Source organism: Myxococcus faecalis, assembly GCF_050039385.1.
In the GTDB taxonomy this organism is placed as follows: Bacteria; Myxococcota; Myxococcia; order Myxococcales; family Myxococcaceae; genus Myxococcus; species Myxococcus fulvus.
On record NZ_CP144336.1, the window covers coordinates 2,641,809 to 2,757,151 of the forward strand.

Consider the following 115,343-nt stretch of genomic DNA (forward strand, 5'->3'; position numbering starts at 1 on the left):
GTCGCCTGGACACGCAGCTCAAGGTGCGTGGCATCCGCGTGGAGCCCGGTGAAATCGAGGCCGTGCTCACCCGCCACGAGGACGTGCGCGAAGTCGCCGTGGTGCCTCGCGAGGACGTGGACGGAGCCACGCGGCTGGTGGCGTTCCTGGTCCCCACGCATCCGGAGGCCCTCGTCGTCGACACGGTGCGCGCGTGGCTGCGTCAGCGCCTTCCCGAGCACCTGGTCCCCTCGGTCTTCGTGCTCCTCGACGCGCTGCCGCTCACGTCGTCGCGCAAGGTGGACCGCAAGGCGTTGGAGCTCCAGGAGCTGCCTCGACAGGAGCAGCCCTCGCTCGGTGACGACGCGCCCCACGGCAGCACGGAAGCGCGGGTGGCGGCCCTGTTCCAGGCCGCGCTGGGACTGGAGCAGCTCTCCCGTCAGGCGAACTTCTTCGAGCACGGCGGCCACTCCCTCTCGGCCACCCGGCTCGTGGCGCGGCTGCGTCAGGCCTTCGGCGTCGAGCTGCCCCTGGCGGTGTTCTTCGCGAACCCCACCATCGCCTCGGTGGCGGCGTTCATCGACGCGGCGCCTCGCGCGGTGCTCGAGGTCCCCACCGTCGTCGCCCGACCGGAGGTGCTGCCACCGTCCCTGGTCCAGGAGCGGCTCTGGTACGCGCTGCAGCTTCCCCAGGCGCCGCCGTATGTCCTCACGCTCGGCCTGCTGCTCGAAGGCGCGCTGGACGCGGACCGGTTGGAGGAGGCCCTGGCCGCCGTGGTCGAGCGCAACGAGACGCTGCGCACCACGTTCTTCCAGCAGGGTGAGGCGCTCCGTGTCCGCGTCCATCCTCCACGCGCCTCGGTCCTCACGCGCGTGGACCTGTCCCGCCTGTCCGCGACGCACGCGCTCGAGGTCGCCCGCGACGCCGTGGTGCGGCTGGACCGGGAGCACTTCGACCTCGCGCAGGGCCCGCTGTATCGCTTCGAGTTGTTGAAGCTGGATGAGCGCGGCTCACGCCATGCGCTCGTCCTGGCCTTCAGCCACACCGTGAACGACGGCGTGGGTCTGGCCACCTTCGCGGAGGAGCTGGCGACGGCCTGGAACTCGGCGGTGGATGGAGGCCCCGCGCGGCTGCCCCCGCTGGCGCTCCAGTACACCGACTACGCCGTCTGGCAGCGACAGCCCGAGCAGCTGCGCAGGCTCGAGGAGGGCCTCGCGTCGTGGAAGCAGGCGCTGGCGCATGCACCGCCGCTGCTGGACCTGCCGCTCGACTTCCCGCGCCGCGCGCCCGCGCTCAACGACAACATGCGCGCGGTGACGGTGTCGCTCTCGGCGGAGCACTCGGACACCATCCGCGCGCTCGCCCGGAGCGAGGGCGTCTCGTCCTTCAGCGTCCTGCTGGCGCTGACGCAGGCGTGGCTGCACCGGCTCAGTGGACAATCCCACGTCGTCGTCGCCACGCCCTTCTCGGGCCGCTCCACGCCCCAGGTGGAGTCGCTCCTGGGCTACTTCGCCAACGTGCTGCCGCTGTGCACGGAGGTGTCCGGCGCTCCCAGCCTGCGCGGCCTGTTGCGCCGCGTGCGCGATGTCGTGGCCCACGCCACCATGCACCAGGAGGTGCCGTTCAAGCGCATCGCGGACACGGTGCAGCCGGATGGAGACCGCACCGCGCCCCGACTCGCGCAGGCGCTGCTCCAGGCGGAGCGCCCCGGGCTGCCCGGCCTGGACGGACTGTCCGTCACGGAGCTGGACGTCGACGGCGTCATCCCCGCGTATGACGTGGTGGCGAGCGTCACGCTCGGAGACGCGGGCCCGCTGTCCGGCTTCATCGCCCTGGATGGCGCCCTCTTCACGCCCGAGACCGGCGAGCGCTTCGCACGCGCCTTCGAGCAGCTCGCCGCCTCCGCGCTGAGCGCGCCGGAGGTCTCGCTGCCCCAGCTGTCCATGTTGTCTCCCACCCAGCGCAGGGAGGTGCTCGCCGCGCTGGCCGGCCCCGCGCAGGACATCGCGCCGGACACGTGCATCCACACGCTGTTCGAGGCCCAGGTGCGTCGCACGCCGCACGCGGCCGCCGTCGCGCATGGAGACGTCACCTGGAGCTACGCGGAGCTCAACGCACGCGCGAACCTCCTGGCCTCGCGCCTGCTCGAGCGAGGGCTGAAGCCCGAGGAGCGGGTGGGCGTGGTGATGGAGCCGTCCACCCAGGCCATGGCCGTGCTGCTCGGCATCCTCAAGGCGGGCGGCGCCTACGTCCCGCTGGACGCGGACTGGCCCGAGCCACGCAAGCGCGACGTGCTCGTGCGCGCCGAGGTGCGCAGGCTGTGGGTGGACGCGAACGTGCTGGAGCCGCACCTGTCACTCGTCGAGGACGTGGAGGTGCCGCCCCTGCCCGCGTCCGTCTCGGACGATTTGGAGCCCGGGCCGCGCCGCGTCCTCGACGCGCAGACGGCGTACATCGTCTTCACCTCCGGCTCCACGGGCGAGCCCAAGGGCGTGATGGTGGAGCACCGCTCGGTGGTGAACCACAACGTGGGCATCGCGAAGCGCTTCGGGCTGGTGGAGGGGGACCGGATGCTCAACTTCGCGCCGCTCACCTTCGACGCCGCCGCCGAGGACCTGTACCCGCCGCTCCTCGTGGGCGGCACGGTGGTGATGCGCAGCGGCCTGGTGCCCGCGCACGCGATGACGCCGTACCTGGAGGAGACGGGCATCACGATCATCAGCCTGCCTCCCACGTACATCGAGGAGTGGATTCGTCAGATGGAGGCGCTGGGCCAGCGTGTGCCCGCGCGCCTCAAGCTGCTCGCCCCCGGTGGCGATGTCCTCAAGAAGGAGACCTTCGAGGCCTGGGTGCGCGTGGGCGGTGGGCACGCGCCGTGGGTCAACGTCTACGGCCCCACCGAGTGCACGATTACGTCCGCCACCTGTGACATCCCCGGGGTGGAGGGACTGGGCACCGCCGCCACGTTCCCCATCGGCCGGCCCATGCCGCGCGTGTGCTTCTACCTGCTGGACGAGCACCTGGAGCCGGTGCCTCCCGGGCTGCCGGGCCGCGTGTACATCGGCGGAGCGGCGCTCTCACGCGGCTACCTGCGCGCGCCACACCTCACCTCCGAGCGCTTCCTGCCGGACCCGTTCTCCGCCACGCCCGGCGCGCGCATGTACCACACGGGCGACCTGGCCCGGCTGCTGCCCGACGGACGCCTGCGCTTCCTCGGCCGCGCCGACCACCAGGTGAAGGTCCGTGGCTTCCGCATCGAGCTGTCGGAGATTGAGACGTGCCTGCGCCGCCACCCGCTGGTCCAGGAGGCCGTCGTCATCGCGCGCGTGTCCCCGTCCGGCGTGACGTCGCTGTACGCCTACGTGCAGGCTCCGGGCGTCGCGCGCTCCGAGCCGTTCCGCGAGCACGTCGCCTCACAGCTCCCCGGCTACATGGTGCCGGCGACGTTCGTGGTGATGGACGCGCTGCCCATCAACGCCAACGGCAAGGTGGACCGCAAGGCGCTGCCGGACCCGGACGCCGTGGTCGCGCCCGAACCCGCGTCCGCGCCCACGTCCGACTCGAAGCTGGAGACGCCCTTCCGCACCACGCTGGAGATGGTGCTCCAGCGCCTGTGGACGGAGGTGCTCGGCCGACCGGGCGTCCAGGCTGGCGACGACTTCTTCGCGCTGGGCGGTGACTCCATCCTGGCGATGCGACTGCTCGCGCGGCTGGAGGAGGAGCTGGGCCTGCCGCTGCCCCTGGCCACGCTCTTCCAGAGCCCCACGCTGGGCGAGTCCTCCGAGGCCATCCTCGCGCTGCTGCGAGAAGGCCCCCGCCGCACCAGCGCGGTACGCCTGTCGAGCCCCCGGCTCCCCGAGGACACGCCCCCGCTGTTCCTCTTCCACGCGGGCGACGGCGAGGTGCACCACTACCGCGACCTGGTACCCCGCCTGGAGCCACACTTCCGCTGCCATGGCATCCAGGCGCCGGAGACACTGGCCACGGGCCACGGACACGCGACGCTGGAGGCTCGCGTGGAGGCGTACGCGCGCGACATCCGCGCCATCCAGCCCCACGGTCCCTACCGGCTCGCGGGCTTCTCGTACGGCGGCTATCCCGCGCTCGGCGTGGCCGCGCTGCTGGAGGCCCAGGGCGAGACGGTGGAGCTGCTCGCCCTGATGGACACCGCCACGTGGGAGGCCATCCGCGCCGTCGCGCCGTCGTCCGATGAGGACGCCGTGCTGGTGCTCGCCAGCGAGTTCGGCGTGCGCGACGCGGCGATGGAGCAGGAGCTGGCCGCGCTCTCCCGCGAGCAGCAGTGGGAGCACGTGGCGAAGCGGGCCCGCGAGCGGGGAACGGCCGCGCCGCACTTCCGGGGCAGCGACTTCGCGCGCATCTGGCGGGTGCTGGGTGAGGTGCTCACGCCGCAGGCCCGCGCGTGGACCATCCCCCTGACGCGCGTGCGCCCGACGCTCATCACCAGCCGCGCGCTGCGTGAGCAGGTGGGTGACGCGCGCCTGGGCTGGACGCACCACCTGCCCGCCGAGCACCTGGAGGTGCTGGAGATGGAGGGGGAGCACGCCACCGTGCTCCACCCGCCCGAGGTCGACACCCTGGCCGCGCTGCTGCTCGCGGCGCTGGGCAAGGCGTGAGGCGGGGGCCGCGTTAGCGGAAGCGGCCCTCCAGCCACGTCTTGGTGAAGATGTTGGGGCTGAGCGGCGCCAGCTCCACCTCGTCGTAGCGCACGGTGAGCTGCGTGCCCTCGGCCTCCTCCACCTCGAGCACCTCGCGCATCAGGTACACCGGCCGGTTGTCCGCGGCCGGGTCGAGAATCTTCTGGTAGCCGCGGATGACGTCGGTGCGAAGCGTCCGGCCCGAGGGCGCGTAGCCCACGCGCTTGACGATGTTGTAGTCGGGGTCCACCCAGACACGCAGCTGCGGGAAGGACGCCTCCATGCCCGGGCGCACCTTGAGGAACAGCTTGCGGAACTTCGTGCCCGCCGCCGTCTCCTCACCCTCGTCCTGCACCTCGTAGGTCTCCAAGAGGTGCGAGCGGTCGAAGTCCTCCTCGCAGGAGATGGTGTTGACGATGTTGCCGCGCGAGGTGGTCCGCTGCCAGTGACCCACGGACGGGTCGTACTCCCACAGGTTGCGGCCGATGCGCAGGTAGCCGCCACCCGCCATGTTGCGCGGCTTGGTGATGTAGATGAGCAGGTCCTTCGACGAGTCCCGGCGGAACACCAGCATCTCCAGCAGCGCCTCGGTGCCGTCCTTGCGCTTCTCGCGCAGGCGCACCGTGCTCTTGAAGTCGCTCTTGAGCGCCATGCGCGCATCCACCCGCCGGATGACCTCCTCGGCGGACACGGCGGCCTTCGACTCCGCGGCCTTCGGCTCGGCGGGCTTCTCTTCCTTCTGCGCCGCCGGGGCCAGGGGCGCGAGCGACAGGGCGAACATCACGGCGAGACGGCGGATGGATGTCTGCATCACAGGGACTCCATGGCGGACCGAGGTGTCAGCGAGGCGGCACGCGCCGCCGGAATGAAGGTGGCAACCCCCGCGCCCACGGTGACGAGCACCACGGCGAGGACGCACAGCCCCATGTTGGGCGTCAGGGGCAAGGTGCCACTGAAGAACAGGTTGGCGATCTCTTCGTGCAAGGGCACCGCGCCGCGCAAGGTCACGCACAGCACCGAGGACACCACCACCCCCAGCGCGGAGCCCACGAAGCCCAGGAGCAGCCCCTCCGTCATGAAGAGGGCCACCACGCTCCGGCGCTGCATGCCCATGGCGCGCAGGGTGCCAATCTCCCGCGTGCGCTCCCGCACCGCGACGCTGAGCGCGACGAAGAGGCCAATCACCACCAGCACCAGCACCACCAGGCTCACCAGCACCGCCAGCGCCGTGAGGCCCAGCGTGACGAAGGACATGAACGAGGACTCGTCCTCCCACGTGCTGACGTCCAGCTTCTGGCCCCGCCAGCCCTCGCGAAGGAGCAGCATCTGCTTCTCCGCGTAGGACTGGTTCGCGGCGGGCAGCACGTCGAAGCCCGCGCCGCGCAGGGAGTCGCGCAGCGACGTGCCCAGCGCGTCCACGTCCACCGGCGTGTCACCGCACACCACCTGGAGCACACCCGCCGAGCCCGGCTTGAAGCCGTCCAGCTCCCGCAGCGTCTCGTTGGAGACGAGCAGGCCGGCGGACTCACCCAGCAGGCCCGCCTTCTCGGTGATGGCCACCACCTCCACGTCCAGCGCGTTGCGACGGCCTCCGCCCACCGGCTGCGCGAAGAGCGTGGCCAGGTCTCCCGTCTTCACCTGGAGCCGCTCGGCCAGCGTGGTGGAAACGGCCAGGGTGCGCGGCCGCGCGAGGTCCTCCAGCCGGCCGGACGCCACGCGGAAGCGGGCCAGGGAGTCCTTCTCGCTCGCGACGTCCATGCCCACCAGGAAGGAGCCCGTGCGGCGGCGCCCCGCGCCCGCGAGCGCGAAGCTGCGGCCCCGCTCCCGCAGGTAGCAGCCTTGCGGCACCTGGGGCTCCAGCACGCCGCGCACCTTGCCGGCGTCACCCACCACCGGCGCAATCGAGTCCGGGTGGACCTTGAAGAAGCCGCCCACGTTGAGGTCGCCGGTGAGGAACGTGGTGACGGCCTCGCGCTGGGCCGTGGCCACCCCGGCCGCCAGCGACGACACGGCGACGATGACGCCGCTGGCCGCGGCGGTGATGCCCAGCAGCAGGAGCACCCGCTCCCGGTGGGCGAAGAGGTTTCGCAGCGCCAGATGCAGAAGGGAGAGCATCGCCTCAGTCCTCCCTCTTTCGCATCGCCACCGCGGGTGGCACCGCGCTGCCCCGCCACGCGGGCACCAGCGACGCCACCACCACCACGCCCACCACGCCCAGCCACACCCCCAGGCCCTGTCCCCACGACAGCCGGGGCATCAACACGGGGCCGCCCATGAAGAACTGGAGCGCCTCGTCGGTGACGGAGATGCCATCTCCCATCGACCCGAACAGCAGCAGCGCCGAGAGCGCCATGCCCACGCCCGCGCCCAGGCCTCCCAACAGGAGCCCCTCCATCAAGAGCGAGCCGAACACGTCCCGCCGCTGCATGCCCACCGCGCGCATCGTCCCCACCTCACCCACGCGCTCCTGCGCGAGCAGCAGCAGCGTGCCCGCGGAGACCAGCACCACGAACAGGCACAGCATCACCGAGAAGGCCAGCAGCACCACCCGCGTCATGCCCACCACGCCGCTGATGAAGCCGCCCGCGGCCTCCCAGTCCACCGTGGACAGCGGCGCCGAGGCGCTCGTGCCCTCTTGCACCACGACCTCGGCCACCCGCGCGGGGTCCGCGTCCGGAGCCACCACCACCGCGGCCTGGAGCACGCTGCCTCCGCGCAGCTCCGTCGCGGAGAAGGTGTCCGGCCAGGCACGGGCGCGCGGGAAGTCGGGGATGTCCGTCGCGCGCGCGGGCACCGTCTCCACCTCCACCACCGTGGCCGGCTTGAGCTGGTCCACCTCCGCCTCCGACAGGAAGTCGAGCCCCAGCGACTGGGCGTCTCGCTTCGCCTCCTCCACCATGTCCGGCGACAGGCGCCCGGACAGGTAGCGCGCGCTGACCAGGTCCATCAGGCTCAGCGTGTTGACGCGGCTGGTGTCCCCGCCGAGTCCCCGGAAGCGATACGTGCCCCACACCTTGAGCGGCACGCCGTTGACGAGCGAGTCCAACCCCTTGAGCACCACCGTGTCCCCGGGCTTCACGCGGTACAGCGGCAGCAGGGGCGCCAGCTCCGCGTAGAAGACCTGGTGACGGGCGGCGAAGTTTCCGTCGTCCAGTTGCAGGAACTCGCGCCACAGGGCCTCCGGCTCCCCCGCGTGCCCCAGGACACGCTGGAGCACCGCGCGCGCGGCGTCGGAGCGCTCCGCGTCCACGCGGGCCAGCAGGTCCGGCAGCTCCGCCGAGGCGCGCTCCACCAGCGTGCGCAGGCGCTCGTCCTCCGCGAGCAGCGCGCCCCGGTCCAGCTCCCGCTTCAGCTCATCCAGCCGCGCCGCCACCGGCAGCTTGAAGCGCTGCTCGTAGAGGCCGTGGCCCAGGAGCAGCCCCCGGTGTCCCTCGGGCGGCAGCGTGCCCGTCACCATCTCGAAGCGTGGGAAGGCGCGGGCGAACTGGGACAGGTCGCTGCCCAGGTACTCGATGTCGATGGACTCGCCCTCGCCCACCTGCCGGGCGACGTGGTTCTCCAGGTACTCGAGCGCCACCAGGGGCTCGGCGCGGAAGCGCTCCCAGAACGCGGGCTTCGACGTCTCCTCCAGCGCCGCGCGGTCCATGCGCGCCTCGTCGGCGGTGAGGAAGGCCTCCGTCTGACGGTCCGCGTCGCGCGCCACGTCGCGCAGCGTGCGCTCCAAATCGGTGGCCAGCCGCGAGAGCCGCGCGTCGCGCTCCGGCGAGGGAGGCTGACGGGCCACGGCGCGCGCGGTGGAGAGCTTGTCGTCCAGGTAGTTGCCGCGGAACGTCGCGGCCATGCCCACCTCGAGCGGCACGACGTCCTGGACACCCGGTGTCTGTCGCAACCGGGTCTCGAGTGACGGGTAGTCGGGCAGCGGCATCAGCACCGGCGCGCCCGTGGGGCCCGTCACCACCACGGCCTTCTCGGCGGACTGGGAGTTGTAGACGAGGAAGTGCCCCGCGCCGCTCTCGATGACGCTGCGCTGGGTGCCCTCGGAGATACCGGCCACCATCGCGAGCCCCAACGCGAGCAGCAGCGCGGAGCCGAGCGCCAGCAATGCGACCACCCAGCTCCGAGGCCGGGCCACGACGCTCTGAAGCGCGAAGGACAGCAACGTCAATGGAGACTCCTCGCGATGCGGACCCTGCACCCTCGCCCCAGCGGGGCGGGCGGGCGTCCTCGACCGGACGTGGAGCCCCCGACGATAGAGAACCCACCCGGGCGATACAAGCGATGCGCCCCGCCGGGTTGCGCGACGCGAGACGACCGGACCAAGCTGCGAGTGCATGTCGGCCACCCCCAGCCCCTCCCTCGCGCAGTCGGTCCACTTCTGGGCACGCAACGCCGCGAACGAGTCCGCGCTCCTGCGCGCCTCGCTCCGCCTGGGCCTCTTCGACGCACTGCCGGTGGAGGGCACCACCACCGCGTGTTCGCTCGATGCCCTGGCCACCGCGACGAAGTCCTCGCCCCGCGGGCTGCGCGCCCTGCTCGAGCTGCTCGTCTGCCTGGGCTACGCCTCCCTGGATGACACGCGCCGCTTCGCCCTGACGCGTCATGCCGCGACGTTCCTGCGCGACGCCACCTTCCTCGAGCGGCTGCGCGCCGAGCTGCCCTGGTGGGGGCCCCTGTCCCTGCTCGACGAGGCGGTGAAGCGGGGCGAGCCCGTGGAGCACGAGGGCCAGCGCTGGGACGTGCTCGGGCACTACCGCGCGCTGTTCCTGGAGGACACGCGCGCCAAGGCAACCGCCGGGAGCGCGGAGGACTTCTTCGACCGCTTCGCCCGGAGCGGCGCGCGCACGCAGGTGCTCATCACCGCGGGGAGGCTGGGCCTCCTGGAGCTGCTCGCGTCCGCGCCGCGCACGCTGCCGGAGCTGGGCGCGGCCACGTACCTGAGCACGACGGGGCTGCGCGTCGTGGTGGAGGTGCTGGAGGCGCTGGGGCTGGTGACGCGCGAGGGCGAGACCTTCGGGCTGAGCACGGAGGCGAAGCGGCTCCTCGACGGCAAGGCGCTGGCGTACCTGGTGCGCTCGCTCAGCGTGTCCGCGCAGTACACCGAGGCGCTGGGCCGACTGGACGAGACGGTGCGCGAGGAGCGCTTCATCCTGGACCTGAAGGACTCGGAGGTGAGCCGGCGCTTCTACGCGGACAACTCCAATCAGATCACCGCGGTGTTCGCGTCGCACTTCCAGCTCAGCCGCAAGGCGGCCACCACGCTCTCGAAGGCGCACCCGCTGGAGGGCGCGGCGGTGCTGGACATCGGCACGGGCTCGGGCGTGTGGGGCGCGGCCTTCGCTCGCGCGACGCCCACCACCCACGTCACCTACTTCGACCAGGGCGTGGTGCTGGAGCAGGTGAAGACGAACCTGGCGCGGCTCCAGGTGGCGGACCGCGCGCGCTTCTGGCCTGGGGATTTGTTCACCCACGACTTCGGCGAGGCGGCCTTCGACGTCATCATCCTTCCCCAGGTCTTGAACGTGCTCAGGCCGGAGAGCCTGCCCGGCCTGTTCGCGCGCGTGGCCCGGGCGCTCAAGCCGGACGGGGTGCTGCTCATCGCCGAGTATGTCTTGAACGAGCGGCGCGACGGTCCGCTGGACCACCTGTACTTCGGCCTGCGGCGGTTCATGACCAACGAGGGGGATTTGCTGTCCGCCTCCGAGTACGGACAGCTCCTGCAGGCGGTGGGGCTGTCCTCGTCCGTGTGCATCCCCCTGCCCACACAGGAGATGATTCTGGCGGCCCGGCCCGGGGTGGAACTGCCCTCTCGGCTGGCGGACTGAGCACGCGCCGCGTCAGAGCCAGGGATTTCACGGCCCCTTGCTTGCTCGTGGCGCGGCACCCCGACTACCGTCCCGATTCCCCCCGCGTTCGAGCAAGACCCCTGAAAGGTCCTGATGCGCGCAGCGCCGCAGCTCGACAGCCCTGACACCCAGACCTCACCCGAGACGGGCGAGCGGGGCGGGTCCATCGCCGCGAAGCTCCGTGGACGGTTCGCCCGACGGGTGGCCTCGCTGGGCTATCACTCGCATTCCCTGCCGGGCGGCGTGGGACATCTGCTGTTTCACATCGGTCTCGGGGCGGGCGCGGCGCTCGGGTGCGCGAGCCTGCTGGCGATACATCCCTGGGCCGGCTGGGGGCTCTACCCGCTGGTGGCCTTCTTCATCGGCACCCGCTTCCGCGCGCTGGGCAACATGCTGCACGAGGCCTGTCACGGCATGTTCGTGCGCGGAAAGCGTCGCAACCGCGCGCTCGGCCATGTGCTGGCCATCATCGACTGGACGGCGCTGGAGCCGTACACGCGCGAGCACTTCACGCACCACCTGCACCTGGGGGATGCGCAGAAGGACTTGGACTTCGCGCCCCGCCGCCGCTTTGGCTTCGCTGAAGCCGACCGGCCGTTCGTGAAGGACCATCTGCTGCGGCCGCTGACGCTGATGCACCTGCCCGCCTTCCTCAAGCCGGTGCTCTTCCACCGCGCGGACCCGTGGATGGTGACGCTCACGCGGTGGGGCTTCATCGCGGGGCTGGCGGCGCTGGCGCAGTGGGGCATCGGCTGGAAGGCGTTCGCCCTCTTCTACGTGGTGCCGTACGTGGTGCCGTACCAGGTGATTCGCTACTGGTCGGACGCGGTGGACCACGCGGGGGTCATCGGCTCGGCGGATGAGTTCCACCGCTCGCGCAATCACATCTTCGCGTGGGACTGGCTCAACCGGGTGCTCTTCCCCCGGCATGACCAGTACCACCTGACGCACCACCTGTTCCCCGCCGTCCCCACCGCGTTCCAGGGCCGCGTGCACCAGTTGCTGCTCGAGGACGCGGACTACTCGGCCAGGGACCACTCCTTCTCCGCGCTGCTGCGGTAGCGAAGCCGAGGGCGCAGCGAGCCCCGAGGGCCTCACCGCTCCGGGGCCCCCTGGCTCCAGGCGTCACGCCGAAACGCAAAAGCCCCGGCCCCCTGAAGGGACCGAGGCTTTCTGGAGCATCGCCGGTGTGGGCCGGGCGCTACTCGATGGGCATGAACACCTTGAAGCCGGTGCGGCCGCTGTTCGTCGTGTTGCGCTCGATGAAGTCGCTCGCGGACGAGTGGCCGTCGCCCAGGGTGATGGCGGTGTGGCCGTAGATGCTACCCAGGCGCGTGGAGGTGCTCTCCCACGTGAGGACGAGGCCCGGAATCTTCAGCGCCTCCTCCAGCGACATGTTGACCTGCTTGAACTTGTCGCGCGGCAGGTTGTTGTCGATCTGGTTGCCGTTGCCGGACACGCCGATGCCGTACGCATCGCGGATGGCGCGGCTGACGCCCGTGGCGCACAGGCCCTGGCTGTTGTAGCCGCCCATGCCCATCGCGGCGCGGCGCGCGGCATCCGCCAGCCGGGACATCCCCGACGACGCGCTGCTGGGACCCACGCCCGTGGGACCGCCCACGTCCTGGCCGCCCGTCGGACGACCACCGCCGCGGAGGCCCTGACGCGAGCCGCTCGGCTCGAAGGTGTCCTTGCCGGAGTAGCCCACCTTCAGGGACGCGCCCGTGAAGATGAGGTCCTTGTTCGCGATGTTGTTGTCGCGCGCCAGCTTGTCGACGGTGGTGCCGAACCGAGCCGCCAGCTTCGTGAGCGTGTCGCCACGCTGAATCACGTAGTCCTTGGGGGTCGTACGGCGCTCACGAGGATTGATCCGGTAGTTGGCCATAAAAGCTCCTGCCCTATTCTCGGGGTTCCCCTGGCTGAGTTGCTGATCGCCCCGCAATTCTCTGCCTGTTTACAAAATTGTGAGATTTCTACCCGGGCTGTAGAGCAGCCCCCGTCTCCGCGAGAGATTTCCAGACGGAGAGTGACAAATCTCCGCGCGTATTCACTCCGAGAGGGTTCACGGCGCGGTGGCGCGCTCAATCACCGCGAGCGCTTCCGCGAAATGAGCGGGCTCGGCGCCCAGTCCCAGCCGGAAGCCGTGGCCCCGTTCCAGCGGGTGGCTGCCGTTTGGATCTCCCACCTCCATGGCGCTCAGCGGCAGGACGAAGACGCCCTCCGCCGCCAGGGCCTCCAGCCGCGAGGTGAAGGCCGCGGGCTCCAGGGCCCCCTTCACGCCGATGCAGGTGACGAGGCCCCCTTGGGGCGCGGTGCCGTACACGCCCCGCGAGCGCTCCAGGAACGCAGCCAGGGTGCGCCGGTTCTGGAGCCAGTCCTCGCGCGCCCGCTTCAGCGCGGGGCTGTGCAGGTCCTTGAGCACCTCGTACGAAATCCACTCCGTCACCGGGTTCACCGTGTGCGTCGTGTAGTTCTTCTCGTTCTGCATCCGCGCCAGCATCGCCGTGTCTCCCATGCACCAGCCGATGCGCAGCCCCGGACAGCCCAGGCACTTGATGAACGAGCCCGTCACGAACGAGCGCGTGCCCGGCCGATACACCGTGGCCCCCAGCACCGCGTCCTCGGAGGACAGGAAGCGGTAGTGCTCGTCGCCCACCACCGTGGCCCCGTTCGCGTCCGCCCACTTCGCCACGGTGTCCAAGAGGCCCGCGTCCAGCACGAGGCCGCTCGGATTGTGGGGCGTGTTGAGGATGACCACGTCGGGGCGCTCGCGCTCCAGCCGCGCCACCCAGTCGCCCGCGTCGATGGACGGCCGGCCTCGCTCGTCCCAGCGCACGGGCAGCTGTACCACCTGCGCGCCCTGCTGCATGGGCAGCTCATAGAGGAGCTGGAACGCGGGCCACGCCAGCGCCACCTTGCGCGGACGCAGCTGTCGGAACAGCAGCAGCAGCGCCTCGCTGGTGCCCGTGGTGATGAGCACGTTCTCCCGCGTGGCGCCCGGGTGCATCGCGGCGACCAGGTCCCTCAGGTCCGCGCGACCCCAGTTGGGGCTGTCACGCAGCAGCGTGGACAGGAAGACGGCCGAGGCCTCGTCGGGGCTCACCCCCGAGCCCGTCAACAGCTCGCCCACGGTGACGGGACGGCCTCCGGACTCACCCAGGTTGTAGCGCGCGGTGAACCGCGAGCCCTCCAGATAGTCCTCCATGAAGAATAAGCGCAGCGGTTCCATCTCGACTCCGGATGTGAGGACTCAGGCGACCGGCACGGCGGCGACTTCGGGCCAGGCGACATCCCCGCGGTGCGCCACCACCACCTGCTGGATGGGCATGTCGAACGCTCGCGCCGCGGTGAGGCCCACCGGCGAGAGCAGCGCCTGGAACTCCGGCAGGGACAGCACGTCCCCTTCATTGGACACGTAGCGCCGCAGCGCGAAGTAGAGCGCGTCGAGCGGCCCGTCGCGGCGGTCCGTCAAGAGATAGCCGGAGATGAGGAGCAGTCCGCCGGGCTTGAGCGCCCGCGCGAGCTTCGCGAAGCAGCCCGGCAGCGCATCGGGCGGCAGCGCGGGGATGATTTGCGGCAGGAGGATGACGTCGTACTCCGCCTCGCCGTAGTCCACCGAGAGGCAGTCCCCCTCCCACAGCCGCGAGCGCGCCTCCAGCTTCAGCTTCGTCAGGTGCGGGCGCACCGCGTCCAGCACGTGCACCGAGTCCAGGTACGTCACGTGCGTCGTGGGCGCCGCGAGCCCGAAGGCCGCGCCCCACACGCCCGAGCCCGTGCCCACGTCCAGCACCCGCGCGCCGGAGAGCGAGCGCATCTGCCCCACCAGCTCCGCCGCCTTGCGGCTCAGCCGGAGGTGCGAGCCGAAGATGCCGGAGATGCGCGAGGCGTTCTCCTGGTAGATGCGGCGCGCCGTCTCCGGGTCCCTCAGGTCCAGGCGGAAGCGCTGCTCGCGCACGGCCTCGCCCAGATGTCCGAAGGCCTCCCAATACGCCATGGTCGCCGGCAGCGCGCGCTGGAAGTACGGCAGGCTCGTGGCGTCGAGCATCCGCGCCGCCGCCTCCGTGAAGGACCAGCGCCCCGCCTCCTCCCGCGCCACGCCCAGCGAGGCGAGCACGCCCAGGAGCACGCCCAGCCCCTCCGGGTGCACCTTCAACCCGGCGGCGAGCTCGTCGCGAGGCGTCGCGGTCTCCACCAGCCGCGCGAGCACCCCCAGCTCCGCGGCGGTCACCAGCGCCTGCGTGCGCGCGAAGTTGCGCGCGTACCGGTCGAAGAACTCCTCGGCCCGCGCGTTGGGCGCGGGAGGCGACGGCTCCAGGAACAGGGCGCGGAACCACCCCAGCAAATCCCGCCCGTCCACCGCGGCGCCGGTGCGCACCGCCTCGGGCAGCTTCGCCACCACGTGCCACCAGTCCGGCACCGCCCGCAGCCGCGCACGGAACGACGCATCCGCGAGGAACGCGGCCGTGTCCTCCGCGAGCAGATACCCCTGGCCCTCCTGGAACAAAACGAAGCCCAGTCCCACCAGCGGCTCGAGGATGGCGCGGACTCCGCGGCGATTCGCGCCCAGGTGCTCGGCCAGCGAGTCCAGGGACAGGGGCCACGCGCCCGGCCCCGCGGAGAGCTGTCCGAACAACCCGAGCGAGAACGCGGCCTGGAGCGCCGCCGACTCGTTGCTCGCGTCACGGCCGAGGAAGTTGAGCTGCTGCACGAAGGCGGGCGACGCGGGAGGCTTCGACATGGACTCTCCTTCAGACCCAGCGGAACCAGCGCAGCGCGACCACCAGGGGGAGCACCGTCCAGGCCGCGAGCACCCACATGGCCGGCCCCAGCACCATCAACGACGTCCCCTCCAGCATGATGGCGCGCAGCGAGTCGTTGAGCGCCGTCAGCGGCAGCGCGTGGATGACCGGCTGCAACCAGCCCGGGAAGTTGTCCGACGCGAAGAAGACGCCGGACAGGAACAGCATCGGCATGGACACCAGGTTGACCAGCCCGCCCACCGCCTCCTCGTTGTGCGCGCGAATGGACACCAGCAGCGCCAGCGAGGCGAAGCACATGGCGCCCATCAGCCCCATGCCCAGCAGCGCGACGTAGCTGCCGAACATCGGCACCCCGAAGAGCCAGCGCGCGAAGGCGCAGAAGAAGGCGACCTCCAGCACCGCGAAGGCCGTGCGCCCCAGCAAGAAGGCCAGGAAGAAGTGCGTGCGCGACATCGGCGTGCCCGCCAGTCGCTTGAGCAGCTTGCCGCCGCGCATGGACACCAGCGGCACCGCCAGCGCCCACAGGCTGGAGGACATCAACGACATCCCCAGGAGGCCCGGGATGAGGAAGTCGATGTAGCGATTGCCCGGCTCCGACACCGGCGTCGTCCGCACCGCCTCCAGCCGAGGCGCATCCGGCGCGCGCGACAGGGCCTGCATGACGAGCAGCCGCGCCGTCCTCCCCTCCGCCTGGCTGGGGTCCACCAGCGCCTCGGGCTCCGGCGTGCCGGGCACCAGCACCAGCATCACGCGCCCCCGGGCGAGCTGACGGCGCGCCTCGAGGAGCTCCAGCGTCTCCACCTCCAGCTCCGGCGTGCCCGCGAGCCGGGCGGAGAGCTCGGTGGCCCCTTCGCCCTGTGCGATGGCGACGCGCACGGGCCCGAGCGACTCGTTGCGGAAGGCCAGCCCCAACACCAGCGTGGTGACGATGGGGAAGACGAACGTCCAGAACAGCACCTCGGGCTGCCGCCACAGCACCCGCAGGCGCATCAACACCAGCTCACCCAGCGAGCCCATCACGCCGCCTTCTCCTCGTGGCCCTCGCGCAGCGAGCGCCCCGTCAATCCGATGAACACGTCATCCAACGTGGGCCGCCGCGTGGACAGGTGCTTGAGCTTCGCGCCGGACGCCTCCACCTCGCGAAGCACCGACGGCAGCGCCTCGTGCAGCGCCCTCACCCGCAGGGACAGCCGGTCCGCGTGACGCCGCGCGGAGACCACCGCGGGCAGGGGCGACAGCCGCTCCAGGTCGAGCGACGGCTCCGCCTCCAGCTCGATGACCTGCTCGGCCCCCAGCGACGCGACGATGTCCCCGGGCGTGCCCCGGCTGATGACGCGCCCCCGGTCGATGATGACCAGCCGGTCGCAGAGCACCTCCGCCTCGTCCATGTAGTGCGTCGTCAACACCACGGTGCGCCCCTTGGCCTTGAGCGTCGCCACCACGTCCCACAGGGCCCGGCGCGACTGCGGGTCCAGGCCCGTGGTCGGCTCGTCCAGGAAGAGCAGGTCCGGGTCTCCCGCCAGCCCCAGCGCCAGGGCCAGCCGCTGCCGCTGGCCGCCCGACAGCTTGCCCACCCGGGCGTGCCGCTTCTCGCCCAGCTGCACCATGCCAATCAGCTCCTCGAGCGGCAGCGGGCGAGGATAGAAGGACGCGAACAGCCGCACCGTCTCCTCCACCGTGAGCTGCTCCACCAGCTTCGTCTCCTGGAGCGTCAGGCCGATGCGCTGGCGAAGCCTCGTCGCGTCGCGCTTCCAGTCCAGCCCGAGCAGCCGTACATGACCGGAGGTCGGCTCCTGGAGGCCCTCGAGAATCTCGACGGTGGTCGTCTTGCCGGCGCCGTTGGGGCCGAGCAGGCCCACGCACTCGCCGCGTCGGATGTCCAGGTCGATGCCGTCCACGGCGGTGACGTCGCCGAAGCGCTTGACCAGTCCCTTCACCTCGATGGCGAGCTCGTCTGGGGATGTCATGGGGGGAGTGGGCGGCAGTATGGCCCAAGGCGGGCCTGGGCCCAACGGCGCGCGCGTGGAATGCGGCGGGCCGCGTCCGGGGGTGCTACGGTCCGCCGCCGTGGCCCTGAGCGACGGATTGGATGCGCGGGTTGACCGGCTGGAGTTGCCGTTCAACGAGTACGGCGTGGACCCGTACGGAATCTCCCGGAAGCACGTGAGGGATGCGCTGCGCGTCTTCGCGCTCATCTACCGGTACTACTTCCGGGTGCGCTGCCACGGCATCGAGCACATCCCCGCCCGGGGCCGAGGCATGCTCGTGGGCAACCACTCCGGCGGCGTGGCCGTGGACGGCGCCATGGTGCTGACGTCCACCCTGCTGGAGATGGACCCGCCCCGGCTCGCCCAGGGCATGGTGGAGCGATTCCTCCACAAGTTCCCCGTCTCCTCGCTGTGGGCCAGCCGCACCGGCCAGTTCACCGGCCTGCCCGAGCACGCGCGGCGGCTGCTCGAGGACGACCGGCTGCTCATGATTTTTCCCGAGGGCGCGCGCGGCACGGCGAAGCTGTTCCCGGACCGCTACTCGCTGGTGGACTTCGGCACGGGCTTCGTGCGGCTGGCGCTCCAGACGCGCTCGCCCATCATCCCGTTCGCGTTCCTGGGGGGCGGCTCGGCCATCCCGACGGTGTTCAACGCGTACACGCTGGGCAGGCTGCTGGGGGTGCCGTACGTGCCGCTGACGCCGTACCTGCTGCCGGTGCCGCTGCCGGTGCGGCTGGAGATCCACTATGGCGAGCCGCTCGTCTTCCGGGGCACCGGGGACGAGGAGGACCACGTCATCGAGGGGTATGTGGCGAAGGTGAAGGAGCGCATCGCGGGTCTCATCGAGCGCGGCCGGGCGGAGCGACAGCACCGCGGGCTGGCCAGAAAGCTGCTGCCATGAGGGTGCTCATCCCGGGTATCTCCGGAGGAATCGCGCGCAAGCTGGCGCTGCGGTTGAAGCGGGCGGGCCACGAGGTGGCGGGGGTGGACATCCGTCCGTGGGACACGGCCCAGGAGGCGGACATCCAGGTGTTCCGTGGCGACGTGCGAAAGCGCGTCGCCGAGGACGTCTTCCGCCGCTGGCGTCCGGACGCGGTGGTGCACATGGCCACCGTCACGGCCTTCACGGTGCCGGGCGCGGAGCGCGGGCGCATCAACCTGGACGGCACCAAGGCGGTGTTCGACCACTGCGCGACGCACGGCGTGAAGCAGCTGCTCTTCGTCGGGCGGCACACCTTCTATGGCGCGGCGCCGGACTCGCCGCTGTACCACTCCGAGGACGAGCCGCCGCGCGCGCTGGAGGCCATCCCGGAGCTGGCGGACCTGGTGGCCGCGGACCTGTACGCCGCGACGGCGCTGTGGCGCCTGCCCGAGGTGACGACGGCGGTGCTGCGGCTGCCGTACACGCTGGGCGCGCCGGGCACGGGGACGCTGGCCTCGTTCCTCAAGGGGCGACGGGTGCCGATGGTGCTCGGCTATGACCCGCTGTTCCACGTGCTCCAGGAGGAGGACGTGGTGACGGCGCTGCAGCTGGCGCTGGAGAAGAAGATCCGGGGCATCTTCAACGTGGCGGGGCCTCCGCCGATTCCGCTGTCGGTCATCGTGCGCGAGACGCGGCGCACGGCGGTGCCGCTGCCGGCGCAGGTGCTGTCGTTCCTGTTGGGACGGGCGGGCTTCCCGCGCCTGTCGGTGGGGGCGCTGGACCACCTGCGCTATCCCATCGTGGTGGACAACCGGCGCTTCCTGGAGGCGACGGGGTTCGAGTACCGGCACAGCGTGGCGGACACGCTGCGCATCTACCGTGAAGCGGCGCCGCCGCCCGTGTCCGGGGGGCTCATCTAGGGCCCCCGCGTGGACGTGGTAGCGTGAGGGCCCCCTCGTGCCGCGAGTTGGAGCCCCATGCCGATGAAGCCCCTGCCCTTTTCCGCCAGGCCGGTCCGCAGGTTGGAGCGCCCGTCGCTCGAGGAGCTGCGGGAGTGGCACTACCGTGAGCCGGTCATCGTCCGGGGGCTCCTGGACGCCTCGGGGGCGCTGGACGCGTTCCGCTCGCAGGGGACGTTGGACGGGAAGCTCGCGGTGCTGGAAGCGCAGCTGGGGGAGCGGCCGCAGCATTACTTCTGCGTGTTGCCTCCGGAGTCGGGCGGGCACTACCGGCCCAAGCTGGTGGTGAGCGACGCGGAGGGGGGCGTGGCGGTGATGCCCGAGCAGGGCAGCTTCGCGGACTTCGCGGACCGGCTGAAGGCGGCGGTGCGCACGGGCGAGTACGTGTACATGCAGAACGGGATGCTCGAGCAGTCCCACGTGCGCGAGAAGCTGCGGTTCGACTTCCTGTCGTTCAGCGACCCGCTGGGGGTGGAGAGCAAGTTCTGGGTGGGCTCGGACGGGCAGGTGGTGAACCTGCACTACGACGACTGCATCAACTTCATCTGCATGTTCGAGGGCACCAAGCGGGTGACGATGTTCCCGCCGGAGCAGCTGGAGAACCTGTACCACGCGCCGCTGGACGTGCTGGGCGGCGGGGCGCCCACGACGCCCGTGCACCTGTTGAACCTGGACCTGGAGCGCTTCCCCCGGTTTCGCACGGCGATGGAGCACGCGTGCGTGGCGGTGGTGGAGCCCGGGGAGGCGCTGCTGATTCCGCCCTTCTGGTGGCACCACGTGGAGTCCTTCGGGGCGATGCATGTCATGGTGAACAGCTTCATCACCACGATTCCGTCCACGGCGACGCTGGAGCTGTGGAAGGACCTGTCGGCGGGCATCCGCGCGCTGGCGAAGGCGACGCCCGAGGAGCGGAACCGGGAGCGGGAGTTGTTCCGCCGTCGGGTGTTCGCGGGGGGGGAGGTCTCGGTGTCCTCGGCGCTGGCGGAGCAGGCGCGGGTGACGTTCCAGAAGCTGCCGGGTTCATGGCGTGAGCATGTGGCGCGGCTGTGGGAGGCGTTCGCCTTCCAGACGCACGGGGCGCCGTTCGAGGAGACGGCCGGCGGGCTCGCGGGGCTCATCGAGCGACAAGCGGGACAGCTCACGCTCTATCCCAACGCCAACATGCTGGCGGAGATGCCGGATGTGATGGAGCTGCCCGCGGGGGACCCGGCGCCGCGGTAGGGATTGCGCCCCTGACGAAGACAGTCACTCCAGTCCATACCACCACGGGGTGAGTCACTCCTCGCATCGATGTCGTGACAGACCCGGCGGGCGGTGTGAGACATTGGATGCACCGGGTCTCGCCGCTTGCAAGGAATGACATGAAGGGCGCAGGCTCTACCCGGTGTGACGGGTCCATCTCCGGGGACCCGTGGGGGCATGGGCTTGGTGACAACCGCAGACACCGCTCTCCTGGACTCGCTGGACCGGCATGCCCGGCGCCGTGCGGAAGGGATTCCCACCCTGAGCGCCCTGGTGGGCGACCCGGAGCGCGCGCTCCGGCTCTGGACGGAATGGCTCCACCGCAGCGGCTTGAAGGCGGCCTTCGCCCAGAGCGAGGACCTGCGCTCCACCGTCGCCGCCTGGGCCACCCAGCTCGCCCGTGAGCGCAATCTCTTCCGAGACGCGGAGAGCTACGTCGTCTTCTCCCAGCGCGCCATCTCCTCCCGCGAGCTGCACTTCGAGGGCAAGACGCAGCACGACCGCCGCGTCCTCTTCGAGCGACTGGAGCCGCCCCACGCCGAGCCCGTGACGTGGGCCCTGTGCCGACAGCTGCTCGAAGCCCCGGAGCCCGCGCCCCCAGGCACGCTCCCCAACGAGGTCCGTGAGGCCATCTCCCACGACCCGCTCCGCGTCCTCCACGCGCTGCTGCTCATCATCCCCGAAGGCCGCGCCCCCGCCCTCCACCTGGCGCTCTCCCCTTCCGACCCGCGCAGCCTCCGCACCGCGACCGCCATCTGCTCCGCGGCCCCGCTGCTTCACGTCGCCTGCGTGCTGCCACCCGATGCGCTCGAAGGCACCCGTGGACGCAAGGACTCCCACGCGCTCGCGATGATGCGGGAAGGGTTGCTCGAGCTCCCGGACCCTGTCGCCGTCACCTCCGAGCAGGGAGCGCCCGTCGGCGAGCTCGCGTCCCCTCGACGTGCATCCTCGAAGAAGAAGGCTCCGGCCTCACAGCCGGAGCCCCACGTCGCGCCGCCGTTGCTGGAGCGATTCCGGGAGAACGCGGAGGCCATGGTCGCCGAGCGCGAGAAGTCCGAGGCCCGCGCCCGCAGCAAGATGGAGCACTTCTTCTACCACGACATCCTGCAGGTCCATCCGGCCACCAAGGACGTCTTCACCCTCAACGCCAAGGTGGAGCTCGGCGAGGGCAAGCGCCCGCTGGAGGTCGACCTGCTGAGCCGCGAGCTGCGGCTCGCCGTCGAAATCGACGGCCAACACCACTTCCTCGACCCCGAGCGGTTCCGTCGGGACCGACGCAAGGACCTGGCGCTCCAGCGCATCGGCTACTGGGTGGCCCGCTTCCTCTACGAGGACCTGCACCCTCACTGTGAAGACATCTTGAAGACCCTCGAATCGCTCATGGAGGCCCGGCGGCGAGAAGCCACCGCGCAAAGGACAACGCATGGACAGCCCTGACAACCGGTTGGCGGGACTCGCACTCACCTGGCTCGCGCCGCGTCCACAACGCAGCGGCACCCGCACGGAGCTCGGCAATGCCCTGCGCCCCTTCGTGGAGCACCGCCTCTCGCGCCCCGAGTGGAAGGCCCGACTCGACGCCGTGCTGGAGCAGCTCCTGCGCGATGAGCTCGTGGCCGCGAAGAAGAAGGCGGGCCTGACGCTCACCAGCGCGGGGATGGAGCGCGTCCTCCAGTTCCTGCGCCTGGAGCAGCTCCCCAAGGGGCTCACCTGGAAGAAGCTCAAGGCCACCTACCTCCTCGCGAACAGCCTGGACGTCGCACCTTCCAAGGCCACGCTCACCCGCCTGAACGACGCGGATGGCGTCCGCGCGGCGGTGCTCGCCCGGCACCATCCCGAGGTCGGAGAGGGAGAGCCGTCCCTGTCGCAGATTCGGGACAGGCTGCTCTGGCGCCAGTTGGGTGTGGAGACGGAGCGGCCGTTCTCCCTGGGTGCCGTGCAGGCCCACCTGCTCGGCAAGATGCTCGACACCGAGGTGAAGAATCCGCGCAAGGCCGTGGAGCAGCTCGCTGCCCGCGCCGCTGGGGCACCTCGCGCCGACGCGGAGATTCTTCGCCTGACGCTGCTGCGGCAGTGGTTCCTCCCTGAGTCGTCCACCGCGGCCGCGAGCGACACCGGGTCTGTGCCCCAGCGAAACACCGCGTCCACGCGCGAGGCTGGGGCAACGCCCCAGCGAACCCCAGCGCCCACGCGAAACACCGTGCCCTCACGCGACACCGGGTCCGCGCCCAATCAAGCCCCCGCGCCCGCCGCGCCCGCCGCGCCGCCACCCTCGGTCCTCGTGGAGTCCTTCGCCGAGCATGTGCTCTCGGTGGCGCGGGCCCTGCCCACGGGCCGCTTCGGGCGCGACAAGGTTTTCATCTCCCACGTGTGGCGAGCCCTCCAGCCCGAGTGGAGCAATCGCGAGGCGTTCGACGCCGCGCTCCTGGAGGCCAACCGCACCCAGCATCTGTCACTGACGCGTGCGGACCTCGTCTCGGCCATGGACCCCAAGGACGTCGCCGAGTCCGAGGTGCGCTCCTACGGCGCCAGTTTCCATTTCGTCGTCGTCTGATTCGTCCTTCCAGGAGCGCCCATGTCCCGCGACCCTCGACTCGAGGTCTTCCTCTCCGACGGCGGCGAGGTCTTCAGCAGCGTCCAACAGGGCCAGTACCTCTGGCAGCCCGACCCGTTCGACGTGGAGACCCTCAACCCCGCCGCGCGCCGCGCCTTCAAACGCCTGTTGGACCGGGCAACGTCGTCACCTGCTCCCGACACGGGAAAAATCCTTCTCCTGCTCGGAGAGTCCGGCAGCGGCAAGACGCACCTGGTGCGCGCCTTCCGCAACGCGGCGCACGAGCAGAAGCGCGGCTTCACCGGCTACATGCCCATGACGGTGGATGCGGCGCACTACGACCGGTACATCCTGTCCAACCTCATCGACTCCATCGATCATCATCCGTACGACGTGGCGCAGGATGACGACAGCGGAATGATGTACCTGTCGAACCTGCTGATGGCTCAGTGCACCAGCCTCTTCGCGCCGCTCATCGAGCCCGAGGAGAAGGTCCTGGAGGACGACGAACTCCACGGCACCGTCCGCGCGGTGGCGGACGATCTCCTCTCCGACCCGCGCTTCCGCGGCGTCGAGGTGGACCTGCTGCGCGCGCTCATCTACTTCCAGCGCCGGGACCCGCGCATCAACCGCCGCATCTTCAACTGGCTGCGCTGCGAGGACATCACCCCCGAGGACCGGAAGGTCATCGGCGAGTTGGTCCCACGCATCTCCGACGACGCGCCGGCTCGCATGGTCGAGCAATTGGGCCGCGTCATGAGCGCGCTGGGACACGCGCTCGTGCTGTGCATCGACCAGATCGAAGACATCAGCGACTTCGAGCAGCGCCCCCAGGCTGAGAATGCCTTCCGCCGGGCGATAAATACCCTGGCATCCATCGCCGGCAAGGTGCCCAACGCCATCGTGGTCATCTGCTGCCTCTCCGATTATTGGGAGAAGATGCGCCCGCTCCTCACGCGGGCCATGGTCGACCGCGTCGAGAACGACCCGGACCCCGTGACGCTGGAGCGCACTGTCAGCGCGGCCACCGCTCGCGACATGGTCGCTCGGCGCCTGCGCTTCCTCTACGAGCAGCGCGGCGTGCAGTACCGCCCCGAGGAGCCCACCTACCCCATTCCTCCCGAAGGCTTCGAGAAGCTCGCCGGCCAGCGTGCCCGGGACGTGCTGAACGAGTGCCGTCGCTACCGTGAGAAGGCCATCGAGCTGCAGCGCCTGCCGGACACCTTCCCGCTGCCGAGTCGAGACGCGCGTCCACCGGCCCCTCAACCTCCCGCTGGCGTCGACATGGACCGGATGTGGACGGACTTCCGCACCGCCTACAAGGAGAAGCTCCCCGAGGACGCGTCCGACATCACCGCCCTGCTCGCGTGGGCCGTCGAGATGGGGAGCGAGGAGATGGGAGGCTCGCCTCGCTTCGCTGTGAAGACGCGCAACGGAGACGACCTGCTGGACGTGGCCGTGCACCCCTCCGGCAAGAAGCTCGTCCTCGCGCTCTGCGAGCGCCGTCCGCACGGAGGCGGGTTGGGCCGGCAGATGAGCGAGGCCCTCACCGCCGCGAGGGGGAAGACTCCGGTGCTCATCCGGACCTCCGACTTCCCATCGTCCACGGGGACCCTCGTCTCGGACGCCTTGAGCAAGCTCATCCGGCAAGGCGGGCGACGCGTCGTGCTGGGCGACAGTGACCTCCGCGAGCTGGTCGCCCTGCGTGACTTCCGTGCCCTGCACGTCGGACAGGCGGCGCTCGCGGAGTGGAGCCGCGCCGCGCGTCCCGTCACCCGACTGAAGTCCATGGGTGACATCCTTGGACTGGAGCCGCTCGGCCCTTCGCTCCCGCCTCCGGGCCCCGCGAAGGACCCGGTCGCGCGGGAGTCCGAGAAGCGAGAGACCAAGGCAGCCGAGGTGGCGCCTCCGCCCGTGTCACCTCCCGCCCCCGTCCACGTGAAGAACGAGAACAACTTCGTTCCCCGGCAGTCGGGCCTGTTCTCGGACGCCATGGTGACGACGACTGCGACGCCGACACCTCGCAACGCATCAAGCCCTTCTCCCGCGCCGACGACTCCCGCGCAGTCCTCGAAGCGTCCTTCCGGGAAGGTCGCCACCGTCACGCCGCAAGCGAGCACCCCACCCGCCGCGGGTCCGAAGACGGCTGCCACCGAAGATGACGACACGGACCTCTCGACGATGAAGCCCGTGAGCAATCTGCTGCCCGACCCGGACCCCAAGCCCGTCCAGAAGCCCGAGGCCCCCGTCAACCTGGTGCGCAAGCCCCGCCCGACACCCGCGACAGGCACCCCCGCTGTCCCGAACGTGGTACTCACCGGCCCCCTGCGCCTGGGCGTCTCCGAGGGGCTGCTCCCCCAGAACGTCATGCTCGACACCTCCGAGCTGACGAAGCACAGCGCCTTCCTCGGTGGCTCGGGCAGCGGCAAGACGACGCTCGCGCTCAATACGCTGGAGCAGCTCCTGCTCCGAGGCATCCCCGTCATCCTCGTGGACCGGAAGGGCGACCTCGCCGCCTACGCCCGCCCCGAGGCCTGGGAGGAGCCCATCGAGGACGCCACGCTGCGCGAGCGGCGCCGACTCCTGCGTGAGCGCGTCGACGTCGCGCTCTACACGCCGGGACGCTCGGATGGCAGACCGCTCGCGATTCCCATTGTCCCCCAGGGACTGGAGACACTCCCCGCCGAGGAGCGCGAGCAGGGCGTCCAGCAGGCCGCGGACGCCATCGCCGGCATGCTCGACTACCGGACCAGCCCCAACGACAAGGCCGCGAAGGCCGTGCTCGCCCAAGCCCTCCGGCTGCTGATGAGCCAGTCCTTCGGGAAGGAGGTCACCCTCGAACTCATCCAGCAGTTCGTCATGTCGCAGGACCCCGCGCTGCTGGAGGCCACGGACGGAATCCCCACGAAGACCCACGCCAAGCTGGCCCAGGACCTCAGCGTGCTCCGCATCAACCTGCGCACGCTGTTGGCCGTGAGCGGTGAACGGCTCGACCTGGATGAACTGCTCGGGCGCGGCGTCCACGGTGTGCCCGGTCGCACGCGCTTGAGCATCATCAGCACCAAGTTCCTCGGGGACAACTCGCGCATCCTCTTCTGGGTGTCGCAGCTGCTCCTGGAGACCCACCGCTGGGCCAGCCAGCATCCGTCACCGAAGCTCCAGGCCGTGATTCTCTTCGACGAGGCGGACATGTACCTGCCCGCGACGAGCAAGCCCGCGACCAAGGAGCCGATGGAGAGCCTCCTCAAGCGCGCGCGCTCCGCGGGCCTCGGCATCATGCTCGCCACGCAGAGCCCGGGGGACTTCGACTACAAGTGCCGGGAGAACGTGCGCATGTGGTGCGTGGGCCGGGTGAAGGAGGACAACGCCCTCCGGAAGCTCCAGCCCATGTTCACCGAGGCGCGCGTCGACGCCGACGCCAAGCTCCCTGGACAGAAGGCCGGCCAGTTCCACGTCCTGCGCGAGGGCAAGGTCCAACAGCTCAAGGCGGACCGCTCGGCCATCAGCACGAACCAGCTCTCCGAGGACGAGATCCTCCTGTACGCCCGCAAGTCGCGCGAGGCTCAGACGGGTGGTCCCCAGAGCACCGGCACGTCCTGAACCACCGCCGGATGCCCGTTCCGGGACTTCCTGCTAGGAAGCCCCCGGAATGAGCACCCGGCCGCTTCCGCCACCGTTGGACCGCGAGCGCTTCGATGCGCTCGTGGCCCAGGGCTTCAACCAGGTTCCCGTGTATCGACGGTGGGACACCGGGGCGCCGCGGCCCGTGGACCTGCTTCGCGCCCTCCCCGCGCAGCACCGTTTCCTCCTCGAGAGCACCCGCGTCAGTGACGAGGGGCGCTACTCGTTCCTCGGCGCGAGCCCCTTCCTGCGCTTCGTCGCCAAGGGCCCCAAGTGCTTCATCGACGACGTGCCCCAACCGGGTCCCCCGTTGGACACACTGCGAGCCCTGTTCCGTCGGTGGCGCGGCCCCCGCATCGACGGGCTCCCTCTCTTCCTCGGCGGCGCCGTCGGCTTCTTCGCCTACGAGGCCAACCACTACTTCGAGAAGCTCCCCGTCCACCCGCGCGATGACCTGGCACTGCCGGACATCGCCCTGTCCTTCGTGGACACCTTCCTCGCGGTGGACCATCTCGAAGGGCACCTGCTCGCCATCGCCACCGGCTCGGACTGGGAGGACTGCCAGCGCCGCCTGGACACCCTCGCGTCCATCGTGCGCCAGGCCACGCCCACCTCGCCTCCCGCCCCCCCCGCCGCCGATGCACCCCTCGCGGAGCCGCGCTCCAACTTCACGCAGCAGGGCTACCTGGACGCGGTGGAGCGCGTGCGCGAGTACATCCGCGCCGGAGACACGTATCAGGTCAACCTCTCGCAGCGCCTCGAGGTCGACTTCCCGGGCGAACCCCTCGCGCTCTACGAGACCCTGTCCGCCACCAACCCCGTCCACTTCGCCAGCTACCTCGAAGGCGACGGCTTCCACGTCGTCAGCGCCTCCCCCGAGCGGCTGGTCCGCGTCGAGCACGGACGCGCCATCACCCGCCCCATCGCGGGCACCCGCCGCCGGGGCACGCCCGAGGAAGAAGCCCGCTTCGTCCAGGAGCTGCGCACCAGCGAGAAGGAGCGCGCCGAGCACGCCATGCTCGTGGACCTGGAGCGCAATGACCTCGGCCGCGTCTGCGCCTACGGCACCGTCGAGGTGACGAAGCTGATGGAGATCGTCGAGTACGCCCACGTCCTCCACATCGAGTCCGAGGTGACCGGGCAGCTCACGCCCGACACCGAGCCGCTCGACGTGGTGGGCGCGCTCTTCCCCGGCGGGACCATCACCGGCGTCCCCAAGATTCGCACCATGCAGCTCATCACCGAGCTTGAGCCGCACGCTCGCGGTCTCTACACGGGCTCGCTCGGCTACGTGTCCTTCAGCGGCGACCTGGACCTGAACATCGTCATCCGCACCCTGCTCGTGAAGAACGGCCGCGCCTATGCACAGGTCGGCGGAGGCATCGTCCACGACTCGCAGCCTCGCCAGGAGTTCAAGGAGACGCTGAACAAGGCGCGCTCCCAGCTCCTCGCCCTGCGCGCGAGCGGAGCCACGCGATGATCCTCCTCATCGACAACTTCGACTCGTTCACCTTCAACCTCGTCCAGGCGCTCGGCGCGCAGGGCGCGAAGCTGAAGGTGGTGCGCAACGACGCCGTCACCGTGCGCGACATCGAGACCCTCCAGCCCGAGCGCATCGTCATCTCCCCCGGCCCAGGGACGCCCGAGGACGCGGGCGTCTCACTCGAGGTCATCCGAGCCTTCGGCGGACGTGTCCCCCTGCTCGGCGTGTGTCTGGGCCACCAGTGTCTGGGACAGGTCTTCGGGGCGAAGGTGGTCCGCGCTCCCGTCCCCGTGCATGGGAAGACGGCCGAGGTCCAGCACGAGAACCAGGGGGTGTTCCAGGGACTCCCACGGCCCTTCGTCGCCGCGCGCTATCACTCGCTCGTCGTGGAGCGGGAGGGCCTGCCCGAGTGTCTCGAAGTGACGGCCTGGCACGAGGGGCTCATCATGGGCATGCGGCACAAGGCGCTGCCCGCGCTGGAGGGCGTCCAGTTCCATCCCGAGTCCTTCCTCACCACCCACGGGCCTCGACTGCTCGCCAACTTCCTGGCGGCTCGGCGCTGACGGAGCCACACCATGCTCTCCACCGTGGCGGTGAACGGCGAGGTGAAGCGCTGGGAGGACCTGCGCCTGCACGACTTCGCGCAGGGCTTCTTCTTCGGCGCGGGCTTCTTCACCACCTTCCGCATCGAGGACGGCGCCCCCCTCTTCCTGTCCCGTCATCTGCGCCGACTCACGGCGAGCCTCGCGGCTCACACGGACAACGTCCGCGCGCCCTCGCCCGAGCTGCTGGAGCCCGCCTCCGTTCGTGACACCCTGCGACGCTGCCTCGCCGCCGACCCGCTGCTCGGTCCCCGCTTCCAGGGCATCGGCAAGCTGTCCGCGAGCGATGGGCAGCTCCTGCTCACCCTCCGGCCCCACGCTCCCGACGCCGAGCGACTCCAGCACGAGGGACGCGCCATCCTCACGGTGGAGCACGGCGCCTATCGTCACGGGGAGACGTCTCCGAACCACAAGGGCTTGTCGTACTTCCGGCAGTTCTCGCGGATGCAACAGCTCCCCGTGCTGGCCAACGAGCTGGCTCACGCGTGCGAGCTGCCCACCGCGAACCTCTTCGTCCTCCTGGACGGCGCGCTCGTCACTCCGCCGCTCGATGCGCCGTGCCTCCCCGGTGTCATCCGCGCGGTGCTCCTCGATTCGGGCTCCATCGATGGAGTCCCCATCATGGAGCAGGCGCTTCCCCTCGCGCGGCTCGCCGAGGCGCGTGCAGGTGTCTTCACCAACGCCGCGGTGCTGGCCACCGGAGTCCCGCGCCTCCTCGGCCACACGTTGCCCGAGAGCCTGTCACTCGCGGCGAGGCTCCGGGAGCACATCCTGACGATGGCATCACGCGAGGACTGAGGCAGACTGCGGCCCCATGAGCCGCACCCTCGTCGTCGTGCACCGCTGGGCCGGACGTCCGAACACCGACTTCTATCCCTGGCTCGAGGAGAAGCTGCGCGAGCCACCCGCGCCCTTCGACGACATCCTCACGCTGGACATGCCCGAGCCCGCCACGCCGACCATCGACGGCTGGGTGTCCACGCTCACGCGCACGCTCGGCCCTGTGCCTCCGCCGTCCACCGTGTTCCTGGGCCACAGCGTGGGTTGTCAGACCCTCCTCCGCTACCTCGCCGCGATGCCCGAGGGACACCGCGTGGAGGGCGCCGTGTTCGTCTCCGGCTGGTTCGAGGTGGACAAGCCGTGGGACGCGCTGCGCCCCTGGCTCGACACGCCCATCGACTTCGCCCGCGTGCGCGCCGCGCTGGGCCGCGCCGTCGTCGTGCTCTCCGACAGCGACCCGTTCACCTCCGACTGGCGTCGCAATCAAGGACTCTGGGAGGAGCACCTGGGCGCCGAGGTCATCGTCGTCCCCGGGGGACGCCACTTCAACAACCCGCGCGAGCCCGCCGTGCTCGAAGCGGTGCAATCACATTTCGGCGCACGCCCTCGATAGGACATGGAAAGCTCACACCATGGGCTCTCCTCGCGCGACCTCGCCGCTCCTCCTGGCCTCCGCCCTCGTCATGCTCCTGTGCGCAGGGAGCGCGTCCGCCGAGCCCCCCTCGCCCCAAGCTCAACCTCCGAAGCGACGTCCGGGCGCGGCCTCCTCGCCCAGACCGAAGGCCCCCGCGCCGGAGAAGCCCCCCGCGAAGCGCACCCGGCTCACCATCCCCGCCTCGGACGTGCAGTCGTTCGGCGTGAAGACGGCCCTCGAGCTGGACGTGGTCTCCCCCTTCCAGGCGAGCTACGTCCTGGAGGACCCCGGGACTCAAGGGGTCAAGGTGAAGCTGACCCTGCCCGCCACCGCGCCGGGCCTGTCCAAGCTCGACGTGCAGCTCGCCAACGTCCGGGGACTCGGCCTCTACATCCCCCAGTTCTTCCAGAGCCTGAAGAGCATCGAGAGCGGCTACCGGCTCACCGACGCCACGGCGCGCATCGAACGCGTGGGCGAGCACTGCCCCTGGACGGAGACGCCCAAGGACACCACGCATCCCTATCAGGCGGACTGCATGTACTCCGCATCCCCCACCAGCCCCGCGTTCCTCTGCACCTTCTCGAGCCAGAACCGGAACCTCGCGCGGGCCGCGCTGGAGACCTGCCAATCACTCACCCTGCGCTGACCCGTCGGACTCCCCCTGAGCGCCGAACCCCAGCGCCTCGGAGACCTCCGCCGCACGCAGCTCCCGCCATCCCCCCTCGGGCACGTCGAGCACCACCGCGCCCACGGCCTCGCGATGGAGCGTGAGCACCGGGTGCCCCACCGCCGCCAGCATCCGCTTCACCTGGTGGTGCCGGCCCTCCGTCAGCGTCAGCTCCACCACCTCCGGAGCCCGTGACTCGGCCCGGGATGGACGCGTGAGCCCGTCCTCCAGCTCCACGCCGTCCCGCAGTCGCTGGAGCGCGGACTCGACAGGCTGGCCCTCCACCCGCGCCACGTAGCGCTTGGGCAGATGGGTCTCCGGCGCCGTGCCGTGGCGCACGAAGCGCTCGTCATTGCTGAAGAGCAGAAGCCCCGTGGTGTCCCGGTCCAGGCGGCCCACCGCGAGCCACTCGTAGCCGCGCAGGGACTCGGGCAGCACCGCGCGCAGGCGCTCGAACACCGTGCCCACACCCTCCGGGTCCGTGCCATGCACCACCGGCCCCGCGGGCTTGTGGAACATCAACACCCGCGTCACGGACGTCAGCGGGTGTCCCTGCCCATCGACTCGCACCGTCTGCTCCGGCCCCACCGGCGCGAAGGGCTCCGTCACCACCCGTCCGTCCACCTCCACCCGGCCCGCGCGAATCGCCGACTCCGCCTCCGCCCGAGGCATCACCCCGGCGCGCCCCAGCGCCCGCGCCAGCCAGTCCGAGCGCCCCGCCGCCACCGCCCCCGCGTCCCGCTTCCGCGCCGCCTCCAGCCACCTGGGCGTCCTGCTCTTGCGCGCCATGCTCTCGTCTCCTTCCTGCACCACCCCGACATCCCTTGTCTTCTTTGGAGACCCCATCAGCCGTGCTTCCCGAGCGCGCATGGCGGACAGGCGGACGTCACCGTGCCGCCATTTGACTCCACCCGGGCGGCTCTGCCATTGCGCCGCGTGTGGCCGTCCCTCCTGAAATCGCCGCCTCGCTCCAACACCACCCGGCACCGCCAGGGCCGTCCGTCGCCTTTACCCTGAGACTGGCCGAGGCGCTGCACCGCTACGGCACTCCCTCCCACCGGCTGGAGGGGCTGATGAAGCGCGTGTCCGAGCGCCTGGGCCTGGAGGGCCGCTTCTTCTCCACCCCCACGTCCCTGTTCGCGTCCTTCGGCCCGCCCGAGGCGCTGCGCACCAGCCTCATCCGCGTGGAGCCCGGGGACATGGACCTGGAGCGCCTCACGCAGCTCGACGTCCTGGCCGACGACGTCATCCACTCGCGCCTCACGCCCGCCGAGGGCGCGCTGCGCGTGGAGGACATCCTCGCCCGCCCCCCGCGCTTCGGGCCCGTGCTCCAGATTCTCTGCTGGGCGCTCGCCGGAGGAGCGGGCGCCCGTCTGTTCGGCGGAGGACTGAAGGAGATGGCGGTGGCCACGGTGAGCAGCCTGCTCATCGGAATCCTCAGTGAGGTGACGCAGCGCCAGCCCACCACCGCCCGCGTGCTCGAGCCCGTGGGCGCCATCCTCTCCTCTGCGCTCGCCGTGCTGGCCGCGAGCGTCATCGGCCCGCTGTCCATCCAGGTCGCCACCCTGGCGGGCCTCATCGTCCTGCTGCCCGGCCTGACGCTGACGGTGGCCCTCAACGAGCTGGCCACGCGCCACCTCATCTCCGGCACCTCGCGCCTCACGGGCGCCGCGGTGGTGTTCCTCCAGTTGGGCTTCGGCGTCGCGCTGGGCAGCAAGCTGTCCGTGCTGCTGCCGCCGCCCGTCGCCCCGCCGCCGCCCTCGCTGCCCTCCTGGACCCAGGCCGTGGCGCTGCTGGTGGCGGGCGTCGCCATCGGCGTGCTGTTCCGCGCGCGGCCTCGGGACTGGGGCTGGATTGCGGCCGCGGGCACGTTCGCGTTCTTCGGGGCCCGCCTGGGCTCGGAGTTGCTCGGGCCGCAGCTGGGCGCCTTCGTGGGGGCGCTCGCGCTGGGCATCGTGGGCAACGTGCTGGCGCGGCTTCGCAACAAGCCCTCCGTCACCGTCGTCGTACCCGGGCTGATGCTGCTGGTGCCCGGCAGCGTGGGCTTCCGCAGCCTGTCCTCGCTGCTCGAGCGCGACGTGGTGGCGGGCGTCGACACCGCCTTCAACATGCTGATGGTGGCGGTGGCCCTGGTGGCCGGACTGTTGTCCGCCAACGCGCTGGTGCCCACGCGCAAGGTGATGTGACGCGGGGCCTTCAGCGCATGCGCGTGAGGTAGATGGCCGCGAGCGACAGCAGGAAGTACGGCACCAGCCCGCCCGCGCCCGCGTAGTCCTTGGCCATGCGCTGGCCGAAGAACAGGCACACCAGCGACACCGCGGACAAGAGCGCGCCGAAGAAGGCCAGCGCCGGGCTGCCCGTGGCGATGAGCGAGACGAGCCCCGCGCCGCTGAGGGCGCCGGCCGCCAGCTCCAGCAGCGTGATGACGCCGAGCATCAACGGCACCATGCCCTTCAGGGGGCTCTTGGCGAAGTGCCCGGTGAGCCAGCCCAGGTTGCCCTTCCAGTCGATGACCTTGTCCAGTCCGGACTGGAGGAAGAGGATGGCGAGGAAGGCGGCGCACAGCGCCTGGAGCAGCCACGGGGTGAACTGACTCGAATCGAATGCCGGCATGGCGGGGCACTCTAGCCGCCCGGGGCCCGGGCCCAAGTCTTCTTGCTCGTGGAGCAGGCAGCCGGCCTGGGGGGCCGCCTCCCCCTTCCCTCCCGCGCAACCCGCCCTAGCTTCACGGGCATGGCTTCCGAGCAGACCGCCCGGCGTGTGTTCACCGGCCTCATCCTGCTGTCGCTGTTCCTGCTGGCCCTGGTCATCAAGCCCTTCGCCAAGGGCATCTTCCTGGCGGCGGTGCTCGCGGGCGTCTTCCATGGGCTGCACGTGCGGCTGACGCGCAAGCTGCGGGGGCGCAAGAACATCTCGGCGGGCCTCATCTGCACGGCCGTCATCCTCGCGCTGCTGCTGCCCCTTGGCGGGCTCACGGCGTTCGTGGTGGCGGAGGTGTCCTCCGGCGCGCAGTTCGTCACCAAGACGGTGCAGCAGGAGGGCGTGGAGGGGCTGGTGCAGAAGCTGCCGGGGCCGGTGCGCAAGGGCGCCGAGAGCCTGATGCAGCGCATGCCCCTGGAGGAGCAGCAGCTGGACCAGACCATCCAGGAGCAGGTGAGCACCCAGGGAGGCACGGCGGCGCGCGCGGTGACGGGGGCGGTGGCGGCCACGGGCTCCATCGCCTTCCAGACCACGATGATGCTCATCGCCCTGTTCTTCTTCCTCACGGACGGGCGGGAGCTGGTGCACTGGATTGAGAGCGTGTCGCCGCTCAGGCGCGGTGAGACCTTGGAGATCATGCGCGAGTTCCGCAGCGTGTCCGGCGCGGTGCTGCTGTCGTCGGTGGTGACGGCGGGCGTGCAGGCCTTCGCCGCGCTCGTGGGGTTCCTCATCGTCCAGGTGCCCGCGCCGCTGTTCTTCGGCGGCGTGGCGTTCTTCATGGCGCTGATTCCCGCGGTGGGCGCGGCCATCGTCGTGCTGGTCGCCGCGGCGCTGATGTTCTTCAGCGGTCACCCCTGGGCGGCGCTGTTCCTGGCCGTCTGGGGCACGGTGGTGGTGGGGCTGGTGGACAACATCGTCAAGCCGCTGCTCGCCAAGCGCGGCATGCACCAGCACGGCGCCATCGTCTTCTTCTCGCTGCTCGGCGGCCTGGCCGCGTTCGGCACGGTGGGCCTCTTGCTGGGCCCGCTCATCGTCGCCTTCTTCCTGGCGCTGGTGCGCATCCACGAGCGCGACTACGGCCGCAACCACCCGACGCCCGCGAGCCCGCCGACGCCCGGCCCCCAGGACGGTGGCGCGCACGGCGCGAGGGCCTCGGAGCGCGCGGGAGCGCTCACGTCTCCGGGCGAGAGTCACTGAGGCACCAGCGACCCGACTCAAGGTCAACCTGGACTCTCGTACCGGTCGATTCCCTCACTCCGCGTTAGCCCGTACGATGGGCATGGCAGTCTTTGAGGGAAGACCACATGACACGAACGGGGGAGTCGGGTCCGCCGCCGCGGGGGACCGCGGGCTGGCAATTGGTGCTGGTAGCCCTGGCACTCGCCATCTTCGTCATCAACGTCGTGTTCCCTGGGCTCGTCGTCGGGATTGGCTTCACGGGACTGATGGGCTTCATCTGCGCGGGCTTCGTCCTGGAGACGCTGGGCGCGCTCGCGACCGGCGTCTTCGAAGGCACCGCGCAACTGTCCATCATCTTCCTGGGGATGACCCTGATTGCCTTTGTCGCCGCCACCAGTTGGAACGGCTTCCAAAGGCTCGCGGGCAGGACCGCACCTCCGCCCCTGCTGCTTCGCTGGCCCTGGCTCCTGCTGGGGCTGTTGCTGTTCATCGCCTGCGCTCTGACGCTTCCAGCGCGCGTCGGGCGCAGCGCCCTCCCCGTGCTTCCCGGGGCCTTCGTCATCGCCTTCACGGTCTGGAGCGTCATCTCCGTCAGCGTGTTCCTCGTACGGATGAGCCTGGGTGTGCTCCAACACTCATGGCGTCTGGCGAAGAGGTCACCGTTCGGTGCGGGCATCCTGACGCTCGGTGCCATCGCGGCTTCGCTGGCGGTCGTTCCCCTCGCCAAGTCGCTCGTCTCAGGCCTCCCTCGCGCTCCCGCTCCACAGGCCAGCCGTTGCGACGACCTGTCGTGGGAATGCACCCGACAGGCCATCCTCGCTTCAAGGCAGGCGTATCCCGGGCCCGCATGGGCGTCGAAGGAGGGCCCGTCCTCGAACGCAGTGGCTTTTGCCTCGTATGGCGCAACGCAAGCCGAGGTCGAACTCAACGCCCTGGCCTGCCTCGAACAGCAATTCAACCTGCACGACATGATGCCGAAGGCCCGGCGCATCGCGCAGGGCATCATCCAAAGTGACGCGGAGGCGGAGGACCTCATCCACGCGGTCCTCATGAACATCTGCCTGCGAAAGAAGGCGCCCCCACGGGACTTCGAGCCCTACTTCCTCAAGGCCGTCAGGAACAGCGCGACCAAGCGCTTCGTGCGACTCAGCCGCGCATGCCCCCTGGACTCACAACCCGAGCCGGAGTGTCACCTCCGACCCGAGGACGAGTTCATCTCGATGGAATCCCATGAGGCGCTCCGGAACGCGTTCTGCACCCTCTCCGAGGAGCATCAGGAGGTGCTGCGCCTGCGCTACTTCGAGGAGCTGGATGAAGCCGAAATCGGTCGCCAACTGGAAATCACGCATGCCGCCGCGCGCAAGCGGGTGCAGCGGGCCCGGGACATTTTAAGGACCGAATTTCTCCAACGATGTCAGTGACTTACGATTCGAAGTCACACTTTTTGCGCCGAAGGAAGTGGTGCTCGGAGCGCCCCAATGACGGGGACGCCCTCCGGAGGCACCATGGACCCCTGTGCAATGCAGCCCGCGACCTCGACGTCGGTCGCACACCCCGCCACACCGCCGTCCGTCAATTTCCACCTGTGGGAGCCGTGCAACATGCGTTGCCGGTTCTGCTTCGCCACCTTCCAGGACGTCCGCCGGGACGTCCTCCCCAAGGGACACCTCCCTGAGCAGGAAGCGCTCCAGGTGGTGTCGGTGCTGGCGTCACGATTCCAGAAGATCACCTTCGCGGGGGGCGAACCCCTGCTGTGCCCCTGGCTCCCGCGACTGGCCGCGATGGCCAAGGCCCACCGCGCCACCACCATGTTGGTGACGAACGGAAGCCGGCTCGACTCCGCCATGCTCGAACGCCTGCGCGGTGTCATCGACTGGGTGACCCTGAGCATCGACAGCATCTCGCCCGGCACCCACGCCCGCTTGGGTCGAGCGGTCCATGGGAAGGCCTTGACGCCCCAGCAATACCTGGACATCGCCGAGCGCGTCCGTGCGGCGGGGATTCGCCTGAAGGTGAACACCGTCGTCACACGGCTGAACGTGGACGAGGACCAGACCGCCTTCATCCGCCTGCTGAAGCCGGAGCGCTGGAAGCTGCTGCGGGTCCTCCGCGTCGAAGGCCAGAACACCGACCCGGGCGAGGGCCAGGAGCCCAGGAATGTGGAGGACCTGCTCTGCGCGCCCGAGGACTTCCACCGCTTCGTCGAGCGCCACCGCAGGCTCGAGGCCGACGGCATCTCCCTGGTGCCCGAGGACAACGAAGACATGCGCGGCAGCTACGCGATGGTCGACCCGGCGGGACGGTTCTTCGACAACGTGGAGGGAGGACACCACTACAGCGACCCCATCCTGCGCCGAGGCCTGGACGCCGCGTGGTCCCAGGTCCGGTTCCATCCCGAGCGATTCCTGGGCCGCGATGGCTTCTACGATTTCGGAGGTGAGTCATGAGCCGGCCCTTCAGCCTCATCTGCCTCGCGGGCGTCTCCGGGGCGGGCAAGGACACGCTGGGCCAGTTCATGGCGGAGCGGTACGACTTCGAGCGCGTGGCCCTCGCGGACCCCATCAAGGCCGCGTTGATGGGACTGCTGCAACTCGACCCCGAGCAACTGTGGGGTGAGCGCCGCAACAAGGTGGACGCGAGGCTCGGCCGGACGCCCCGGGAGCTCTATCAACGCTTCGGGCAGGCGTGCGTGGAGCTGGACCCGGACGTCTGGCTGCGCCCCTTCCGACTCCGGGTCGACGCCATCCGTCGCGGAGGAGGACGCGTCATCTGCACGGACCTGCGGACCCGAGCCGAATGGCAGGCCGCGCGCGAGTTGGGGGCGTCCATCTGGCTCATCGAACGCCCTGGCGCGGGAGCACCCGGTGACCTGGCCAGGCACGCGACCGAGACCCAACTCACGCAGCAAGGGCACGATGCGTTCGACGTGGTCCTGAGGAACGACGCGACGCCGCAGGCCCTCTACGACACGGTCTCCCGCATCCTCGAAGCTGGCGGCACATCGCGAGGATAGCACTCGTCGGGTGGGGACCGGAGACCCACGTCCCCACCCGCGCCCCCTCTTCACACCGAGGGGGCGCGGAACCGAATCAGAACGCCGCGCCGCTCGCGCGCCGGCCCGGCGAGGACGTCAGGCTGGACAGGCTGGTGTGCAGCACGAAGGTGGCGGCCGAGCCCAGATCCGGGCTGCGGTTCGCGGACACCCCGTCCGTGCCCGCCATCGCCGAGGACAGCACCGCCGTGTCCACCACGGTGCCGGACGCGTTCTTCACCGTCACGGTGTCACCGCTGTTCGACAGGCCCAGCGTCCCCGTGGACGCCCCCACCGCGTTGGGCGTGCCCGAGGGGATGCCCGCCGCGCCGCCGAACACCACGATGACGCCGCCCGCCGGCACCGTCGTCCCGCTGGGGAACGTGTGCCGCACGCTCGCCGCGTCGGACACCGTCCACCCCGCGATGCTCAGCGCCGCCGTGCCCGTGTTCACCAGTTCCACGAACTCGCCATTCACATCCGAGCCCGCCTCGTTCACCAGCACCTCGTTGATGAGGAGCGTCCCCGTGCCGCCACCACCGCCCGTAGTGATGGAGAAGGCCGCGTCGCTGGTGTCCGTGATGCTCGCGTCGGACGTGTCCGTCACCCGCACGCGCGCCGTGGTGCTCGCCGTGGTGGGCAGCGTCCAGGCGAGGCTCCCCGCCGAGGCCGACGTGCTCGACGACAGCGTGGTCCACGTGCTGCCGTTCAGCGTGTACTCCACCCGCACGCTCGACACGCCCGAGGACGTCCAGGAGATGGAGCGGGCACTGCCCGTGGTCCAGCTCTCACCGCCGTTGGGCGACGTCACCGTCAGGCTGGAGGACACCGCGTCCCCCGGGATGAGGAAGTCCTTGATGACGCCCATGTGCTGCATGCCAGACGCGCCGCTGTCGCCCGAGAGCGCCGGGGAAATCTCGCCGATGGGCGAGTACACGCGCGTGTCCACCACCAGCCCGTTCGCGAACGAGCTGCCGCCGATGACCACCGCCGTCTGGTACGGCCGCAGGTCGCTGTCCACCAGCACGTGGTCATACGGGCTGTTGCGGCCCGCGTTGGTGTTGGTGTTGCCGTTGCGGTCCGCCGGATACGGGCTCGCGGTGGTGACCACCTGCGACAGGGTGCCGAAGCACGACTCGGAGCGGCTGCCCGTGTTCAGGTCGCCGCCAATCACCAGGTAGTCCCCCGCGGGGATGTTGGCCTGGATGCGGCTGACCAGGCTCTGCGCCTCCGCGTTGCGCGTGCTGGCGTTCGCCGTCAGCAGGTGCACGCTCACCGCCCACAGGTCCTTGGGCCCGGGGATGTCGATGCGCGCCCAGGCGAAGTCGCGGTTGCTGACCTGCGGGTCGTCCCACTCTCCCGAGGCGATGATGGGGTAGCGGCTGATGATGCCGTTGGGAATCTGCGCGCCGGACTCGCGGTAGTACGAGAAGCCCGGCCCGAAGGCGGTGTCCACGAAGCCGCGGAGGTCGGCGGCGGAGTCCGTCTTGTAGTTGAACTCCTGAATCATCACGATGTCCGCGTCCGTGCCCTGGAAGATGCGGATGCCGTGGCCCGGGTCGTAGTCCTGCCCGTTGCCACTGGAGAGGTTCGCCGCCATCAGCCGCAGGCGCACGTTGGCCAGCGCGTCACCGCGCTCACCGAGCGACGTCTCCTCCGAGGGCGCGTCCGACACGGGCGCCTCGCCACCGCAGGCGGCGAGTCCCAGGAAGAACACCATGAGCCAGTGGCGCCATGACGACAGCGCACGCGTCGAGACTGCGAGGGTGTTTCGCACGAGGTCCAGTCCTGCTCCCGCCAGGGGGAGCGGTTGAGGGTCGGCAACGAATGCTGAACGGGTGGGCCAGACAGGCTTCGCCTGGAACCACGGCCTCAACTTACCTTCCGGGACTGACGGAAATACTGGCGAAACACGATTGAAACATGACGAGACGTCGCCCTACAGGGCAGCGGCGGTGGACAGGGCGACGAACGCGTAACGCAGGCCCTTGCCCAGCGTGACGAAGACGACGAACGGCAGGGGCCTGACGCCCACCATGCCGCCGGCGATGACGAACGCGTCGCCGACGATGGGCATCCACGACATCATGAGCGCGGGCGCGCCCCAGGTGCGCAGCCGCTCCTCGACGCGCTCCATGCGCGGGCCCTCCTTCTCACGGCGGCGCGCATACCAGCGTCCCAGCGCTCCGCCTCCGCCGCGCGCCACCCACAGCCCCAACAGGTAGAGCGACACCGCGCCCAGCACGTTGCCCACCGTGGCCACGCCCGTGGCGAGCATCGGCGGAGCGCCGCCATAGATGAGCGCGGCGAGCAGCGCCTCGGAGGGCACCGGCACCACCGAGCCCGCGAGCATCGCGACGAAGAAGAGGCCTGGGAGCCCCCAGGCGGAGAGGAATGAGGCGTCTGGCATGGAGAGGTGGGTGCGAAGGACCCCGGCAGTGTGCCATGTGCACACGCAGGCTCGCAGCCTCCGCGTCCAGCCCGCCTGCCCCCACCGGGGGTGAGCCCGGGCCCGCAGGAACTGCGTGCCTGCTCCCGGGCGCGCAGGAAATGCACGGCGCACAGATGGCTGGCGCCTGGGTCCCCGAGGGAGGACGGGCCTCGGCGCACGCCTTGCTATGGCGAGGGGACATCACCTCACCGTGAAGGAACCCCGTCTCATGAGCAGCAGCGACCATCCCGCATCGGGCTTGAGCAACGACCTGAGAATCGTCCCCGTGGAGATTGCTCCCGAGACGTTCTGGGTGGGCAAGCGGGAGCCGGGCAACATCTTCTACGCCAACCCCTATCTGAGACGCTTCCGGGGGACGGACGTGAAGACGCAGCGGGCCTCGGAGTTCAACCTCCTCATCGACCCGGGCTCGAGCAGCGACTTCTCCACCATCCACACCAAGGTGACGTCGCTCATCGGAGGGATGGAGCGGCTGTCGGCCGTGTTCATCAACCACCAGGACCCGGACGTGGGCTCGTCGGCGAGCATCATCTCCGCGCGCTATGCGCCTCGCGCCGGCATCCTCTGCTCGGAGGACACCTGGCGACTCATCGTCCACCAGAACCTGCCGCGCAACCGCTTCATCGCCACCGAGAAGTTCACGCAAGGGCTGAGCGTCCCCACCGGGCACAAGCTGTTGCCGGTGCCCTCGCCCTTCTGTCACTTCCGGGGCGCGGTGATGCTCTACGACCCGCAGACGCGCGTGCTCTTCACGGGGGATTTGTTCGGCGGGCTCACGGACGCCAACGCGAAGGGGCTGTACGCGGACGAGTCCGACTGGGCGGGCATCCGCGCGTTCCATCAAATCTACATGCCGGTGAACGCGGCGCTGGCGCGCACGGTGGCCACCATCCGCAAGCTCACGCCGGCGGTGGAGATCATCGCGCCGCAGCACGGGCGCGTCATCCGGGGGCCGCTGGTGCAGCAGTTCCTGGAGCGGATGGAGCGGCTGCAGGTGGGCCTGGACATCATGGACGAGGCCCAGGACAAGACGCACATCCAGGCCTGGAACGCGGTGGTGGACCGGGTGCTGGCGCTCGCGCGGGGCTACCTGGGCGAGTCGGTGGACGTGAAGCTGGGGGCCAGTGACGAGCTGTCGGACACGTCGACGTTCGAGGGCAACCGGCTGGTGGTGAACCGCCTGGGCAAGTGGACCGTGGAGCACGTGGTGGACGTGCTGTGCAAGGGTGAGCCGCCGGAGATCGCCGGCCCCATCATGGTGGAGGCCACCAGCGCGGCGGCGGAGTACAACCTGCCCACGCCGCATCTGGACATCGAGGGCGCGGGAGCCCCCTCGCACATCTCGCTGCTGGACCCCTGAGCCGCGGCACGGGCCAACGGACACCGAGGGAGGAGCGGTGGGCTCGACGGAAGATGACGCCGGGGGTGTCGTGTACCTCGGCGGCGTGCAGGAGACGAAGGTGACGGCGGGCACGACGCCGGCTCCCGCGCCCGAGCTGTCGTGGGGTCCTGCGCCGACAACGCCTCCGCCCCCGGTGTCCCTGGGCGAGACGCTGCGCGCTTCGACGCCCGTGTCCCCGCACGGGACGCTGCTCCAGGGAATCCCCACGCCCGCGCCGCTCCCCGCGGCGCTGGTGCGAGGGCTGATGCCGGGGCAGGTGGTGGCCCAGCGCTACCGCGTGGAGCGCTGGCTGGGCGCGGGTGGGAGCTCCACGGTGTACGAGGCGCACGACCTGCTCGAGCGGCATCGCGTGGCGCTCAAGGTGCTGGCGACGCCGCACGCGGACGCGGCGACGGTGGCGAGGTTCCGCCAGGAGGTGGAGCACGCCCGGGCGCTGGAGCACGTGAACATCCTGCGCGTCTTCGACGTGGGGATGGATGGGGAGCGGCACTTCCTCACGGTGGAGCTGTTGGACGGAATGGACTTGCGCCAGCGGATGATGGAGCGGCGCCCCACGCTCGCGGAGGCGCTGCGGTGGCTCACGCACGCGGCCGTGGCGCTGGAGCACGCGCATGGACGGGGGGTGCTGCATCGCGACGTGAAGCCGGCGAACCTGTTCATCACGCGCGGTGGGGTGTTGAAGCTGATGGACTTCGGCCTGGCGAAGAGCGCGCATGTGGCCGGGACGACGGCGCAGGGGACGGTGCTGGGGACGCCGGAGTACATGGCGCCCGAGCAGGTGATGGGCAGTCCCCCCGTGTCGTCCGCGACGGACCTGTATGCGCTGGGCATCGTGGCGTACGAGTTGCTCACGGGGCAGCTGCCGTTCCGACATTCGGACCCGGTGCCGCTGATGTTCCTGCACGTGCAGCAGGCGCCGGTGCCGCTGACGACGCTGCGGCCGAACCTGCCGGGGGCGTTCGAGCGGGTGGTGCTGAAGCTGCTGGAGAAGCGCCCCGAGGACCGCTACGCCAGCGCGACGGAGTTACGCTCGGCGCTCGCCAAGCTGTGGCCGTTCGCGCTCAAGGAGTCGCACTGAGGCTCAGGCCTCGCTCGTGGATTTGCCGGGAGCGGCCACGGCGAGCCCCAGGGCGACGACACCGGCCAGCCCGCCCGCGATGGCGAACTGCAAGGCGAAGTGGCCTCGTGCCAGAGCCAGCGCGGCCACCGTGAGCGAGCCTCCCAACAGACGCGTCGCGTAGAGGCTGCTCGTGACGATGCCCCGGTGGTGCCAGGGCGCACGCGACTGCGGGCCGATGAGCGACGTGCTCGCCGCGGGGCCCAGCCCCATGCCCAGCACCGCGAGCGAGGCGAGCGCCGCATACGTGCCCCACCCGTACGCGGCCGTCAGCGCGAGCAGCCCGGCGCCCGTCGCCGCCACGGCGAAGCCCACGCCCGCGCTGAGCCGCATACCGCCTCGCACCAGCAGCTTCACGCCGAACGTCGACCCCACGGACCATCCCAGCAACATGGGCAGCAGCGTCAGTCCGGCGACGATGGGCGTCTGTCCGCCCTGCTCCGTCATCCACAGCGGCACCCACGCGGCCATGCTGTAGAGCAGCGCGCCACCGGCGATGCCTCCCGCGACACCGCTGAGCACCGTGCGGTCCTTCACCAGCTCCATCGGCAGGAGGGGCGCGTGGGACTTGCGCTGCTGGAACACCAGCCCCGCGCCCAGCACCACCGCACCCAGGAGGCACAGCCACCTGAGCTCCGCGTGCCCGGGCTCCAGTGAGAACAGGAGCATCGCGGCGGAGGTGCCCGCGAGCACGGGCCCCCAGCGGTCCAGCTTCACGTCCGTGCGGCGCGGCGGGTCTCGGTACGAGAGATACAGGAGCAGCGCGGCGAACAGGCCCACGGGGACGTTGACCAGGAACACCCACCGCCACGACGCGTGCATCACCAGCCAGCCACCGATGAGCGGACCCACCGCGTTGCCCGCGCCCCACGCGCCGGTGAACAGGCCCTGCACGGCGGCGCGCTCGCGCAGCGTGTAGAGGTCCGCGCTGATGGTGAGCGTGGTGGGCTGGAGCGCGCCGGCGCCGAGCCCTTGCAGCACCCGGAAGGCGATGAGCGCGTGCACGGAGTCGGCGAGCCCGCACAGCGCGGAGCCGACGAGGAACAACCCCATGCCCGCGAAGAAGACGGGCTTGCGGCCGAGCCGGTCCGCCAGCTTGCCGGAGATGAGCACGCCGACGGTGGAGGCGAAGAGGAACGCGGAGAAGACCCACGAGTAGAGGTGCTGGCCGCCCAGCTCGCGGGTGATGGTGGGCATGGCGCTGGTCACCACCGTGCCCTCGAAGGCGCTGACCACCAGGGCCAGCAGCACCGCCCCGGTGGCCGTCCGCCTCGCCACCCCGGGCCGAGCGGAGGGCACCGGCTCTACCGACACACCGCTTCCATCCATTCCTAACGTGTAACCGGGGGCTGGTCATGCGGAAATCGCAACTTCCGCATAGAGTTGTTGCCGAATCCGCATGACTCGAGACCAGCTCCAGGCCTTTCTCCGAGTGGCACAAGAGGGGCGCCTCTCTCCGGCGGCCAAGGGACTGGGACTGTCCCAGTCCGGACTGTCCCGGCAGCTCCAGGCGCTCGAGGCGGAGCTGGGCACCCGGCTGCTCGTCCGCACGCCCGCTGGCGCGGTGCTCACCGACGCGGGTGAACGCTTCTTGCCCCATGCACGACGTGCACTGGACGCACTGGCCGCGGGCACGTCCGAGCTGGAGCGATTGTCGGGGACGCCTCGCGGCCCCGTGTCACTGGGGACGTTGCACACCGTGGGGGCGTACCTGCTGCCGGACATCATCCCGACGTTCGCGCGGAGATTCCCGGAGGTGCTCCCCCGGCTCAGCGAGGGCATAAGCACGGCCCTCGAGGACAACGTGGTCCGAGGCGTCCTGGACCTGGCCATCGTGTCGTTGCCGGTGCGGCACACGGACCTGGTGGCGCAGAAGCTGTGGGAGGAGGTGCTGGTGCTGGCGGTGCCGCGTGGGCATCGCCTCACGAAGGTCACCCGGCCGCTGACCTTGGCGGACGTGGTGGAGGAGACGTGGGTGGTCATCCCCAGCATGAGCGGGACGCGGGCGCTGGAGGCCGAGTGCGAGGCGCGCGGGGTGACGCCCAGGCTCGCGCTGGAGACGGACAACGCGGAGGCGATGCGGCGCATGGTCGAGCGCGGTTTGGGCGTGGCGCTCATCCCGGAGCTGATGGCGCGGGACCACCAGTCGCGCGGCTTCGACGTGGTGCCGCTCGTGAAGAGCGGGCTGAAGCGCCAGGTGGCGCTCGTGCATCGGGGCGAGGGCTACCTCACCGCGGCGGCGCGCGAGCTCAAGTCGTTCATCGTGGAGAGCGTGCGAGCGATGCCCGAGCCATGGGGGGCGGGCAGGCGCGCGGGAGCGGCCTCGGGCTCGCGGGTGCGGTAGCTTGGCGAGCCCATTCACGCGCCCTTTGGGCGAGAGAGGAGATTCATGCCGCTGAAGGTGATGACGTTCAACGTGTTGCAGGGGGGCGAGGAGCGGTTCGACGACATCGTCACCTTCCTCGCCCGGAACGCACCGGACGTGCTGGTGCTCCAGGAGTGCCTGGGCTGGGACGACGGCGGGAGGCTGCGTCGGGTGGCCGAGGCGCTGGACGTGCCGCAGGACGAGGCGCACCTGGTGCTGGGACAGTCCCGCTCGCGGCCCAGCGGGCGGTGCTACCACGTCGCCGTGGTGAGCCGCCCTCCCCTGCGCTCGCTGCGTATCCACAATGACCGGCACTTCCTGGGCCACTGCATCGTCGAGTGCGAGCTGGAGGCCAGCGGCCCGGTGACGCTGTTCGGCACACACTTCGACGCGCACCACGAGAAGCTGCGCTACGTGGAGGCGCGCTACCTGCGCTCGCTGCTGGACGCGTCCCGGTTCCGCGAGGGGCAATATCTGCTGGTCGGCGACCTCAACTCGCTGTCGCGCAGGGACCCATATCCGGTGGACCTGGAGGACCGGCTGCGACGGGCGGGCACGGACAAGTATGGACATCCACCGCGCTTCGACGTCATCGACGACATCGAGGACTACGGCTGGGTGGACACGCTGCCGACGCGGGCGGCTTCGACGCGTTGGGTGACGGCGCGGCGCAACCGGGGCGGCGTCACCATCGACTACCGCACGGACTATGTCTTCGCCTCGCCGCGCATGGCGGAGCGACTGGTCTCCGCGGAGGTCATCGACGTGGGAGACACGTCGGACCACAACCCGCTGGTGGCGACCTTCCGCTAACAAACCAAACAGGGAGAACACCATGTCCGGGGGGACATCCATGGCGAAGCGTGAGTGGTGGGTTGTGCTGCTGCTCCTGCTCGCCAGCTGTGCGTCGGCACCTGCCGTCCAAGCGGGAACTTTCGAGCTGTCGCTCGAGGAGGAATCCGCGGAGGACTGCCGCGAGGCGGCGGAAGACGACGGGGATGAGGGATGCGTCACCATCGCGTGCGAAGACGGCGCGTGTGGGCTCTACCGATGCGAGGACGTCGCAGCCGCTACGGTGGCATTCCGCACGGGCGCCCCCGCCACACCGATGGCAGGGGTGGGCAACTCGCCGCAGCGGTACTGGGGAGCTCCGCAGGTGTTGCCCGGCCGCGAGCCCGTGCTCGTCTTCCGGAAGGAGCGCCCCGAGGAGCTACCGAGTCAGAAGGAGCTCCGGAAGGCGAGAAAGGAGTGGGAGCAGGCCACGAAAGAGAAGCACCACATCTTCCCCCGTGCGTTCGCGGACTACTTCGCGTTCCGCCAGATCAACATCCACGAATACGTTCTGGCCATCGACGTGAAGCGGCACAAGGAGATCCACGGTGGTGGGCATGGTGCCCCGTGGAACGCGGACTGGCTCCAGTACATCACGCAGGTGGAGCGAGAGGCCAATCTGGAGGGCGGGCCCAGACCCGCGGAAGTGCGCCAGCGGCTCTTCGACTTTGGTGGGCTCATGGTCCAGCGCTATCGTCTCGTGGGGATGCCGATGACGTACTGGCAGCAGCTCACCGCCAACATGCGAATCGCCGAGGACTGATGCGCTACTTCAGCCTGGCCCCCATCTTCGACCTGGGTGACACGCGATGGCGTTGGAGCCTCAACGCGAAGCGCCGGTGGGTATTACCCGGGACGGAGTGTCCTCACTGTCATGCCGGGCCTGCCCTCGGAATCGATTACCCGAGCGTCGACTTGTCCGGCCTGCCCGAAGAACGGCAGTACCGGAAGGCAAGGTTCGTCCCTTGGAGCGAGTACGCGCCCCTTCAGGACCGCGTCCTACCGCTCCTCCCAGCAGGCGCAGTTCCCCGCTCGGGAATCGGAATGGGGCCACTGGTAGGAAAGGCCCGAGGACGCCCGTCCCCTGTTGCGATGGACATGCCCTGGCGCCTCTTCGCCCAGCCCGAGGGCGTCGAGCGATTGCTCGCCGCTGGACTGCGCGGCATCACCCCGATTCCGACGGCCGTGACAGCAGCGCGTGATGTACCGCCGCTGCTCGAGCTCGAGCTCCAGTCCGGGGGCAACCTCGCACCGGAGTGCGGCGTGGCTCCTCCAGGGGCACCCTGCACCGTCTGCGGAGTCCAACGCCTGGCAGAAGCGCCGAAGGTCTGGTGGCTCGATCCCGTCGAGAACTCGTCCTCTCTGGACCTCTTCCGCTTTCGTTGGGACCCCACGGTGACCGTCGTGAGCGAGCGCTTCGTGGAAGTGCTCCGCTCACTGGGCGACACCGGCATCCAGATCAGGGAAGTTCCCACGACTGAGCCATCCGCGACTGGCACGCACCCGTAGCGGGAGAAGCCCTCCATCCGTCGTCACGCCACGCCTGTACCGCACGGTTCCAGAAGTTGGTAAACCTCCGCGCGCATGGCTCGAATGGACAGCTTCGTGGAGTACACGGTCGAGTTGTTGGAGAAGCTCGGCCCGGTGCAGGCCCGGCGGATGTTCGGCGGCTGGGGGCTGTACTTCGGCGGGCGGATGTTCGGCCTCATCGGCGACGGCCAGCTCTACTTGAAGACGGACGAAATCTCCCGACCGGAGTTCCAGGCCGCGGGCTGCCGTCCCTTCGTCTGGGAAGGCGGGGGCCAGCGCATCGAGATGAGCTACTGGACGCCGCCCGCCGACGCCAGCGATGACGCCTACGCGCTGCTGCCCTGGGCCCGTCGCGGCGTCGACGCGGCGACCCGGGCCGCGCTGAAGAAGGCGCCGAAGAAGAAGGCTGCCGCGAAGAAGACTCCTGCGGAGCCCGCGAAGAAGGCCGCCGCTCCACGCAAGGCCACCAAGACCCCGGCGAAGAAGGCTCCCGCCCAAAAGCCCTCGGCGAAGAAGAAGCCCGCCGCGAAGAAGACCTCCACCGCGCGCAAGGTGAAGCCCTCGCCCCGCCGTCGGTAAAGCCCGCCGCTCAGGCGGTCTTGATGTCCGCCGCCGTCTGCAACCCCAGCTCGGCGACGGAGACCTCGCGCATCCGGAACTTCTGCACCTTGCCCGTCACCGTCATCGGGAACGCATCCACGAGCTTCCAGTAGCGCGGAATCTTGAAGCTCGCGATGCGCCCGGTGCAGTGCTTCGTCAGCTCCTCCGTCGTGAGCGCCACGCCCGGCTTCGCCTTCACCCAGGCCATCACCTCCTCGCCGTACTTCACGCTCGGCACGCCGATGACCTGCGCCTCGCTCACGCCCGGGTGCGTGTGCAGGAACTCCTCCACCTCGCGCGGCGAGATGTTCTCCCCGCCCCGGATGATGAGGTCCTTGATGCGGCCCACGATGCGCACGTAGCCGTCCGCGTCCATCGTCGCCAGGTCACCCGTGTGCATCCACCCCGCGCGGTCCACCGCCTTCGCCGTGGCCTCCTCGTTCGCCCAGTACCCCAGCATCACGCTGTACCCCCGAGTGCACAGCTCCCCCGCCGTCCCGCGCGGCACCACCTCGCCCGTCTCCGCGTGGACGACCTTCACCTCCAGGTGCGGATGCACGCGCCCCACCGTCGACACGCGCTTGTCCAGCGGGTCATCCAGCGAGCTCTGCGTCGACACCGGTGACGTCTCCGTCATCCCGTAGCAGATGGTCACCTCGCGCATGTTCATCTTCGACTGCACCTGCTTCATCACCTCCACCGGACACGGCGAGCCCGCCATGACCCCCGTGCGCAGCGTGGAGAAGTCGAACTCGCCGAAGCGCGGATGGTCCAGCTCCGCGATGAACATCGTCGGCACGCCGTACAGCGACGTGCACTTCTCCGCCTGCACCGCCTGCATCACCGCCAGCGGCTCGAAGGCCTCCCCCGGAATCACCATCGTGGAGCCGTGTGACGTGCAGGCCAGGTTGCCAATCACCATCCCGAAGCAGTGGTAGAACGGCACGGGGATGCACACCCTGTCAGCGGGGCCGTACTTCAGCGACTCCCCGATGAAGTACCCGTTGTTGAGCACGTTGTGGTGCGACAGCGTGGCCCCCTTGGGGAAGCCCGTCGTCCCGGACGTGTACTGGATGTTGATGGGGTCATCGAACTGGAGCGACGCCTCGCGCGCCTCCAGCGTGTGCCCGCTCACGTGCTTCGCGTTGGACAGGAGCAGCTCCCAGTCCTCGTCCAGCACCAGCGCCACGCGCAGCTCGGGACAGCGCGGACGCACCTGCTCCAGCATCGACTTGTAGTCCGTCTGCCGGAACCCCTTGGACAGCAGGAGCACGCTGGTGCCCGACTGGTTGAGCGAGTACTCCAGCTCCGCCGTGCGATAGGCCGGGTTCAGGTTGACCAGGATGGCGCCGATGCGCGCCGTCGCGTACTGCGTCACCACCCACTCGAAGCGATTGGGAGACCAGAGCCCCACCCGGTCCCCCTTCTCCACGCCCATGGCCAGCAGCCCCTTCGCCACCTGCGTCGTGGTGTCCCACAGCTCACGGTACGTCGCCCGGTAGCCCTGGGAGACGACCACGAGCGCCTCGCCGTCCGGGTACCGCTCCACCGTCCGCCGCAGGTTCTGCCCGATAGTCTCTCCAAGCAGCGGAGTGGAACTGGTGCCATGCACGTACGAGGGAGGCAGTGGGCTCATGCCGGCATCGTCACGCCGTCCATCGCGGTGGGCAAGCCTCACCGTCCCCGCCTGCACACTCCCCATCGTCGCGCAGGAATTGCGCGGCACCTCACCGGGCCGTCGAGCGGGCGGTCCGCTTCTTCATCTCGCGCCGCGCGTCGCGTCGCTTCACCTGGACGGTACGGGCCTTCTTCTTCGCGACCCGAGGTCGAGGCACCGCGTCGACGCCCTGGCACTCCGCGCAGAAGAACAGCCCCCGCGCCGCCAGCTCGCGCCTCCACACCTTCGTGCCACAGCGCGGACAGGGCTGCCCCTCACGGCCATACACACAGAAGCGCTCCGCGCGCTTCCTGCCCGCGACACACTCCGGCACCCGCGGCGCGCCCGGCGTGACGATGTGCCCATCCCGCGACGCATCCGCCAAGAGCCGCTGGAGCACGTCCCACAGCCTCGCGAAGTCCGCCTCGCTCAGCGCGCCCGCCGGCAGCAACGGGGGAAGCCTCGCCAGGAACAGCGCCTCCGCCCGGAGGATGTTGCCCACGCCGGACAGCCGCTCCTGGTCCAACAGCGCGAGCGCCAGCGGCATCCGCCCCCGACACAGCTTCTCGCGCGCACGCTCGGGCGACGACTCCGCGCGCAGCGGGTCCTCTCCGAGCCTCGCGCGGAGCTTCGCCTCGTCCTCCGCCGTCAACAGCTCACAGGCCTGCGGCCCGGTCAGGTGCAGCGTGGCGTGGGGCGAGGACAGCCGCAGCCGACAGGCCGGGGACGGCACAGGCGCCTCGCTCCGGAAGTGGCGGATGTTCCCGAACAACCCCAGGTGCACATGCAGCCGGACCTCGCCCTCGAAGCGATAGAAGAGATGCTTGCCGTGCGCCTCCACCGCCTGGAGCACCCGCCCGGACACCACCCGCGCCCCGTCTCCGAAGCGCCCCTGCGGCGAGTCCGCCGTGAAGCGCCGGCCCGACAGCCAGCGGCCATGGACCCGCGCCACCCGGTGGATGATGTTCCCTTCTGGCATCCCCCTGGGTAACCCCCGGCCCTTCCAGGCGCCAAGGCGCCCCTGCCCCCCGCCCGGGGACCGGCCGGGGCGGCGCCCCTGTCCACTGGGCTCCTCCCCACCACCGAATCGGGCGTTCCCCTGATGCGCGCTCACCACGCACCGCATTAAAAGGGGGAGGTTCATGGAAGACTCAAACGCCAGGCTGGTCGCCGCGCTGCTGGAGGCCCGACAGCGCCACTGCTTCCCCCCGGATGTGCGGCGGGCGGCTCCCGAGTTCGTCGGACAGGTGCTCGGACTGCTGTTCCCCCACTTCGCCGAGCGCCTGGAGTGTACCGCCGCCGCCGTGCGCCGGGACGTCACCACCGTGGAGGCCAGCCTCCACCGCCTGCGCGAGACGCTCGCCCCGCTCTACCCCGACATCAACGCCAGCATCCCCACGCGCTTCATGGAGCGGCTGCCGGAGCTCTACGACTGGCTGCGACAGGACTCGCAGGCCATCTTCGAGGCCGACCCCGCCGCGCGCTCCGTGGACGAGGTCATCCTCACGTACCCGGGCTTCCTCGCCATCGCCATCTTCCGCGTGGCCAACGCGCTGCACACGCTCGGCTTCCCGCTGCTGCCGCGCCTGCTCACCGAGCACGCGCACCAGCGCACCGGCGTGGACATCCACCCGGGCGCCACCATCGGCCGCAGGTTCGTCATCGACCACGGCACCGGCGTGGTCATCGGCGAGACGACGCTCATCGGCAACAACGTCACCGTCTACCAGGGCGTCACGCTGGGCGCGCTCATGGTGGAGAAGGCCCTGGCCGACAAGAAGCGCCACCCCACGCTCGAGGACGACGTGGTGGTGTACGCCAACGCCACCATCCTCGGCGGGGAGACGGTGGTGGGGCGCGGAAGCATCGTCGCGGGCAACGCCTGGCTCACCCAGAGCATCCCCCCCAACTCGGTCGTCACTCGCCGCAGCGAGATTCGCCCCCGAGGGGCCGACGGCGCCATGGACGCCATCGAGTTCCACATCTGAACGCTCCCGAAGCACCCACCGCGCAGCCCCCGACGAGGCCCGACATGAAGGCGAACAACATCCTGGAGACCATCGGCAACACGCCGCACGTGCGTATCAACCGGCTGTTTCCGTCTCGCGTCACGGTCCACATGAAGCTCGAGCGCGCCAACCCCGGCGGCAGCATCAAGGACCGCATCGCGCTCTCCATGATTGAGGACGCGGAGAAGCGCGGCATCCTCAAGAAGAACAGCATCATCATCGAGCCCACCAGCGGCAACACCGGCATCGGCCTGGCCATGGTGGCCGCGGTGAAGGGCTACAAGCTGGTGCTGGTGATGCCGGACTCGATGAGCATCGAGCGCCGCCGCCTGATGTCCGCCTACGGCGCCACGTTCGAGCTCACCCCGCGCGCCCAGGGCATGAAGGGCGCCATCGCCCGCGCCAAGGAGCTGGTGGAGCAGGTGCCCGACGCGTGGATGCCCCAGCAGTTCGAGAACGAGGCCAACATCGAGGTGCACAAGCGCACCACCGCGCAGGAAATCCTGAAGGACTTCCCGGACGGGCTCGACTACCTGATTACGGGCGTGGGCACGGGCGGCCACATCACCGGCTGCGCCGAGGTGCTCAAGCAGCACTGGCCCAAGCTGAAGGTGTTCGCGGTGGAGCCCACCAAGTCGCCCGTCATCAGCGGCGGCCAGCCCGGCCCCCACCCCATCCAGGGCATCGGCGCGGGCTTCATCCCGGCGAACCTGCACACCAACATCCTCGACGGCACCATCCAGGTGAACGAGGAGGACGCCGCCGAGTTCGCCCGCCGCTCCGCGCGCGAGGAGGGCATCTTCGTGGGCATCTCCTCCGGCGCCGCGCTGGCCGCGGTGAACCAGAAGCTGGGTGAGATGCCCGACGGCAGCCGCGTGCTGTGCTTCTGCTACGACACCGGCGAGCGCTACCTCTCCATCGAGACGCTCTTCCCCGCGCAGCAGTAGGCGCTGAAGTCAGCCGCCGAAGCCCCTCACCAGCTCCACCAGCCGGTCCATCTCCGACGGCAGGTTGTAGAAGTGGGGGGACAGGCGGATGCGGCCCCGGCGCACGGAGTGGGAGACGTGGTGCTCGGACAGGTACGCGCTGAGCGCCCGAACGTTGGCCCCGGGCGGCAGGAAGGTGAGGATGCCCGCGCGAAGCCCGGGCGTGGGCCCCACCTCGCAGCCCAGCTCGACGAGGCCCTTCTCCAGGCGCGCGAGCAGCTCCTGGATGCGCGCCTCGATGTTCTCCACGCCCACCTCCTGGAGCAGCTCCAGCGCGGCGCCCAGCGCGTAGAGGCCAGGGTAGGCGGCGCTGCCCTCCTCGAACTTGCCGGCGTCCGGGCGCAGCTCGAAGTGGGTGCGGTTGAAGTTCCACGCGTCCGTGGTGCTGCGCCAGCCCACGAGCACGGGGCGCACGCGCGGCAGCACCGCCTTCGCCACGTACAGCACGCCAATGCCGGAGATGCCGAGCATCCACTTGTGGCTGTCCGCGCTGAGGAAGTGGATGCGACACTTCTTCACGTCCACGGGCACACAGCCGACGCTCTGGATGGCGTCCACGCAGAACAGGACGCCGGCCTTCTCACACAGCGCGCCCACCGCCTCCAGGTCCGTGCGCACGCCGGTGGCGAACTGCACGGAGGACACCGCCACCAGCTTCGTGCGAGGGGTGAGCGCCCGGGCCACCGCCTCCACCGTGACGCCGCCGGACGGTGCCTCGATTTCGCGCACCACCACGCCCCGGTCCGCCAGGTGCTGCCAGGGATAGACGTTGGAGGGGTACTCCAGCGACGTGGCCACGGCCACCTCGTCCCCGGGCTTCCAGTCGAGCCCCTCCGCGACGAGCCCCAGGCCATGGCTGGTGTTGCGCACGAAGGCCATCTCGCCCGGCTCCGCGTTCAGCAGGCGGGCCGCCAGGGCGCGGATGCGCTCGCAGTGGGCCTCCCAGCCCCGCTCGTGCTGGATGCCATGGTGGACCAGGTCCTCCATCCACCCGCGCACGGCCTCGGCGGCGCGCAGGCTGGTGGGGGCCACTCCCGCGTGGTTGAAATAGAGCTGCTCCCGCAGCACGGGGAACAGGGCACGGTAGGACTCGAGAGGGCGCGTCATCCGCGCGAGTCTAGCCAGGAGCCCGGCCAGCCGGGCGGGTGACGTTGACACTCCAAGGAGCTGCCCGTTCACCCGAGAGCAGGAGCCCCCCTCCCGGGACGGTGGGGGGATGGGATAAACATCGGGCCCCGGTTCCAGGAGAGAGGGCAGCACATGCGACGCGAGGTCCGCGGTGTCGTGAGGAGCATGGTGTTGGCGAGCGTGTTGCTGGCCGGATGTGCCGGCACCGTCAAGGCGCCCTATCCCAAGCTCCAGGCGGACACCTCGCCCGCGGCCATCGCGCGCGGCGCCGCCATCTTCCACGCGAGCTGCGAGTCGTGTCACCGCGGCGGTGACAACGAGACGGCCTCCGGCGCGCCCCTGCACGAGCTGCCGTCGTACATGGGGAAGTTCCACGCCTCCAACCTGACGTCCCATCCCACGGCGGGCATCGGCTCCGCGACGGACGAGGAGCTGGCGCGCGTCATCCGGTACGCGGTGAGCCGGGATGGCCGGCTGATGGTGATGCCCAGCTACGGGATGGGGGACAAGGACCTGGCGGCGGTGCTCGGGTTCCTTCGCTCGGGACATCCGCTCTTCACGCCGGACCCGACGCCCGCGCCCCGCTCCGAGTTCAGCTTCATCGGCGGGCTGGGCTTCCGCATCATCACCGGCAACGAGCCCATTCCCCGTCCGCCGCTGGGAATCCCCGTGCCGGAGAAGGCGGCCACGCTGGAGTACGGCCGCTACATGGCGCATGACGTCTATGATTGCGCGTCCTGTCATACGCCGGGCTTCAGCCCACGCAAGACCGAGGGCGACGAGGTCTTCTCCGGCGGCATGTCCTTCAAGGACCCCGAGGGACAGGACGTCGAGTCGAGCAACATCACCTTCCACGGGACGGGGCTCGCGCACTGGACGCTGGAGGACTTCACCCGCGCGGTAAAGGACGGCATCGCGCCGGACGGGTCCGCGCTGCGCTCGCCCATGCCCCGCTTCCGCGGAATGGACGCGGTGGAGGCGCAGGCGCTCTATGACTATCTGCGCTCGGTGCCGCCCAAGAAGAACAACGTGGATGGCGCCCGCCCGCGCCTCACCGCCACGTCCGTGCGCCCCACCTGGGTGACGAAGCTCGATGGTGCGGAGAGCGAGGACGGCTCCGAGTCGACGACCGTGGCGGAGGCTGCGTCTGCCACCACGACTGGGACGGGTGCGGCGTCTCACGGCTCGGCCACCACCGTGGCCTCGAACACCGCTGGGGGCACGACGCCTCATGGCTCGGCCACCACCGTGGCAGACTCAGCGACTCACGGCTCGGCCGCCACGGCAGCCTCGAACACCGCTGGAGGCGCGACGCCTCATGGCTCGGCCACGACGGTGACCTCGAACACCGCTGCGGGTACGACGTCTCCCGCCACCATTCCGGTGGCGTCGAGCCCCGCGCCCCGCAGACCCCGGCCCGCGGCTCCGAAGGTGGACGCGCCCAAGCTCTTCACGCAGCTGGGCTGCGCGGGCTGCCATGCCCCCGGCGCCCGCTACCACGAGCAGATTGCCCGCGCGTCCCGCCGCTCGGACACCGAGCTGGTGCGCTGGGTGCGCAACCCGGAGCAGTTCCAGCCCGGCACCCCCATGCCCACGTACGCGGACCTGCTCGACGAGCGCACGGCGCTGGCCCTGGTCCGCTGGGTGAAGTCCGGTGGCCCCGCGACGCTGGCCCCTGTCGCCCACTGAGCCCACCGCGACGCACGGCGAAGCCACCTCGCGCCCCGCGTGCCAGCCGCGCGGCATAATTCGCGCGAAATGACCCGAGAAAGCACGCCCCCACGTATCTGGGTTGGAAGTTCCTCGGGGTGTCTTTCGACAACACCGGGGCACGCGCCACCCCGGTGCCATCCGGCCCCTGCCCCGGGGTGGCGTGTGTAATCTTCCGAGTCCTCGCTGCGCTTCCCGGACAGAGGGCTGCGTCCGGGACGCGGCTCGCATAGCGTGGACGCATGACGGAGTGCCTCCTCAACATCGACCTGGGTGAGCTGCCCGACGAGGATGAGCGGCTCTACGCGCTCGCCCACGTGGCCAACATCGCCTGCGGCGCCCACGCGGGCGACGATGCGTCCATGCGCCGCGCGCTCGCCCTGTGCGCACGGCATGGCACCCGCGCCGGCGCGCATCCGTCCTACGAGGACCGGGAAGGCTTCGGACGCCGCGCGCTCGACGTGCCCCCCGAGGCGCTCCGTCGACAAGTCGCCCACCAGTGCGCCCGCCTGGCCCGCCTGGCCCGCGAGGAGCGCCTCCCCGTCAGCCATGCCAAGCCCCACGGCGCGCTCTACCACGCGGCCAATGCCTCACCCGCGCTCGCCCGCGCCGTGGTGGAGGGCATCGTCGAAGCGCTGGGCACCGGCGTCACCCTCATCGGCCCGCCCACGGGCGCGCTCGCCGACGCGGCGACCGACGCGGGCCTGTGCCTCGCGCGCGAGGGCTTCGCCGACCGAGGCACCCTCCCGGACGGCTCCCTGATTCCGCGCGGCCAGCCCGGCGCCGTGCTCACCGACCTGGCCAGGGTCCGCGAGAACACCGTGCGGCTGGTGACGGGTGGAGGCGTCGACACCGTCTGCGTCCACGGCGACACGCCCGGCGCGGTGGAGCTGGCCCGAGAGGTGCGCACGACGCTGGAGGCCCTCGCCCTGCCCCTGGAGCCCCTCGGCGACGGCGCGCTGCGCCTCGTGCTCCCCGCCGGAATCGAGCGACGCGCCGCGCGCGACGTGCTGCATGCGCTCGAGGGCGTGGTGGACGCCGTCGTCACCGAGGAGCACGCGTGCGTGTACTTCGACCCCGACAGGCCGCCCGCGGAGCCTCGACTGGCCCTCGCCCGGCTGCTGAGGGGGCCCGTGGCCACGCAAGCCGCCGCGCTCGTCACGCTGCGCGTGCGCTACGACGGCCCCGACCTGGAGAAGGTCTCCGAGCGGACGGGACTCTGCGTCGACGACGTGGCCCGGCTGCACACCGCGCGTGAGTACACGGTGCGCTGCGTGGGCTTCCTGCCCGGCTTCGCGTACCTGGGCGAGCTGGACCCGAGAATCGTCGTGCCCCGACTGCCCACGCCGCGCACGCGCGTGCCGGCGCTCGCGGTGGGCATCGCCGGAGGCCGCACGGGCGTGTACCCGTTCGCGTCCCCCGGCGGCTGGAACCTGATTGGCACGGCGCTGGACTTCACGGCCTTCCACCCGGACCGGGGCGCGGTACTGCAGCTCGGTGACAGGGTGCGCTTCGAGCGGGTGGACTGATGGCGGGCTGGTTGGACATCACGGCGATGCGGGCCCCCGCCACCGTGCAGGACGGCGGCAGGCCCGGACAGATGCACCATGGCGTCCCTCCCGGCGGAGCGGTGGTGCCGGAGCTGCTGGCGCGCGCCAACCGCGCGGTGGGCAACCGCTGGGACGCCGCCGCGCTGGAGTGCCTGGGCGCGCTGGAGCTGCGCGCGCGTGGCGCGCCCCTGCGCGTCTCGGTGGATGGCCATGAGCCCCACGCGCTCGATGAAGGCGAGGTCCTCCGCGTCCCCGCCTCCGAGCGCGCCAGCGTCAGCTACGTCGCGGTGGCCGGCGGCGTGGACGTGCCGGTGGTGCTCGGAGGCCGGGGCACCCTGCTGGTGGCGCGGCTGGGAGGACACGAGGGGCGGGTGCTGCGCCCGGGAGATTCGCTGCCTGTCGCGGACGCGCTCTCGCTCGCGATGCCCGTGGAGGGACCATGGGAGGCGTCGGGCCCCATCCGCCTGACGCTGGGCCCCGACACGCGCCACTTCGACTCGCTGATGGCGGCCTCGCTGCTGGGCGGCACCTTCACGGTGTCCAGCGCGAGCGACCGCGTGGGCATGCGGCTGCAGGGGCCCGCGCTCGCGCACGGCGACGAGGGCGCGAGGACCTCACGCCCCATGGTGCGCGGCGCCATCCAGGTGACGCTGTCGGGCGAGCCCATCATCCTCGGACCGGACCACCCCACCACGGGCGGCTATCCCGTCATCGCCACCGTCATCCGCGCGGACTGGGGACGGCTGGGAGCCCGGCGCGCGGGCACGTCCGTCGAGTTCCAGGCGGTGAGCCCGCGCGAGGCCCGCGAGGCCTGGCGCGAGCACGCGCGGCGCTTCCACGCGGAGAGCTGACATGGAGCTGCGCACCGAGCGGCTCGTCCTCCGGGACTTCCGGCGCGAGGACACCCCGAGCGTCCTCGCGTATCAATCCAAGCCCGCCTACCTGGAGCACTACGGCCACCCGCCGCCCACCGCGGACGACGTGCGCGCCTTCGTGGAGCTGCTGACCCGGTGGGCCCACGAGGTCCCCCGCGCGAAGTACCAGCTCGCCATCGCCCTGGAGGGCCGCGTCATCGGCACCTGCGGCGTGCGCAAGGCGTCCGCCGGGGACACCGTCGCGGAGTACGGCTGCGAGCTGGACCCGGCGTTCTGGGGCCACGGCTACGCGCACGAGGCCTCACGGGCGCTCATCACCTTCGGCTTCACCACGCTCGGCCTGCGGCGGCTCTTCGCGCTCACCCGGCCCCAGAACCGCGCCGCCATCCGGCTGGCGCAGGCCCTGGGCTTCCACGGCGTGAGCGACGAGCGCTACGAGCGCGGCCCGGACTGACCCGGCGCGCCCGTGGGGAGCGAGAAGGTGAACGTCGTCCCCAGCCCCAGCTGACTGCGCACGCTGACCGTGCCGCCGTGGGCCTCCACGATGCCCCGGGTGATGGAGAGCCCCAGGCCCACGCCGCTGCCCGGCGCGCGCGTCGTGGGGCGCTGGAACCGGTCGAACAGGACGGGCAGCAGCTCCGGGGAGATGCCCGCGCCGGTGTCCTCCACGCTCACCTCGACGACGTTCTCGCGCACCTGCGCCATCACCGTGATTCGTCCGCCCGCGGGCGTGAAGCGCACGGCGTTGCCCACCAGGTTGGAGAACACCTGGTGGATGCGGTCCGGATCACACCACACGTCGACGTCATGGGTGTGGTGGCGCAGCTCCAGGCCGATGCCCCGCTCCTGCGCCAGGGGCCCCAGCTCCGAGGCCTGCTCCATCAGCCGCGACAGCGCCATCGACTCCTGGCTCACGCGGAAGCCGCCGCCCTCGATGGCCGCGAAGTCCAGCAGGTCATGGATGAGCCGCTCCATGCGCAGCGCGGAGCGGTTGAGCGTGTCCAGGTGATGGCGCGCGCGCCCGTTGAGCGGGGCCAGGAGCGGCGCGAGCAATGACGTCGTCATCGTGATGACGCCCAGCGGGTTGCGCAAGTCGTGGGACACCATCGCCAGGAGCTCACCGCGCAGGCGCGTCTCCGACTCCGCCGCCTTGCGCGCGCGCCGCTCCGCGTCGTACAGCCGCCCGTTGTCCACCGCGACGGCGGCGGAGTCCGCGAGCGCCTGGAGCAGCGCCACCTCGCGCGCGCCCGGCATGCGCCGCTCCGCCCAGTACGCGCCGATGGCGCCCACCGGGTCCGCGCGGCGCACGGGCACCATGACCAGGCTCTTCACGAAGGTGGAGCGGTAGACGTCGTGCGGGATGCGCTCGTCCGCGGAGATGTCCTCGATGACCGCCGCCTCGCCATGGAGGATGGCCCAGCCGGAGATGCACGCGTGGATGGGGAAGCGCCGTCCCTTCCACAAGGGCGCGATGGCCTCCTCGTCCGCGTAGTGGACCATGTCCCCTTCGCGCAGCACGAACGTGACGCCGTCCGCGCCACTGAGCTGTCGGGCCGCGCGGCGCACCAGCGCCATCACGTCCTCCAGCTCCCTCAGATGGGACAGCTCCTGCACCACTTCCAACAACACCAGCGCGTCATCGAATGTCAGCGCCTCGAGTGGCAAACGTTCCTGAAACCTTCTCAAGGACGACCTCCCTGGGAGCAAGACTCAGCCAACACCTCCGAAAGGAAGGACGTTCACTCGCTCGCCGCGCCCGCCAGGGAAGCGGCCTGGCGACCTGCCTCCATCCGTCCTGTCTCCACACCCTTCCACACCCCTCGTTCCCGCAGGAACGGAAAAAGTTGCAACCGCGCGCGCCCCTGGAAGGTTCCGCTGCGCCCGTTCAGAAAAGCGAGCACCCGGGTGAGGGGAAAAAAGCGGGGGTTTCGTTCAGGGGACAGGTGCGCATCCCGGCCCGTCATGACGACGACCGGGTGCCCCTTCCGAGAGGCTCCCCGTGTCATCGCATCAGGACGTCGCCCTTCGCCTCCGCCGCTCGGACAGCCCCCATCCCCGCGGTGACGCCCGCACGCGCTGCCGCCGGCACCCCGTGGCGCGGCGCCGCGAGCACCGCCGTGCGCGAGTCTCCGTCACGCTTGCCGCGGGAGGAGCCTTTCGATGACCATGAGCTTTCCCCGGAGGATGGTCCACGTGGAGCCACGACCGAGACCGACCCAGGCCGCGGGCGCCCTGCTCGATGACGAGCTGGAGAAGCTCCGAAGGGATTTGACCCACGCCGTCGCGCGGGTCTGCCCTCCCCGCCTGGCCGAGCGGCGCGACGACCTGGTGCAGACGGCGATGATGCGTGTCATGGAGCTGCAGCGGCGCGAGCCCGAGCGCTCCAAGCTGGCCCCCGCGTACCTGTACCGCGTCGCGTACACCGCGCTGGTGGACGAACTGCGCGGAGTGCAGCGGCGCAAGGAGGTGGCGCTGGAGGAGGTGGAGTCACTGCCCGAGTCGCCGGTGGCCTCGGGTGACCCGGAGCGCTCCGCGGGCTCCTCGCAGATTGCCCGCGCGGTGCGCGACTGCCTCAAGCGACTGGTCCAGGACCGACGGCTGGCGGTGACGCTGTACCTGCAGGGCCACACCGTCCCGGAGGCCGCGGAGCTGTTGGGTTGGGATGGGAAGCGTACCGAGAACCTCGTCTACCGCGGACTGGGCGGCCTGCGCGCCTGCCTCTCCGCGAAGGGATTCGAGCCGTGAGCGAGCACCGACGCGACGACACCGTGGTTCCCGAGGAGGCCACCGTCGAGCGCCTGCGCGCCGTGGTGCGCGGCGAGGACGCCCCCGAGGACGCAAGCTCGCCGGTGGACCCGGACCTCATCTGGCGCGCGGTGAGTGGAGAGCTGCCGGCCGAGGAGCGCCGGGCCGTGGTGGAGCGCGTGGCGGCCGACCCCGCCTGGGCCGCGGCGTGGCGGCTGGCGCACGAGCTGAACCGCGCCTCCCGCCGGTCCACCTCCGACGAGCGCGACGACGGCCAGGGCTTTCGGGCCCGGAGGAGCCGTGGCAGGGCGCGCGACGAGCGGCGGTTCCGCTTCGCGTGGAGCCGGCCCATGTGGGGCGCGGTGGCCACCGCGGCGCTGGTGCTGGTGGTGGTGGCCGTCAGGCTCCCGGAGGACGCCGACGCGCCGAACCTGCGGGGCAGGGACACCGCGGGGCTGGTCTCGCGCGTGCCCGAGGACGCGCCGCTGCGAAGGAATGACTGTGTCCTGCGTTGGAGCGGTGGGGTCGAGGGGACGCGCTGGTCGGTGCGGCTGTCCACCGAGGACCTGGGCTGGGTGCACCGCGCGGACTCGCTGGAGCAGAGCGAGTACCGCGTGCCGGAGTCGGTGCTCGCGCCGCTGAAGTCGGGCACGAAGCTGCTGTGGCAGGTGGAGGCGCGGCTGCCGGAGGGTCAGGTGCTCAGGAGCGCCACCTTCGTCAACCGCGTGGAGTGAAATCATGGTGGGGAATCACGAAGGGGGACGCCTCATGAAGACGAAGCATGCGATGACGATGCGAGGATGGATTCGCGGGGGACTGCTGACGCTGGCGCTGGGCCTCTCCGCGCAGGCCTGGGGACAGGCGACGACGTACACGAGCGGGAGGACCCCCTCCATCGCCGGCGAGAGCGGCGACACGGTGGTGTTCTCCGTGGTGGAGAACGCGGTGCGCACCGGGGCGACCCAGTCCGTGGTGCTCCAGGTCGTCGATGCGAGCACGGGCGCGGTGCTCGCGCAGACGCAGGGGACGGTGGGGCCGGACGCGCCGATGCGGCTGTTCTATCGGCCCTCGGTGAGTGGCCCCGTGTATGGACGCGCCTTCGCGCCCACCACCGGGCCGCAGCTCTCCGTGCCCGTCCTCACCGTGGAGCGCTGGGACCCACGCTCCCCGACGGGGTGGAGCTACCCGCAGACCTGCCACTGGGAGCTGGTCCCCATCATGCCGGAGCCGGACCGCCCCGACGGCCCCACCACGGTTCGCGTCTGCGTTCCCGATGACCCGCCCCCCACCCAGGTCCGCGCGGCCCCGTAGGGATGAGATGAGTCCGACGCGACGGCTCCGGCGCGGCACCGAGCACCTCCTCACCCTCGTGGTGGGGATGCTGCTCGTCGTGTGTCCGGCCGTCGCGTCCGCCGCGGAGGATGGGCGGGCCCCCGCGCCCACCCTCGTCGACTGCCAGGAGCGCTTCGCGGCCCGTCCCGATGAGCAGGCGGCGGTGATGTGCTTCTACGAATGCGCGCAGGTCCCCCAGGCGCGGGACACCGTCCGACGGGCGTTGATCTCGCTGGGGGAGAAGCACCCGTCGAACGGGTGGCTCGCCCTGGTGCTCGGCCACGTGGAGTTCCTGTCGGACCGCAAGGCCGCCGAGGCGGCCTATCTGCGCGCGGCGGACCTCTTCCACGAGCGACAGGACGCGGAGGGCGAGGTGCTGGCGTCCATCAACCTGCGCTCCATCCTGCTCAAGCAGCGGCGCACGGAGGAGGCCCTGTCCTGGACGCACCGCGTGGGAGAGGTGGCGCGCGCCTCGGGCAAGCCCGACCTGCTCGCCCGCGCGCTCATCGTCGAGGCCAGCCACCTGCACGACGTGGAGCATGACCTGGGCCGCGCCGTCCGCGTGCTCAAGCGCGCCGAGCCGCTCACCTTCCCCGACGGCGCTCCAGGCTTGCAGAAGCAGTACCTGACGCTGCTCCACTCCATCAGCGAGCGGCTGGGGTGGCTGGAGGAGGCCACCGAGGCCTCGGTGCGGCTGGCGGAGGTGGCGCGCGGCTCACGCGACCTCTTCTCGGAGGCGCGCGCGCGGCACTCCCTCGCCAACCTCATGACGCGCCGGCACCTGCGCGACAGGGCGCCCGAGACGCGCGCCCAGGCGCTGCGCATGGCCCGGGAGGCGCTGGTCGCCGCGCGCAACGCGGGTGTCCAGCAGCTGGAGGCGAAGGCGCTGCGGCTCATCGCCGACCTGCTCGGCGACAGCCCGGAGGAGCAGCGCGAGGCGGAGGCGCTGCTGCGGCAGTGCATGCGCATCGCGGAGGAGCTGGCCTCGGACGAGCGGAAGATTTCGTGCCTGTGGACTCGCGCGGAGCGCAGGGCCCACGACGACCCGGTCGGCGCCATCCAGGACTCGGAGGAGTCCATCCAGCTGGCGCTCGGTGTCCCGGACCCGCTGATTCTCGCCCTGGCCCTGCGGGGGCGCGCGCAGGTGGCGTACCTGACGCAGGCGCTCCCCATGGCGCTGGAGCACGCCGAGCGCGCCCTCGACGCGGTGGAGTCCCTGCGGGCCTCGCAGAGCGACGCCCTCATCCAGGCGGAGCTGTTCGCCAGCTGGGCGAGCGACTACCACCGGCTCGCGGGGTGGACGCTGGAGGCGGGCGGCGCCACGGGGAAGAGCGTGCTGATCAACCCGCGCGAGGCCCTGAGCCGGGCCTTCGCCCTGAGCGAGCGCATGCGGGCCCGCAGCCTGCTGGACGCGCTCGTGGCCTCACACGCGCTCGCGGCCGTGGAGGAGACCCCGAAGCACAAGGCCCAGCGCGACGAGGTGCGCGGGCGGCTGACGGCGGTGCAGCGCAAGCTGCTGGAGCCGACGCGCACCGCGGAGCAGCGGGAGGCGGCGCTGCGCGAGCTCCAGGAGCTGGAGCGCATCGAGCGGGATTTGCGTCCCGCGCCGCGCCAGGGCGCCCGGGAGTTCGCTTCACTGGAGAGCATCGAGCAGGGGCTCGGCGAGGACGAGGCCCTGCTGGCGTTCCTGGTGGGCGACGACACGGACACGCGCGGCGGCTTCGCGGGCGGCGCGTGGGTGCTGGCGGTGACGAGGAGCGGGACGCGCGCGCACCGCATCCCGGAGCGGGCGCTCCTGACGCCGGCCATCGCGCTGTTCTCGGGACTGCTGGAGCGGCGCGACGGCTCCGAGGCGGGCGCGGCGGCGGCCCTGTACACCCAGCTGCTCGGCCCCGCGCTCGCGCAGCTGCCCGCCGGGGTGCGTCGCCTGATGGTGGTGCCGGACGGTCCGCTGCATGACCTGCCCTTCGCCACGCTGAGACAAGGCGCGGACGGGCCACCGCTCGTCTCGCGCTACGAGCTGTCCCTGGTGCCCTCCGCGAGCCTGTGGCGTCACTGGCGCCAGGCCGCCGTGCGCCCCCCGGGAGGCCAGGCCCTGGTGCTCGCGGACCCGGACCGCAGCGTGCGCGTGTCGGACGCGCGCGTGGTCGCCAGGGAGCGCATGACGGTGTTCGCCGAGGCCGCGCGCGTCGGAGCGCTGCCCGAGGCCCGGCGCGAGGGCCGCGCGGTGGTGGAGGCCCTGCAAGGCACGCAGGTGACCCCGGACCTGCGCACGGGCACCGCGGCCTCCGAGCGCGCGCTCAAGCGCGCGGAATTGGAACGGGTGAGGGTGCTGCACGTGGCGGCGCACGCCGTCGTCGACGCCGAGGCCCCCGAGCGCTCGGCGCTGGTGCTCGCCCCGGGCAGCGAGCAGGAGGACGGCATCCTCCAGCCGCGTGAAATCGCGGAGCTGGGCCTCCAGGGCGCGCTGGTGGTGCTGTCGGCATGTCGCAGCGCCTCTGGCGCGGTGCTGCCGGGCGAAGGCGTGCTCAGCCTGTCACGCGCCTTCTTCGAGGCGGGCTCGCGCGCGGTGGTGGCCAGCCTGTGGCCCCTGCGCGACGACGAGGCCGCGGACCTGGTGGCGCGCTTCTACCAATACCTGGCTCAGGGCCTTAGCAGCTCCGCGGCCCTGAGGCGCGCGCAGCTCGACGCCATCGACGACGGCCTGCCCGCGGCGGCCTGGGCGGGGCTCGTGGTGCTGGGGGACGCGTCGCTCACGGTGACGCCGCCGCGCGAGGGCCCCCTGCCCTCCCTCCTCCTGCTGGGAGTCGCTGCGCTCGCCGGGGTGCTCCTGCTGGGCCTCGTCGGGTGGCGGTGGCGCTCCCGCCTGACTCACCGCTGAAGCAGGCGCGCGAGGAACTCGCGGGTGCGCGGGTGCTGGGGCTCGCGCAGCACCTGCTGGGGGCTGCCCTCCTCCACCACCTTGCCCGCGTCCATGAACAGCACGCGGTGGGCGACGTCCGCCGCGAAGCCCATCTCGTGCGTCACCACGCACATCGTCATCCCCTCTCGCGCGAGCGTGCGCATGACCTCCAGCACCTCGCCCACCAGCTCCGGGTCCAGCGCGCTCGTCGGCTCGTCGAAGAGCATCAGCTCCGGCTTCATCGCCAGCGCCCGCGCGATTGCCACCCGCTGCTGCTGTCCGCCGGAGAGCTGCGCCGGGTACGCCTGTGCGCGCGCGTCCAGGTGCACCATCCCCAGCATGCGGCGGCCGAGCGCCTCGGCGTCCGCGTCCGACAGCCCCAGCACCCTGCGCGGCGCGAGCGTCACGTTGTCCAGCGCGCTCAGGTGGGGAAACAGGTGGAAGCGCTGGAACACCATGCCCACCCGGCGGTGCAGCGCCTGCAGCGAGCGCGGGTCATCGCGCACGGGCGTTCCGCCCACCACGACCTCCCCCTCCGACGGCACCTCCAGTCCGCACAGGCAGCGCAGGAGCGTGGACTTGCCGCAGCCGGAGGGCCCGACGAAGACGACCACCTCTCCGGGCTGCACCGTGAGGTCCACGCCCTTGAGGACCTCCAGCGCGCCGAAGCGCTTGTGCAGATTGCGAACCTCGACGAGCGCCATGGCCTTCCTCACGCCTGACGGTGGAGGCGCTTCTCCAGCGCCGAGGCCAGCCGCGTCAGCGGCAGCGTGGCCATGAGATAGAACAGCGCCACCAGCGGCCAGACGGCGAGCGGCGCGGCCAGCTGGCTCGCCAGCTCCTGCCCCGCCCGCGTCAGCTCCGCCATGCCGATGATGGACACCAGCGAGGAGTCCTTGAGCAGGGCGATGCCCTCGTTGGTCAGCGGCGGCAGCACGTTGCGCACCGCCTGCGGCAGGATGACGTGGCGCATGACCTGCGCGCGGCTCAGGCCCAGCGCCCGCGCCGCCTCCTCCTGCCCCGGGTCCACCGAGGCGATGCCCGCCCGGAAGATTTCGGCGACGTACGCCGCGCTGTTGAGCGTCAGCGCCAGCACCGCCGCCAGCATCGGCGCCAGGTCCACGCCGAGCAGCTGCGGCAGCGCGTAGTAGATGAAGATGATTTGCACCAGCAGCGGCGTTCCACGAAGCCCCTCGACGTAGGCCGCGCACAGCCACGACAGCGGCTTGAAGCGCACACGCCGCCCCAGCGCCACCGCCAGCCCCAGGGGCAGCCCGGACACGAGCGCCAGCAGCGTGAGCCCCAGCGTCAGCCCCAGCCCCCGCGCCAGCCGCCACGCCACCTTTCCCCAGGGCACCTCCGCTCGCGCTCCCTGGGCCTTCTGCGCCGCCTCGCCGAAGTAGCGCTCCTCCAGCGCGGCGAACCTCCCGTTGTCGCGCAGCCGCTGGAGCGCGCCGTCCACCGCCTCGCGCAGCGCGGTGTCATCCGGCCGCAGCGCGATGCCGTAGTGCTCCTCGGTGAGCAGCCCGCCCGCGGCGCGGAGGCCCTCGAAGCCGTGGGCGAGGAAGTAGCGCAGCGTCGGCCCGTCCCCCACCACGCCCGCGAGGTTGCCGTTGCGCAGGTCCTGGAGCGCCAGGTCGATGCTCGGATACTGCCGCACCTGGATGTCCGGGTACTTCTCCAGCACCAGCGAGGCGCTCGTGTTGATCTGGATGCCCGCCGTCTTGCCTCGCAGCGTCTCGATGCCGGTGACGGACGTGTCGCCCTGGCGCACCACCACCAGCTGGCCCGCCGTGTAGTACGGCGTGGAGAAGCCCAGCCGCTGCTGGCGCTCGGGCGTGATGGTCACCGCCGAAATCACCAGGTCGAACTTGCCGGCCATCAGCGCGGGGAACACGCCGTCAAAGGACGTGTTCGTCCACGCCACCTTCGCGCCGAGCTCCTCGGCGACGAGCGCGCCCAGCTCGATGTCGAAGCCCACCAGCTCGCCGTCCTTCACGGACTCGAACGGCGGGTAGGTCGCGTCCGTGCCGATGCGCAGCGTCTTCCCCGTCCAGTTGCTCCGGTCGGCGGGAGCGTCCTGGCGGCCACAGCCGAGCCCCACGAGCACCAGCAATCCCCAGGCGAGGCAGGACAGGACGCGCCCACGAAGGGGGGCCCAGAGGGAACAGAGGCGGTGGCGCGGCATGGGACGAACCGCTCACATGCACAACATTCCCTGTCCTTTCAAGGACTTCCGCAGGGGCCGGACCAGCCCTGACAGCCGCGCAACTTCCGCCCTCCTCGGAGCGATACTTCCTCCACATCATGAAGACCCCCATCTCCGGCCCCCGCGTCCAGCCCCGTCCGCTCGAGACCCCCGCAGCGCCCCCGCCTCGCAACGAGGTGAAGCCGCAGGCTCCGGTGGCGCGAGGTGACTCCCGCGACGTGTCCCGCTTCGACGTGGGCACGCCCCAGAAGCCGGTGGTGGCGCTGACCCCGCCCGTCGCGCCCCAGGGCACGCAGGTGGCCCCGGGCAGCTACCCCAGCGTGGCGGACGTGAAGGCCATCTCCTCCATCCAGGACCCGGTGGCGCGCAACTACGCCATCACCCAGGGCTACTCGGACCTGTCCAACGCGCTGGGGCAGATGCTGGGCAAGGAGAACGCCAACTGGTCCACCTTCGCGACCTGGGCCTCGAAGCAGGCGGGCGTGAGCATCCGCAACGAGGACATGCCCAGGTTCCTCACGGACGCGCTGCAGAAGGCCGGGGACTTGGCCGGTCCGCTGAAGAAGGTGGACGACGTGCTGCGCAAGGTGGGCCTGCCCGCGCTGCCGCTGGGTGACATCGCCGCGGCGGGCAAGGAGGCGCTCGACAACGTCAGCGGCTCCATCGCCGAGGGCAACCAGTTCGTCTTCAACGAGGTGGGCCAGGAGTTCGCCCGCTTCATCGAGACCTTCCAGGGCGACACGTCGTACGACGCGGCGAAGGCGCAGAAGTACCTGGACGGCTTCGCGAAGGACAAGCCGGTGCTGAAGGAGGCCTTCGCGCACTACACGAAGGCCATGTTCGAGAAGGACCCGAACAAGAAGGCGGAGCTGATGCTGCTGGCCAACGACAAGATTGGCCTGCACGAGCAGACGCAGCTGCAGGGCTTCGTGGAGAAGGCGCTCAACTCGCCGGTGCACGACACCTTCCGCAACGTGCTCAAGCAGAGCATCGAGTCGGGCATCAACGGGCTGCCCTTCCCGGCGAGGCTCGCGGGCCAGGCCGCGCTGAAGACGGGCCTGGTGGACGCGGCGCTCGGCCCCGTGGTGGACGCGACGGCGACCGTGTTCCGTCGGCTCGCCACCGAGCACATGATGAAGCTGGCGGTGCCGGGTGGCGCGCTGAAGCTGGGCAACGATCTGCCGCCGCCCGCGGGCATGGAGTCGACGCTCTTCCCGCCGCACCTGCGCTCCATCGAGAACCCGGAGCTGCGCGCGCTGCTCGGCAAGCTGGACTCCAGCCCCGACAGCCTCAAGGGCACCGCGGCCAAGGACTGGAGCAAGCTGGACCAGCGGATGGACTACATCATCGACCTGTTCCGCACGCGCCAGTCGGACCCGCACCTGTTCGACGCGCCGTTCGGCAAGACGGGCACCATGTACCCGCTGCCGGCCACGCAGCCGCGCGGCGGCTGAGCCGTCAGACCTCGTCCACCACGAACTGCTCCTGCCGGGCGATGCCGAGCTTCTTCATCCGGCTCTGGAGCGTGGAGGGCTTGAGGCCGAGCAGCGCCGCGGCGCCACCGGCTCCATAGACGCGGCCCCGGGTGAGGGAGAGCACGTGCAGGATGTGCTCGCGCTGGACCGCCGCCAGCGTCAGCACGGAGCCGGGCTTCATCGTCGCGTCCACCCCACCGGGGACCGCGGAGGCCTCGAGCTGCGGCGCGCTGCTGGTGGCGCCCGCGTGCGAGGTGATGTCGAAGGACGAGGGCCCCAGCTCCGTGCCGGTCGCGAGGATGGTGGCGCGCTCCAGGGCGTTGGCCAGCTCGCGCAGGTTGCCGGGCCACTCGTAGGACGCGAGCCGGGCGAGCCCCGCGGGGGACACGCGCATGCCGCGACGTCCGGTGCGCCGGGCCTGCTCCTCGAGGAGGAACGCGCACAGCTGCGGCAGGTCCTCGCGCCGCTCACGCAAGGGCGGCAGGCGCAGGGGAAAGACGCTCAGGCGGTAGTAGAGGTCCTCGCGGAAGCGCTTCTCGGCGATGGCGCGCTGCAGGTCCACGTGGGTGGCGGCGAGGATGCGCACGTCCGCGCGCACGGTCTTGTCGCTGCCCACGGGCTCGAAGGCCTTCTCCTGGAGGGCGCGCAGGAGCTTGGCCTGGAGCTCGACGGGCAGCTCGCCCACCTCGTCGAGCAGGAGCGTGCCGCCGTGGGCCATCTGGAAGCGGCCCGCGCGGTCCTTGGTGGCGCCGGTGAAGGCGCCCTTCACGTGGCCGAAGAGCTCGCTCTCCAGCAGGCCCGCGGGGATGGCGGCGCAGTTGAGGGTGACGAAGGGCTCGTCCGCGCGGGAGCTCCAGCGGTGGATGGCGCGCGCGAGGCGCTCCTTGCCGGTGCCCGTCTCGCCGGTGATGAGGACGGGGGTGTCCGTCTCGGCCACCTGCCGGGCGCGCCGGGCGAGGTCGCGCATCACGGTGCTGAGGGAGGTCTCCAGGATGCCCTCGGACTCGCCGCCGAGCTGGGCCTCAAGCAGCTTGGCGTGCTCGTGGTCCTGGCGGTGGAGGCGCTCGAAGGTGGCGCGCTGCTCGGCGGCCTGGAGGGCGGTGGCAAGCATCTGACCGTAGACCTCGACCAGGTCCACCACGGGCTGCGGGTAGGTCTCGCACTCGGCGCGGTCGAGCGTGAGGACGCCGTAGGAGCGCTCGCCCGCACACAGGGGGACGACCATGCAGGCGTGGCCCGGGGGCAGGTCGAGGACGCCGTCGAACGGGTCTCCGTCGCCGTGGGAGTGGTCCTCCTCGGTGAAGGCGCGGGCGCGGCGGGTCTCCAGGGCCTGGCGCAGGGAGGGGAACTCCGAGAGCGGCAGGGCGTGGTGGCGCACCTTGGCGTTGGCGAGCGGGCCGCGCGCGGCCACGGAGACGAGCTTGCCGTCCCGCAGGAGGAACAGGGTCGCCAGGTCGAAGCGCACCACGCGCGTCAGCCAGTCGAGCCCGCGACGCAGCAGCTCCTCCACCGAGTCCTCGGTGGTCGCCAGTTCCACCAGGTCCCGCGCGTCCTTCACGCCCTCGACTCGGCCCGACAGTTCATCCGCCATGAGGCGATGGATAATAGCGTTCCACCGAAATTGCAGTGCCCAGGCACCGGGATTTCGTGGTCTTTGCGGGCGACCGTCGAATTCCGACGTTGAACGACCTATGTAAGTGCCTGAAATAACTAAGAACCACCTCCGATCAGAACTAGGGCCAGACCTGGTTCCTGCCTTGCTGCCTACCAAGCACGAAAGAGATGATGGCGAACTTCCCCTACTTTGCTCCACCTTGCGTTTGGACTCAGTCCGAACTATCTCTGCACCGTGTCCGCAAGGAGACCGACCCATGACTTGGAGACAGCAAAGGCTCTGGTAGCTGCCGGAGGGTATGAATACGACTCTGGAAAGAGCTGCATGCAGGTGCTTTTGGAGGAACTCGCTTCGATGGTCGAAGCCGTCGAGTTCATCGAAGCGGCCTTCACGCTCGTGACATCGGGGGACTACTTCGGAACAATTGAAATCAACACGGCAGGGATCCGCGGCGTCTACGACGAGTACGCGTTCTCAGTGTCCGAGGAGCTATTCGAGAAGTTTGGGCTCCGAAAACGAAATTGGTATCTCAAGTTCAAGATCACCGAAGTCAGGGCCAAGAAGGTCTTCGTACTTTCACTGCACCCTCTCTACAAGCTCGCAAAAGATCGTATCGCCGGCCCACTAGGGCCTGGTTGAGGACATACATGGAGAATAGACCCTGCCCATCCTGTGAGCGAGGAACCCTCATTGACCGTGGAGGGAAAGGGCGTCGCTTCCCACACCGAATCTTTCGTGAGCTGGAGCTTCCGGAGGATGTTGAACTCCCGACTTGCGACTTCTGCGGAAAGATCATCTTCAATCCCCGAGTGGCGGCAACCTTCGATGAAGGGATGTCACGCGCGTACCAGGAGCGGCTCTCGCAGCTTATATCTGAGTCGCTTTCGGCACTCGCTCCAGCCGTGGTGAGCCAGCAAGAGTTAGAGCGCACACTCGGACTGTCGCGTGGGTATATCTCGAAGCTGAAGGGCGGCAAGGAGAGTTCTCCTGTTATTGCAGGATTACTGGGCCTACTCGCAGAAGACCCAGAGTCTCGCCTTCGTGAACTCGAGAGACTGTGGGCTGGAGAGAAAACACCACACCAGTCAACGCATATCGCGCCAGTCGTTCAATTCAACAGACAAGTGCGCGTAGGCACCAAGTCCTTGAAGGACATTCCGCCTGCGAGACAACTCGCACAGGTAAGTTTTGGTTAAGCTCATGAGCAACGAAAGAACCGAGCGACCGACGAACGAGCAGCGCGATGGGATGGTATCTGCGGTGGCCCGGATAGCTGCGGATTCGGAGCTTTATGATGTCCGCACGATAGGAACCTATGCGCGCCTACATGCCGATGCCCCAGATGTCGGCACTCCGCTCACCGCAGGCTTATCCATCAATCTAAACTGCCAGCTCGTTGAGAACGAGCTTCGCGTAATTGGGAAGTTTGAAGTCAAAGCCCACGCAGAAGGTAAGCCCAAGAGGGACTCGTTCTTCACCGCGAATCTCCATCTCGTGGCGTACTATCGCGTGCACCCAGGGCTGGAGTTCAACGATGAGAAGCTGCAAGCATTTGCAAGCACCAATGGCATGGTCCATCTTTGGCCGTATTTTCGTGCTTTCGTGCAGCAGACTTGTGGTCAGTTTGCGATACCAGCCATTGTGATGCCTCCATTCCGGGTGAACCAGCCGTTCAAAAACCTGCGCTACGCTTCCAATGAGGGTGACGTTCCTGGTCCAACGGTTGACCCCTTAGCACCTGAATAGGACTTTTCTTGAGCGCCCGAAGGCGCCGCGAGCACTTTGTTTGGCACAGTAATTTCAGAGTGTTCAGGCATTGCGAGCGGCTTCTTGGCCATTCGGCGCACGTTCTCCCGCGCCGCGTGCGGACATACTCGGTGCAATCGCCAGCGAGCACGTGGCCCACCAGTTCCTGAGTCAAGGAAGAACTCAGATGGTACGCATTGGAATGTTGATGGTGAAGGCGAATTAGCAGACCAAAGCGGGCAAGTTGCCGACGGCAGCAGCACTCGCCCCAATGCACGCGTTCGACGAAGAGCCATGTAAGGCCGGCGTGCTGCTGATAGACATTGCCGGCTTCACGCCGGTGAGACCGGGGGCGCGCATGAAGGACAGCAGGCGCAGTGCAAGAAGGTCATCGGCGGCCCGTTCGCCGAAACCAAGGAGATCACAGCCGGCTCAAGGTCTAGACGTTCGCCGAGGCCATTAGTGGGCGTAGCACGCTCCGTTCAGACTCCTCCCACAGGGAGGTGAGAGGTTGGAGGTCGATTTCCGGCCACTGCTCGATCCGGCCGAGTTCGACGTAATGGGCCAAGCCGCAGAACGGGCGAAGCAGTTCCATGAGGAGAAGCGACATGGGCCCATCTGCCGAAATGTATGCAAACCCAACACTGTGCGAGAGGAAGGCGGCGCCCTCATTCCGCACCTGAGGTGAAATGGGCCCAGGGTTCGTTCCTGGCTGGCAGCCACACCGCCAAACAGGAGTCCACACACATGAGAGCCTTTGGAATGAAGCCGCTGCTGACAGCCCTGTCAGTGCTGATGGCATCCCTGGTGGGATGCGGGGTGCCCGAGCAGGAGGCGCCCGCCGCTCCGGAGTCCACGCCGGAGTCCACGTCCCAGCAGGCCCTGGTCGGTCCCTATGACCCCTGGGTCGCCCGCCACAACCTCACCGCCGCCCAATATCAGACGGAGTTCAACACCTGGACGGGGCAAGGCTATCGCCTCTCCTATGTCAGTGGTTACGAGGACGCGGGCAGTGCCCGCTATGCCGCCATCTTCGAGGACACGAGCGGGCCCGCCTGGCGGGCCTCGCACGGGCTGACCTCCGCGCAGTACCAGACGGCCGTCGTCAATCAGAACGCGCAGGGCTACCGCCCGGTGATGGTCAACGGCTACAGCGTCGGAGGCGTCGCCTACTTCGCGGTCATCTTCCACGCGGACAATGGTGCCCCGTGGGTGGCCCGCCATGACATGACCGCGGCCCAGTACCAGACGGAGTTCAACACCTGGACGGGCCAGGGCTACCGGCCCGTGCACGTGAGCGGCTACACGTCCGGTGGCGCGGAGCGCTACGCGGCCATCTGGGAGCAGTCGGCCGGGCCGGCCTGGCGGGCCCACCACGGGATGACCGCGACCCAGTACCAGTCCACCTTCACCACCAACGCGTCCCAGGGCTATCAGCTCGCGAAGGTCAGCAGCTACAACGTGGGCGGCACGGACCGGTACGCGGCCATCTTCCACGCGTCCTCGGGGATTCCGATGGCCGCGCGCCATGGGCTCACCTCGGCCGCGTATCAGCAGGCCGCGACAGACCTCAGGAACCAGGGGTACCGCCCCATCCTGGTGGCGGCGCACAACAACGGGAGCGCGCCCGAGTTCTCGCTGCTCTGGCAGAACCTGACGTTCAGCGCCGCGGACCTGCAGCACATCGACAACACCGTCCAGCAGGCGATGAACGCCTCGAACACCGTCGGCCTGTCGCTGGCCATCACCCGCCGCGGGCGCCTGGTGTTCGCCAAGGGCTATGGCGTGGCCGACCGGAGCAACGGCACCCCGGTCAACAGTTCCCACCGCTTCCGCGTCGCCAGCGTCTCCAAGCCGATGACGTCCATCGGCATCATGCGGCTCATCGAGAGCGGCCAGATTCAGCTGACGGACCGCGTCTTCGGCCGGGGCGCGCTGCTCGGTGAGATCTACGGCGCGCAGGGAACCTACGCCGACAGCCGAGTGCTGAACATCACGGTCCAGCACCTGCTGGAGCACACCGCGGGCGCCTGGGACAACGACGGCAACGACGGCACCGGCGACCCCATGTTCATGAACACGGGCATGAACCACGCGCAGCTCATCCAGTGGGTCCTGCAGAACGTGCCGCTCGAGTTCGCGCCGGGGACGCGGTACCAGTACTCGAACTTCGGCTACAGCGTCCTGGGTCGCATCATCGAGCGCGTCACGGGGATGACCTATGAAGCCTACATGCAGAGCCGCGTGTTCGCGCCCAGCGGCGCCACCAGCTTCGCGGTGGGCGGCGACACCCTGGCCGCGCGGCTGTCCAACGAGGTCGCCTACTACCAGCTCGGCACGGGGGCGGCCAACCCGTACGGCATGCCAGTACGCCGCATGGACGCGCACGGCGGCTGGGTCGTCACGCCCATCGACCTGGTGCGTGTCTCCGTGCACGCGGATGGGTTCTCCACCGTGCCGGACCTGCTGAGCGCGGGCACGACCACCACGATGACCACGCGCACGACGGCGCCGAACACCGCGGGCAACGCCGTCAACTACGCCAAGGGCTGGTCGGTGAACAGCATCCCCAACTGGTGGCACGGCGGCTACGTCCCGGGCACCCTGGCCCTGGTGGTGCGGACCGATGACCGCTACGGCCCCAGCAACACCGAGGAGTTCACCTGGTCCGCCATGACCAACTCCAACAACAGCAACAGCTCGGGCGTCTCCGACATCAACCTCGACAGCCTGATGTGGAGCGTCGTGAACGGCGTCAACGCCTGGCCCGCACACGACCTGTTCTAATCCACGCGTGGGGCCGGCGGGGAGCACGAGCGCCTCCGCCGGTCCCTTGCCCTCTCGTCGAATCTCGCTCAACCTTTCTGCCTTACGGCGTTGTTCCATCGGAGGCACCCGGGTTCGGGAGGCGCGCGATGCGAATGCACACCAGGAAGGCCCAGGACCCGGTTCGGTCCAGTGCCCCCCGGCCCATGGCGAGGGTCGGCAAGGGCCTCGCGGGGAGGCACGGGGCCTTCGACGGGAATGACGCCGGGCACGTGGGCCCTCCCATGAGCGCCTCCACCGAGGCTGCCGCGTGCCTCGAAGCCAAGCATGCCTTCAATGCGAAGATGCCGCCCCAAGCACCTTGCTTGCAGGTGTTCGAAGCGATGAAACCCGACCGCAAGCTCGCGAAGAAGTTGGACGCCATCGTCCAGGGAACCCTCGTCGATGGACGGGCCCAGACCGAAGCGCTCGTGGCCTCCGTCGTCAGCGCGGGAGGGACGTCGGAGCAGCAGCTCGTCAGGATGCTGGAGGACTCGAGCCTCGACCCCGAGCTTCGCGCGGACATCTGTTGGTTGATTCCGCGGCTGGAGCTCGATGGGGCGCAGGCGCTGCTCGAACCGCTCATGTCCGAGTCCTCGGACAAGCTCCGGGAGGAGGCCGCGGTGGGACTGGGGCTCGTCGCGCACGACACCTCCATCGAGGTCCTGCTCAATGCGATGGAGCAGGATGCCTCCCGGTCCGTCCGGCGGGCCGCGCTTCACGCGTTGGGCATCTTCAGTCCACCTCGGGCCGCGCCCCACGTGATGAAGCTCCTGCTGGACCCGAGCGAAGACGAAGAGATGAGGGCGGACGCCGCGGAGGCACTGGCCCACTTCCGACATGAGGGCATCGTGGAGGTCCTCATCGACCAGCTCCGGGACGCGTCCGCGAAGGTGCGCTACTCGGCGGCCTACTCGCTCGGGCAACAGGGTGATGGAAAGGCCATCGAGCCGCTGCGCGAGGGCTCCTTGAGAGACCATGCCGCCACGCCGTGGGGCAGTGTTTCCTCCAGCGCACGGAACGCCCTCGATGAGCTGGAGGGTCGCGACGCGTGAGGCGCGTCAGAGGGGGCTCGAAGCCTGGACGACCAGGGCATCCAGCTCGATGACATCGCCCACGGAGCCTTCGTCTCCCGTCACTTCCACCGACATCCGCTCCGTTCCCTCTGGAGCTGTCAGCTCGAGCGCGGTCCGCACCCATTGCCCGGAGAGCACCGGGCTGGAGAGTGTCCGCGCCTGCAACTCCTCGCCGCCCGAGTCACGCCAGCTGACCTTCAGCTGCGCGACGACCGAGCGCGCCGTGGTCCCTCGGGCCCAGAAGGAGGCACGGTACGCCCCTGGCCTCGCCGCGAACCCCGGCCAGTTGTCCAGGTGAACACCCCAGCCATACGGCTCGGTCACCTCCACGCGAAGGACCGCTTCACCCTCTCTCGCGTCGGTGGACGCCCTCGAAGCAGTGACGCCGTACCACGCGGTCCACACGCCGAGCCCCGTCTCCAGTGAAGCCGTCTCGGCATCGAGCAGGTTGGAGGTCGGAGCATGGTCGATGACGACCTCACCGCAGGCGGTCAGCGCGGCTGCCAGACACAGCAGGCTCCAGCGACTCATCGCTCCCGCCCCTCGCAGGACAGCGCCCCACTCGCACGTTGGACTGCCTCCGCGTAGCGCCCGCGCCGGAACTGCTCTTCATGCCGGGCCCAGTGCGCACAGGCCCGGTGCGCGTCCTTCAGCTGGTACGTCAACAACGAGCCCAGCTCGAAGCTGAGGCGCTCGCGCGTCGCCACCGGCTGCTTGCGCATCGACTCCTCAAGGTACCGGGCCGCTTGCTCGAACTCGTGGCGACCGCGAAGGACCTCCAACTCTCGCAAGACCTCGTCCACACTCGGAGCACGAACCGACGTCGCGGGAGCGCGAGAGGGAATGACCTTCGGCGCCGGCGGTGTCGCCAGCGTGGGAGGCGGACCCGGCTCGGGAAGGTGGGCTGGCTCGTCGGGGGCGACCACCGGCCACGCCAACGTCTGCCCTGGCTTCACAGGCACCACCTCGCCACCGAGCCGTCGGAAGGCGATGGCCCCTTCGTGCAAGGTCACGGTGCCGCCCTCCCCTCGCTCCTCCACCGTGAAGCGCGTGCCCATGACCTCGATGGCACCGCCCGACACGAGCACGACCGCGGAGAGCGCATCGGACGGCCGATGATTCACCGAGAACTCCGCGCGCCCCCGGACCAGCCGAACACCCGTGGACTCCCGACGAACTACGAGCGCCCCCTGGTTCCGGAGGGTGATGCCTCGGGACGCGTCCAGCAGCGAGGCCTCGCCTCCTTGAATCACCACACCCTCGGAGTCCTCCCGAACCAACAGGTCGGCGCTCGCCTGCGCGACCTCGAGCCCACCCAGGGAGCGCGCGGAAGGAGTCCCCATGAAGAACACCGTGAGGGCCACCGCCACCGCGACCGCCGACGCGGCGAGTCCCCAGGACACCGGACGCCTGTGCCACGCGGTGGGCCCGGGCTCACGTGCGTCCCGCAGCCGCGCGCCCACCCGGGCACGGACGGCAGGCGGCATCCCTTGCTCGCGGCGAAGCGAATCTTCACGCCGCAGCTCTGCGCGGAGGTCACGGGGCGCCATCGTCCACCTTCCATCCCCAGGCCGTCAGGCGGCCCTGGGCGCGGCTGATCAACTTCGACACGTAGCCCTCTGACAGCGAGAGGAGCTGGGCAATCTCGCGCTGGCTCAAGTCGTCCAGGAGCTTCAAGGTCATCACCACCCGCTCCTGCCCCGGCAAGCGGTCCAACGTCGCCGTGGCGCTGCTCACCGCTTCCCTGCGCTCGAGGGCCACATCCGGCGTGGACTCCGGCGGTGTGGAGGACTCCGGAAACAAGAGGCTGGCGATGCGCTGTCGGAACGTCTTCTCGCGACGCAGGGCCGAGAACGCCACGTTCTGCGTGACCCGAAAGAGCCAGCCCCGCACATCCTCCTCGCGCAGCCAGGTCTGGTGCTCCCAGGCCTTCAGGAACACGTCATGCGTGACGTCCTCCGCCCACCCCGTACGACCCGCCGCGTACCGCATGGACCAGCCGTAGACGTCCTCGACGTGCGCCTCGTAGAGCGCGTCGAAGGACACGGGCCGGGCAGGCAGGGCCTTGAAGTGGACAGCACGCGACATCCATCACCTGCGAACCTACGAATGAGGCGGAAGGAACTTTCCTCCGGAAGCTACAGCCCCCACGAGAGCTGCACGCCGGTTTCGAGCCTCGCCCCTCCTCGTGACCACAGTGTCTCGCCCTCGCGCACATGCGTCACGGTCCGCAGCAGCCCCAGGGCCACGCGCACCTCCGCGGCGAGACGCTCGGTGAACCGCCAGCCGAGCTTCAGCCGGGCCCAGCCCGCGGGAGAGACCTGGGTACCGCGCGGCTCCGACACCCAGGTGTCCTCGAGCCGGAAGGCATGGACGACGAGGCCCGCGCCCACCGCCGGCTCCAGTCGCAGGCGCTCCGACACGGCGTGGCGATAGCTGAAGAACGCACCACCCTGCACCTCGACCACGTTCAGCGCCGGCTCGCGGGACACACCGAGCCCCGCCTCCACATCCAGTCCCAGGTCCCCCAGCCCCCACCTGGCCGAGAGCAGGAGGTGTGGAGCCACCCCGGGTCCGCCCCAGAGCGTCCCCAACCCCAAGCCCAGGTCCACCCCGGATGCGTGCACCGGCGGGGCAGCGGCCACCTCCACGGGAGGCTGGAGCACCGGCTCGGGCGGGGACGGCTCAGGCTCCGGCTCGGGCTGCACCGCGCGTGTCATCTCGGCGAGCTTCTGCGCGACCTCCAGATGGAGCTCCGCGATGGAGCCCCGGCCCACGCGCACACGTTGTTCCACGCGTTGCCGCGGTCCGACGGCCTCCAGCAACAGTCCATCGGGAGTCCGGCTCGCGCGCAGCCGAAGCTGGGCCGGGCCGCGTGGGGAGACGACCGCGAAGCCCTCCTGAATCAGCCGCAGGGCCACCTTCCGCTCCAGCTCCACGCCGTCCCACCGCCGATAGTCCTGCTCGGGGAGCGCGCGAAGGTCGAAGGAAACAGACACCACCGGGGACTGGGTCAGGGCGACGAGGGAGAGCGCGCAGAGCAAGGCGGTCATGCGGTGTCGGCGAGAGTACCGTCGGCCGTGTCCCTTCGGGCAGGAAAGTATTTTCGGCCTCGGGAGTAGCCAGGGACATGACGCTCCTTCGCTCCGTGAGCATCCTTCTTCTTTGCGCTGGCGTGGCCGCCTGTGAGGGCTCCGCGAAGAACAACCACCATGTCGGCGGAGGTGGAGGCGAACCCGAGCCTCCGTCCCCGTCCGACGCCATCCGTCCGGCACCCGCGAAGTTCTCCTGCGACACGAGCGCCGTCCCCACGGAGCTTCCGTTGCCCCGGCTGTCCCGGAAGCAGCTGATGAACTCGCTGCGCTCCGTCGTCGACCGCGCGCTGCCGGAAGAAGCCGATGCCATCTGGACGAAGCTCACCCCCATCCTCGCCCGCTACCCCACGGACCAGCGCACCCCCGCGCCCGGCGACGTGAAGGGCGGCTTCAGCCGGCTGGACCAGTCCATCCAGCAGACCCAGGTCGACGTCATGTACGACCTGGGCAAGGCCGTGGCCCAGGAGCTCACCAGCACCGACGCGCGCCGCGACGCGCTGCTGGGCCACTGCGCCAGCGACAGCCAGACCTCCAACGACCGGGCCTGCCTGGAGTCCTTCCTCCGAGGCTGGGGCGCCCGCGCCCTGCGCCATCCCTTGTCCACCGCGGAGGTCACCGTCTTCGCGGACATCGCGGGCACCACGCCCGTGGACAGGGCCGCGGTGGCGGACGTCATCACCACCCTGCTGAACTCGCCCGGGTTCCTCTACCGGATCGAGCACGGCACCACCGCCGGCCAGCCCGCGAGTCCCCTCTCCGCGTTCGAGCTGGCCGCGAAGCTGTCCTACCAGTTCTGGCAGGCGCCTCCGGACGACGCGCTCTGGGCCTCGGCGGAGGATGGCTCGCTCCTGACGGAGAGCGGCTTCGAGGCCCAGCTCGACCGGATGCTCCAGAGCCCCCGACTGCGCGGCTCGCTGGACGAGTTCGTCAGCGAGTGGCTGCGCCTGGATGAGCTGCCGTCCCTGGTGGCGCTCCGGAACGACCCCATCTACCGCTCCTTCGTCGGCGCGCAGATGCCCACGGACGCCACGCGCACCGCGATGTTCGAGGACGTCCAGCTCTCCGCGTGGAGCACCCTCGTGTCGGGCGGCTCGGTGAGCGACTTCCTGAACGACCGGCGGTCCTACACGGCCGACCCCTTCCTGGCCGGCATCTACGGTGTCCCCGTCTGGGATGGCTCGGGTCCAGCGCCCGTCATCCCCTCCCAGAATCGCAGCGGCCTGCTCACCCGCGCGGCGCTGCTGGCCACGGGCACCGCGTCGACGCGTCCCATCCACAAGGGCTACCTGGTGCGCAACGCGCTGCTCTGCCAGCAGGTCGGCGCCCCACCGCCCAACGCCAGCGACAGGCCCCCCGCGCCAACGGACCGCATGACGACGCGGCAGGTGGTGACCCAGCTCACCTCCGGAGGCAGCTGCGGGGGGTGCCACAACAACTCCATCAATCCCCCGGGCTTCGTGCTGGAGGGGTTCGATGCGCTGGGACGCGAGCGCGGCGTGGAGCGGCTGTTCAACCCGCAGGGCCAGGAGACGGCCGCGCCCGCCGTGGACACCTCCGCGGACGTGTGGCTCTACGACTCCGAGCAGCGGGTCATCTCCAACGCCGCGGAGCTGTCGCGGATGGTCGATGAGAGCCAGCTCTTCGAGTCCTGCGTCGCGCAGCACTACTTCCGCTTCGCGCACGCTCGCGTGGAGTCCACCTCTCGCGATGGCTGCCTGCTCTCGGAGCTGGAGTCCGTCGCGCGCAGCGGCGCGCCGATGGCCGACCTGCTGAAGACCATCGCCCGACACCCCACCTTCAAGCAGAGGAGCTTCCAGTGAGCAACACACCTGTCATCCGATGGGACCGCCGCATGTTCCTGCGCGGCGCGGGCGGCGCCGTGCTGGCGTTGCCGCTGCTCCCCTCGCTCTTGAGTCCCCGCGAGGCGAAGGCCCAGGCCGCTCAGCGCCCGAAGTGCTTCGTGCACTTCCGCACCCCTCACGGCGCCATCTTCGGCGCGAGCATGTGGCCGACGGACGCCGCGCTGACACAGAGCCTGTTCTACGCGGACCACGACGTCCGGCGGGGAGACCTGGTCGCGACGGCCAACGCGAGCGGTGACGCGGCCATCAGCCGGGTGCTCACCGCGAGGTCGTCCGTGCTCACGCCCACGCTCGTCTCGAAGATGAACATCCTGCGGGGGCTCGATTACCCCCTGTACATGGGTCACAACTTCGGCGCCCCGCTGGGTTACTACGACTTCGACAAGCAGCGGCCCGGCTCCCCCCGAGCGACCATCGACCAGGTGATGGCCTACTCCCCGGCGTTCTATCCAAGCGTCGCCTCCGTCCGGAAGCGGAGCGTCGCCATCGCCGGCTCGGGCACGTCGACGGGCAGCTGGGGATACAGCACGCCCGGGGTCCGCTCCTCCGGCGTGGCCACGAGCGCCATCGGCGGCACGGAGAGCTCACTCGCCCTCTTCGACACCCTGCTGGCCGGGACGAGCAGCCCCGGCACCACCCGGCCCTCCGTGGTGGACAAGGTCCTGGAGAGCTACCGGCGGCTGCGCAACGGCAACGGTCGGCTCTCGGCCGAGGACAAGCGGCGACTCGACCAGCACATCGACGCCGTCGCCGAGCTGCAGCGCCGCCTGGAGACCACCAGCGCCGGCTGCCAGGTGCCGGCCCGCCCCACCACCGACAACCTGTCGCTGCGAAACTCCAGCGCCTTCGCGGGCGACCCCGCGATGAACGTCGAGTACTTCCGGCTCATCAACGAGGTGCTCGCGGTGGCGATGAACTGCGGCGTCTGCCGCGTCGCCACCCTGAGCATCGACGAGAACAACCAGAACCTGACCTTCACCCCACGCGCGCCGCAGGGAGAGGACTGGCACAACAACGTCGTGCATCCCTCGACGGTGCCCGGGGCCAACCAGGACCTGGTGGTCCAGTTCAACCAGGTCTTCTTCTCGCAGGTGTTCCTCGACCTCGTCTCCCGCTTCGAGCGCTTCTCGAACGGCGCGGGAGGGACGCTGCTGGATGACGCGCTCATCGCGTGGGGACAGGAGAACGGCAACACGCCGCACTTCTCCTTCTCCGTCCCGGTCGTCACCGCCGGCAGCGCGGGGGGCGCCCTGAAGACAGGCAGCTACTGCGACTACCGGAACATCACGCGCAAGGTGAGCGGCGACTCGAGCACGGGCAGCGAGGGCAGCTTCCTGTGGGCGGGGCTGCTCTACAACCAGTGGCTCGGCACCGCGCTCCAGGCGATGGGCATCCCGAAGTCGGAGTGGAGCGAGACGGACCACCCCGGCTACGGCTGGAAGGCGTCATACCAGTCCACCTACGAGTACCTCTTCACGAACAAGGGCTTCAGCTCGGCGCAGGCCTACCCGGCGTCGATGTGGCAGAAGACCGGAGAGCTCCTGCCGTTCCTCGCGCCCTGAGTCAGAGCGACTGGATGAACCTGAGCAGCGCCGCGCGCTGGGCGGCGCTCGCGGTGCGGAAGGCCTCCTTGGAGGACTCGGCCTCTCCTCCGTGCCACAGGATGGCCTCGGAGAGGCTGCGCGCGCGGCCATCGTGCAGATAGGCCTCGCCGCCGCTGACGCCCGCCGTCAGGCCGATGCCCCAGAGGGGCGGCGTGCGCCACTCCGCGCCCGACGCCCCCTCCTCCGGGAGGTTGTCCGCCAGCCCCGCGCCCAGGTCATGCAACAGCAGGTCCGTGTAGGGCCGAATCACCTGGCTCCGCAGCTCGGCGTAGGGGTGGTACGGGCTGGTCGTCAACGTCGAGACGTGGCACCGCGCGCAGCCCATGCCCCCGAAGAGGCTCTCCCCCTGGAGCGCCTGGGCGTCACCGAGATTGCGGCGCGCGGGGACTCCGAGCAGCGCGATGTAGCGCACCATCTTCTCCAGGTCCGCGTCCGCCAGCTCGGTGCTCGCGCCCGCGCAGGTCTGCTGCGAGCCACAATCCGGCATGGGGAAGACAGACGTGGTGACGCCCATGTCGACATTGAGCGCGTTCGCGACCTGATGTCGGAGCCTCGCCTTGCCCGCCTTCCAGCCGAAGCGCCCCGCGCGCGTCTGCCCCGTCTGCGGGTCCACCACCGTCTGCACGCGGCCGGAGATGCCATCGCCGTTGGCGTCATTCGGGTCAGCGAGGCTGGCCAGCGTGTTCTCATCGATGGCCTCCAACAAACCCAGGCCGACGAGGGGCGGCGTGATGCGAGCCGAGTGGTGCGTGGGAACAGGCCCGGTGAAGGCGTAGACCGGGCGCCGCAGCTGATAACCCGTGCCGTCGCCATACGTGCCGTTCGTCACCGTCCAGCCCGAGATGCTCACGCTGCCCTCGGGGGTCCCCTGGGTGCTCTGCGGCTGGAGGACCCATCCCAACGCCGGATGCGCCGTCACCGTGGTGCCCACCACCCCCACCCTGACGGTGTGGCGCAGGGGCGGCGCGACGACGACGTGGCCATGGGGGCTGGCTCCAGTGGAGTCCGCGCCGTTCACCGTGATGCTCACCGGGGACGTGGTGCTCAGCCCTCCCGAGGAATTGCCGATGGTGAAGTGGTACTGCACGACCGAGCCCGCCGGGACGTTGGTGAGCACCTGGGTGTTCGTACCGGAGCTGTCACGCGCCATCCGGAAGCTCTGCTGCGAGCCCCCGTTGAGCCGGTAGTGCACGTCCGCCCAGGGCGCTGCGTTCACATAGAACCGCACGGTGTACAGCGACGTCGCCGGGTCCGGCGGGAGCGCGCGGCCATTGTTGATGTGACAGGCCACGCAGCTGCGAGCGATGTAGGAGGGTCCCAGCTTGTTCTGCTGCGCGGTGAAGCTCGGGTTGCCAGCCTCCGAGTGGGAGCCGTCCGCGAAGTCGGTGTGATGCAGGCGCCGGCCCTCGACGAACGGCTGGGCGTTCACCGGCGCCAGGTTGGTCGCCATCTGCTTGAACAGGTGCGCCGGCTCGTTCGAGTAGTTGTAGCCCAGCGTCGTGCGCCCACCCAGCCACGCCGTCTCGGCGAGGGGGAACGAGTCCAGGTTCGCCCCCCTTCCCTCCCAGGGCACCATGCCGCCCTGGCCCACGATGTAGAGGAACGCCGTGCCGTAGTAGTTGGCGCGCCCCACCACGGGAGGCAGCATGAAGGGGCTGATTTCAATCTCCATGCGGTCGCCCACCTGCAGCCGCCGGTTCTCCTTCGCGTTGTAATTGATGGTGGCCGTGTAGCGCAGGGGGTCCACCTGCGCCATGTCCACGTTGAACCAGTATTGAGAGAGCACCGCCTGGCCTTGGTAGAACGCGCGGAAGTCCGGCGTGTCCAGGGGCCAGAGCGAGGTGATGTTGACGGTGATGTCGTTGCCGCCCCTGGCCACCCTGTCGATGACCTCGATGCTGTACGTGCGGTACTCGAAGTACAGCGGCAGGTAGTGCTCGTAGCTCTGGAACTGTGACTCCCGCGCGTGGCGATCTCTCGACCGGTCCGCGAGCCGGGTGATGAGCGCCGTGGGTGTATCCACCACCAGCGCGGGCTCCAGCGGAGTGCTGGCGTCGAAGAGCGGGACCACCGGGGCCAGGGCCGCCACGGTGGAGGAGGCTTCCGGCGGCGCTTCCTCCTGATGCGCCTGGGGCGCGTTCCCACAGGCGCCCATGAACAACCCCAGGATGGCCAGACTCCAAGCCGCCGCGCGTGTGCTGGAAGGCTCTCTCATGCCAGGGATTATATCCCTGCGAAATCAGCAATTCGAGAACTCACGGATGGACGTTTCGCATCCCTCCCATGTCTGTTTGAAATCAGATATCGGCGGGGCCTCACCGGGTCGCGGCATCCCCCCGTCTGCGTGGAGCTCCGGCGTCCAGGACCACCTGTCCGTCCTTCATCACGAAGCGCACCTGCCTCAGCGCGTGGATGTCCTTCAGCGGGTCGCCCTCTACCGCGACCAGGTCCGCGAGCTTGTTCGGCTCCACCGAGCCGAGCTGGTCCTGCAGGCGCAGCAGCTCCGCCGCGTTCAGGGGCTCGGCGCGCAGGGCGAGGCGCGTGGGCACCTCGGGCTCCAGGCCCCATGCCGGAAGAGGAAGGCTCCACCAGAGGAGCGTGCCCATGACAGTCGTCCACTGCCGCCGGGAACGATGGAACAAGGTGTGACGCCCCCGGTGCGCGGTGTCCAGTCACTGTGAGCGCCCGGACCTGTCTGCTGAAGACGGTCACCTCGCGACGCCCCTGGCCATGTATCTTCGCCAGCGCGATACGGCCAGGCCTCCTCGCGCGTCCTCACCCGTCGGGCTCTTCACCGCCGCCGCGCTGGCGTCCAGCGGAGGGGCGCTCGCGGACAATCCGCCGCTGACGGGCTCCGTGCTGTTCAGCGGCGCGGTGTCGAACGCCATCGGCTTCGACTCGTTCCTGTCAAAGCGACTGGAGCGCTCGGGGCGGCGGCTGTCGGGAAGGCCTTCGCGCGCGGCATGGGTTCGCTCCGCGCCGGCGCGACCGGAGGCCTACAGGACGATGGCGGGGATGTAGATGACGCCGCTCGGCAGCCAGATGCGGAACACCATCCCACGAAGGAGGTCCTCCAGCGTGGCGGCGCCGGGGGGCTTGCCTCCAATGAGGACCCGCGCCGGAGGGACAGGCCCGCCCTCGGACGTCGTCACCGAGGTGGTCTCGAACGTGGCGACGACCCGAGCGACCTCCTGCCCCGCCAGGTCGAAGAACCCGACGCTCCCCGAGTACGTGCCCACCTGGATGTCACCCGCCTTCGCCGTGGCCCTCAGTCGGTAGTAGCCCACCGGGATGTTCGAGGAGGGCGAATCCAGGTAGACGAAGGCCACGTCCACGCCCTGGGCGTATTGCAGGGCGGAGATGTTCTCGAGCCCGACGACAGCCCCCGCCGAAGCGACATACAGGTCCGAGGTCGCCGTCGAAATCCGCCCGGCATGGATGGGGACTCCCGCCTCCTGCGCCGCCACCGAGAGGGCTCCCGGCAGGTCCGCGCAGGACAGGGATGACTCCGCGAGAGGCGACCCGGAGGCTTGTCCAGGCGCGGCGGCCCAGACGGGACTCGAAGCAAGGAACAGCGTCGCGACAAGCGCCGCGCACTCGAACGTGAGGCTCTTCATGGACATCTCCAATGGAGAACGACTGTGATTGAAACAGCCTCGGGGCACACAACGGCAGTCGCCCCCCACTCGCGAAGCCACCCGGATGCGCCGGACAGCCCTCGCGGTGTGGAGCCCCACCTCGAATCATCCCCTGGAGGTTGAAACCAAAGTACGATTCAAATCGTACTTTGTCAACGCGGCGCTCCTCCTCATCCGTCAAGCAATCCACGCGGATGAGCCTGGGTGCCGACCATGATGTCGGCACCATGCGCCCCCCTCCATCGACGCTTCGCCTCCCGACAGTGTTCCTCGCGCTGGCCCTCCAGGCCTGCGTGGGAGACCCCAGGCCGCTCCCGGAGCCACCCCAGGAGGAGGTGAGCCCGGTGCTGGCCGTCCCGGCTGGGATGGGGCACTACTGCAGCATGCGCTGGCCGGAGCAGGGCTGGGCCTTCGCCTGGGAGCCCACCACGGACTCGGCCCCCTGCGAGCAGCTTCGAGCACAGTCCGCGGGCGGCAGCGTCGTCCGGGCCGGTCTCTACTCCGCCCAGGGACGCAACAACGTCATCTCACGGTGCGCGGACGGAACGGTGGGGCTGTGGAGCGGCCTGGGCGCCTCCCCGCTCCAGTCCGCCCATGCAGACGCCACGAACCACCAGCGCCAGGGCTGCATGTTCACCGCGGCGCCCGACGCGCTGCCCATCTTCGATGCGCCCTTCTCGTTGCTGACGCGCGTGTTCCACGCGACGGGCTTCGACTTCGCGCAGGACGTCCCCCTGGACGTCGCCGACTTCGGCCAGACGGGCTCGGCGAGCGCGCACATCGTGGACCACCTGGGGCGGGACCAGTCGAATGCCAACTTCGTCAACAACCACGATGGCCATGACTGGGGGATGGTGACCGGCACGCCCATCCTCGCCGTGGCCAACGGCACGGTCCTCCTCGCCAGGGACCGGGAGGTCCCCTGCGCCTCTCCCATCCAGAAGGAGGTCTACGTCCAGCACGACGTCGGCTCGGGGGAGTACCTGGAGCGGTTCGTGAGCTACTACGCCCACTTCAAGTCCTACGTCGTCACGGACGGGCAGGTCGTCAAGAAGGGCCAGGTGCTCGGCTACGCGGGCACCACGGGGTGCTCGTCCGGCCCCCACCTGCACCTGGCCGTGGCGCGCCTGACGAACACCGCGTCGGAGTACCGTCGGGACTACTCGATTCCGAGCACGGACCACCCACCCATGACGAGCAACATCGAAATCTATGGGTGGGCCGCGCCCAGCGGCTTCGACCCGTGGGCGTGGCGCAATCATCCCAGCGGCGCCCTCAGCATCCACCTGTGGAACGAGGGACAGGCGCCCGTGAACCCCAACTTCTGACGGGCGCCCCCGTGCTCACAACGCGATGGTGCGAATACCCCGCGACCTCCCAACCTCGCGGCCCCTTGGACAGGCACAGCGTCGGAACATTCGCCGCTCAGCCCTTCTCCTTCCGGGTGGCGAAGAGCCCGTAGCGCACGAGCGTGAAGAGGAGGAAGTAGCCGAGCGCCATCAGTCAGCAGGGCCCGCGTGAGCCACATTGCGTACTCCACCCGATACGCAATGCCACTGCTGGACCAGGTGTCCACCCCTCCCATCGAAATCACCCTCCATGCTCGAGAGGAGGGGTGGAAATGAATCTTCGTGCGAGAACATGGACGTTTCTCTGGGGGCTCGGTTGCCTGCTCTTCGCGAGCAGCAGCCCTGCCATGGACGAGGCGACAGCGAATCGTGCCCTGCAATTCGCCCAGCAGCAGGCGACCAGGACGGACGCGCTGGTACCCGCGGGCCGCTATCCCCAGGCCACCACGAACGGTGGGTGGACCACCTTCGATGCCGCCGCGCCCATTGAATGGACCCAGGGATTCTTCCCCGGCGAGCTCTGGTATCTCTTCGAGGACTCGGGCATCGCCACCTTCAAATCCCTGGCGGCCGCCCGGACGGCGCCGCTGAAGGTCCAGCAGACCAACTCGACGACACACGACACGGGCTTCAAGCTCATCACCAGCTTCGGCAACGCGTACCGCCTCACGGGCGACGAGACCCAGCGGCAGGTGCTGCTCACGGGCGCCGCGTCACTGGCCAAGCGCTACAACGCCAGGCTGGGCGTCATCGTGTGTTGCGATTGGAACCGGCCCGTGTGGCTGGCGCCCATCTTCGTGGACACGATGATGGACCTCGAGCTGCTCCTCTGGGGCGCCGCGCACGGGGGGCAGGCCGCCTGGCGGGACATGGCCGTCAACCACGCGCTCAAGACGCTCAGCGTGCTCGTCCGCTCGGACGGCAGCTCCTTCCACATGGCGGACTTCGACCCGAACACGGGCGCCATGCGCCTGCGCGGCACGTTCCAGGGCGCCTCGAACTCCTCCACCTGGGCCCGAGGGCAGACCTGGCTCATGTATGGCTACACCATGGTGTACCGCTACACGCGCGACACGCGCATGCTGGCCGCGGCCCAGAAGACCACCGACTGGTACCTGAGCCACCTGCCCGCGGACATGGTTCCCATCTGGGACTTCAATGCTCCGGCGAGCCAGCAGTACAAGGACACCTCCGCGGCCGCCGTCGCCGCCTCGGCCCTGTTGGAATTGAGCAACTACGTCACGGACACGGCCACCCGGCAGCGCTATCGGGACGCGGCCCTCCGCATGCTCGATGCGCTCAGCGCCGCGCCCTACCTCGCCAGCGGGACGAGCAAGGCCAGCGTCCTCCAGCACGCCGTGGGAAACCTGCCCGCGGGCAAGGAGATTGACGTGGGCCTCATCTACGGGGACTACTATTTCGTCGAGGCCCTCCAGCGCTTCAAGCAACAGGACCGCCTGCTGGCGGGCTGGGGCGCGCGCACCAGCTTCCCGGCGGGGGTCCATGACCTGGGGACCCAGAACACCGGCGTCGTCACGGTGGAGTTCGACGTGACGCCACGGCGCTACCCCATCGATGGCGTCATCGGCTACGCCGACACGTCCACCACCGTCACGGGCTTCTCCAGCATGGCCATGGGCATCCGGATGAACACGGACGGCCGCTTCGACGTGCGCAATGGAGGGGGCTACGCCGCGCTCACCCCGGTGCCCTACGCGTTCGACACCACGTACCACGTACGCATGGTGACGAACCTCGACACCAGGCGCTACAGCGTCTGGGTACGTCCGCCGGGCGGCGCCGAAGTCCAGCTCGCCAGCAACTACGCCTTCCGCTCGGACGCGCCCGCCACGGATGACCTCGGCAAGGTGGTGCTCAACAGCACCACCGCGAACGACGCGTACACGGTGACCCGTCACACGGTGTCAGGTGCCTCTTCGATGGCCTGGCCCTCGCGGGTCGATTTCTCGGCGGCCGTGCATGGGCTGGGGACGAGCAACACCGGCACGGTGACGACCGAGTTCGACGTGACGCCGGCCCTCAGCCCCATGGATGGCGTCATCGGCTACGCCGACACCTCCACCACCATCACGTCGTTCTCCAGCTCCGCCATGCTCATCCGGATGAGCACGGACGGCCGCTTCGACGCGCGCGACGGAGACCGCTACGCCGCGCTCACCACCGTCCCCTACACCGCCAACGCGACGTACCACGTGCGGATGGTGACGGACCTCGACGCCAGACGTTACAGCGTCTGGGTGCGCCCGCCGGGCGGCGCCGAAATCCAGATCGCGAACAACTACGCCTTCCGCTCGAACGCCCCTTCGACGAATGACCTGGGGAAGGTGACGCTCAATGGCACGACGGGCAATGACACCTATGTCGTGAGGAACCACGTCGTCAGGAGCGGGGCGGCCGCCGAGCCCACGCCCGACGCCGAGGCCCTCGGTGAGGTGCTCCCGCCCGAGGACTCACCGCAGGTACAGGGGGGCTGCGCCGCCAGCCCCGGCCCCGGGGCGCTGGCCCTCTGCGGCGTGGTGCTATGGCTGACGCGTCGGCGCGGGCGCTCACGCATCGCGGCCTGAGGGCACCCCGCCAGGTTGACGCTCGCCTCGGGCCACGGCCCGAGGCGGGCGTCGCCGTTGCACGTCGATGGCATGCGCCTGAGGTTTGTCGTGAGGTGGACCCGAGGCACATCCCGCCGGGGGGGAATCATGCGAGCAACCGTCTTTCGAGGCGTTGGGGACTTCGGTCTCGAGGAAGTCGAGCAACCCCGGGCTGGAGCGGGCGAAGCCGTGGTCCGCGTGACGTCGACGACCATCTGCGGCACGGACCTGCACATCGTCCGAGGCGAGTACGCCGTGAAGCCGGGCCTCACGCTCGGCCACGAAATGGTGGGGGTCATCGAGGAGCTGGGCTCCGGAGTGCATGGCTTCCAACCGGGCGAGCGCGTCCTCGTCGGCGCCATCACGCCGTGCGGGCAATGCAACGCCTGCCTGTCCGGACACCTGTCCCAGTGCGGACATGGGACGGGATACGAGGCGATGGGCGGCTGGAGGCTGGGCAACACCCTGGATGGGGCCCAGGCCGAGTACGTCCGGATTCCCTCCGCGCAGGCCAACCTGGCGCCGGTGCCCGCGGGGCTCTCGGACGAACAGGTGCTCTTGCTGGCGGACATCGCCTCCACGGGATTCAGCGGCGCCGAGTCGGGCGGCGTGCGCATCGGCGACACCGTGGTCGTCCTCGCCCAGGGCCCCATCGGACTGTGTGCCTCCCTGGGCGCCCGGTTGATGGGCGCCGCGCGGGTCATCGGGGTCGACGGGGACGAGTCCCGGCGGGCCTTCGCCCGGCGGATGGGCGTGGACGTGGTGCTGGACCCTCGAAGCCAGGACGTCGTGGCGGAGGTCAAGCGGCTGACGGGGAGCGGCGCGGACGTGGCCATCGAGGCCCTGGGCGCCCAGGAGACGTTCGAGACGGCCCTGCGCTCGCTGCGTCCGGGCGGCACCCTCTCCAGCCTGGGGGTCTATTCGGGCAAGCTGCAGCTGCCCTACGACGCGTTCGCCGCGGGGTTGGGGGACCACCGCGTCGTCACCACCCTGTGCCCGGGTGGCAAGGAGCGCATGCGCCGGCTGATGGCCGTCGTCCAGTCGGGACGGGTCGACCTGACGCCCCTGCTCACCCACCACTTCGCGCTGAAGGACATCCGGGACGCGTACGAGCTCTTCGGCCAGCGCCGCGACGGCGTCATCAAGGTCGTCATCCACCCGTGAGTGACGCCCCCCTCCGCCTGAACCGGAGCCCCCATGCTCAAGCCCTTCGAGGTGCACGTCCCGGCGGAACCCCTCACCCGCTTCGAGCACGAGCTGGACGAGCAGGGATGGAACGCACTGCGGACGCTCGCACAGCAGACGCAGGCCCGAATGGCCGGTCGCACGTTCTGGAACATCAGCTCCACGGCGAGGGGCGGCGGCGTGGCGGAGATGCTCCCACGCCTCATCGCCTACGCGCGCGGCACGGGCGTGGACGCGCGCTGGCTCGTGCTCACCGGCACCCCGGAGTTCTTCCACATCACCAAGCGGCTGCACCATGCACTGCATGGCTCCCCCGGTGACGGCTCCGGGCTGGGGACGTCCGAGCACGACTGCTACGACGAGGTCCTCCGCGACAACGCGGAGGAGATCCTCGTCCTGGTGAAGCCCGGGGACGTGGTCCTGCTGCACGACCCGCAGACCGTGGGGCTCGGCCCCGCCCTGTCCTCCGCGGGCGCCCACGTGGCCTGGCGCTGCCATATCGGCCGGGACACGCCGAACGCGGAGGTGGAGCGGGCGTGGGAGTTCCTCGCGCCGGGCCTGGCCGCCGCCCGGCTCACGGTCTTCAGCCGGGCCGCGTATGCGCCCCCCCAGTGCGCGGGCCGGGCGCTCGTCATCCAGCCCTCCATCGACATCTTCGCGGTGAAGAACCAGCCCATGGCGCCCGAGGTCGCGCGCGCCATCCTCGCGACCACCGGTCTGCTGCGCGAGACGCCGGACACGGCGGCGCCCGTCTTCACGCGCGCCGACGGCGTGACGGGGCGCGTGTCGCGGGGCGTGGACGTCATCCGGCTGGGCGCGGGGCCCACCGCCGAAGTTCCCCTCGTGGTGCAGGTGTCCCGGTGGGACCCGCTGAAGGACCCGGCGGGCGTGCTGCTCGGGTTCGCGAGGATGCTGCGCAAGGCGCCCCACGTGCACGCGGAGCTGGTGCTCGCGGGGCCCGCCGTCACGTCCGTGGCCGATGACCCCGACGCGGCGGCGACCCTCGAGGACGTCCACGCGCTGTGGCGACAGCAATCGCGCTTCGTCCGCCAGCATGTCCATCTGGCGTGCCTGCCCATGGCCGACAGCGAGGAGAACGCCGCCATCGTCAACGCGCTGCAACGCCACGCGAGCGTGGTGACGCAGAAGAGCCTCCAGGAAGGCTTCGGGCTCACCCTCACCGAGGCCATGTGGAAGCAGCGCGCCGTGGTGGCGAGCGCGGTGGGCGGACTCCAGGACCAGGTCGTCCATGGGGAGAACGGCCTGCTCGTGCGGAACGCCGGGGACCCGGAGGAGTTCGCGGGCGCGGTGCGCTCGCTCCTGGAGGACCCGGCGCGGGCCGCCGCGCTGGGGCGCCGTGCCCGTGAGACGGTCCGCGCCCGCTTCACCGCCCCTCGTCACCTCACGGACCTCGCGCGCCTCATCGAACGACTGGACGCGCGCTGACACAGGAGATGGAAGCATGGACCCTTCCCATGAGAGCCAGCAGCCCGTCCGGCCCGACGCGCCCGGCGCCACCTCAGACCTCATCCGCTGGTTCGACTCGCTGTCGCGAGAGGACGTCAGCGTGGCGGGAGGCAAGGGCGCCAATCTCGGGGAGCTGACCCACGCCAGCCTCCCCGTACCGCCGGGGTTCGTGGTCACCGCCGCCGCCTTCCAGGAGGCCATGGCGCCCGTGCGCCCCCGGCTCCGCGAGCTCTGGCAGCGCGTCGACCCGGAGGACCCGCAGTCCCTGGCGGAGGTCACCGAGGCGCTGCGAGCCACGGTGCGCCAGGTCCCCGTGCCCGAGCGCCTGCGCTCCGCCCTGCTCGGCGCCTATCACCAGTTGGGCGAGCAGGGGGCCGTGGCCGTCCGCTCCTCGGCGACCTCCGAGGACACCGGCGCCACGTCCTTCGCGGGCATGCACGAGACGTACACCAACGTCGTGGGTGACGAGGCGCTGCTCGACAAGCTGCGCGCGTGCTGGGCCTCGGCCTATGGACAGCGCGTGGTGGCCTACCGGAAGGCCCAGGGCCTCACCGAGGAGCCGGCCATCGCCGTCGTCGTGCAGCGCATGGTGGACTCGACTCGCGCGGGGGTCATGTTCACCGCGGACCCGGCCACCGGGGACCTCCACCGCGTCATCATCGAGGCCGCCTACGGCCTGGGCGAGGTGGTGGTGAGCGGCCAGGTGGAGCCGGACACGTACGTGGTGGCCAAGCAGGGGCCGCGTCTGCTGGAGGTGCGCGTCGGGGAGAAGTCCTTCCAGCGGGTGCGCGATGGCGTGGGCCAGGAGCGGCGCGAAGCGCTCTCCCCCGAGCAGGCCCACCAGCGCGTGCTCCAGGACGTGGAGGTGTTGGAGCTGGCGCGCCTGGGCCTGCGCGTGGAGCGCCACTATGGCGCGCCGCAGGACATCGAATGGGCGGAGGCCGGTGGCAGGCTGTATCTCGTCCAGTCGCGCCCGGTGACGACGCTGGGCGGGGCGACGAAGGAGGAGCGCAAGGACGCGCGGCCCAAAAGCCCCCGGGTGTCCGGGCTGGGCGCCTCTCCAGGGGTCGCGACGGGGCGCGTGCGCGTGCTGCGAAGCCCCGAGGAGGGCCGGCGGCTCCAGACAGGCGAGGTCCTGGTGGCGCCGATGACCTCTCCGGACTGGGTGCCGACGCTCCGGCGCGCGGCCGCGGTAGTGACCGACAGCGGCGGGATGACCTGCCATGCCGCCATCGTCAGCCGGGAGCTGCGCAAGCCCTGCGTGGTGGGCACGCGCACGGCGACCCGGCGGCTCCAGGACGGCGAGGAGGTGACGGTGGATGGCTCCGCGGGCACGGTCCTGGAAGGCCGGGTGGAGCAGCAAGCCCTCGGGGTCGTCTCGTCCGAGCCGTGGAGGCCGAGCGGCCTGGCCTCCGCTGGAACCGCCACGCCCGAAGTGCTCGCCACGCGCCTCTACGTCAATCTGGCCCTCCCCCAGCAGGCCCGCGACGCGGCGGCGCTCCCCGTGGACGGCGTGGGGCTGCTGCGCGCCGAGTTCATGCTCACCGAGGCGCTGGGCGGGGTCCACCCACGCAAGCTCATCGCCGAGGGGCGCGGCCGCGAGTTCGTCGAGCGGATGTCCGACGCGCTGCTCCAGGTCACCCGCGCCTTCGGGAGACGGCCGGTGGTGTACCGCACCACGGACTTCCGGACGAACGAGTTCCGGGGCCTGGAGGGCGGCGCCGAGTTCGAGCCCGCCGAGTCCAACCCCATGATGGGCTTTCGTGGCTGCTACCGATACATCCGCGAGCCGGAGGTGTTCAGGCTCGAGCTGGAGGCGGTCGCCCGCGTGCGGGAGCAGACCCCCAACCTGCACGTGATGATTCCCTTCGTGCGCACCACGTGGGAGCTGGCCGCCTGCCTCGATGCCCTGGACGCAAGCCCCCTGGGCCGCCACCGCGGGCTGGAGCGCTGGGTGATGGCGGAGGTGCCCTCGGTCGTCTACCGCATCCCCGAGTACGCGCGGCTGGGCATCAGCGGCGTGTCCATCGGCTCCAACGACCTCACGCAGCTGATGCTCGGGGTCGACCGGGACTCCGAGTCGTGCGCGGAGCTGTTCGATGAAGCGGACGCGGCGGTGCTGGACGCCATCGTCCGCATCATCCGGGCCAGCCGTGAAGCCGGCATCACCTGCTCCCTCTGCGGTCAGGCCCCCTCCAACCGCCCCGAGTTCGCCGAGCACCTGGTGCGCGCGGGAATCACGTCCATCTCCGTGGACCCCGCGGCGGCCTGGGCCACACGCGAGGTCATCGCGGCGGCGGAGCGACGGCTGTTGCTCGAGGCCGCGCGAGCGCGGTGATGCGTCGCATGCGACGGACAGCGCCACGAGCGCCCTCCTTCTGGGCCCGCCTGCGCCTGCCGCGGCTGCGCCAGGCGAGGCGCTCCCGAGCCGCGCTGGAGAAGTCGCTCCGGCTGGCGGAGGCGCGCCTGTCCGGGCTCATCGCCACCACGGTCGACGCCATCATCTCCGTCGACACGCGGCAGCGAATCACCCTCTTCAACGAGGGGGCGGAGCACATCTTCGGGTACTCCGCACGGGACGCGGTGGGTCAGCCCCTGGACCTCCTGCTCCCGGAGCGCTACCGAGGGGCCCACCAGCACCACGTCCAGCGATTCGCGGCGGGCTCCCGGCTCTCCCGACAGATGGGCGAGCGGAGCACCATCATCGGCCGGCGCAGCAATGGCGAGGAGTTCCCCGCGGAGGCCAGCATCTCCAAGGTGGAGCAGGAGGGCACGCTCGTGCTCACCGTCATCCTTCGCGACATCTCGACCCGCAGACAGGCGGAGGAGGTGCTCCGGACCAGCGAGGAGCGCTTCCGCACGGCGTTCGCGAACGCGCCGACCGGCATGGCCCTGGTCGGGCTGGATGACCGGTTCCTGAGCGTGAACTCCGCCATGTGCGACATCGTTGGCTACACGCCGGAGGAGCTCCTCGCCCGGACCTTCCGGGACATCACCTGGCCCGGGGACCTGGAGGTGACGCTCCAGAACAGACAGCGACTGCTGCGGGGGGAGGTCCACACCTATCAACTGGAGAAGCGCTACCTGCACAAGCAGGGGCACACCGTGAGCATCCTGCTCACCGCCTCGTTGGTCCGTGACTCCCGGGGGCAGCCGCTCCACTTCATCGCGCAGGTGCAGGACATCTCCGAGCGCCAGGAGCTGGAGCGGGCCCAACATTTCCTGGCGGAAGCGGGGCCACGACTGGCGGGCTCGCTGGACTCCCGGACGACGATGGCCGCCGTCACGGGGCTCGCGGTCCCCGCGCTGGCCGACGGGTGCATCGTCGGCCTGGTGGATGAGCACGGGCAGGTCCGGGCGGTGCAAGCCGCGGCGGTCTCCCCCGAGAAGTCCAGGCGCCTGGACGCGCTGCTCGCCCACCACCCGTGCCTCCCCTCCCTCCAGGGGGAGCTCGTCGCGGGTGTGCTCCGAACGGGGCGCTCCGTGGTCCTGCCGGAGTCCTCCGGAGCGGAGACACCGCGGGAGGACGGCTGCCCGCTGGACCTGCTGCGCGGCCTCGGGTCCGTCTCGGGACTCATCGTGCCGCTGCGGGCCCGGGAGCAGACCCTGGGCGCGGTCATGCTGTGGACGGCCGAGTCCGGGCGCCGCTACGGCGAGCAGGACCTGGCGCTGGCGGAGGCCCTGGCCAACCGCGCGGCGCTCGCCATCGACAACGCCCGCCTCCACGAGCGGTCCGAGCAGGCGACCCGCTTGCGGGACGAAGTCCTGCGCGTCGTCGCCCACGACCTCCGCACGCCCCTGAACGTCGTCGCGCTGTGCACGGAGTCCCTCGGCAGGAGGCCCCCCGGCCAGCGGCCTCCCACCCAGACGCTCGAGACCCTCCGCAAGGCGGTGGAGCGGGCCCAACGGCTCATCCAGGACCTGCTGGATGTCGCCCGGATGGAGTCCGGGCACCTGCTCGTCGAGCGTGCGCGGGTGGATGGCGCGTTGCTCGTCCAGGAAGCGCTCGACCTGCACCGCGCGCTCGCCGAGGAGAAATCCATCCAGCTCTCCAGTGACATCCCCCTGCACGCCCCGGCGCTCCTCGCCGACCATGCCCGGGTGGTCCAAATCCTCTCCAACCTGCTCGGCAACGCCATCAAGTTCACGCCCGCCGGCGGACACGTCCACCTCCAGGCCGTCCCCGAGGGAGCCATGATGAGGTTCTCCGTCCGGGACTCAGGGCCCGGGATTGCACCGGAACACCTCTCGCATGTCTTCGAGCCCTTCTGGCAGGCGCAGGCGGGGAGGAAGGAGGGCGCGGGACTCGGGCTCGCCATCGTGAAGGGGCTCGTCGACGCGCATGGCGGCAAGCTCTGGGTGGACAGCCGCCCCGGACAGGGAAGCACCTTCTGCTTCACCCTCCCCACGCAAGCGTCGGCCGACCAGCCACACCCACCTCACGCGTGAGTCCACGGCGGCAGGCCGCACGCTCGCCGAGGCCGGGCACGGGGGCAGGTCTGTCGTGGCGGTCCGAGAGGAAGCCCCAACACGGGCAGGGCGGCGATGGCCTCCGCGTCCGGGGCCCAGCACACCTTGCGCGCTCCGAGGCCCCCCTTACCCTTCAAGAGGGAGCCAGAGGCCTGGCACGCATGGCGCGCGCCGGTCAGCCCCAAGGAGGTCATGAACCATGGCAATGCTTCCCGTCCGACGCGCGAAGAGGCTCGCGAGCAGCGAGCAATCCTGGGACCCCTTCGCTCAGATGCGGGAGTTGCTCCAGGCAGCCCCCACGGAGTCACTGCGAGGGCTGGTGCCGGGAGCCAGGGAGGACTGGACGCTCTCCCCCGACTTCGACGTCAAGGAGACGCAGGACGCCTACGTCTTCAAGGCGGACCTGCCGGGCATCCAGCAGGAGGACGTGGAGATTTCCGTCACCGGGCAGCGGCTCACCATCAGCGGCAAGCGCGAAGAGGAGAAGCGCGAGGAGGGCGAGCGCTATTTCACGTACGAGCGCAGCCACGGCAGCTTCGCCCGGACCTTCACCGTGCCGGAGGGCGTGGACCTGGACAACGTCAACGCGGAGCTGAAGGAGGGCGTGCTCACCCTGAACATCCCCAAGCGCCCGGAGGGCAGGTCCAGGCGCATCCCCATCGGCAGTGGCCCGGCCAAGGGCAAGGCGTGAGCCTCGTCCCGCCAGGAGCCGGCCCCGCACCGCGGGGGACGCGGCCCGCGCCCGAGGCGCCTCCGCGGAGGCGCCCGGTGGGGCGGCTGGGAGTGTCCGCGCATGCTTCATCGCAGCATGGACAGACACCGCCGCGAGCCTCCCCCCCGGGCTGAGCGCGGGGCGGGGCCGCGGCCCCGGATGGAGTGGCGCAGGTGGGGCTTCGGACTCGCGCTGCTGGCGTCCGTCGTCCTGGTCGCCACGCGATGGACGGAGGAGCGGGACTTCGCCTTGATGCTGCGTCGGGCGGCGCCCTCCTGGCTGCTGCTCGCCGCGCTGCTGCAGGCGGCGACGTACCTGTCCCAGTCCGCGGTGTGGAGCGCCGTGCTGGCGAGGACGCCCTTCCGCGTCCCGCGAGGCGCGCTCTATTCGATGAGCGTCGCCAAGCTCTTCATCGACCAGGCCCTCCCCTCCGCGGGCATCAGCGGCTCGGTGCTCATCGTCCAGGGGATGACCCGGCGGGGGGTCGGCCGAGGGGCCGTGATGGCGTGTGTGGTGGTCGAGACGATGACCAACCAGGCCGCGCTCATCCTGGGACTGTTGCTCGCGCTCGGGACGGAGGGCTGGGTCGGCGAGGCGCGCGCGCTGGTGTGGCTCGCCACGGGGGTGCTCATCGTCCTCACCGGCGCGCTCATCGGCCTGCTCCTGCGACTGTCCCGAAGGGGGCGCGGTGGTGTCCCGTCCTCGCGGCGCATCGCGAGGATTCCCGGCGCCAGGACCCTCCTCGAGGCGCTCAGCGAAGCACCACCGTCACTGACGCACAGCCCCCGGGTGCTGGGCGAGGCCACCGGCTACAACTTCCTCATCCACCTGCTCGACGCCGCGACCCTGTGGGCCCTGCTCCGCTCGGTGGGGGTGGACGCTCCCGCGGCGGGGGTCTTCACGGCGTTCATGCTGTCCACGCTGGCCCGCACGCTCGGGGTCGTCCCCGGCGGCCTCGGGACGTTCGAGGCCGCGTCCATCGGCCTGCTGCACCTGATGGGCGTCTCGATGGAGGCGTCGCTCTCGGCGACGCTGCTGTTCCGTGGGTTCAGCTTCTACCTCCCCCTGGTCCCCGGGCTGCTGCTGTCCAGGCGCGAGCTGCGCGGGCAACGGGAGGCCTCCCGTCCGAGCCCCGTCGAGCGATATTGGAGTCAGTCCCTCCCGGCCCTGCTCGAGGCCCTGCGGACGACCCCCGAGGGGCTCTCCCGTGAGGAGGCCGCGCGTCGGCGGGAGCTTCACCGCGCGAACGCGGTGGAGCAGACGCATGCGCCCTCCCGCCTGGGCGTCGTCTGGGGCCAGCTCAAGAGCCCCCTGGTCCTGCTCCTGGTCATCGCGGCGGCCATCTCCGCGTTCACCGGCGCGTGGAGCGATGCCCTCATCGTCCTGGCCATCCTGTCGGGCAGCGTGCTGCTCGGCTACTCACGCGAGTACAAGGCCCAGGCCACCATCGCGCGGCTGAGGGAGCAGGTCACGACCGGGGTGAAGGTCCTGCGCGACGGGCGACCCACCACCGCGCCGCTGCCGGACATCGTCCCGGGGGATGTCGTGCTGCTGTCGGCGGGCAGCGTGGTGCCCGCGGACGCCCGCCTCCTCGAGGCGACGGACCTGTTCGTCAGCCAGGCGGTGCTGACCGGAGAGAGCTTCCCGGTGGAGAAACGCCCCGGGAGCGCGCCCCCCGAGGCGGCGCTCATCGGACGTGACAACTGCGTCTTCCGGGGGACGCATGTGCGCAATGGCACCGGCCGATGCCTCGTCGTCGCGACCGGCCGGGACACGTCTTTCGGAGGCATCACCCGACACCTGGCGCTCCGGGCCCCCGAGACGGAGTTCGACCGGGGCCTGAGGCAGTTCGGTCATGTCCTGCTCACCACCATGATGGTGATGGTGCTCACCGTCGTCGCCATCAACACGCTGCTGAACCGGCCGCCCCTGGAGACGCTCCTGTTCGCCCTCGCCCTCGCGGTGGGGCTGAGCCCGGAGCTGCTGCCGGCCATCCTCAGCGTGAACCTCTCCGCAGGCTCTCAGGCCATGGCCAACCGAGGCGTGCTGGTCCGCAGGCTCGGCGCCATCGAGAACCTGGGCAGCATGGACGTGCTGTGCACCGACAAGACGGGGACCCTGACCGAAGGGGTCGTCAGCCTCCTGGGGGCCCACGACACCTCGGGCCAGCCATCCGAGCACGTCCTCACCCTGGCGACCCTCAACGCCGGGCTCCAGGCGGGCCTGGCCAATCCGCTCGACGAGGCCATCCTCCGGGCGCGACCGCTCCCGGCCGAGGGCGCCCGGAAGCTGGGGGAGATTCCCTACGACTTCGTCCGCAAGCGCCTGTCCGTCATCGTCCGCCAGGGTGGCGAGGTCCTGCTCGTCACCAAGGGGGCCTTCCCCCAGGTCGTGGAGGCCTGCACCCGGACGGCCGGAGGAGCCCCGCTCGACGCGCCGCTCCGGGCGAGGCTTCAGGACCAGGTCGACGCCTGGGGAGAACAGGGAGTGCGCGTGCTGGCCCTGGCGACGCGCGCCATCCAGGCCCGGGAGCGCTACACGCGGGAAGACGAGCACGAGCTGACCTTCCTGGGATTCTTGACCTTCGTCGACCAGCCCAAGGCGGGCGCCCGGGAGGCCCTCCTGGAGCTCTCCGGGTTGGGGGTGCGCGTCAAGCTCATCACCGGAGACAGCCGCAGGGTCGCGGAGCACGTCGCGAGGCAGGTGGGGCTCGGCGCCGAGCGGGTGCTCACGGGCGCCCGGCTCCACCACCTGACGGACGAGGCGCTGTGGCACCAGGTCGAGCACGTGGAGCTCTTCGTCGAGGTGGACCCGACCCAGAAGGAGCGCATCATCCTGGCGCTGAAGAAGCAGGGCCATGTGGTGGGCTTCCTGGGAGACGGGGTGAACGACGCCCCGGCGATGCACGCGGCCGATGCCAGCCTCTCCGTGGACCAGGCCGCGGACGTGGCCCGGGAGGCCGCGGACTTCGTCCTCCTCCGGCGACACCTGGACGTCGTCCGACACGGCATCGAGGAGGGGCGCAGGACGTTCGCCAACACGATGAAGTACGTGCTCACCACGACGAGCGCGAACCTGGGGAACATGATCAGCATGGCGGCCGCCTCGCTGTTCCTTCCCTTCCTGCCGCTGCTGCCGGGGCAGATCCTCCTGAACAACTTCCTCTCCGACATCCCCGCGGTGGGGCTGGCGGGCGACAGCGTGGACCCCGAGCTGGTGGACCGGCCGCGGCGCTGGGACAAGCGCCTCATCGGGCGGTTCATGGTGACCTTCGGACTGCTGAGCTCGCTCTTCGACGTCCTCACCTTCGGGGTGCTGCGGCAGCTGTTCCACGCCGGCCCCGAGCTGTTCCGCACCGGCTGGTTCATCGAGTCGCTGCTGACGGAGCTGGCGGTCGCGCTGGTGGTGCGCACGCGCCGTCCCTTCTACCGCAGCCGCCCTGGGAGGCTGCTGCTCGTCTCCACGGGGGCCGTCATCGCGCTCACCTTCCTGGTGCCCTTCATCCCCCACGCGAGCGTCCTCGGCTTCGTGCGCCCTCCCCTCCTGCTGCTCGTGGCGGTGACCACCATCACCCTGCTGTATGTCGTCGCAGCGGAGCAGGCCAAGGGGCCCTTCTTCCGGAGACAGGACCCAGCCCACGTCCGATGAGCAGCGGCACCAGCGCCACCAGCACCCCCAGCGCGACGCGCGCCCAGTCATCGACATGCAAGGGGTGCAGCCCCAGCACCGCCGCGAAGGGCCGCACCTGGATGAGCAGGACGGACACGCCCAGGGACAAAGCGCAGATCCACCGGGCCGTGCGGGTGCGCAGCCCCGTGAGCACGGCCGCGAAGCAGGCGCTCGCGAGCGTGAGCGAGGCCAGCGCCACCGCGCGACCGTGCTCCACGTCGCGCGTGGGGCCGAGGCTCCGGTCGTAGCCCCAGACCAGTCCCGCGGTCAGCAACCCGCCCGCCACCACGAGGGTGACCCAGTCCCGCGAGGAGAAGACGCGCGTGGCGCTCCGTCCCCGGGAGGGCCCCAGCCGGCCCGGCCGCGCCGCCTCCTGGAAGGCCAGCATCGCCGTGGGGTGGATGATGAGCTCCAACCACACGATGTGGATGGGCAGGTACAGCAGCGGATAGCCCGCCAGCGGGAGCAGCGCGGCCGTGAACACGAGCGGGATGTGGACGAGCAGCAGGTACTGGAAGCAGCGCTGGAGGTTGTCGAAGAGCTGTCGGCCCTCCGCGATGGCGCGCACCAGCGTGCCGAAGTCGTCGTCGAGCAACACGATGGACGAGGCCTCGCGCGCGCCGCGCGTCCCGCGCTCCCCCATGCAGATGCCCACGTCGGCGGCCTGGAGCGCGGGGATGTCGTTCACCCCGTCCCCCGTCGCCGCCACCACCTCGCCGTGCTCTTGCAGCGCCCGCACCAGCGCGTGCTTCTGGGCCGGCAGCGCCCGGGCCACCACGTCCACCGCCGGGGGCGCGCCCGCGTCCTGAAGGCGCGCCTCCAGCACCTCGCCCGTCATGACCACGGGCCGTGCGCCGCCGAGCCCCAGCTCCCGCGCCACCGTCAACGCCGTCTCCGGATGGTCCCCTGTCACCATCACGGTGCGCAGCCCCGCCTCCCTGCACTCGCGCACCGCCTCCCTGACCCCGACGCGAATCGGGTCCTCGCAGGCGATGACCCCCAGGAAGTGGAAGCCCTGGTCGGGCTCGCCCCCACGCCACGAGGCGGGGTCCAGCGGCTGACTCGCGCACGCGATGACCTTGCGCCCCTCGCGCGCGAGCGCCGAGACGCGCTGGGCCCACTCCGCCCGGTCGTCGGGCGCGAGCGCAGCGCGGGCCATCACCTGCTCGGGGGCGCCCTTCACGGCGGCGAGCAGCCCAGCGCCCTCCTCCACCACCGCGGTCTCCCGCTGGCGCTCCTCCGTGAAGGGGAACGTGGCCCGGACCCGCCCTCCGCGCACGGGGACCGAGGCCCGCGCGGCCTCTTCGAGCAGCGCGGTGTCGAGCGGGTCCTGCCCTTCCTCGCGCGACGCCAGCGCCGCGACGCGCAGCAGCTCCTCCCGGGTGACGTCCGACGAGGGGAGCACCCTGGCCACGCCCAGCCGACCCTCCGTCAGCGTGCCCGTCTTGTCGGAGCAGATGCACGTGACCCGGCCGATGTTCTCCACGGAGACGGCGCGCCGCACCAGGGCCTGCCTGCGCGCGAGCCGGTAGACGCCCGCGCCCAGGAAGAAGGTGAGCGCCAGGGGGAACTCCTCGGGGAGCGCGGCCACGCCGAGCGTGGCGGCGCTCAAGAGCGCATCCGCCCATCCGAAGCCCTGGCGCCAGCGGACGAAGGCGAGGACGCCACACAGCCCGGCGGCCACCATCACCAGGACGGAGACCAGCTGCGCCACGGCCTGCTGGAGCGGTGTACGGGCTCGCGCGCCCCGCTCGGCGGAGCGCACGATGCTCCCATAGAGCGTGTCGGCGCCCGTGTAGACGACGCGCACCCAGGCCGTCCCCGTCAGCAGGCGCGTCCCGGCGAGGCCCCAGTATCGCCCCTCCACGGGTGGCGCCTCTCCGGGCGGCAGCTGGCCCAGGGGCCGCTTGCCCACCGGCAGGGACTCGCCCGTCAGCGAGGACTCCTCGGCCTGGAGTGCCTCGCCCCGCACGACCAGGCCATCGGCGGGGAAGTAGGCACCGGCGTCCACGCGGGCCAGGTCCCCCACCACCACCTCCGCGGCGGGGACCTCCGCCTCGCGCCCATCCCGGAGCACGACGGCCCGCGCCGCCAACCGGCTCTGCAGGCCCTCGGTGGAGACGCGCGTGCGATGGTGAAGGAAGGCATCCATGCCGAGCAGTGGAGCAATGGCTCCCAGCAGCACCAGCCCCTCCGACACCTTGCCCAGCACGAGGTAGAGCGTGCTCATCCCCACGAGGAACCAGAGCATCGGGTCGCCCGCCGCCTCGCGGAGGCTCGCCAGGGTGGAGCGGCGGGGCCTCACCACCACGTCATTGCGCCCATACTGCCCGCGCCGCGCCAGCACTTCGTCGGATGCGAGCCCCGTGGCCTCTTTCAGGGGACAGGGCAGGCGGCGGGTGGGGACGGGGATGCGCATGAGCGCTCACGGTGCCGCCTCGTCGCGAGGCTGGCGGGTCGCCAGGGCGTCCACGGAGACGGGTCTGGCGGCGACGCCCGACTCCGGATGGGCTCGAGGCAAACGTGCGGCGGGAGCACGCGTCGCACATTCACCGCCCCCACGCAGGGTCGCTGCGTCGGCTCCGTTCGGGCGCTCGGCGCGCTGTCCCCCGCCGGGTCCCGCCAGGACGACCCCGACCCGCCAAGACCGCGCCGACGGGATGGGCTCCTCCCCTGGCGGGCATCAAGGTCGAGCAATGGCTCCAGGTAGAAGAGGTCCACTACCGCCAGCGACAGGAACAGGGTCAACAAGCGGCGCCCGCCGGCCACCCCCACTGCGCCATCCCGGATGAAGTGCTGCCCTGGGCCCGTGGTGCGTGGGGCCCGCGTGCGCGCTCCCTGGCGCGCGGACGGCTGGCGCGTGCCCGGACAGCCCGCTTGAGCTCAGACGAGCGAAGAGCGATGGACGTCCGCGGGGCTCACGTCGCTGGCCTCCAGGAGCTCGCTGAAGGCGTCGAATCCTTCCTTCTGGATGAACGCGTACTCCGCCTCATGCAGCGGCACGAGCCAGCACAGCTCGATGTGCTGAGGACCGAGGTGGCGGCTGCCGAACTCCTCGTCCTCACCCATGGCCTCGTCCACGGACGGTGGCGAAGCGCGCGACGGGAGACTCCGCGGAGGCCGGGAAGAAGTAGACCTCGACGACGTCGGTCTGCCGGGAGAAGCGCTGCCGGTCGCGCGGCATGCCCCAGTGCCGCAGGCAGGCCCCCAGCACGACGGTCCGCCGGAGGTCCTGCTGGAACAGCTCGGGTGGGTCCATTCGACCAGTCTACCGTCACGTCACTTCGTGGCGGGCACAGGCGTCTTGACGGGCTCGGGCCGCGGCGGTGCCTGGAGCGGAGGCAGTGACGCGGTCAACGCGCCCACGTAGAGCCGGCCGGAGAAACCATCCGGCTGTCGGGCGGGGTAGAGCCTCAGCCCCGCGTCCTGCGCGGTGGCCTGTCGCGCCTCCAGCGACGGGCTGATGCCGAAGACGTTGCACTCCACGTCCTCCTCCCAGACGCTGTAGCGACACACGTACTGGGTGCCGCGCCGGAAGCCCACGTCCAGCGCTCGCACCGAGGGCAGCACCTTCGCCACCCGCGAGCCCATGGGCTCCAGGTCCCCATCCCAGCTCACCTGCGTGGTGCGAGCGTGGACGCTCCCCGTGAGCACCAGCGTCCAGGCCTGGGGGCGCCTGGCCTGCGCCTTCAACAGTCCCTGGGCCATCCGCTCCTCGCGCTCGTTGCCGTGCGCCTTGTCGGAGTCGATGGCGACCACGGCCACGTCCTTGCCGGAGACGCGCAGGCGGCGCGCCTGCTCGACGAGCCAGAGCATGGCGCGGCTGCTGCGCCCGTCCTGGTACACCCGGCGCCAGAAGGCGCTCCCCGAGAGGAGCTCCTGCAACGCGGAGGAGTCGCCGGAGCTGCCCAGATAGCGCTCCAGCAGCGGCTGCTCCACGTCGGGGATGGACAGCGCCAGCGTCACTGGCAACTCCCGGGACGTGGCCTCACACAACATCCGCAGCGCCACGGACGGCACCTCCTGTGTGCCCAGCGGGTCCGCCACCAGCAGGACGCCGCCCGCGGAGAACAGCGACGAAGCGCCCTCCACGGGAGCACCACAGGAGGGCGGAGCGACGGGGGCGCGCTCCTCCTCGTTGCCTCCCTCCATCACCACCGAGCGCATGGGCAGGGGAGGATTGCCGCCCACCAGCTCCAGCGCGGGAGCCATCTCCAGCGCCGCGAGGAGCCGCTGCTCCACGCCCATGTCGCGAAGGCCCTGCGCCGGCCGGTAGCCCTCCAGGCCAGGGAGGCCCTTGAAGTCGGCGATGATATCCACCTGCCTGCTCGGGGTGCCGCGGACCTCGGAGGCGAACGCCGGGTCATGCACGTAGCGAAGGCGGAAGATGCGGACGACGGACTGTCGGGGGCCGTGCCGCTCACCCTGGATGTAGAAGCGCTCCGGCGGGGAGATGTCCGGGATGAAGGAGGAGAACATCTCCAGGCCGCCCTCCTTCTCCAGCACGTCGAAGCGGCCCGTCTCCAGGATGTGCCGGGCCGTCATCATCGCGTCCTCGACGGGCACCTGGTAGACGAGCTCCTCCGCCGGAACCTCGTATTGGCCCGTCTCAGGGTTGTACTGGGTCGCGAGGCCTCGCGTGGGGCCGGCACATCCCACGAACCCCAACAGCCCCAGCATCACTCCGGACCATCGCATCGAAGCCTCCATGGCCAACCCGCGGCCCTCGATGAACGACTGGCGCGCGCCGGACATATTCCTCCACCGTCGGATTCGTGGGAACCCGGGCCCGAGCGAGCACCGGCTCCGGTGCGGACCTGGCAGCTTGCCCGCGCCTCGGGTGCGCTTCGCGCTTCACCTCGCGGAGGGCGTGCCGCGCGGGTAGTCCGTGTACCCCTCCGCGCCACTCGCATGGAGCAGCTCCTTGCGAATCTCCGCCAGGGGGAGCCCCTCTCGTGCGCGCGTGACGAAGTCGGGGTTCGCGATGAATGGCGAACCGAAGGCCACCAGCTCCGCCTGTCCGGCGGCGAGGGCGGCCTGGGCGCTCTGCGTCGTGAAGCCCCTGTTGGCGATGAGCGTCCCCCCGAAGGCGGCGCGGAGCGCCTTCACCGTCATCGGCAACGCCTGGTGCGAGTTGCCCACCACGTGGACATAGACCAGACCGCTCAGCCTGCCCGCGACGTAGGTGTAGAGCGCGTGGATGTCGTCGTAGAGGGGCATGTCCACGTGGGTGTTGTAGGGCGACAACCGCACGCCCACCCGGTCCGCGCCAATCGCCTCGGCGCAGTCGTGTGCCACCTCCACCAGGAGCCGCGCGCGGTTCTCCAGGCTGCCGCCATGGGCATCCGTGCGCGGGTTCAGGTGCGGATTGAAGAACTGCTCGAACAGGAAGCCATTGGCCCCGTGCAGCTCGATGCCGTCGAAGCCGGCGTCGATGGCGTTCCTCGCGGCCTGGACGAACTCGCGTCGGACCTGGGCCACGTCCCGCGAGGTCATCGCCTCGGGCGTCGAGATGGGCCTGGGCCCCTGGGCGTCGGTGAAGATGTCTCCTTGGGCCGGCACCACGCCCGGCGCCAGCAGTCGCGCCCCCGGCGGCAGGTTGAGCACGTGGCCGACACGGCCGCAGTGCATCACCTGGACGAAGATGTGGCCGCCCGCTTCGTGCACGGCGTCCGTCACCTCACGCCAGCCGGCCACCTGCTCGCGGCTGTAGATGCCCGCCTCACGGGCGAAGCCGAGGCCATTGGGCGAGGGGCTCGTCCCTTCGGTGATGATCAACCCCGCCTCCGCCCGCTGCCGGTAGTAGTCGCGCATCAACGCGTTGGGCGTCCCGCCGATGGCGCGACTTCGCGACATGGGCGCCATGACGACGCGGTTCGACAGCGTGATGCGACCCAATCCGTAGGGAGTGAACAGTGCCATGCGCGGAACATGCGCGGACGAAGGCTTCCGGACAATCGAACCTGAATTGGATACACTGTCCGGATATGCGGACAGTCGACCCGAATGGCATCATCGCGTTCCTGGAGGTCGTCGAGCGCGGCAGCTTCCGGGGCGCCGCGCGGGCGCTGGCCCTGCCCAAGTCGACGGTCAGCCAGCGTGTGGCGGTGCTCGAGGAGCAGCTCGGCGTCCAGTTGCTACTGCGCACCACGCGCACCGTCATGCTCACCGACATCGGCGCCAGCTACCAACGTGAGGTCGCGCCGGCCATGGCCGCGCTGCGTGACGCCGAGGCATTGGTGAACGAGCTGCAGGCGCACCCGAGCGGACGGCTCCGCATGAGCGCGCCGGTCGAGCTCGGCCAGCGGTTGATGGGCGGGGTGCTCGCGGCCTTCGCGCAGCGGTATCCGCAGGTGAAGCTGGAGCTGGAGCTCACCGACAGGGAGGTGAACATGGTCGAGGAGGGACATGACCTGTGCATCCGCGTCGGTCCGCTCCGGGACTCGCAGCTCATCGCCCGCAAGCTCGGCGCGCCCTCGCACGTGGGCATCTTCGGGAGCGCCGCCTATCTCAAGAAGGCGGGCAGACCCAAGCACCCTCGCGAGCTGTCGGCGCACCGGTGCTTGAGCATGGGCAGCTCCACCTCACCGATGACCTGGGCGTTCAGCGGGACGCGGCCCGTGGGCATCCGGCCGGCCATCGCGGTGAACAGCTTCCAGGTGCTGTGCGCGCTGGCGACCGCGGGGGCGGGGCTGGCGCGCCTGCCCCGCGCGCAGGCGAACACGCGCGCCCTGGTGGAGGTCCTCGAACCGTTCGCGCCAGCCCCGCACCAGGCCTTCGCCGTCTATCCGGCGGCGCGGCACCCGAGCGCGGCGCTGCGCGCGATGCTCACGGTGCTGGGCGAGACGTTCGGCTCCTGTGAGGCCGCGGTTCGCGGGGGTGAGCCGTGATGGCCTCGCGGCGGCGGGAGGCGGTGCCCGTCCGGCGCAGCCTCGCCCCCACGGCGCCCCTCACAGGGGCTTGAGCCGGGCCTCGGCCTCGACGTACCGGGCGCGGAGCTTCTCCCATGCGCCGGGCAGGAACGGGTCCTTCCCGCTCGCCATCAACTCCCACACCGACTCCTCGTGGTAGCCGTCCTCATCCAGCGCCTCGGGGACGAAGAACTCCGCGGCCACGTCCTTCGAGGTGAAGTGGAGCGGCAGGCCCCAGCCCTCGCCCGCGAACACCACGGCGTCGAGCTCGGTGGCGTTCACCCCCGTGTGGCCATCGAGCATCACCACGCGGGCCTTCAAGCGCGCCGTGTGCAACTCGGCCGACTCGTCCCCGTGGTCTCCGAAGCAGCCGCCCGTGAGCTCCACCGACTTCGTCACGTAGCAGCACGCGCTGCCGCTGAAGCGCAGGTTCCTGGCGCGCACCTCGCCGAACACCACGAACAAGCTGATGTCGTAGGGGCTCGTCGACAGGTCGATGTCGCCGGCCACCTCGAGGTCGCCATCCACCACGAGAATCCACGGAGACTCGGGGACGAGCTTCTCGAGTCGCACGGGCCCGGTCGCCAGATGAATCTCGGGCACGGGATTGTCGTGCTGCCCGGCCCGCTCCTGGATGTGCTCGAGGTTCTGGACGAACCAGCTGAAGGTCTCCGCTTCGTTCGCGGCCTCGAAGCGGGCCTTGAGCTCGTCGAGCGGGACAACGCGCGTTGCCAGGTGGGGGGACATCGGGCCGTCATATCAAACGCGGCCCGCGCCCAGCGTGCGTCAGGCCACGTCGATGAAGATGGCGGCGCTCCCGGTGGCCGCGCTCAGCTGGACCTCGCCCTCCCCCAGCTGCGCGCCCTCGCCGAGCGCCAGGTCCACGCCCGAGCCACCTCCCACCGCCTCCACCCGGACGGGCCCCGTCGTCGCGAGCAGGTAGCCACGACGGGCACGGCCGATGGTGAGCCGCTCCGACCGGCCCGCGGCGAGCGGGAGCCACCAGACCTTCACGTCCGCGCGCAGCGACATGCCCTCGTCGCCCGCGATGAGCTGGCGCCCTCCCCCCGAGAAGTCGCGCGACGAGTAGACCGGCGGCCCCCCATGGGTGTTCGGCCGGAACCACAGCTGGAGCATCCGCGTGGGGCTGTCCGTGTCGTTCCCCTCCGCGTGCACCATGCCATCCCGCGCGGAGATCAACTGCGCGGTCCTGGCGCCCATCGTGGCGCCGTGCGCCTGGTCTCCGTGGTGGGACAGCGTCCCGTCCACGACGATGCTGAGGATCTCCATCTCCTCGTGTGGATGGAGCGGGAAGCGCGACTTCGGCGCGAACGTCGCGTCCGCGAGGACGAGCAGCGGCCCCAGCGGCTTCCCCCGTCCGGCCTGGGGCCCCACCGTCGCCACGAAGTGGTCACGGAGCGAGAGCCACGAGAGCGTGGTTCGGGGCAGGGAGGCGAGCGGACGGTGTTCGAGGTGCGGCATGGGCGTGCTCTTTTCGGTGCGACAGCCGGAGAGGGCGACGGCGCTCCCGGCAACGAACGCTCGACGGGAGAGCGTCACGACGTGCGCCTGGGAGGCGTCGTCGGGCGACCCGGTGCCCGAGCGGCGGAAGGTGGGGTGGCGGGCCATCAGCGCGTCCTCCTACGTGGTGGGATTGATAGCCGGGCACGCCTCGTTTGACACCTGCGCGTGGGCGCACAGAGGATGTGCGCCCATGCACATCTCCTGGGATGAGATTCAGACCCTCGAGGCGCTCGTCCGCACTGGCAGCATCGAGGCCGCGGGGCGCGAGCTGTCGCTGCGCCACTCCTCCGTCTCCAGACGCATCGCCGCGCTGGAGGCGCGCCTGGGAACGGCGCTCTTCGCGCGGGGTGCGCGCCTGGTGCCAGGCACGCTGACGCTGCGAATCGCCGAGCGGGCCGCGCCCATGCGCGATGCGGCCCGGGACATCGAGGGCTTCCTGGGGTCCGAGCGGCGGGGTCGGGAGCGGACCGTGGTCGTCACGACCAGCGACGTGCTGGCGCCGCTCCTGTTCCGCGCGCTCGCGAAGGCACGCCCCGCGCAGGCGGTGGAGGTCCTCGTGAGCGACGACGAGCTGGAGCTCTTGCCCGGCCAGGTCGACCTGGCGCTGCGCCCCGGCCAGAACCCGAGCGGCTCGCTGCGCGGTCGGAGGCTCGGGCGGCTGAAGGTCGGCGTCTACCGCGCGAAGGGCGGAAATGCGGACTGGCTCCAGCCGAGCGCCGAGCTGCGCGCCAAGTCCTCGATGCGCTGGTGGCGCGAGGTGCCCGGGGCTTCGCCGGGCGCGGTGACGTGCAATTCACTCCTGGCCATGCGGGACGCGTGCTGCGTGGGGCTTGGGAGGGCCGCGCTCCCGTCCTTCCTCGCGCATGGAGATGCCCGGCTGCAGTTGGAGCGGGAGCTCGACGGTGGGCCACCGCTCTGGCTCCTCGCGCCGATGGCTCGCGGCGTCCCCAAGGCGCTTCGAGAGACCCAGAGCGACATCTTCACCGCGCTGCGCTCGACGGAGGACGCCTTCGCCGAGTAGCGCGGAGGTCACGCGAGCATCAGGGACGAAGCTCCCCGAGCAGACGCAACGTGACCTCTGTCCATGGCGGCGCCATCATCGATTTCGGCATCCAGCCCCTCGACGACGCGGTCCTCGAGCGTCCGCCATGTTATGCGGTTTCGCCCAAGCATCTCCGCCACGGAGCAAGCCATGCGCAGCCTCATCCTCTGGACCCTGTTGTTGTTCGCCACGGAGAGCCTGGCCGTCGAGACCCGGCTCGTCGTCCGGGCGCGCGCCCGGGACGGCAAGTTCGTCGGGACGTCCATGGGCGGCGTGCAGGTGGTGCTCCGCGATGCACGGACGGGTCAGGTGCTGACCCAGGGCGTCACCGCCGGCTCGACGGGCAACACCCAGACGCTGATGAAGCAGCCCCAGGTGCGCGGCGCGCCGCTCGCGGACGAGGCCTCCGCGAAGTACACGGCCACGGTGGACCTCACCGAGCCGACCCAGGTGACGGTGGAGGTCTCGGGGCCCCTCGCGCAGCGGCAGGCGCTCGCCACCAGCACGACGCAACTGTGGCTCCTGCCCGGCAAGCACGTCGAGGGCGATGGCCTCATCCTGGAGCTGCCCGGCTTCGTCGTCGACGTGGTGACGCCGTCCGCGCAGGAGTTCATCAAGCTGCCGGCCGACAAGAAGCTCACCGTGCCACTCCGCGCCAACCTGGTGCTCATGTGTGGCTGCTCCACCGAGCCCAACGGCATCTGGGACTCCAATCGGTACGAGCTGCGGGCCTCCGTGAAGCACAACGGCAAGCCCCTCTCCCAGGTCCCCCTGAAGTTCGCCGGGAAGACCAGCACCTACGAGGCCGCGCTGTCCGTGCAGCAGCCGGGCATCTACGAAGTCACCGTGACGGCGTTCGACCCCGCCACCGGAAACTCCGGCGTCGACTCCACCACGTTCGTCGTCGAGCAGTAGCGCGGCGCCTGTCCGCCCCTGAACGAGCGGACGCCGCCTCCGAGTCGGAGTCAGCGTCCGCAAGTCACCAGGAGGCCGACACCGCCGCGGCTCCGTGCGCCCGAAATGGAAGACTCGCGCTCGGGGTGGATTCGACTTCCCCGAGGGGAAGGCTCATGCCCGGGCGCCATCTCCTGACAGCGGGCCATCGGAGCGTGACATGCAAACCGAGACAAAGACTCTCTTCGCGAAGGGGTGGGGCACGGCGTGTGTCCTGACACTGATGGGAGCCTGTAGCGGTGGGCTCGAGCCCGCCACTGACGAAGCGGCGCTCACCCGCCTCGTCCCAGAGGAGCGCGCCGGCCCGGTCCCGACACCGCTGGCGTCACAGCCATCGTATGCCCAAGCCGTGGACTCGACCTCCACGGCGGGCGTGCTCCAACCCGCGCAAGCGCTGGGTCCGCCCGATGGACAGGCGGCGCTGGTGCTGAGCCTCCCTGGCGCGGCGCTGGTGCTGGACATGGGAGAGGGCACCGAGGGGACGGGAGACCTGGAGGTCTCCTATCGGAACGCGACGGTGGAGGTCCTCACGTGGGTGGAGTTCCTGCGCGCGGACAAGAGCGTCATCAGCACCGGCCCGCTGCGGCTGGCGAACCTGGAGCTGGGCACGCACACCACCACAGTGCCGTACCAGGACAAGCCCGTCCCCTATCGCTATGTGCGGATGACAGGCGTGCTCGCGCTCTACGGGGTGGACGCGGTGCGGAACATGGGCTCCGACGGCATCACCTGTGGCGACGGCCAGCCGAACGAAGGCGAGACGTGCGACGACGCGAACCGCACCTCGGGGGACGGATGCAGCCGCGACTGCCAGAAGGAGGCGGGGTTCAGGTGCGAAAGCACCCCCAGCGTCTGCACGGACATCGACGAGTGCGCGGAACGGCTCGACAACTGCGCCGCGGGCTTCTCCTGCATCAACAGGCCGGGAAGCTTCTTCTGCTGGGAGGGCGTCTGCCGGCCGCCCCACTCCGTCTGCGGCAATCAGTGCTTCAACCTGTATACGGACAAGGAGAACTGCGGACGCTGCGGCAATCGCTGTGGCTGGAGGGATGTCTGTGCTCGTGGCGTGTGCAAGACCATCGGCAAGCTGGCCTTCACCCTGTCCTGGAGCCGGCCGGGGAACGGAGACCTCATCGTGAGGGCCCCCGGCGGCATCCATTACAGCGCCCAGAACCCAGGACCGGAGGGACAGGAGCTGTTCGTCTTCGATGACCAGGATGGGAAGGGGCCGGAGGTCGTCTACTGGGCGCCGGGCGTCGAGCCAGACCTCGGCGACTACAACATCTGCTTCGAAGCCAGGTCCTTCGACCCGGCCCCCAGCTTCAACAATCCGGTCAGCGCCTCCGCGACGTACCTGGGCCCCTGGAATGGAACCACCCACCTGGGCAGCACCACCGTCACCGCCCACTCCACGGGAGAACCGGAGTGCGGACGGCCCACCCGTGGTTTCGTGGGGCGGATGACCTACTGGGGCCGCTTCGCTCCGGAGCCTTCCGCTCCGTAGGCCCCCACGCGAAGTATCCTGACATCCCCCTGTCACTCCAGGTGCGTAGAGCTTCCGCTCATGAAACTCTACTTCCATCCGATGTCCGGCAACTCGCGCCGCGTGCTGCTCGTCGCCACCCACCTCGACGTGCCCCTCGAGCGCGTCATGGTGGACCTGCCCAAGGGCGAGCAGCGCGCGGCGTCGCACCTGGGTCGCAACCCCAACGGGCTCGTCCCCGTCCTCGACGACGACGGCTTCCTGCTCTGGGAGTCTCGCGCCATCATGCAGTACCTGGTCGAGCTGACACCGGGACAGACGCTGCTCCCCACGGAGGCGCGCGGGCGCGCGGACGTGAGCCGCTGGCTCTTCTGGTGCTCGGCGCACATGGCGCCGGCGTGCACCATCCTGGTCCAGGAGAACTTCGTGAAGGCGATGACGGGCCGTGGACCGCCGGACCCCGCCGAGGTCGCGCGGGGGGAAGCGCTCTTCGCGAAGTACGCACGCCTCCTGGACGAGCACCTCGCGGGCAAGACGTGGGTCTCGCAGGAGCGCCTGACGCTCGCGGACTTCTCGCTGGCCGCGGGGTTCGCGCTCGCAGGACCGGCGCGCCTGCCGCTCGGGGATTTTCCGAACGTCCGGACGTGGCTCGGCCGCGTGCAGGAGCTCGAGGCGTGGAAGCGCACCGCTCCGACCCTGCCGCTGCCGGCTCGCGGCTGAGTCGAGCGGAGACGGCCTTGGGGTGAAATCGGGGACGGGCGAGAAGGCGAGGTTGCAATCGGGCCCCCCCTGGAGCGTTCCTTGAGCGCCATGGCCCCTCGTCCACTTCGAGCCCCCCGTCCCCACTTCGCCCACCTTCGCTCGGGAGTCCTCGGGCTCGCGCTCCTGATGGGTGGATGTGCCACCTCCCGCCCCGCCCCCGGCGTGGCGGCCGCGTCACCGGACGGTGCCGACGCGGCCCATGCGGTGGGCTTCACATCGCTCAGCTACACGGATGCGGCGCGCCAGCGGGTGTTGAAGACGGTGGTCTGGTATCCGGCGGCCGAGGGCACGCGGATGGAGGAGCACCCGACGTCGCCCATCTTCGTGCCCTTCGTCGCCGCGAAGGACGCGCCGGTGTCCACGGCCCACGCGCGCTGGCCGCTCGTCGTCCTGTCCCACGGCAACGGCGGCGCGGCCATCAACATGTCGTGGTTCGGCGCGCACCTGGCGGCCCATGGGTTCATCGTCATGTCGGTGGACCACCCCGGCAACACCTATGGCGACACGAGCCCCGAGGGCTATGTGCGCGGCTGGGAGCGGCCCCAGGACTTCACGGCCTTGTTGGATGCGGTGTCGAAGGACGCGGTCTGGGGGCCCCGGGTGGATGCCGGGCGCATCGGCGCGGCGGGACACTCCATGGGGGGCTACACGGCGCTCGCGCTGGTGGGGGCGCGGCTCAACCTGTCGCCCATCATGCAGGGGTGCACCTCGCCGGAGACGCGCGCGCACCCGGGCTGCGATGAGCTGCGCGATGTGGACTACAGCCGCATCGACCTCGCGGTGGCACGGGCGTCGTACAAGGATGCCCGGGTGAGGGCGGCCTTCTCCATGGCCCCCGGCATGGCGGGGAGCTACGAGGCGCGGGACGTCGCGGACATCGACGTACCGGTGGCGCTGGTGCTGGCCCAGGGGGACGAGCTGATGCCCCACGCGCAGAACGGCATGCACCTGGCGAAGCTGTTGCCCTCGGCGAAGACGGTGGTGCTGGAGGACGCGGCGCACTTCACCTTCCTGCCCCGGTGCACGGAGCTCGGATTCAAGGTGGCGGAGATGCTGTGTCGGGACGCCACGCCCGGGACGCGAGGGGCCTCGCAAGCTCGGACGCTCGCGGAGGCCGTGGCGTTCTTCCGGCGGACGCTCGGCGGCGACTGAGCGGGACTCGCCGGTCCCGTTCGCCGACGGATGGACCCCGTTCGCCGCTCGCGCGGGCCCGCTGACAGAACACTCCACCCGCGTGCTGCTCGCGCGGGCACCGTGCCTCCACGACCTGTTGCCTGGAGGCATGTCCCATGTCGTG

General features: G+C 70.4%; 92 protein-coding genes (1 of these 92 only partly in view). 58 read left to right on the forward strand and 34 right to left on the reverse strand.

All coding sequences use genetic code 11. The annotated features are described in order from the left end of the window. Window positions 1-4,613, forward strand: partial view of a non-ribosomal peptide synthetase gene (locus VZQ01_RS10325; protein ID WP_426747719.1) — the end only. It extends 13,939 nt beyond the left edge of the window; the window shows 4,613 of its 18,552 coding nt (coding positions 13,940-18,552); its start codon lies beyond the left edge, outside the window; its stop codon occupies window positions 4,611-4,613. A gap of 13 nt (window positions 4,614-4,626) precedes the next feature. Here the strand turns inward: VZQ01_RS10325 and VZQ01_RS10330 are convergent, their stop codons facing one another. Genes VZQ01_RS10330 through VZQ01_RS10340 form a run of 3 tightly spaced genes read right to left on the reverse strand, consistent with a single transcriptional unit; the run spans window position 4,627 to window position 8,799 of the window. Then, complete coding sequence (locus VZQ01_RS10330) at window positions 4,627-5,445, reverse strand: outer membrane lipoprotein-sorting protein (RefSeq protein WP_141324300.1); 819 nt, start codon at window positions 5,443-5,445, stop codon at window positions 4,627-4,629. Beyond that, on the reverse strand, window positions 5,445-6,749 hold the full coding sequence (locus tag VZQ01_RS10335) for an ABC transporter permease (protein ID WP_426747720.1): 1,305 nt from the start codon (window positions 6,747-6,749) through the stop codon (window positions 5,445-5,447). The genes VZQ01_RS10330 and VZQ01_RS10335 overlap by 1 nt, the downstream gene beginning before the upstream one ends. Window positions 6,750-6,753: 4 nt before the next feature. Beyond that, window positions 6,754-8,799: an FtsX-like permease family protein gene (locus VZQ01_RS10340; RefSeq protein WP_426747721.1), complete on the reverse strand. Its 2,046-nt coding sequence runs from the start codon at window positions 8,797-8,799 to the stop codon at window positions 6,754-6,756. Window positions 8,800-8,965: 166 nt separating this feature from the next. On the opposite strand from VZQ01_RS10340, the gene VZQ01_RS10345 reads away from it, so the two are divergent. Together VZQ01_RS10345 and VZQ01_RS10350 are read left to right on the forward strand one after the other, a co-directional pair. Then, window positions 8,966-10,456, forward strand: a complete 1,491-nt coding sequence (locus tag VZQ01_RS10345; protein WP_426747722.1) for a methyltransferase — start codon at window positions 8,966-8,968, stop codon at window positions 10,454-10,456. 369 nt (window positions 10,457-10,825) lie between these two features. Continuing rightward, window positions 10,826-11,539 (forward strand): fatty acid desaturase, encoded by a 714-nt coding sequence (locus VZQ01_RS10350; RefSeq protein WP_426747723.1) that lies wholly within the window; start codon window positions 10,826-10,828, stop codon window positions 11,537-11,539. Window positions 11,540-11,678: 139 nt separating this feature from the next. On the opposite strand, the gene VZQ01_RS10355 is transcribed toward VZQ01_RS10350, so the two are convergent. From VZQ01_RS10355 to VZQ01_RS10375, 5 genes are all read right to left on the reverse strand, one after another. Further along, window positions 11,679-12,362 carry a LysM peptidoglycan-binding domain-containing protein gene (locus VZQ01_RS10355; RefSeq protein ID WP_141324305.1) on the reverse strand — a complete coding sequence of 228 codons (684 nt, stop codon included), beginning with the start codon at window positions 12,360-12,362 and terminating at the stop codon, window positions 11,679-11,681. Window positions 12,363-12,539: 177 nt separating this feature from the next. Then, window positions 12,540-13,682, reverse strand: a complete 1,143-nt coding sequence (locus tag VZQ01_RS10360) for an aminotransferase class I/II-fold pyridoxal phosphate-dependent enzyme (protein WP_426747724.1) — start codon at window positions 13,680-13,682, stop codon at window positions 12,540-12,542. A 45-nt stretch (window positions 13,683-13,727) separates the two neighbouring features. Further along, window positions 13,728-15,215 carry a class I SAM-dependent methyltransferase gene (locus tag VZQ01_RS10365; RefSeq protein WP_426747725.1) on the reverse strand — a complete coding sequence of 496 codons (1,488 nt, stop codon included), beginning with the start codon at window positions 15,213-15,215 and terminating at the stop codon, window positions 13,728-13,730. A 10-nt stretch (window positions 15,216-15,225) separates the two neighbouring features. Continuing rightward, window positions 15,226-16,254: an ABC transporter permease gene (locus VZQ01_RS10370; RefSeq protein ID WP_426748950.1), complete on the reverse strand. Its 1,029-nt coding sequence runs from the start codon at window positions 16,252-16,254 to the stop codon at window positions 15,226-15,228. Next, window positions 16,254-17,204, reverse strand: a complete 951-nt coding sequence (locus tag VZQ01_RS10375; protein ID WP_248545795.1) for an ABC transporter ATP-binding protein — start codon at window positions 17,202-17,204, stop codon at window positions 16,254-16,256. Before VZQ01_RS10375 ends, VZQ01_RS10370 begins: the two co-directional genes overlap by 1 nt. A 100-nt stretch (window positions 17,205-17,304) precedes the next feature. Between VZQ01_RS10375 and VZQ01_RS10380 the strand changes: the two genes are divergently transcribed. The 11 genes from VZQ01_RS10380 (at window position 17,305) to VZQ01_RS10430 (ending at window position 30,665) form a co-directional block, all read left to right on the forward strand. Then, window positions 17,305-18,126 (forward strand): lysophospholipid acyltransferase family protein, encoded by an 822-nt coding sequence (locus VZQ01_RS10380; RefSeq protein WP_426747726.1) that lies wholly within the window; start codon window positions 17,305-17,307, stop codon window positions 18,124-18,126. Beyond that, window positions 18,123-19,067: an SDR family oxidoreductase gene (locus tag VZQ01_RS10385; RefSeq protein WP_223784543.1), complete on the forward strand. Its 945-nt coding sequence runs from the start codon at window positions 18,123-18,125 to the stop codon at window positions 19,065-19,067. Before VZQ01_RS10380 ends, VZQ01_RS10385 begins: the two co-directional genes overlap by 4 nt. A gap of 63 nt (window positions 19,068-19,130) precedes the next feature. After that, entirely contained in the window at window positions 19,131-20,327 is a 1,197-nt protein-coding gene (locus VZQ01_RS10390; RefSeq protein ID WP_426747727.1) for a cupin-like domain-containing protein, read from the forward strand. Window positions 20,328-20,534: 207 nt separating this feature from the next. After that, window positions 20,535-21,785: an endonuclease domain-containing protein gene (locus tag VZQ01_RS10395; protein WP_223784637.1), complete on the forward strand. Its 1,251-nt coding sequence runs from the start codon at window positions 20,535-20,537 to the stop codon at window positions 21,783-21,785. Next, window positions 21,772-22,899, forward strand: a complete 1,128-nt coding sequence (locus VZQ01_RS10400; RefSeq protein WP_426747728.1) for a hypothetical protein — start codon at window positions 21,772-21,774, stop codon at window positions 22,897-22,899. The genes VZQ01_RS10395 and VZQ01_RS10400 overlap by 14 nt, the downstream gene beginning before the upstream one ends. A gap of 21 nt (window positions 22,900-22,920) precedes the next feature. After that, the gene (locus VZQ01_RS10405) at window positions 22,921-26,499 is read left to right on the forward strand and encodes an ATP-binding protein (protein ID WP_426747729.1); all 3,579 of its coding nucleotides are present in this window, start codon (window positions 22,921-22,923) and stop codon (window positions 26,497-26,499) included. Between the two features lie 49 nt (window positions 26,500-26,548). After that, complete coding sequence (locus VZQ01_RS10410) at window positions 26,549-28,000, forward strand: anthranilate synthase component I family protein (protein WP_426747731.1); 1,452 nt, start codon at window positions 26,549-26,551, stop codon at window positions 27,998-28,000. Continuing rightward, window positions 27,997-28,566, forward strand: coding sequence for an anthranilate synthase component II (locus tag VZQ01_RS10415; RefSeq protein ID WP_426747732.1), 570 nt, complete (start codon window positions 27,997-27,999; stop codon window positions 28,564-28,566). The genes VZQ01_RS10410 and VZQ01_RS10415 overlap by 4 nt, the downstream gene beginning before the upstream one ends. A 12-nt stretch (window positions 28,567-28,578) precedes the next feature. Beyond that, entirely contained in the window at window positions 28,579-29,403 is an 825-nt protein-coding gene (locus tag VZQ01_RS10420) for an aminotransferase class IV (protein WP_426747733.1), read from the forward strand. A 16-nt stretch (window positions 29,404-29,419) separates the two neighbouring features. After that, complete coding sequence (locus tag VZQ01_RS10425; RefSeq protein WP_223784539.1) at window positions 29,420-29,998, forward strand: RBBP9/YdeN family alpha/beta hydrolase; 579 nt, start codon at window positions 29,420-29,422, stop codon at window positions 29,996-29,998. 19 nt (window positions 29,999-30,017) lie between these two features. Beyond that, window positions 30,018-30,665, forward strand: a complete 648-nt coding sequence (locus tag VZQ01_RS10430; RefSeq protein ID WP_426747734.1) for a hypothetical protein — start codon at window positions 30,018-30,020, stop codon at window positions 30,663-30,665. Here the strand turns inward: VZQ01_RS10430 and VZQ01_RS10435 are convergent. Next, entirely contained in the window at window positions 30,648-31,475 is an 828-nt protein-coding gene (locus tag VZQ01_RS10435; protein ID WP_426747735.1) for a pseudouridine synthase, read from the reverse strand. The two genes, VZQ01_RS10430 and VZQ01_RS10435, sit on opposite strands and share 18 nt — an antisense overlap. Before the next feature lie 137 nt (window positions 31,476-31,612). On the opposite strand from VZQ01_RS10435, the gene VZQ01_RS10440 reads away from it, so the two are divergent. Continuing rightward, on the forward strand, window positions 31,613-32,872 hold the full coding sequence (locus VZQ01_RS10440; protein WP_144426625.1) for a threonine/serine exporter family protein: 1,260 nt from the start codon (window positions 31,613-31,615) through the stop codon (window positions 32,870-32,872). A gap of 10 nt (window positions 32,873-32,882) precedes the next feature. Here VZQ01_RS10440 and VZQ01_RS10445 read toward each other — a convergent pair whose 3' ends face one another. Next, window positions 32,883-33,299, reverse strand: coding sequence for a DoxX family protein (locus tag VZQ01_RS10445; protein ID WP_426747736.1), 417 nt, complete (start codon window positions 33,297-33,299; stop codon window positions 32,883-32,885). Between the two features lie 120 nt (window positions 33,300-33,419). On the opposite strand from VZQ01_RS10445, the gene VZQ01_RS10450 reads away from it, so the two are divergent. The 4 genes from VZQ01_RS10450 (at window position 33,420) to VZQ01_RS10465 (ending at window position 37,578) form a co-directional block, all read left to right on the forward strand. Continuing rightward, the gene (locus VZQ01_RS10450) at window positions 33,420-34,583 is read left to right on the forward strand and encodes an AI-2E family transporter (protein WP_426747737.1); all 1,164 of its coding nucleotides are present in this window, start codon (window positions 33,420-33,422) and stop codon (window positions 34,581-34,583) included. Between the two features lie 107 nt (window positions 34,584-34,690). Further along, window positions 34,691-35,986, forward strand: a complete 1,296-nt coding sequence (locus VZQ01_RS10455) for a sigma-70 family RNA polymerase sigma factor (RefSeq protein ID WP_426747738.1) — start codon at window positions 34,691-34,693, stop codon at window positions 35,984-35,986. Window positions 35,987-36,166: 180 nt separating this feature from the next. Beyond that, window positions 36,167-37,012, forward strand: coding sequence for a viperin family antiviral radical SAM protein (locus tag VZQ01_RS10460; protein WP_426747739.1), 846 nt, complete (start codon window positions 36,167-36,169; stop codon window positions 37,010-37,012). Further along, window positions 37,009-37,578 (forward strand): deoxynucleotide monophosphate kinase family protein, encoded by a 570-nt coding sequence (locus VZQ01_RS10465; RefSeq protein ID WP_223747899.1) that lies wholly within the window; start codon window positions 37,009-37,011, stop codon window positions 37,576-37,578. The genes VZQ01_RS10460 and VZQ01_RS10465 overlap by 4 nt, the downstream gene beginning before the upstream one ends. Window positions 37,579-37,654: 76 nt before the next feature. On the opposite strand, the gene VZQ01_RS10470 is transcribed toward VZQ01_RS10465, so the two are convergent. Both VZQ01_RS10470 and VZQ01_RS10475 read right to left on the reverse strand, forming a co-directional pair. Continuing rightward, on the reverse strand, window positions 37,655-39,316 hold the full coding sequence (locus tag VZQ01_RS10470) for a lamin tail domain-containing protein (protein ID WP_426748951.1): 1,662 nt from the start codon (window positions 39,314-39,316) through the stop codon (window positions 37,655-37,657). A 219-nt stretch (window positions 39,317-39,535) separates the two neighbouring features. Next, window positions 39,536-40,006: a YqaA family protein gene (locus VZQ01_RS10475; RefSeq protein ID WP_426747740.1), complete on the reverse strand. Its 471-nt coding sequence runs from the start codon at window positions 40,004-40,006 to the stop codon at window positions 39,536-39,538. A 250-nt stretch (window positions 40,007-40,256) separates the two neighbouring features. Here VZQ01_RS10475 and VZQ01_RS10480 point away from each other — a divergent pair, with 250 nt between their 5' ends. Next, window positions 40,257-41,408, forward strand: coding sequence for an oxygen-binding di-iron domain-containing protein (locus tag VZQ01_RS10480; RefSeq protein ID WP_141324412.1), 1,152 nt, complete (start codon window positions 40,257-40,259; stop codon window positions 41,406-41,408). A 37-nt stretch (window positions 41,409-41,445) separates the two neighbouring features. Next, window positions 41,446-42,528, forward strand: coding sequence for a serine/threonine-protein kinase (locus VZQ01_RS10485; RefSeq protein ID WP_223747896.1), 1,083 nt, complete (start codon window positions 41,446-41,448; stop codon window positions 42,526-42,528). 3 nt (window positions 42,529-42,531) lie between these two features. On the opposite strand, the gene VZQ01_RS10490 is transcribed toward VZQ01_RS10485, so the two are convergent. Continuing rightward, window positions 42,532-43,896: an MFS transporter gene (locus VZQ01_RS10490; protein WP_223747895.1), complete on the reverse strand. Its 1,365-nt coding sequence runs from the start codon at window positions 43,894-43,896 to the stop codon at window positions 42,532-42,534. Between the two features lie 70 nt (window positions 43,897-43,966). Between VZQ01_RS10490 and VZQ01_RS10495 the strand changes: the two genes are divergently transcribed. From VZQ01_RS10495 to VZQ01_RS10515, 5 genes are all read left to right on the forward strand, one after another. Beyond that, on the forward strand, window positions 43,967-44,911 hold the full coding sequence (locus VZQ01_RS10495) for a LysR family transcriptional regulator (protein ID WP_426747741.1): 945 nt from the start codon (window positions 43,967-43,969) through the stop codon (window positions 44,909-44,911). Between the two features lie 45 nt (window positions 44,912-44,956). Further along, window positions 44,957-45,745, forward strand: a complete 789-nt coding sequence (locus VZQ01_RS10500) for an endonuclease/exonuclease/phosphatase family protein (RefSeq protein WP_426747742.1) — start codon at window positions 44,957-44,959, stop codon at window positions 45,743-45,745. 40 nt (window positions 45,746-45,785) lie between these two features. Then, the gene (sitA6, locus tag VZQ01_RS10505) at window positions 45,786-46,526 is read left to right on the forward strand and encodes a SitA6 family polymorphic toxin lipoprotein (RefSeq protein ID WP_426747743.1); all 741 of its coding nucleotides are present in this window, start codon (window positions 45,786-45,788) and stop codon (window positions 46,524-46,526) included. Continuing rightward, window positions 46,526-47,272, forward strand: coding sequence for a SitI6 family double-CXXCG motif immunity protein (gene sitI6 / locus VZQ01_RS10510; protein WP_426747744.1), 747 nt, complete (start codon window positions 46,526-46,528; stop codon window positions 47,270-47,272). Before sitA6 ends, sitI6 begins: the two co-directional genes overlap by 1 nt. A 75-nt stretch (window positions 47,273-47,347) precedes the next feature. Continuing rightward, the gene (locus VZQ01_RS10515; RefSeq protein WP_426747745.1) at window positions 47,348-47,872 is read left to right on the forward strand and encodes a TfoX/Sxy family protein; all 525 of its coding nucleotides are present in this window, start codon (window positions 47,348-47,350) and stop codon (window positions 47,870-47,872) included. 10 nt (window positions 47,873-47,882) lie between these two features. On the opposite strand, the gene VZQ01_RS10520 is transcribed toward VZQ01_RS10515, so the two are convergent. Together VZQ01_RS10520 and VZQ01_RS10525 are read right to left on the reverse strand one after the other, a co-directional pair. After that, a complete protein-coding gene (locus VZQ01_RS10520; RefSeq protein WP_223747892.1) occupies window positions 47,883-49,529 on the reverse strand; it encodes an AMP-binding protein in 1,647 nt (548 codons plus the stop codon). A gap of 91 nt (window positions 49,530-49,620) precedes the next feature. Then, window positions 49,621-50,529: an Fpg/Nei family DNA glycosylase gene (locus tag VZQ01_RS10525; protein ID WP_426747746.1), complete on the reverse strand. Its 909-nt coding sequence runs from the start codon at window positions 50,527-50,529 to the stop codon at window positions 49,621-49,623. Window positions 50,530-50,692: 163 nt separating this feature from the next. On the opposite strand from VZQ01_RS10525, the gene VZQ01_RS10530 reads away from it, so the two are divergent. Next, window positions 50,693-51,538: a serine O-acetyltransferase gene (locus VZQ01_RS10530; RefSeq protein WP_223747890.1), complete on the forward strand. Its 846-nt coding sequence runs from the start codon at window positions 50,693-50,695 to the stop codon at window positions 51,536-51,538. Window positions 51,539-51,582: 44 nt separating this feature from the next. After that, complete coding sequence (cysK, locus tag VZQ01_RS10535; RefSeq protein ID WP_426747747.1) at window positions 51,583-52,506, forward strand: cysteine synthase A; 924 nt, start codon at window positions 51,583-51,585, stop codon at window positions 52,504-52,506. 9 nt (window positions 52,507-52,515) lie between these two features. On the opposite strand, the gene VZQ01_RS10540 is transcribed toward cysK, so the two are convergent. Continuing rightward, the gene (locus VZQ01_RS10540) at window positions 52,516-53,652 is read right to left on the reverse strand and encodes an aminotransferase class V-fold PLP-dependent enzyme (RefSeq protein WP_426747748.1); all 1,137 of its coding nucleotides are present in this window, start codon (window positions 53,650-53,652) and stop codon (window positions 52,516-52,518) included. 153 nt (window positions 53,653-53,805) lie between these two features. Here VZQ01_RS10540 and VZQ01_RS10545 point away from each other — a divergent pair, with 153 nt between their 5' ends. The 4 genes from VZQ01_RS10545 to VZQ01_RS10560 all read left to right on the forward strand — a co-directional run bounded on the left by VZQ01_RS10545 (window position 53,806) and on the right by VZQ01_RS10560 (window position 58,262). Then, a complete protein-coding gene (locus tag VZQ01_RS10545; RefSeq protein ID WP_426747749.1) occupies window positions 53,806-55,362 on the forward strand; it encodes a c-type cytochrome in 1,557 nt (518 codons plus the stop codon). Window positions 55,363-55,625: 263 nt separating this feature from the next. Then, window positions 55,626-56,912, forward strand: coding sequence for a LamB/YcsF family protein (locus VZQ01_RS10550; RefSeq protein WP_426747751.1), 1,287 nt, complete (start codon window positions 55,626-55,628; stop codon window positions 56,910-56,912). Beyond that, a complete protein-coding gene (locus VZQ01_RS10555; protein WP_223784527.1) occupies window positions 56,912-57,784 on the forward strand; it encodes a 5-oxoprolinase subunit C family protein in 873 nt (290 codons plus the stop codon). The genes VZQ01_RS10550 and VZQ01_RS10555 overlap by 1 nt, the downstream gene beginning before the upstream one ends. Before the next feature lies 1 nt (window position 57,785). Further along, window positions 57,786-58,262 (forward strand): GNAT family N-acetyltransferase, encoded by a 477-nt coding sequence (locus VZQ01_RS10560; protein ID WP_426747752.1) that lies wholly within the window; start codon window positions 57,786-57,788, stop codon window positions 58,260-58,262. Here the strand turns inward: VZQ01_RS10560 and VZQ01_RS10565 are convergent. After that, window positions 58,241-59,494 (reverse strand): sensor histidine kinase, encoded by a 1,254-nt coding sequence (locus tag VZQ01_RS10565; protein ID WP_408891453.1) that lies wholly within the window; start codon window positions 59,492-59,494, stop codon window positions 58,241-58,243. The genes VZQ01_RS10560 and VZQ01_RS10565 overlap by 22 nt on opposite strands. Window positions 59,495-59,992: 498 nt before the next feature. Here VZQ01_RS10565 and VZQ01_RS10570 point away from each other — a divergent pair, with 498 nt between their 5' ends. From VZQ01_RS10570 to VZQ01_RS10585, 4 genes are all read left to right on the forward strand, one after another. Next, on the forward strand, window positions 59,993-60,553 hold the full coding sequence (locus tag VZQ01_RS10570; RefSeq protein ID WP_223748026.1) for an RNA polymerase sigma factor: 561 nt from the start codon (window positions 59,993-59,995) through the stop codon (window positions 60,551-60,553). Next, window positions 60,550-61,287, forward strand: a complete 738-nt coding sequence (locus VZQ01_RS10575) for a hypothetical protein (RefSeq protein WP_223747882.1) — start codon at window positions 60,550-60,552, stop codon at window positions 61,285-61,287. The genes VZQ01_RS10570 and VZQ01_RS10575 overlap by 4 nt, the downstream gene beginning before the upstream one ends. A gap of 34 nt (window positions 61,288-61,321) precedes the next feature. Then, window positions 61,322-61,864: a hypothetical protein gene (locus tag VZQ01_RS10580; protein WP_223747881.1), complete on the forward strand. Its 543-nt coding sequence runs from the start codon at window positions 61,322-61,324 to the stop codon at window positions 61,862-61,864. Between the two features lie 67 nt (window positions 61,865-61,931). Then, a complete protein-coding gene (locus VZQ01_RS10585) occupies window positions 61,932-64,766 on the forward strand; it encodes a CHAT domain-containing protein (protein WP_426747753.1) in 2,835 nt (944 codons plus the stop codon). Here the strand turns inward: VZQ01_RS10585 and VZQ01_RS10590 are convergent. After that, window positions 64,757-65,491, reverse strand: a complete 735-nt coding sequence (locus tag VZQ01_RS10590; protein ID WP_223784523.1) for an amino acid ABC transporter ATP-binding protein — start codon at window positions 65,489-65,491, stop codon at window positions 64,757-64,759. The genes VZQ01_RS10585 and VZQ01_RS10590 overlap by 10 nt on opposite strands. A gap of 8 nt (window positions 65,492-65,499) precedes the next feature. Next, window positions 65,500-66,975, reverse strand: coding sequence for an ABC transporter permease subunit (locus VZQ01_RS10595; RefSeq protein WP_426747754.1), 1,476 nt, complete (start codon window positions 66,973-66,975; stop codon window positions 65,500-65,502). A gap of 119 nt (window positions 66,976-67,094) precedes the next feature. Here VZQ01_RS10595 and VZQ01_RS10600 point away from each other — a divergent pair, with 119 nt between their 5' ends. Next, window positions 67,095-68,450, forward strand: a complete 1,356-nt coding sequence (locus VZQ01_RS10600) for a hypothetical protein (RefSeq protein ID WP_426747755.1) — start codon at window positions 67,095-67,097, stop codon at window positions 68,448-68,450. Window positions 68,451-68,454: 4 nt separating this feature from the next. On the opposite strand, the gene VZQ01_RS10605 is transcribed toward VZQ01_RS10600, so the two are convergent. Then, window positions 68,455-70,062 (reverse strand): sigma 54-interacting transcriptional regulator, encoded by a 1,608-nt coding sequence (locus VZQ01_RS10605; RefSeq protein ID WP_223747876.1) that lies wholly within the window; start codon window positions 70,060-70,062, stop codon window positions 68,455-68,457. Between the two features lie 285 nt (window positions 70,063-70,347). Here VZQ01_RS10605 and VZQ01_RS10610 point away from each other — a divergent pair, with 285 nt between their 5' ends. From VZQ01_RS10610 to VZQ01_RS10625, 4 genes are all read left to right on the forward strand, one after another. Beyond that, on the forward strand, window positions 70,348-70,725 hold the full coding sequence (locus VZQ01_RS10610; RefSeq protein ID WP_408891459.1) for a hypothetical protein: 378 nt from the start codon (window positions 70,348-70,350) through the stop codon (window positions 70,723-70,725). A 561-nt stretch (window positions 70,726-71,286) separates the two neighbouring features. Further along, on the forward strand, window positions 71,287-71,832 hold the full coding sequence (locus VZQ01_RS10615) for a hypothetical protein (protein ID WP_408891460.1): 546 nt from the start codon (window positions 71,287-71,289) through the stop codon (window positions 71,830-71,832). A gap of 630 nt (window positions 71,833-72,462) precedes the next feature. Further along, window positions 72,463-74,619, forward strand: a complete 2,157-nt coding sequence (locus VZQ01_RS10620; RefSeq protein WP_426747756.1) for a serine hydrolase — start codon at window positions 72,463-72,465, stop codon at window positions 74,617-74,619. 362 nt (window positions 74,620-74,981) lie between these two features. Beyond that, on the forward strand, window positions 74,982-75,692 hold the full coding sequence (locus VZQ01_RS10625) for a HEAT repeat domain-containing protein (RefSeq protein ID WP_426747757.1): 711 nt from the start codon (window positions 74,982-74,984) through the stop codon (window positions 75,690-75,692). A 6-nt stretch (window positions 75,693-75,698) separates the two neighbouring features. Here the strand turns inward: VZQ01_RS10625 and VZQ01_RS10630 are convergent, their stop codons facing one another. The 4 genes from VZQ01_RS10630 to VZQ01_RS10645 all read right to left on the reverse strand — a co-directional run bounded on the left by VZQ01_RS10630 (window position 75,699) and on the right by VZQ01_RS10645 (window position 78,766). Further along, window positions 75,699-76,244 carry a hypothetical protein gene (locus VZQ01_RS10630; RefSeq protein ID WP_408891463.1) on the reverse strand — a complete coding sequence of 182 codons (546 nt, stop codon included), beginning with the start codon at window positions 76,242-76,244 and terminating at the stop codon, window positions 75,699-75,701. Then, entirely contained in the window at window positions 76,241-76,837 is a 597-nt protein-coding gene (locus VZQ01_RS10635) for a FecR family protein (protein WP_426747758.1), read from the reverse strand. Before VZQ01_RS10635 ends, VZQ01_RS10630 begins: the two co-directional genes overlap by 4 nt. A 412-nt stretch (window positions 76,838-77,249) precedes the next feature. Further along, window positions 77,250-77,801 (reverse strand): RNA polymerase sigma factor, encoded by a 552-nt coding sequence (locus VZQ01_RS10640; protein ID WP_426747759.1) that lies wholly within the window; start codon window positions 77,799-77,801, stop codon window positions 77,250-77,252. A 50-nt stretch (window positions 77,802-77,851) separates the two neighbouring features. After that, a complete protein-coding gene (locus VZQ01_RS10645) occupies window positions 77,852-78,766 on the reverse strand; it encodes a hypothetical protein (RefSeq protein ID WP_426747760.1) in 915 nt (304 codons plus the stop codon). Window positions 78,767-78,843: 77 nt separating this feature from the next. Here VZQ01_RS10645 and VZQ01_RS10650 point away from each other — a divergent pair, with 77 nt between their 5' ends. Together VZQ01_RS10650 and VZQ01_RS10655 are read left to right on the forward strand one after the other, a co-directional pair. Further along, window positions 78,844-80,628, forward strand: a complete 1,785-nt coding sequence (locus tag VZQ01_RS10650; RefSeq protein ID WP_426747761.1) for a DUF1592 domain-containing protein — start codon at window positions 78,844-78,846, stop codon at window positions 80,626-80,628. After that, the gene (locus tag VZQ01_RS10655; protein ID WP_426747762.1) at window positions 80,625-82,232 is read left to right on the forward strand and encodes a DUF1552 domain-containing protein; all 1,608 of its coding nucleotides are present in this window, start codon (window positions 80,625-80,627) and stop codon (window positions 82,230-82,232) included. Before VZQ01_RS10650 ends, VZQ01_RS10655 begins: the two co-directional genes overlap by 4 nt. Before the next feature lies 1 nt (window position 82,233). Here VZQ01_RS10655 and VZQ01_RS10660 read toward each other — a convergent pair whose 3' ends face one another. Together VZQ01_RS10660 and VZQ01_RS10665 are read right to left on the reverse strand one after the other, a co-directional pair. After that, window positions 82,234-84,489 (reverse strand): di-heme oxidoredictase family protein, encoded by a 2,256-nt coding sequence (locus tag VZQ01_RS10660; protein WP_426747763.1) that lies wholly within the window; start codon window positions 84,487-84,489, stop codon window positions 82,234-82,236. Between the two features lie 100 nt (window positions 84,490-84,589). Beyond that, window positions 84,590-84,880, reverse strand: coding sequence for an amidohydrolase family protein (locus VZQ01_RS10665; protein WP_408891469.1), 291 nt, complete (start codon window positions 84,878-84,880; stop codon window positions 84,590-84,592). A 124-nt stretch (window positions 84,881-85,004) separates the two neighbouring features. Between VZQ01_RS10665 and VZQ01_RS10670 the strand changes: the two genes are divergently transcribed. Then, a complete protein-coding gene (locus VZQ01_RS10670) occupies window positions 85,005-85,295 on the forward strand; it encodes a hypothetical protein (protein WP_223784512.1) in 291 nt (96 codons plus the stop codon). Here the strand turns inward: VZQ01_RS10670 and VZQ01_RS10675 are convergent. After that, complete coding sequence (locus tag VZQ01_RS10675) at window positions 85,271-85,891, reverse strand: hypothetical protein (RefSeq protein ID WP_426747764.1); 621 nt, start codon at window positions 85,889-85,891, stop codon at window positions 85,271-85,273. The genes VZQ01_RS10670 and VZQ01_RS10675 overlap by 25 nt on opposite strands. 248 nt (window positions 85,892-86,139) lie before the next feature. Between VZQ01_RS10675 and VZQ01_RS10680 the strand changes: the two genes are divergently transcribed. From VZQ01_RS10680 to mgtA, 8 genes are all read left to right on the forward strand, one after another. Continuing rightward, the gene (locus VZQ01_RS10680) at window positions 86,140-87,240 is read left to right on the forward strand and encodes a M23 family metallopeptidase (RefSeq protein WP_426747765.1); all 1,101 of its coding nucleotides are present in this window, start codon (window positions 86,140-86,142) and stop codon (window positions 87,238-87,240) included. A gap of 368 nt (window positions 87,241-87,608) precedes the next feature. Beyond that, on the forward strand, window positions 87,609-89,846 hold the full coding sequence (locus VZQ01_RS10685; RefSeq protein WP_223747861.1) for a glycoside hydrolase family protein: 2,238 nt from the start codon (window positions 87,609-87,611) through the stop codon (window positions 89,844-89,846). A gap of 129 nt (window positions 89,847-89,975) precedes the next feature. Then, entirely contained in the window at window positions 89,976-91,031 is a 1,056-nt protein-coding gene (locus VZQ01_RS10690; RefSeq protein WP_223747860.1) for a zinc-binding dehydrogenase, read from the forward strand. A gap of 33 nt (window positions 91,032-91,064) precedes the next feature. Beyond that, complete coding sequence (locus VZQ01_RS10695) at window positions 91,065-92,498, forward strand: glycosyltransferase (RefSeq protein WP_426747766.1); 1,434 nt, start codon at window positions 91,065-91,067, stop codon at window positions 92,496-92,498. 16 nt (window positions 92,499-92,514) lie between these two features. Beyond that, a complete protein-coding gene (ppsA, locus tag VZQ01_RS10700) occupies window positions 92,515-94,857 on the forward strand; it encodes a phosphoenolpyruvate synthase (protein WP_426747767.1) in 2,343 nt (780 codons plus the stop codon). An 8-nt stretch (window positions 94,858-94,865) separates the two neighbouring features. Further along, window positions 94,866-96,968: a PAS domain-containing sensor histidine kinase gene (locus VZQ01_RS10705; protein WP_426747768.1), complete on the forward strand. Its 2,103-nt coding sequence runs from the start codon at window positions 94,866-94,868 to the stop codon at window positions 96,966-96,968. Window positions 96,969-97,188: 220 nt separating this feature from the next. Beyond that, window positions 97,189-97,680, forward strand: coding sequence for an Hsp20/alpha crystallin family protein (locus tag VZQ01_RS10710; RefSeq protein WP_141324781.1), 492 nt, complete (start codon window positions 97,189-97,191; stop codon window positions 97,678-97,680). Between the two features lie 180 nt (window positions 97,681-97,860). Further along, window positions 97,861-101,349, forward strand: coding sequence for a magnesium-translocating P-type ATPase (gene mgtA, locus VZQ01_RS10715; RefSeq protein ID WP_408891475.1), 3,489 nt, complete (start codon window positions 97,861-97,863; stop codon window positions 101,347-101,349). Here mgtA and VZQ01_RS10720 read toward each other — a convergent pair. The 5 genes from VZQ01_RS10720 to VZQ01_RS10740 all read right to left on the reverse strand — a co-directional run bounded on the left by VZQ01_RS10720 (window position 101,270) and on the right by VZQ01_RS10740 (window position 107,292). Next, the gene (locus tag VZQ01_RS10720; protein ID WP_426747769.1) at window positions 101,270-103,789 is read right to left on the reverse strand and encodes a cation-translocating P-type ATPase; all 2,520 of its coding nucleotides are present in this window, start codon (window positions 103,787-103,789) and stop codon (window positions 101,270-101,272) included. The two genes, mgtA and VZQ01_RS10720, sit on opposite strands and share 80 nt — an antisense overlap. A 464-nt stretch (window positions 103,790-104,253) precedes the next feature. Further along, window positions 104,254-104,439 carry a suppressor of fused domain protein gene (locus VZQ01_RS10725; RefSeq protein WP_426747770.1) on the reverse strand — a complete coding sequence of 62 codons (186 nt, stop codon included), beginning with the start codon at window positions 104,437-104,439 and terminating at the stop codon, window positions 104,254-104,256. Continuing rightward, window positions 104,432-104,629, reverse strand: coding sequence for a hypothetical protein (locus VZQ01_RS10730; protein ID WP_426747771.1), 198 nt, complete (start codon window positions 104,627-104,629; stop codon window positions 104,432-104,434). Before VZQ01_RS10730 ends, VZQ01_RS10725 begins: the two co-directional genes overlap by 8 nt. A 20-nt stretch (window positions 104,630-104,649) precedes the next feature. After that, window positions 104,650-106,068 (reverse strand): hypothetical protein, encoded by a 1,419-nt coding sequence (locus VZQ01_RS10735; protein ID WP_426747772.1) that lies wholly within the window; start codon window positions 106,066-106,068, stop codon window positions 104,650-104,652. 156 nt (window positions 106,069-106,224) lie between these two features. Further along, window positions 106,225-107,292: an alkene reductase gene (locus VZQ01_RS10740; protein WP_426747773.1), complete on the reverse strand. Its 1,068-nt coding sequence runs from the start codon at window positions 107,290-107,292 to the stop codon at window positions 106,225-106,227. A 65-nt stretch (window positions 107,293-107,357) separates the two neighbouring features. Between VZQ01_RS10740 and VZQ01_RS10745 the strand changes: the two genes are divergently transcribed. Next, window positions 107,358-108,260 carry a LysR family transcriptional regulator gene (locus VZQ01_RS10745; RefSeq protein WP_426747774.1) on the forward strand — a complete coding sequence of 301 codons (903 nt, stop codon included), beginning with the start codon at window positions 107,358-107,360 and terminating at the stop codon, window positions 108,258-108,260. A 60-nt stretch (window positions 108,261-108,320) separates the two neighbouring features. Here VZQ01_RS10745 and VZQ01_RS10750 read toward each other — a convergent pair whose 3' ends face one another. Next, window positions 108,321-109,028 (reverse strand): hypothetical protein, encoded by a 708-nt coding sequence (locus tag VZQ01_RS10750; protein WP_426747775.1) that lies wholly within the window; start codon window positions 109,026-109,028, stop codon window positions 108,321-108,323. Between the two features lie 39 nt (window positions 109,029-109,067). Then, window positions 109,068-109,910 carry a pirin family protein gene (locus VZQ01_RS10755; RefSeq protein WP_426747776.1) on the reverse strand — a complete coding sequence of 281 codons (843 nt, stop codon included), beginning with the start codon at window positions 109,908-109,910 and terminating at the stop codon, window positions 109,068-109,070. 85 nt (window positions 109,911-109,995) lie between these two features. Between VZQ01_RS10755 and VZQ01_RS10760 the strand changes: the two genes are divergently transcribed. The 5 genes from VZQ01_RS10760 to VZQ01_RS10780 all read left to right on the forward strand — a co-directional run bounded on the left by VZQ01_RS10760 (window position 109,996) and on the right by VZQ01_RS10780 (window position 115,198). Beyond that, the gene (locus VZQ01_RS10760; RefSeq protein ID WP_426747777.1) at window positions 109,996-110,826 is read left to right on the forward strand and encodes a LysR family transcriptional regulator; all 831 of its coding nucleotides are present in this window, start codon (window positions 109,996-109,998) and stop codon (window positions 110,824-110,826) included. 171 nt (window positions 110,827-110,997) lie between these two features. Further along, window positions 110,998-111,762, forward strand: a complete 765-nt coding sequence (locus VZQ01_RS10765) for a hypothetical protein (protein ID WP_426747778.1) — start codon at window positions 110,998-111,000, stop codon at window positions 111,760-111,762. 388 nt (window positions 111,763-112,150) lie between these two features. After that, a complete protein-coding gene (locus VZQ01_RS10770; protein WP_223747846.1) occupies window positions 112,151-113,305 on the forward strand; it encodes an EGF domain-containing protein in 1,155 nt (384 codons plus the stop codon). Window positions 113,306-113,365: 60 nt separating this feature from the next. Beyond that, entirely contained in the window at window positions 113,366-114,004 is a 639-nt protein-coding gene (locus tag VZQ01_RS10775) for a glutathione S-transferase family protein (protein WP_223747845.1), read from the forward strand. Window positions 114,005-114,094: 90 nt separating this feature from the next. Then, window positions 114,095-115,198 (forward strand): alpha/beta hydrolase family protein, encoded by a 1,104-nt coding sequence (locus VZQ01_RS10780; protein ID WP_426747780.1) that lies wholly within the window; start codon window positions 114,095-114,097, stop codon window positions 115,196-115,198. Window positions 115,199-115,343: the final 145 nt, after the last annotated feature.

Coding starts and splice junctions, on each gene's coding strand:
- VZQ01_RS10525 (WP_426747746.1), bottom strand. CDS start 50,529: ATGCCAGAAGGGAACATCATCCACCGGGTGGCGCGGGTCCATGGCCGC.
- VZQ01_RS10470 (WP_426748951.1), bottom strand. CDS start 39,316: ATGGTGTTCTTCCTGGGACTCGCCGCCTGCGGTGGCGAGGCGCCCGTG.
- VZQ01_RS10605 (WP_223747876.1), bottom strand. CDS start 70,062: ATGGCGGATGAACTGTCGGGCCGAGTCGAGGGCGTGAAGGACGCGCGG.
- VZQ01_RS10360 (WP_426747724.1), bottom strand. CDS start 13,682: ATGGAGGACTATCTGGAGGGCTCGCGGTTCACCGCGCGCTACAACCTG.
- VZQ01_RS10495 (WP_426747741.1), top strand. CDS start 43,967: ATGACTCGAGACCAGCTCCAGGCCTTTCTCCGAGTGGCACAAGAGGGG.
- VZQ01_RS10665 (WP_408891469.1), bottom strand. CDS start 84,880: ATGGGCACGCTCCTCTGGTGGAGCCTTCCTCTTCCGGCATGGGGCCTG.
- VZQ01_RS10630 (WP_408891463.1), bottom strand. CDS start 76,244: ATGAGTCGCTGGAGCCTGCTGTGTCTGGCAGCCGCGCTGACCGCCTGC.
- VZQ01_RS10680 (WP_426747765.1), top strand. CDS start 86,140: ATGCGCCCCCCTCCATCGACGCTTCGCCTCCCGACAGTGTTCCTCGCG.
- VZQ01_RS10585 (WP_426747753.1), top strand. CDS start 61,932: ATGCTGCTCGTCGTGTGTCCGGCCGTCGCGTCCGCCGCGGAGGATGGG.
- VZQ01_RS10345 (WP_426747722.1), top strand. CDS start 8,966: ATGTCGGCCACCCCCAGCCCCTCCCTCGCGCAGTCGGTCCACTTCTGG.
- VZQ01_RS10710 (WP_141324781.1), top strand. CDS start 97,189: ATGGCAATGCTTCCCGTCCGACGCGCGAAGAGGCTCGCGAGCAGCGAG.
- VZQ01_RS10465 (WP_223747899.1), top strand. CDS start 37,009: ATGAGCCGGCCCTTCAGCCTCATCTGCCTCGCGGGCGTCTCCGGGGCG.
- VZQ01_RS10430 (WP_426747734.1), top strand. CDS start 30,018: ATGGGCTCTCCTCGCGCGACCTCGCCGCTCCTCCTGGCCTCCGCCCTC.
- VZQ01_RS10370 (WP_426748950.1), bottom strand. CDS start 16,254: ATGGGCTCGCTGGGTGAGCTGGTGTTGATGCGCCTGCGGGTGCTGTGG.
- sitI6 (WP_426747744.1), top strand. CDS start 46,526: ATGCGCTACTTCAGCCTGGCCCCCATCTTCGACCTGGGTGACACGCGA.
- VZQ01_RS10555 (WP_223784527.1), top strand. CDS start 56,912: ATGGCGGGCTGGTTGGACATCACGGCGATGCGGGCCCCCGCCACCGTG.
- VZQ01_RS10755 (WP_426747776.1), bottom strand. CDS start 109,910: ATGGCCCGCCACCCCACCTTCCGCCGCTCGGGCACCGGGTCGCCCGAC.
- cysK (WP_426747747.1), top strand. CDS start 51,583: ATGAAGGCGAACAACATCCTGGAGACCATCGGCAACACGCCGCACGTG.
- VZQ01_RS10405 (WP_426747729.1), top strand. CDS start 22,921: ATGTCCCGCGACCCTCGACTCGAGGTCTTCCTCTCCGACGGCGGCGAG.
- VZQ01_RS10615 (WP_408891460.1), top strand. CDS start 71,287: ATGAGCAACGAAAGAACCGAGCGACCGACGAACGAGCAGCGCGATGGG.
- VZQ01_RS10735 (WP_426747772.1), bottom strand. CDS start 106,068: ATGCGATGGTCCGGAGTGATGCTGGGGCTGTTGGGGTTCGTGGGATGT.
- VZQ01_RS10775 (WP_223747845.1), top strand. CDS start 113,366: ATGAAACTCTACTTCCATCCGATGTCCGGCAACTCGCGCCGCGTGCTG.
- VZQ01_RS10725 (WP_426747770.1), bottom strand. CDS start 104,439: ATGGGTGAGGACGAGGAGTTCGGCAGCCGCCACCTCGGTCCTCAGCAC.
- VZQ01_RS10745 (WP_426747774.1), top strand. CDS start 107,358: ATGCGGACAGTCGACCCGAATGGCATCATCGCGTTCCTGGAGGTCGTC.
- VZQ01_RS10385 (WP_223784543.1), top strand. CDS start 18,123: ATGAGGGTGCTCATCCCGGGTATCTCCGGAGGAATCGCGCGCAAGCTG.
- VZQ01_RS10660 (WP_426747763.1), bottom strand. CDS start 84,489: ATGAGAGAGCCTTCCAGCACACGCGCGGCGGCTTGGAGTCTGGCCATC.
- VZQ01_RS10410 (WP_426747731.1), top strand. CDS start 26,549: ATGAGCACCCGGCCGCTTCCGCCACCGTTGGACCGCGAGCGCTTCGAT.
- VZQ01_RS10760 (WP_426747777.1), top strand. CDS start 109,996: ATGCACATCTCCTGGGATGAGATTCAGACCCTCGAGGCGCTCGTCCGC.
- VZQ01_RS10650 (WP_426747761.1), top strand. CDS start 78,844: ATGACGCTCCTTCGCTCCGTGAGCATCCTTCTTCTTTGCGCTGGCGTG.
- VZQ01_RS10375 (WP_248545795.1), bottom strand. CDS start 17,204: ATGACATCCCCAGACGAGCTCGCCATCGAGGTGAAGGGACTGGTCAAG.
- mgtA (WP_408891475.1), top strand. CDS start 97,861: ATGGAGTGGCGCAGGTGGGGCTTCGGACTCGCGCTGCTGGCGTCCGTC.
- VZQ01_RS10595 (WP_426747754.1), bottom strand. CDS start 66,975: ATGCCGCGCCACCGCCTCTGTTCCCTCTGGGCCCCCCTTCGTGGGCGC.
- VZQ01_RS10620 (WP_426747756.1), top strand. CDS start 72,463: ATGCAAACCCAACACTGTGCGAGAGGAAGGCGGCGCCCTCATTCCGCA.
- VZQ01_RS10640 (WP_426747759.1), bottom strand. CDS start 77,801: ATGTCGCGTGCTGTCCACTTCAAGGCCCTGCCTGCCCGGCCCGTGTCC.
- VZQ01_RS10705 (WP_426747768.1), top strand. CDS start 94,866: ATGCGACGGACAGCGCCACGAGCGCCCTCCTTCTGGGCCCGCCTGCGC.
- VZQ01_RS10480 (WP_141324412.1), top strand. CDS start 40,257: ATGAGCAGCAGCGACCATCCCGCATCGGGCTTGAGCAACGACCTGAGA.
- VZQ01_RS10400 (WP_426747728.1), top strand. CDS start 21,772: ATGGACAGCCCTGACAACCGGTTGGCGGGACTCGCACTCACCTGGCTC.
- VZQ01_RS10365 (WP_426747725.1), bottom strand. CDS start 15,215: ATGTCGAAGCCTCCCGCGTCGCCCGCCTTCGTGCAGCAGCTCAACTTC.
- VZQ01_RS10580 (WP_223747881.1), top strand. CDS start 61,322: ATGAAGACGAAGCATGCGATGACGATGCGAGGATGGATTCGCGGGGGA.
- VZQ01_RS10765 (WP_426747778.1), top strand. CDS start 110,998: ATGCGCAGCCTCATCCTCTGGACCCTGTTGTTGTTCGCCACGGAGAGC.
- VZQ01_RS10600 (WP_426747755.1), top strand. CDS start 67,095: ATGAAGACCCCCATCTCCGGCCCCCGCGTCCAGCCCCGTCCGCTCGAG.
- VZQ01_RS10390 (WP_426747727.1), top strand. CDS start 19,131: ATGAAGCCCCTGCCCTTTTCCGCCAGGCCGGTCCGCAGGTTGGAGCGC.
- VZQ01_RS10425 (WP_223784539.1), top strand. CDS start 29,420: ATGAGCCGCACCCTCGTCGTCGTGCACCGCTGGGCCGGACGTCCGAAC.
- VZQ01_RS10545 (WP_426747749.1), top strand. CDS start 53,806: ATGCGACGCGAGGTCCGCGGTGTCGTGAGGAGCATGGTGTTGGCGAGC.
- VZQ01_RS10475 (WP_426747740.1), bottom strand. CDS start 40,006: ATGCCAGACGCCTCATTCCTCTCCGCCTGGGGGCTCCCAGGCCTCTTC.
- VZQ01_RS10560 (WP_426747752.1), top strand. CDS start 57,786: ATGGAGCTGCGCACCGAGCGGCTCGTCCTCCGGGACTTCCGGCGCGAG.
- VZQ01_RS10330 (WP_141324300.1), bottom strand. CDS start 5,445: ATGCAGACATCCATCCGCCGTCTCGCCGTGATGTTCGCCCTGTCGCTC.
- VZQ01_RS10460 (WP_426747739.1), top strand. CDS start 36,167: ATGCGTTGCCGGTTCTGCTTCGCCACCTTCCAGGACGTCCGCCGGGAC.
- VZQ01_RS10335 (WP_426747720.1), bottom strand. CDS start 6,749: ATGCTCTCCCTTCTGCATCTGGCGCTGCGAAACCTCTTCGCCCACCGG.
- VZQ01_RS10550 (WP_426747751.1), top strand. CDS start 55,626: ATGACGGAGTGCCTCCTCAACATCGACCTGGGTGAGCTGCCCGACGAG.
- VZQ01_RS10450 (WP_426747737.1), top strand. CDS start 33,420: ATGGCTTCCGAGCAGACCGCCCGGCGTGTGTTCACCGGCCTCATCCTG.
- VZQ01_RS10355 (WP_141324305.1), bottom strand. CDS start 12,362: ATGGCCAACTACCGGATCAATCCTCGTGAGCGCCGTACGACCCCCAAG.
- VZQ01_RS10500 (WP_426747742.1), top strand. CDS start 44,957: ATGCCGCTGAAGGTGATGACGTTCAACGTGTTGCAGGGGGGCGAGGAG.
- VZQ01_RS10590 (WP_223784523.1), bottom strand. CDS start 65,491: ATGGCGCTCGTCGAGGTTCGCAATCTGCACAAGCGCTTCGGCGCGCTG.
- VZQ01_RS10520 (WP_223747892.1), bottom strand. CDS start 49,529: ATGAGCCCACTGCCTCCCTCGTACGTGCATGGCACCAGTTCCACTCCG.
- VZQ01_RS10720 (WP_426747769.1), bottom strand. CDS start 103,789: ATGCGCATCCCCGTCCCCACCCGCCGCCTGCCCTGTCCCCTGAAAGAG.
- sitA6 (WP_426747743.1), top strand. CDS start 45,786: ATGGCGAAGCGTGAGTGGTGGGTTGTGCTGCTGCTCCTGCTCGCCAGC.
- VZQ01_RS10530 (WP_223747890.1), top strand. CDS start 50,693: ATGGAAGACTCAAACGCCAGGCTGGTCGCCGCGCTGCTGGAGGCCCGA.
- VZQ01_RS10540 (WP_426747748.1), bottom strand. CDS start 53,652: ATGACGCGCCCTCTCGAGTCCTACCGTGCCCTGTTCCCCGTGCTGCGG.
- VZQ01_RS10445 (WP_426747736.1), bottom strand. CDS start 33,299: ATGCCGGCATTCGATTCGAGTCAGTTCACCCCGTGGCTGCTCCAGGCG.
- VZQ01_RS10730 (WP_426747771.1), bottom strand. CDS start 104,629: ATGGACCCACCCGAGCTGTTCCAGCAGGACCTCCGGCGGACCGTCGTG.
- VZQ01_RS10415 (WP_426747732.1), top strand. CDS start 27,997: ATGATCCTCCTCATCGACAACTTCGACTCGTTCACCTTCAACCTCGTC.
- VZQ01_RS10750 (WP_426747775.1), bottom strand. CDS start 109,028: ATGTCCCCCCACCTGGCAACGCGCGTTGTCCCGCTCGACGAGCTCAAG.
- VZQ01_RS10625 (WP_426747757.1), top strand. CDS start 74,982: ATGAAACCCGACCGCAAGCTCGCGAAGAAGTTGGACGCCATCGTCCAG.
- VZQ01_RS10670 (WP_223784512.1), top strand. CDS start 85,005: ATGTATCTTCGCCAGCGCGATACGGCCAGGCCTCCTCGCGCGTCCTCA.
- VZQ01_RS10675 (WP_426747764.1), bottom strand. CDS start 85,891: ATGAAGAGCCTCACGTTCGAGTGCGCGGCGCTTGTCGCGACGCTGTTC.
- VZQ01_RS10685 (WP_223747861.1), top strand. CDS start 87,609: ATGGACGAGGCGACAGCGAATCGTGCCCTGCAATTCGCCCAGCAGCAG.
- VZQ01_RS10420 (WP_426747733.1), top strand. CDS start 28,579: ATGCTCTCCACCGTGGCGGTGAACGGCGAGGTGAAGCGCTGGGAGGAC.
- VZQ01_RS10695 (WP_426747766.1), top strand. CDS start 91,065: ATGCTCAAGCCCTTCGAGGTGCACGTCCCGGCGGAACCCCTCACCCGC.
- VZQ01_RS10645 (WP_426747760.1), bottom strand. CDS start 78,766: ATGACCGCCTTGCTCTGCGCGCTCTCCCTCGTCGCCCTGACCCAGTCC.
- VZQ01_RS10490 (WP_223747895.1), bottom strand. CDS start 43,896: ATGGATGGAAGCGGTGTGTCGGTAGAGCCGGTGCCCTCCGCTCGGCCC.
- VZQ01_RS10435 (WP_426747735.1), bottom strand. CDS start 31,475: ATGGCGCGCAAGAGCAGGACGCCCAGGTGGCTGGAGGCGGCGCGGAAG.
- VZQ01_RS10690 (WP_223747860.1), top strand. CDS start 89,976: ATGCGAGCAACCGTCTTTCGAGGCGTTGGGGACTTCGGTCTCGAGGAA.
- VZQ01_RS10780 (WP_426747780.1), top strand. CDS start 114,095: ATGGCCCCTCGTCCACTTCGAGCCCCCCGTCCCCACTTCGCCCACCTT.
- VZQ01_RS10515 (WP_426747745.1), top strand. CDS start 47,348: ATGGCTCGAATGGACAGCTTCGTGGAGTACACGGTCGAGTTGTTGGAG.
- VZQ01_RS10455 (WP_426747738.1), top strand. CDS start 34,691: ATGACACGAACGGGGGAGTCGGGTCCGCCGCCGCGGGGGACCGCGGGC.
- VZQ01_RS10570 (WP_223748026.1), top strand. CDS start 59,993: ATGGTCCACGTGGAGCCACGACCGAGACCGACCCAGGCCGCGGGCGCC.
- ppsA (WP_426747767.1), top strand. CDS start 92,515: ATGGACCCTTCCCATGAGAGCCAGCAGCCCGTCCGGCCCGACGCGCCC.
- VZQ01_RS10740 (WP_426747773.1), bottom strand. CDS start 107,292: ATGGCACTGTTCACTCCCTACGGATTGGGTCGCATCACGCTGTCGAAC.